The organism is Blastococcus sp. SYSU D00813, from assembly GCF_054050735.1.
Genome location: NZ_JBJGZX010000006.1, coordinates 56,645 through 169,838, shown reverse-complemented (window position 1 = coordinate 169,838; position 113,194 = coordinate 56,645). Strand labels below are relative to the sequence as shown.

The 113,194-nt window shown below is 75.7% G+C and carries 108 protein-coding genes, 3 tRNA genes and 1 pseudogene (2 of these 112 cut by a window edge); 68 read left to right on the top strand and 44 right to left on the bottom strand.

The genetic code is table 11. The features are described from left to right. Together ACI8AX_RS06595 and ACI8AX_RS06590 are read left to right on the top strand one after the other, a co-directional pair. Positions 1-361 carry the 3' portion of an HNH endonuclease gene (locus ACI8AX_RS06595; protein ID WP_456548988.1) on the top strand. 167 nt of this gene lie to the left of the window's left edge, so 361 of the gene's 528 nt are visible here — the last part of the coding sequence; its start codon lies off the left edge, out of view; its stop codon occupies positions 359-361. Between the two features lie 76 nt (positions 362-437). After that, on the top strand, positions 438-1,304 hold the full coding sequence (locus ACI8AX_RS06590) for an SCO6745 family protein (RefSeq protein WP_456548987.1): 867 nt from the start codon (positions 438-440) through the stop codon (positions 1,302-1,304). Between the two features lie 60 nt (positions 1,305-1,364). Here ACI8AX_RS06590 and kynU read toward each other — a convergent pair whose 3' ends face one another. Continuing rightward, positions 1,365-2,618, bottom strand: coding sequence for a kynureninase (gene kynU, locus ACI8AX_RS06585; RefSeq protein WP_456548986.1), 1,254 nt, complete (start codon positions 2,616-2,618; stop codon positions 1,365-1,367). Between the two features lie 65 nt (positions 2,619-2,683). Here kynU and ACI8AX_RS06580 point away from each other — a divergent pair, with 65 nt between their 5' ends. The 3 genes from ACI8AX_RS06580 to ACI8AX_RS06570 are packed head-to-tail and all read left to right on the top strand — an operon-like array spanning position 2,684 to position 5,016. Beyond that, positions 2,684-4,129: an amidase gene (locus tag ACI8AX_RS06580; RefSeq protein WP_456548985.1), complete on the top strand. Its 1,446-nt coding sequence runs from the start codon at positions 2,684-2,686 to the stop codon at positions 4,127-4,129. A 26-nt stretch (positions 4,130-4,155) separates the two neighbouring features. Continuing rightward, on the top strand, positions 4,156-4,503 hold the full coding sequence (ctaJ, locus tag ACI8AX_RS06575; protein ID WP_456548984.1) for an aa3-type cytochrome oxidase subunit CtaJ: 348 nt from the start codon (positions 4,156-4,158) through the stop codon (positions 4,501-4,503). Between the two features lie 48 nt (positions 4,504-4,551). After that, the gene (locus tag ACI8AX_RS06570; protein WP_456548983.1) at positions 4,552-5,016 is read left to right on the top strand and encodes a DUF5130 family protein; all 465 of its coding nucleotides are present in this window, start codon (positions 4,552-4,554) and stop codon (positions 5,014-5,016) included. Between the two features lie 125 nt (positions 5,017-5,141). Here the strand turns inward: ACI8AX_RS06570 and ACI8AX_RS06565 are convergent, their stop codons facing one another. Both ACI8AX_RS06565 and pepN read right to left on the bottom strand, forming a co-directional pair. Continuing rightward, positions 5,142-6,041: a DUF4349 domain-containing protein gene (locus tag ACI8AX_RS06565; protein ID WP_456548982.1), complete on the bottom strand. Its 900-nt coding sequence runs from the start codon at positions 6,039-6,041 to the stop codon at positions 5,142-5,144. Positions 6,042-6,172: 131 nt separating this feature from the next. Continuing rightward, positions 6,173-8,737, bottom strand: coding sequence for an aminopeptidase N (gene pepN / locus ACI8AX_RS06560; RefSeq protein WP_456548981.1), 2,565 nt, complete (start codon positions 8,735-8,737; stop codon positions 6,173-6,175). A 159-nt stretch (positions 8,738-8,896) separates the two neighbouring features. On the opposite strand from pepN, the gene ACI8AX_RS06555 reads away from it, so the two are divergent. Both ACI8AX_RS06555 and ACI8AX_RS06550 read left to right on the top strand, forming a co-directional pair. Next, positions 8,897-9,562, top strand: a complete 666-nt coding sequence (locus tag ACI8AX_RS06555) for a mycothiol-dependent nitroreductase Rv2466c family protein (protein WP_456548980.1) — start codon at positions 8,897-8,899, stop codon at positions 9,560-9,562. A gap of 55 nt (positions 9,563-9,617) precedes the next feature. Beyond that, complete coding sequence (locus ACI8AX_RS06550) at positions 9,618-10,373, top strand: SDR family oxidoreductase (protein ID WP_456548979.1); 756 nt, start codon at positions 9,618-9,620, stop codon at positions 10,371-10,373. A gap of 25 nt (positions 10,374-10,398) precedes the next feature. Here the strand turns inward: ACI8AX_RS06550 and ACI8AX_RS06545 are convergent, their stop codons facing one another. Continuing rightward, positions 10,399-11,181, bottom strand: coding sequence for an MBL fold metallo-hydrolase (locus tag ACI8AX_RS06545; RefSeq protein ID WP_456548978.1), 783 nt, complete (start codon positions 11,179-11,181; stop codon positions 10,399-10,401). Further along, positions 11,178-11,852: a DUF429 domain-containing protein gene (locus tag ACI8AX_RS06540; RefSeq protein ID WP_456548977.1), complete on the bottom strand. Its 675-nt coding sequence runs from the start codon at positions 11,850-11,852 to the stop codon at positions 11,178-11,180. The genes ACI8AX_RS06545 and ACI8AX_RS06540 overlap by 4 nt, the downstream gene beginning before the upstream one ends. Before the next feature lie 26 nt (positions 11,853-11,878). Here ACI8AX_RS06540 and ACI8AX_RS06535 point away from each other — a divergent pair, with 26 nt between their 5' ends. After that, complete coding sequence (locus tag ACI8AX_RS06535) at positions 11,879-12,376, top strand: ribose-5-phosphate isomerase (RefSeq protein ID WP_456548976.1); 498 nt, start codon at positions 11,879-11,881, stop codon at positions 12,374-12,376. Continuing rightward, positions 12,373-12,963 carry a hypothetical protein gene (locus tag ACI8AX_RS06530; protein WP_456548975.1) on the top strand — a complete coding sequence of 197 codons (591 nt, stop codon included), beginning with the start codon at positions 12,373-12,375 and terminating at the stop codon, positions 12,961-12,963. Before ACI8AX_RS06535 ends, ACI8AX_RS06530 begins: the two co-directional genes overlap by 4 nt. Here the strand turns inward: ACI8AX_RS06530 and ACI8AX_RS06525 are convergent. Then, positions 12,960-14,201 (bottom strand): GNAT family N-acetyltransferase, encoded by a 1,242-nt coding sequence (locus ACI8AX_RS06525; RefSeq protein ID WP_456548974.1) that lies wholly within the window; start codon positions 14,199-14,201, stop codon positions 12,960-12,962. The two genes, ACI8AX_RS06530 and ACI8AX_RS06525, sit on opposite strands and share 4 nt — an antisense overlap. Positions 14,202-14,288: 87 nt before the next feature. Here ACI8AX_RS06525 and ACI8AX_RS06520 point away from each other — a divergent pair, with 87 nt between their 5' ends. Together ACI8AX_RS06520 and ACI8AX_RS06515 are read left to right on the top strand one after the other, a co-directional pair. Then, entirely contained in the window at positions 14,289-14,708 is a 420-nt protein-coding gene (locus ACI8AX_RS06520; protein WP_456548973.1) for a hypothetical protein, read from the top strand. Between the two features lie 5 nt (positions 14,709-14,713). After that, positions 14,714-15,076 (top strand): MmcQ/YjbR family DNA-binding protein, encoded by a 363-nt coding sequence (locus ACI8AX_RS06515; protein WP_456548972.1) that lies wholly within the window; start codon positions 14,714-14,716, stop codon positions 15,074-15,076. A gap of 61 nt (positions 15,077-15,137) precedes the next feature. On the opposite strand, the gene ACI8AX_RS06510 is transcribed toward ACI8AX_RS06515, so the two are convergent. Then, positions 15,138-15,782 carry a response regulator gene (locus ACI8AX_RS06510; RefSeq protein ID WP_456549006.1) on the bottom strand — a complete coding sequence of 215 codons (645 nt, stop codon included), beginning with the start codon at positions 15,780-15,782 and terminating at the stop codon, positions 15,138-15,140. After that, the gene (locus ACI8AX_RS06505) at positions 15,782-17,089 is read right to left on the bottom strand and encodes a sensor histidine kinase (protein WP_456548971.1); all 1,308 of its coding nucleotides are present in this window, start codon (positions 17,087-17,089) and stop codon (positions 15,782-15,784) included. Before ACI8AX_RS06505 ends, ACI8AX_RS06510 begins: the two co-directional genes overlap by 1 nt. A gap of 261 nt (positions 17,090-17,350) precedes the next feature. On the opposite strand from ACI8AX_RS06505, the gene ACI8AX_RS06500 reads away from it, so the two are divergent. Both ACI8AX_RS06500 and ACI8AX_RS06495 read left to right on the top strand, forming a co-directional pair. After that, positions 17,351-18,985, top strand: coding sequence for a hypothetical protein (locus ACI8AX_RS06500; protein WP_456548970.1), 1,635 nt, complete (start codon positions 17,351-17,353; stop codon positions 18,983-18,985). Positions 18,986-19,054: 69 nt separating this feature from the next. Further along, the gene (locus ACI8AX_RS06495) at positions 19,055-20,044 is read left to right on the top strand and encodes a sigma-70 family RNA polymerase sigma factor (RefSeq protein ID WP_456548969.1); all 990 of its coding nucleotides are present in this window, start codon (positions 19,055-19,057) and stop codon (positions 20,042-20,044) included. A 192-nt stretch (positions 20,045-20,236) separates the two neighbouring features. On the opposite strand, the gene ACI8AX_RS06490 is transcribed toward ACI8AX_RS06495, so the two are convergent. The 4 genes from ACI8AX_RS06490 to ACI8AX_RS06475 all read right to left on the bottom strand — a co-directional run bounded on the left by ACI8AX_RS06490 (position 20,237) and on the right by ACI8AX_RS06475 (position 25,449). Then, complete coding sequence (locus ACI8AX_RS06490) at positions 20,237-22,363, bottom strand: MMPL family transporter (protein WP_456548968.1); 2,127 nt, start codon at positions 22,361-22,363, stop codon at positions 20,237-20,239. 140 nt (positions 22,364-22,503) lie between these two features. Beyond that, a complete protein-coding gene (locus ACI8AX_RS06485; RefSeq protein WP_456548967.1) occupies positions 22,504-23,160 on the bottom strand; it encodes a response regulator in 657 nt (218 codons plus the stop codon). Next, positions 23,157-24,329 (bottom strand): sensor histidine kinase, encoded by a 1,173-nt coding sequence (locus ACI8AX_RS06480; protein WP_456548966.1) that lies wholly within the window; start codon positions 24,327-24,329, stop codon positions 23,157-23,159. Before ACI8AX_RS06480 ends, ACI8AX_RS06485 begins: the two co-directional genes overlap by 4 nt. 76 nt (positions 24,330-24,405) lie before the next feature. Beyond that, a complete protein-coding gene (locus ACI8AX_RS06475) occupies positions 24,406-25,449 on the bottom strand; it encodes an ABC transporter substrate-binding protein (RefSeq protein ID WP_456548965.1) in 1,044 nt (347 codons plus the stop codon). A gap of 97 nt (positions 25,450-25,546) precedes the next feature. Between ACI8AX_RS06475 and ACI8AX_RS06470 the strand changes: the two genes are divergently transcribed. Then, a complete protein-coding gene (locus ACI8AX_RS06470; protein ID WP_456548964.1) occupies positions 25,547-26,047 on the top strand; it encodes a nuclear transport factor 2 family protein in 501 nt (166 codons plus the stop codon). A 16-nt stretch (positions 26,048-26,063) separates the two neighbouring features. Here ACI8AX_RS06470 and ACI8AX_RS06465 read toward each other — a convergent pair whose 3' ends face one another. Both ACI8AX_RS06465 and ACI8AX_RS06460 read right to left on the bottom strand, forming a co-directional pair. Next, entirely contained in the window at positions 26,064-26,360 is a 297-nt protein-coding gene (locus tag ACI8AX_RS06465) for a hypothetical protein (RefSeq protein ID WP_456548963.1), read from the bottom strand. Positions 26,361-26,391: 31 nt separating this feature from the next. Next, complete coding sequence (locus ACI8AX_RS06460; RefSeq protein WP_456548962.1) at positions 26,392-27,165, bottom strand: ABC transporter permease; 774 nt, start codon at positions 27,163-27,165, stop codon at positions 26,392-26,394. A gap of 122 nt (positions 27,166-27,287) precedes the next feature. Between ACI8AX_RS06460 and ACI8AX_RS06455 the strand changes: the two genes are divergently transcribed. The 7 genes from ACI8AX_RS06455 to ACI8AX_RS06425 all read left to right on the top strand — a co-directional run bounded on the left by ACI8AX_RS06455 (position 27,288) and on the right by ACI8AX_RS06425 (position 33,683). Next, positions 27,288-27,449, top strand: coding sequence for a hypothetical protein (locus ACI8AX_RS06455; protein ID WP_456548961.1), 162 nt, complete (start codon positions 27,288-27,290; stop codon positions 27,447-27,449). A gap of 84 nt (positions 27,450-27,533) precedes the next feature. Next, positions 27,534-28,298, top strand: a complete 765-nt coding sequence (locus ACI8AX_RS06450) for a maleate cis-trans isomerase family protein (RefSeq protein WP_456548960.1) — start codon at positions 27,534-27,536, stop codon at positions 28,296-28,298. A 34-nt stretch (positions 28,299-28,332) separates the two neighbouring features. Beyond that, complete coding sequence (locus ACI8AX_RS06445; RefSeq protein ID WP_456548959.1) at positions 28,333-28,968, top strand: VOC family protein; 636 nt, start codon at positions 28,333-28,335, stop codon at positions 28,966-28,968. Next, on the top strand, positions 28,965-29,210 hold the full coding sequence (locus ACI8AX_RS06440; protein WP_456548958.1) for a hypothetical protein: 246 nt from the start codon (positions 28,965-28,967) through the stop codon (positions 29,208-29,210). The genes ACI8AX_RS06445 and ACI8AX_RS06440 overlap by 4 nt, the downstream gene beginning before the upstream one ends. Then, entirely contained in the window at positions 29,207-30,457 is a 1,251-nt protein-coding gene (locus ACI8AX_RS06435) for a hypothetical protein (RefSeq protein ID WP_456548957.1), read from the top strand. The genes ACI8AX_RS06440 and ACI8AX_RS06435 overlap by 4 nt, the downstream gene beginning before the upstream one ends. Next, positions 30,454-32,034, top strand: coding sequence for an FAD-dependent monooxygenase (locus ACI8AX_RS06430; protein ID WP_456548956.1), 1,581 nt, complete (start codon positions 30,454-30,456; stop codon positions 32,032-32,034). Before ACI8AX_RS06435 ends, ACI8AX_RS06430 begins: the two co-directional genes overlap by 4 nt. Then, positions 32,031-33,683 (top strand): (2,3-dihydroxybenzoyl)adenylate synthase, encoded by a 1,653-nt coding sequence (locus ACI8AX_RS06425; RefSeq protein ID WP_456548955.1) that lies wholly within the window; start codon positions 32,031-32,033, stop codon positions 33,681-33,683. Before ACI8AX_RS06430 ends, ACI8AX_RS06425 begins: the two co-directional genes overlap by 4 nt. A gap of 4 nt (positions 33,684-33,687) precedes the next feature. On the opposite strand, the gene ACI8AX_RS06420 is transcribed toward ACI8AX_RS06425, so the two are convergent. The 3 genes from ACI8AX_RS06420 to ACI8AX_RS06410 form a co-directional block, all read right to left on the bottom strand. Continuing rightward, the gene (locus ACI8AX_RS06420) at positions 33,688-34,380 is read right to left on the bottom strand and encodes a TetR/AcrR family transcriptional regulator (protein WP_456548954.1); all 693 of its coding nucleotides are present in this window, start codon (positions 34,378-34,380) and stop codon (positions 33,688-33,690) included. 170 nt (positions 34,381-34,550) lie between these two features. Then, positions 34,551-36,881 carry a hydantoinase B/oxoprolinase family protein gene (locus tag ACI8AX_RS06415; RefSeq protein ID WP_456548953.1) on the bottom strand — a complete coding sequence of 777 codons (2,331 nt, stop codon included), beginning with the start codon at positions 36,879-36,881 and terminating at the stop codon, positions 34,551-34,553. Next, positions 36,878-38,995, bottom strand: coding sequence for a hydantoinase/oxoprolinase family protein (locus tag ACI8AX_RS06410; RefSeq protein WP_456548952.1), 2,118 nt, complete (start codon positions 38,993-38,995; stop codon positions 36,878-36,880). The genes ACI8AX_RS06415 and ACI8AX_RS06410 overlap by 4 nt, the downstream gene beginning before the upstream one ends. Positions 38,996-39,327: 332 nt before the next feature. On the opposite strand from ACI8AX_RS06410, the gene ACI8AX_RS06405 reads away from it, so the two are divergent. After that, positions 39,328-39,903 carry a dihydrofolate reductase family protein gene (locus ACI8AX_RS06405; protein ID WP_456548951.1) on the top strand — a complete coding sequence of 192 codons (576 nt, stop codon included), beginning with the start codon at positions 39,328-39,330 and terminating at the stop codon, positions 39,901-39,903. Here ACI8AX_RS06405 and ACI8AX_RS06400 read toward each other — a convergent pair whose 3' ends face one another. The 4 genes from ACI8AX_RS06400 to ACI8AX_RS06385 are packed head-to-tail and all read right to left on the bottom strand — an operon-like array spanning position 39,904 to position 42,964. Beyond that, positions 39,904-40,590 carry an NRDE family protein gene (locus ACI8AX_RS06400; protein ID WP_456548950.1) on the bottom strand — a complete coding sequence of 229 codons (687 nt, stop codon included), beginning with the start codon at positions 40,588-40,590 and terminating at the stop codon, positions 39,904-39,906. 12 nt (positions 40,591-40,602) lie between these two features. Continuing rightward, positions 40,603-41,337: an SDR family NAD(P)-dependent oxidoreductase gene (locus ACI8AX_RS06395; RefSeq protein WP_456548949.1), complete on the bottom strand. Its 735-nt coding sequence runs from the start codon at positions 41,335-41,337 to the stop codon at positions 40,603-40,605. A 53-nt stretch (positions 41,338-41,390) separates the two neighbouring features. Then, entirely contained in the window at positions 41,391-42,602 is a 1,212-nt protein-coding gene (locus ACI8AX_RS06390; RefSeq protein WP_456548948.1) for an RNA polymerase sigma factor, read from the bottom strand. After that, positions 42,599-42,964, bottom strand: coding sequence for a YciI family protein (locus tag ACI8AX_RS06385; protein WP_456548947.1), 366 nt, complete (start codon positions 42,962-42,964; stop codon positions 42,599-42,601). The genes ACI8AX_RS06390 and ACI8AX_RS06385 overlap by 4 nt, the downstream gene beginning before the upstream one ends. Before the next feature lie 119 nt (positions 42,965-43,083). On the opposite strand from ACI8AX_RS06385, the gene ACI8AX_RS06380 reads away from it, so the two are divergent. Beyond that, entirely contained in the window at positions 43,084-43,500 is a 417-nt protein-coding gene (locus ACI8AX_RS06380) for an MmcQ/YjbR family DNA-binding protein (protein WP_456548946.1), read from the top strand. Here the strand turns inward: ACI8AX_RS06380 and ACI8AX_RS06375 are convergent. The 4 genes from ACI8AX_RS06375 to ACI8AX_RS06360 all read right to left on the bottom strand — a co-directional run bounded on the left by ACI8AX_RS06375 (position 43,497) and on the right by ACI8AX_RS06360 (position 45,810). Continuing rightward, the gene (locus ACI8AX_RS06375; protein WP_456548945.1) at positions 43,497-44,183 is read right to left on the bottom strand and encodes a DNA alkylation repair protein; all 687 of its coding nucleotides are present in this window, start codon (positions 44,181-44,183) and stop codon (positions 43,497-43,499) included. The genes ACI8AX_RS06380 and ACI8AX_RS06375 overlap by 4 nt on opposite strands. A gap of 99 nt (positions 44,184-44,282) precedes the next feature. Further along, positions 44,283-44,822: a nitroreductase family protein gene (locus ACI8AX_RS06370; protein ID WP_456548944.1), complete on the bottom strand. Its 540-nt coding sequence runs from the start codon at positions 44,820-44,822 to the stop codon at positions 44,283-44,285. Further along, the gene (locus tag ACI8AX_RS06365; RefSeq protein ID WP_456548943.1) at positions 44,819-45,175 is read right to left on the bottom strand and encodes a cupin domain-containing protein; all 357 of its coding nucleotides are present in this window, start codon (positions 45,173-45,175) and stop codon (positions 44,819-44,821) included. Before ACI8AX_RS06365 ends, ACI8AX_RS06370 begins: the two co-directional genes overlap by 4 nt. Beyond that, a complete protein-coding gene (locus ACI8AX_RS06360; RefSeq protein WP_456548942.1) occupies positions 45,172-45,810 on the bottom strand; it encodes a hypothetical protein in 639 nt (212 codons plus the stop codon). The genes ACI8AX_RS06365 and ACI8AX_RS06360 overlap by 4 nt, the downstream gene beginning before the upstream one ends. A 170-nt stretch (positions 45,811-45,980) precedes the next feature. Here ACI8AX_RS06360 and ACI8AX_RS06355 point away from each other — a divergent pair, with 170 nt between their 5' ends. Both ACI8AX_RS06355 and ACI8AX_RS06350 read left to right on the top strand, forming a co-directional pair. Beyond that, complete coding sequence (locus ACI8AX_RS06355) at positions 45,981-46,541, top strand: TetR/AcrR family transcriptional regulator (RefSeq protein ID WP_456548941.1); 561 nt, start codon at positions 45,981-45,983, stop codon at positions 46,539-46,541. A gap of 11 nt (positions 46,542-46,552) precedes the next feature. Next, entirely contained in the window at positions 46,553-47,746 is a 1,194-nt protein-coding gene (locus ACI8AX_RS06350; RefSeq protein ID WP_456548940.1) for an MFS transporter, read from the top strand. Here the strand turns inward: ACI8AX_RS06350 and ACI8AX_RS06345 are convergent. Continuing rightward, on the bottom strand, positions 47,677-48,537 hold the full coding sequence (locus tag ACI8AX_RS06345; protein WP_456548939.1) for an AraC family transcriptional regulator: 861 nt from the start codon (positions 48,535-48,537) through the stop codon (positions 47,677-47,679). The genes ACI8AX_RS06350 and ACI8AX_RS06345 overlap by 70 nt on opposite strands. A 142-nt stretch (positions 48,538-48,679) precedes the next feature. On the opposite strand from ACI8AX_RS06345, the gene ACI8AX_RS06340 reads away from it, so the two are divergent. After that, positions 48,680-49,282, top strand: a complete 603-nt coding sequence (locus ACI8AX_RS06340) for a LysE family translocator (RefSeq protein ID WP_456548938.1) — start codon at positions 48,680-48,682, stop codon at positions 49,280-49,282. Between the two features lie 16 nt (positions 49,283-49,298). Here ACI8AX_RS06340 and ACI8AX_RS06335 read toward each other — a convergent pair whose 3' ends face one another. Next, positions 49,299-49,940 (bottom strand): response regulator, encoded by a 642-nt coding sequence (locus ACI8AX_RS06335; RefSeq protein WP_456548937.1) that lies wholly within the window; start codon positions 49,938-49,940, stop codon positions 49,299-49,301. Beyond that, positions 49,927-51,150 (bottom strand): sensor histidine kinase, encoded by a 1,224-nt coding sequence (locus ACI8AX_RS06330; RefSeq protein ID WP_456548936.1) that lies wholly within the window; start codon positions 51,148-51,150, stop codon positions 49,927-49,929. Before ACI8AX_RS06330 ends, ACI8AX_RS06335 begins: the two co-directional genes overlap by 14 nt. A gap of 135 nt (positions 51,151-51,285) precedes the next feature. Here ACI8AX_RS06330 and ACI8AX_RS06325 point away from each other — a divergent pair, with 135 nt between their 5' ends. The 4 genes from ACI8AX_RS06325 (at position 51,286) to ACI8AX_RS06310 (ending at position 56,390) form a co-directional block, all read left to right on the top strand. Next, positions 51,286-52,266, top strand: coding sequence for an SMP-30/gluconolactonase/LRE family protein (locus tag ACI8AX_RS06325; protein WP_456548935.1), 981 nt, complete (start codon positions 51,286-51,288; stop codon positions 52,264-52,266). Further along, on the top strand, positions 52,263-53,537 hold the full coding sequence (locus ACI8AX_RS06320; RefSeq protein ID WP_456548934.1) for an ankyrin repeat domain-containing protein: 1,275 nt from the start codon (positions 52,263-52,265) through the stop codon (positions 53,535-53,537). The genes ACI8AX_RS06325 and ACI8AX_RS06320 overlap by 4 nt, the downstream gene beginning before the upstream one ends. A gap of 214 nt (positions 53,538-53,751) precedes the next feature. Further along, positions 53,752-55,119, top strand: a complete 1,368-nt coding sequence (locus tag ACI8AX_RS06315; RefSeq protein WP_456548933.1) for an FAD-binding oxidoreductase — start codon at positions 53,752-53,754, stop codon at positions 55,117-55,119. A 14-nt stretch (positions 55,120-55,133) separates the two neighbouring features. Then, positions 55,134-56,390, top strand: coding sequence for a class I SAM-dependent methyltransferase (locus ACI8AX_RS06310; RefSeq protein WP_456548932.1), 1,257 nt, complete (start codon positions 55,134-55,136; stop codon positions 56,388-56,390). Between the two features lie 452 nt (positions 56,391-56,842). On the opposite strand, the gene ACI8AX_RS06305 is transcribed toward ACI8AX_RS06310, so the two are convergent. The 3 genes from ACI8AX_RS06305 to ACI8AX_RS06295 all read right to left on the bottom strand — a co-directional run bounded on the left by ACI8AX_RS06305 (position 56,843) and on the right by ACI8AX_RS06295 (position 60,898). Continuing rightward, positions 56,843-56,916: transfer RNA gene (locus ACI8AX_RS06305), tRNA-Gly, on the bottom strand. 32 nt (positions 56,917-56,948) lie between these two features. Beyond that, a complete protein-coding gene (locus tag ACI8AX_RS06300) occupies positions 56,949-57,587 on the bottom strand; it encodes a class I SAM-dependent methyltransferase (RefSeq protein WP_456548931.1) in 639 nt (212 codons plus the stop codon). Continuing rightward, positions 57,584-60,898, bottom strand: a complete 3,315-nt coding sequence (locus tag ACI8AX_RS06295) for an ATP-binding protein (RefSeq protein ID WP_456548930.1) — start codon at positions 60,896-60,898, stop codon at positions 57,584-57,586. Before ACI8AX_RS06295 ends, ACI8AX_RS06300 begins: the two co-directional genes overlap by 4 nt. A 104-nt stretch (positions 60,899-61,002) precedes the next feature. Here ACI8AX_RS06295 and ACI8AX_RS06290 point away from each other — a divergent pair. From ACI8AX_RS06290 to ACI8AX_RS06260, 7 genes are all read left to right on the top strand, one after another. Then, positions 61,003-61,076: transfer RNA gene (locus ACI8AX_RS06290), tRNA-Pro, on the top strand. 108 nt (positions 61,077-61,184) lie between these two features. Next, positions 61,185-62,660, top strand: coding sequence for a trigger factor (gene tig, locus ACI8AX_RS06285; protein ID WP_456548929.1), 1,476 nt, complete (start codon positions 61,185-61,187; stop codon positions 62,658-62,660). 327 nt (positions 62,661-62,987) lie between these two features. Then, on the top strand, positions 62,988-63,623 hold the full coding sequence (locus ACI8AX_RS06280) for an ATP-dependent Clp protease proteolytic subunit (protein ID WP_456548928.1): 636 nt from the start codon (positions 62,988-62,990) through the stop codon (positions 63,621-63,623). Between the two features lie 19 nt (positions 63,624-63,642). Then, positions 63,643-64,278: an ATP-dependent Clp protease proteolytic subunit gene (locus ACI8AX_RS06275; protein WP_456548927.1), complete on the top strand. Its 636-nt coding sequence runs from the start codon at positions 63,643-63,645 to the stop codon at positions 64,276-64,278. Positions 64,279-64,591: 313 nt separating this feature from the next. Then, on the top strand, positions 64,592-65,860 hold the full coding sequence (clpX, locus tag ACI8AX_RS06270; RefSeq protein ID WP_456548926.1) for an ATP-dependent Clp protease ATP-binding subunit ClpX: 1,269 nt from the start codon (positions 64,592-64,594) through the stop codon (positions 65,858-65,860). A 190-nt stretch (positions 65,861-66,050) separates the two neighbouring features. After that, positions 66,051-66,968 carry a DUF559 domain-containing protein gene (locus ACI8AX_RS06265; RefSeq protein WP_456548925.1) on the top strand — a complete coding sequence of 306 codons (918 nt, stop codon included), beginning with the start codon at positions 66,051-66,053 and terminating at the stop codon, positions 66,966-66,968. A gap of 99 nt (positions 66,969-67,067) precedes the next feature. Further along, a complete protein-coding gene (locus tag ACI8AX_RS06260; RefSeq protein WP_456548924.1) occupies positions 67,068-67,997 on the top strand; it encodes an oxygenase MpaB family protein in 930 nt (309 codons plus the stop codon). Positions 67,998-68,069: 72 nt separating this feature from the next. On the opposite strand, the gene valS is transcribed toward ACI8AX_RS06260, so the two are convergent. After that, positions 68,070-70,658, bottom strand: a complete 2,589-nt coding sequence (valS, locus tag ACI8AX_RS06255; protein WP_456548923.1) for a valine--tRNA ligase — start codon at positions 70,656-70,658, stop codon at positions 68,070-68,072. Between the two features lie 42 nt (positions 70,659-70,700). Between valS and ACI8AX_RS06250 the strand changes: the two genes are divergently transcribed. From ACI8AX_RS06250 to ACI8AX_RS06240, 3 genes are all read left to right on the top strand, one after another. Next, on the top strand, positions 70,701-72,056 hold the full coding sequence (locus ACI8AX_RS06250; RefSeq protein ID WP_456548922.1) for a bifunctional folylpolyglutamate synthase/dihydrofolate synthase: 1,356 nt from the start codon (positions 70,701-70,703) through the stop codon (positions 72,054-72,056). Next, positions 72,053-72,451 carry a DUF4233 domain-containing protein gene (locus tag ACI8AX_RS06245; RefSeq protein ID WP_456548921.1) on the top strand — a complete coding sequence of 133 codons (399 nt, stop codon included), beginning with the start codon at positions 72,053-72,055 and terminating at the stop codon, positions 72,449-72,451. Before ACI8AX_RS06250 ends, ACI8AX_RS06245 begins: the two co-directional genes overlap by 4 nt. A gap of 136 nt (positions 72,452-72,587) precedes the next feature. Further along, positions 72,588-74,279: a carboxylesterase/lipase family protein gene (locus ACI8AX_RS06240; RefSeq protein WP_456548920.1), complete on the top strand. Its 1,692-nt coding sequence runs from the start codon at positions 72,588-72,590 to the stop codon at positions 74,277-74,279. 57 nt (positions 74,280-74,336) lie between these two features. Here the strand turns inward: ACI8AX_RS06240 and ACI8AX_RS06235 are convergent, their stop codons facing one another. Then, a complete protein-coding gene (locus tag ACI8AX_RS06235) occupies positions 74,337-75,101 on the bottom strand; it encodes a sugar phosphate isomerase/epimerase family protein (RefSeq protein WP_456548919.1) in 765 nt (254 codons plus the stop codon). A gap of 160 nt (positions 75,102-75,261) precedes the next feature. On the opposite strand from ACI8AX_RS06235, the gene ndk reads away from it, so the two are divergent. The 12 genes from ndk (at position 75,262) to ACI8AX_RS06175 (ending at position 89,133) form a co-directional block, all read left to right on the top strand. Further along, positions 75,262-75,669 (top strand): nucleoside-diphosphate kinase, encoded by a 408-nt coding sequence (gene ndk, locus ACI8AX_RS06230; protein WP_456548918.1) that lies wholly within the window; start codon positions 75,262-75,264, stop codon positions 75,667-75,669. A gap of 118 nt (positions 75,670-75,787) precedes the next feature. Beyond that, complete coding sequence (locus tag ACI8AX_RS06225; RefSeq protein ID WP_456548917.1) at positions 75,788-76,825, top strand: acyl-CoA dehydrogenase family protein; 1,038 nt, start codon at positions 75,788-75,790, stop codon at positions 76,823-76,825. 13 nt (positions 76,826-76,838) lie between these two features. After that, positions 76,839-78,032: an acyl-CoA dehydrogenase family protein gene (locus ACI8AX_RS06220; protein ID WP_456548916.1), complete on the top strand. Its 1,194-nt coding sequence runs from the start codon at positions 76,839-76,841 to the stop codon at positions 78,030-78,032. A 112-nt stretch (positions 78,033-78,144) separates the two neighbouring features. Continuing rightward, positions 78,145-80,073: a TIGR03960 family B12-binding radical SAM protein gene (locus tag ACI8AX_RS06215; protein ID WP_456548915.1), complete on the top strand. Its 1,929-nt coding sequence runs from the start codon at positions 78,145-78,147 to the stop codon at positions 80,071-80,073. A 1-nt stretch (position 80,074) separates the two neighbouring features. Further along, positions 80,075-80,842: a TIGR03936 family radical SAM-associated protein gene (locus tag ACI8AX_RS06210; protein ID WP_456548914.1), complete on the top strand. Its 768-nt coding sequence runs from the start codon at positions 80,075-80,077 to the stop codon at positions 80,840-80,842. Positions 80,843-81,101: 259 nt separating this feature from the next. After that, positions 81,102-84,311, top strand: a complete 3,210-nt coding sequence (locus tag ACI8AX_RS06205) for an Rne/Rng family ribonuclease (RefSeq protein ID WP_456548913.1) — start codon at positions 81,102-81,104, stop codon at positions 84,309-84,311. A 186-nt stretch (positions 84,312-84,497) separates the two neighbouring features. Next, a complete protein-coding gene (gene rplU / locus ACI8AX_RS06200; RefSeq protein WP_456548912.1) occupies positions 84,498-84,809 on the top strand; it encodes a 50S ribosomal protein L21 in 312 nt (103 codons plus the stop codon). A 7-nt stretch (positions 84,810-84,816) separates the two neighbouring features. Continuing rightward, positions 84,817-85,074 (top strand): 50S ribosomal protein L27, encoded by a 258-nt coding sequence (gene rpmA / locus ACI8AX_RS06195; protein WP_456538170.1) that lies wholly within the window; start codon positions 84,817-84,819, stop codon positions 85,072-85,074. Positions 85,075-85,206: 132 nt separating this feature from the next. Further along, entirely contained in the window at positions 85,207-86,685 is a 1,479-nt protein-coding gene (obgE, locus tag ACI8AX_RS06190) for a GTPase ObgE (RefSeq protein ID WP_456548911.1), read from the top strand. After that, positions 86,682-87,818 (top strand): glutamate 5-kinase, encoded by a 1,137-nt coding sequence (gene proB, locus ACI8AX_RS06185; protein ID WP_456548910.1) that lies wholly within the window; start codon positions 86,682-86,684, stop codon positions 87,816-87,818. The genes obgE and proB overlap by 4 nt, the downstream gene beginning before the upstream one ends. A 12-nt stretch (positions 87,819-87,830) precedes the next feature. Then, on the top strand, positions 87,831-88,313 hold the full coding sequence (gene def / locus ACI8AX_RS06180) for a peptide deformylase (RefSeq protein WP_456548909.1): 483 nt from the start codon (positions 87,831-87,833) through the stop codon (positions 88,311-88,313). Positions 88,314-88,350: 37 nt separating this feature from the next. Further along, entirely contained in the window at positions 88,351-89,133 is a 783-nt protein-coding gene (locus tag ACI8AX_RS06175; protein ID WP_456548908.1) for an isocitrate lyase/PEP mutase family protein, read from the top strand. A 15-nt stretch (positions 89,134-89,148) separates the two neighbouring features. On the opposite strand, the gene ACI8AX_RS06170 is transcribed toward ACI8AX_RS06175, so the two are convergent. Then, positions 89,149-89,457 carry a hypothetical protein gene (locus ACI8AX_RS06170; protein WP_456548907.1) on the bottom strand — a complete coding sequence of 103 codons (309 nt, stop codon included), beginning with the start codon at positions 89,455-89,457 and terminating at the stop codon, positions 89,149-89,151. Beyond that, positions 89,454-90,116, bottom strand: coding sequence for a maleylpyruvate isomerase family mycothiol-dependent enzyme (locus ACI8AX_RS06165; RefSeq protein WP_456548906.1), 663 nt, complete (start codon positions 90,114-90,116; stop codon positions 89,454-89,456). The genes ACI8AX_RS06170 and ACI8AX_RS06165 overlap by 4 nt, the downstream gene beginning before the upstream one ends. 67 nt (positions 90,117-90,183) lie before the next feature. Between ACI8AX_RS06165 and ACI8AX_RS06160 the strand changes: the two genes are divergently transcribed. The 10 genes and pseudogenes from ACI8AX_RS06160 to ACI8AX_RS06115 all read left to right on the top strand — a co-directional run. Continuing rightward, complete coding sequence (locus ACI8AX_RS06160) at positions 90,184-90,624, top strand: MarR family winged helix-turn-helix transcriptional regulator (protein WP_456548905.1); 441 nt, start codon at positions 90,184-90,186, stop codon at positions 90,622-90,624. Between the two features lie 40 nt (positions 90,625-90,664). Next, positions 90,665-91,918 (top strand): glutamate-5-semialdehyde dehydrogenase, encoded by a 1,254-nt coding sequence (locus tag ACI8AX_RS06155; RefSeq protein ID WP_456548904.1) that lies wholly within the window; start codon positions 90,665-90,667, stop codon positions 91,916-91,918. 52 nt (positions 91,919-91,970) lie between these two features. After that, positions 91,971-92,861 carry an AAA family ATPase gene (locus tag ACI8AX_RS06150; protein ID WP_456548903.1) on the top strand — a complete coding sequence of 297 codons (891 nt, stop codon included), beginning with the start codon at positions 91,971-91,973 and terminating at the stop codon, positions 92,859-92,861. Continuing rightward, positions 92,861-94,291 (top strand): vWA domain-containing protein, encoded by a 1,431-nt coding sequence (locus ACI8AX_RS06145; RefSeq protein WP_456548902.1) that lies wholly within the window; start codon positions 92,861-92,863, stop codon positions 94,289-94,291. Before ACI8AX_RS06150 ends, ACI8AX_RS06145 begins: the two co-directional genes overlap by 1 nt. Before the next feature lie 407 nt (positions 94,292-94,698). Beyond that, positions 94,699-95,400, top strand: a complete 702-nt coding sequence (nadD, locus tag ACI8AX_RS06140; RefSeq protein ID WP_456548901.1) for a nicotinate-nucleotide adenylyltransferase — start codon at positions 94,699-94,701, stop codon at positions 95,398-95,400. Continuing rightward, positions 95,397-95,927: a ribosome silencing factor gene (gene rsfS, locus ACI8AX_RS06135; RefSeq protein ID WP_456548900.1), complete on the top strand. Its 531-nt coding sequence runs from the start codon at positions 95,397-95,399 to the stop codon at positions 95,925-95,927. Before nadD ends, rsfS begins: the two co-directional genes overlap by 4 nt. Then, on the top strand, positions 95,924-96,673 hold the full coding sequence (locus ACI8AX_RS06130; protein WP_456548899.1) for a histidine phosphatase family protein: 750 nt from the start codon (positions 95,924-95,926) through the stop codon (positions 96,671-96,673). Before rsfS ends, ACI8AX_RS06130 begins: the two co-directional genes overlap by 4 nt. 59 nt (positions 96,674-96,732) lie before the next feature. Continuing rightward, the gene (locus ACI8AX_RS06125; RefSeq protein ID WP_456548898.1) at positions 96,733-97,668 is read left to right on the top strand and encodes a DegV family protein; all 936 of its coding nucleotides are present in this window, start codon (positions 96,733-96,735) and stop codon (positions 97,666-97,668) included. Between the two features lie 135 nt (positions 97,669-97,803). After that, positions 97,804-98,697 (top strand): helix-hairpin-helix domain-containing protein, encoded by an 894-nt coding sequence (locus ACI8AX_RS06120; RefSeq protein ID WP_456548897.1) that lies wholly within the window; start codon positions 97,804-97,806, stop codon positions 98,695-98,697. Next, a pseudogene (locus ACI8AX_RS06115) lies at positions 98,694-100,766 on the top strand (ComEC/Rec2 family competence protein); the annotation flags it as partial. The gene ACI8AX_RS06120 and the pseudogene ACI8AX_RS06115, both read left to right, overlap by 4 nt. Here the strand turns inward: ACI8AX_RS06115 and ACI8AX_RS06110 are convergent. Then, on the bottom strand, positions 100,683-101,126 hold the full coding sequence (locus ACI8AX_RS06110) for a hypothetical protein (protein ID WP_456548896.1): 444 nt from the start codon (positions 101,124-101,126) through the stop codon (positions 100,683-100,685). The pseudogene ACI8AX_RS06115 and the gene ACI8AX_RS06110 sit on opposite strands and share 84 nt — an antisense overlap. Before the next feature lie 19 nt (positions 101,127-101,145). On the opposite strand from ACI8AX_RS06110, the gene holA reads away from it, so the two are divergent. Next, on the top strand, positions 101,146-102,129 hold the full coding sequence (holA, locus tag ACI8AX_RS06105) for a DNA polymerase III subunit delta (protein ID WP_456548895.1): 984 nt from the start codon (positions 101,146-101,148) through the stop codon (positions 102,127-102,129). Between the two features lie 177 nt (positions 102,130-102,306). Here holA and rpsT read toward each other — a convergent pair whose 3' ends face one another. Beyond that, positions 102,307-102,573 carry a 30S ribosomal protein S20 gene (gene rpsT / locus ACI8AX_RS06100; protein ID WP_456548894.1) on the bottom strand — a complete coding sequence of 89 codons (267 nt, stop codon included), beginning with the start codon at positions 102,571-102,573 and terminating at the stop codon, positions 102,307-102,309. Positions 102,574-102,771: 198 nt separating this feature from the next. Between rpsT and lepA the strand changes: the two genes are divergently transcribed. Both lepA and ACI8AX_RS06090 read left to right on the top strand, forming a co-directional pair. After that, positions 102,772-104,628 carry a translation elongation factor 4 gene (lepA, locus tag ACI8AX_RS06095; RefSeq protein WP_456548893.1) on the top strand — a complete coding sequence of 619 codons (1,857 nt, stop codon included), beginning with the start codon at positions 102,772-102,774 and terminating at the stop codon, positions 104,626-104,628. Then, entirely contained in the window at positions 104,625-105,308 is a 684-nt protein-coding gene (locus tag ACI8AX_RS06090) for an MOSC domain-containing protein (RefSeq protein WP_456548892.1), read from the top strand. The genes lepA and ACI8AX_RS06090 overlap by 4 nt, the downstream gene beginning before the upstream one ends. Here ACI8AX_RS06090 and ACI8AX_RS06085 read toward each other — a convergent pair. The 5 genes from ACI8AX_RS06085 to ACI8AX_RS06065 all read right to left on the bottom strand — a co-directional run bounded on the left by ACI8AX_RS06085 (position 105,286) and on the right by ACI8AX_RS06065 (position 108,973). Beyond that, positions 105,286-105,813, bottom strand: coding sequence for a Clp protease N-terminal domain-containing protein (locus ACI8AX_RS06085; RefSeq protein ID WP_456548891.1), 528 nt, complete (start codon positions 105,811-105,813; stop codon positions 105,286-105,288). The two genes, ACI8AX_RS06090 and ACI8AX_RS06085, sit on opposite strands and share 23 nt — an antisense overlap. Positions 105,814-105,816: 3 nt before the next feature. Continuing rightward, positions 105,817-106,050 (bottom strand): helix-turn-helix domain-containing protein, encoded by a 234-nt coding sequence (locus ACI8AX_RS06080; RefSeq protein ID WP_456548890.1) that lies wholly within the window; start codon positions 106,048-106,050, stop codon positions 105,817-105,819. A gap of 121 nt (positions 106,051-106,171) precedes the next feature. Next, positions 106,172-107,140, bottom strand: a complete 969-nt coding sequence (locus ACI8AX_RS06075; protein ID WP_456548889.1) for a zinc-binding dehydrogenase — start codon at positions 107,138-107,140, stop codon at positions 106,172-106,174. Between the two features lie 105 nt (positions 107,141-107,245). Further along, complete coding sequence (selD, locus tag ACI8AX_RS06070; protein ID WP_456548888.1) at positions 107,246-108,268, bottom strand: selenide, water dikinase SelD; 1,023 nt, start codon at positions 108,266-108,268, stop codon at positions 107,246-107,248. 90 nt (positions 108,269-108,358) lie between these two features. Continuing rightward, positions 108,359-108,973 (bottom strand): helix-turn-helix transcriptional regulator, encoded by a 615-nt coding sequence (locus ACI8AX_RS06065; protein WP_456548887.1) that lies wholly within the window; start codon positions 108,971-108,973, stop codon positions 108,359-108,361. 120 nt (positions 108,974-109,093) lie between these two features. Here ACI8AX_RS06065 and ACI8AX_RS06060 point away from each other — a divergent pair. From ACI8AX_RS06060 to selB, 3 genes are all read left to right on the top strand, one after another. Further along, positions 109,094-109,189 (top strand) — tRNA-OTHER (locus ACI8AX_RS06060). Positions 109,190-109,240: 51 nt separating this feature from the next. Beyond that, positions 109,241-110,551 carry an L-seryl-tRNA(Sec) selenium transferase gene (selA, locus tag ACI8AX_RS06055; RefSeq protein WP_456548886.1) on the top strand — a complete coding sequence of 437 codons (1,311 nt, stop codon included), beginning with the start codon at positions 109,241-109,243 and terminating at the stop codon, positions 110,549-110,551. A 5-nt stretch (positions 110,552-110,556) separates the two neighbouring features. After that, positions 110,557-112,302, top strand: a complete 1,746-nt coding sequence (selB, locus tag ACI8AX_RS06050; RefSeq protein ID WP_456548885.1) for a selenocysteine-specific translation elongation factor — start codon at positions 110,557-110,559, stop codon at positions 112,300-112,302. Positions 112,303-112,309: 7 nt separating this feature from the next. Here the strand turns inward: selB and ACI8AX_RS06045 are convergent, their stop codons facing one another. Continuing rightward, positions 112,310-112,465 carry a hypothetical protein gene (locus tag ACI8AX_RS06045; protein WP_456548884.1) on the bottom strand — a complete coding sequence of 52 codons (156 nt, stop codon included), beginning with the start codon at positions 112,463-112,465 and terminating at the stop codon, positions 112,310-112,312. A 39-nt stretch (positions 112,466-112,504) separates the two neighbouring features. Continuing rightward, positions 112,505-113,194, bottom strand: the 3' portion of a protein-coding gene (locus ACI8AX_RS06040) for an enoyl-CoA hydratase-related protein (protein WP_456548883.1). Its footprint extends 72 nt past the window's final position; 690 of the gene's 762 nt are visible here — the last part of the coding sequence; its start codon lies off the right edge, out of view; the stop codon is at positions 112,505-112,507.

The following is a 113,194-nucleotide window of genomic DNA, read 5'->3' as shown; positions in this document are numbered from 1 at the left end:
GCCGGTGGTCGTCCGGCTGACCCGCTACGTGCGGGTGCCGTACCCGGCGCAGGTGCCGCTGTCGCGGCGGGCGGTGTTCACCCGCGACGGGCAGACCTGCGTGTACTGCGGCGGCTCGGCGACCAGCATCGACCACGTCGTGCCGCGCAGCCGCGGCGGCACCCACACCTGGGACAACGTGGTCGCCGCCTGCCGCCGGTGCAACCACACCAAGGCCGACCGGTCGCTGGCCGAGCTGGGCTGGAAGCTGCCGAACCCGCCGCGCACGCCCAGCGGCGCGGCCTGGCGGCTGCTCGGCCACCGCACGGTGGACCCGCGCTGGCGCGAGTGGCTCGGCATCCCCGAGAGCGTCTCCGCGTGAAGAAGGACCCCGGGAAGGACCCCCTCGCCCCCCACCGCTCGCAGGCTCGCGGCGGGCCCCTGCGAGGGGGCCGGGCGTGACCTCGCCGGGGACCGCGCGGCGGCTGTGGGCGCTGGGCGAGCCGTTCCACGGGCTCACGTACTTCGCCGCCGAGGCGCGGGAGGCGACCGAGGCCGCGGGGGTGCGCGGCTTCTGGTCGGGCTACTTCGCGATGCGCGCGGCGCCGCTCGGCCCCGTCGGGCCGGAGGTCGTGACGGCGACCTTCTACGGCTTCGCCCCGGCGTTCGTCCGGCGGTGGGTGCCGGCGGTGTGGGACGCCGTGACGCCGGCCGACGCGCTGACCGCCCGGCTGGCCGGGGTCGACGCCGCGGTCCGGCGGGTGCTGGGCGAGGAGTGGCCGGACTCGGCCGAGGCCGCGGAGGCCGCCGCGCTGGCCGGGACCGCGGCGGCCGCCGTCGACGTCCCCGGCCGGCCGCTGGCCGCCGCCAACACCGGCCTGCCCGTCCCGGAGCGGCCGCACCTGGCGCTGTGGCAGGCGCTCACCACGCTGCGGGAGCACCGCGGCGACGGCCACGCCGCCGCCCTCCTGCAGCGGGGGATCTCCGGCCTGGCCGCCAACGTGCTCGCCGTCGCCGCCGGGCGCACCGAGCGGGACTGGCTGCTGCGCGCCCGTGGCTGGACCGAGGCGGAGTGGGACGACGCCGCGGCCGGGCTGGCCGACCGGGGGTGGCTGACCGGCGACGGCGAGCTCACCGCCGAGGGCCTGGCCATGGTGACCGCGGTCGAGACCGACACCGACCGGCTCGCGCTGGGGCCGTGGCAGGCGCTGGGCGATCCCGGCTGCGACCGGCTGGCCGAGTTGCTGGCGCCGGTGCGCCGCGCCGTCGTCGCCGCGGGGGACTGGCCGTCCGGCAACCCGATCGGCGCCCCCGACCCCGACTGATGAAGGACCCCATCGCCCCCAGCGCTCGCATGCTCGCGGCGGGCCCCTGCGAGGGGGCCGTCAGGTGACGCGGGAGCGCTCGGTCGGGTAGGCCTCGTGCGCGCCGGTCGCCAGCACCTCGCGGAAGCGGTCCATGGCGTCCCAGACGTCGGTGAACCGGGTGTACAGCGGCGCCGGGCCCAGGCGCACGCGGTCCGGCGTCCGGAAGTCCGGGACGACGCCGCGGTCGACCAGCGCCTGGGTCAGCTGCCAGGCCTGCGGGTGGGCGAGGCTGACGTGCGACCCGCGGCGGGCGGCGTCCCGCGGCGAGGCGAGGACGACGCCGTGCGGCGCCAGCCACGCGTCGGACAGCGCGACCAGCAGGTCGGTCATCGCCCGCCCCTTGGCGACCAGCCGCCCGATCCCGGCCTCGGCGACCAGCCGCACGCCGACCTCGACCGCCGCCATCGCCAGCACCGGCGGCGTCCCCACGCCGAACCGCTCGATGCCCGGCGCCGGGTCGTAGACCGGGCCCATCGCGAACTGGTCCCGCTGGCCGAACCACCCCCAGATCGGCTGGCGCACCCGCTCCTGCAGCTCGTGGCGGACGTAGAGGAAGGCCGGCGCCCCGGGGCCGCCGTTGAGGTACTTGTAGGTGCAGCCCACGGCCAGGTCCGCGCCGATCGCCTCCAGCTCGACCGGCACCGCGCCGGCCGCGTGCGAGAGGTCCCAGAGCACCAACGCGCCGGCGTCGTGCACCAGCCGCGTCACGGCGGCCAGGTCCGGCAGCGCGCCCGAGCGGTACGCGACCGCCGAGAGGACGACGACCGCGACCCGCTCGTCCAGCGCGGCGGCCAGCACGTCGAGGTCGAGCCCCTCGTCGATGTCGGCCGGCACCTCCCGCACCTCCATGCCCCGGGCCTGCGCGACGCCCGCCACGAGGTAGCGGTCGGTGGGGAAGTCGTCGGCGCCGCAGACCAGGACGTCGCGGCCCGGCCGCGCGTCGGCACCGGCCACGACCAGCTTGTAGAGGTCGACCGACGTCGAGTCGCTGACCAGCACCTCGCCCGGCCGCGCACCCAGCACACCGCTCGCCAGCAGGTCGCCGATCTCGGTGGCCCGTCCGATCCACGACGACCACGAGCCCACCAGGCCGGAGCCCCACTGCTCCTCGGCCACCCGGGCCAGCGCCGCGGGGGTCTCCCGCGGCAGCCGGCCCAGGGAGTTGCCGTCCAGGTAGAGCAGGTCGTCGTCGGCCACGACGAACCGGTCGCGGAAGGCGGCGAGCGGGTCGGCGGCGTCGAGGGCCTCGGCGGCGGCGCGGGACAGGTCCACGGGTCCCTGTCTACCGAGGGAGCACTCCGCGCGCGAAAGGCCCCCGGCCCCTAGCGTCGGGCGGCGTGACCCAGCTGCACGACCTCACCGCGCTCGAGCAGGCCGCCGCCGTCCGCGCCGGGGAGGTCAGCCCGACCGAGCTCGTGGAGCACTCCCTCGCCCGCATCGACGCGCTCGACGCCGGCCTGGGCGCCTTCGTCACCGTGACCCCCGTCGCCGCGCTCGACGCCGCCAGCGCCGCCGAGGAGCGACTGCGCCGCGGTCGCACCTCCACCGACCTGCCGCCGCTGCTCGGCGTCCCGACGGCGGTCAAGGACCTCAACAACACCGCCGGCGTCCGGACGACGTTCGGCTCGGCCGTCTTCGCCGACTTCGTGCCCGACGTGGACGACGCCGTCGTCACCAGGCTGGCGGCCGCGGGCACCATCAGCCTCGGCAAGACCAACACCCCCGAGTTCGGGTTCCCCTGCTACACCGACAACGAGGTGGCCGGGCCCGCCCGCTGCCCGTGGGACACCACCCGGCTGGCCGGCGGCTCGAGCGGCGGGGCGGCGGTGGCCGTCGCTGCGGGGCTCGTGCCCGTCGCGCAGGGCAGCGACGGCGGCGGCTCCATCCGCATCCCGGCCGGGATCAACGGCCTGTTCGGGCTCAAGCCCAGCCGCGGCCGGATCAGCAACGCCCCGCTCGGCGCCGACGTCACCGGCCTGGGCACCAACGGCCCGATCACCCGCAGCGTCCGCGACGCCGCGGCGCTGCTCGACGCCATGGCCGGCCCGGTGACCGGGGACGCCGCCTGGGCGCCGCCGCTGCCGCCGGGGGAGACCTTCCTCGGCGCAGCCGACCGGCCGGTGGGCCGGCTGCGGGTGGGCCGCTACCTGCACTCGGGCATGGCCGGCGCCGAGCCGGACGCCGACGTCGTCGCCGCCTTCGAGGACGCCTCGGCCCTGCTGGCCGACCTCGGGCACGAGGTCGAGGACCTGCCCGGGCCGCCGCTGACCGCCGACGTCGTCGCCGCCTTCGAGCGGGCCTGGGTGCTGTCGGCGACCACGCTGCCGGTGACGCCCGCGCAGGCCCGCGGGTTGCGCCCGCTCACCCGGGAGCTGCGCGAGCGCGGGCTGGCGCTGTCCGCGCAGGACGCGATGCAGGCGCTCGTCGCGCTGCGGCTGTTCGCCCGCCGCTGGGTCCAGGCGACCGACCGCTTCGACGTCCTGCTGGCCCCGGTCTGCTCGATGACGCCGCGTCCGCTGGGCTGGTTCACCGAGGACGGCGAGGGCGCGGCGGACTTCGAGCGGCAGAAGCGCTACGCCGCCTACACCGCCGTCTACAACGTCACCGGGCAGCCGGCCGTCAGCGTGCCGCTGCACTGGACCGCCGACGGGCTGCCCGTCGGGACGATGCTCGTGGGCCGGCCCGCCGACGAGGCGACCCTGCTCGCGCTCTCGGCCCAGCTGGAGCAGGCCCGTCCGTGGGCGCGCCGACACCCGCCGGGCTGGGACACGACCGCGGGTTGAGGGCCGCCTGCCGGTAGGTTGTCGGCGTGAGCGTCGTCGAGACCATCCTCGTCTACGGGGTCATCCCGCTGGCGATCGTCCTCTTCTTCGCGGTGCTGACCCTGATCCCGGGGCGGACGAAGAAGGCCCGCTACAAGCCGGGGCAGTCGTGGGACCACGAGCCGATCTGGTGGGAGCCGCACCCGCTGCACGGGCCCGCGGCCGGCAACCACGACAGCGACCCGAAGGCCATCGGCTCGTCGGTGTACCAGGAGCCGGGCGGCACCGGGCACCAGCTCCCCGCGGGCGGCGGCGCCCACGGTGCGAGCGCGGCGTCCACCCGTCCCGTCCCGGTGCCCAGCGGCCCGCTCGGCGGCGCCCGCGGGACCTGGTGAGCCCAGCCCCATGACCACCGCACCCCAGAACGTCCCCGGAGGCCGGCGATGACCCGCTCGATCGAGGCCACGTCGCACGACACGGCCACCCACGTCACCGACCCGGCGCGCACCGACGAGGCCGAGGGCCCGGGCAGCGGGCCGTTCAGCCTGCAGGAGCTCTCCCGGCTGGACGAGGCGCTCACGATGTCCTCGCGCGAGACCGGCCTGCGCTTCACCCTCTACATCGGTGACCTCGGCCAGCGCACCCGCTCGCGGGCCGAGGAGCTGCACGCCACCTCCGGCGGCGACCCGGCCGAGTCGGTGCTGCTGGCGGTCTCGCCGGGGCAGCGGGTCGTCGAGGTCGTCACCGGCCACGCGGCCGCGCGCCGGCTGCCCGACCGCGCCTGCGCCCTCGCCGTCCTGTCGATGACGAACTCCTTCGCCGCCGGCGACCTGGTGGGCGGCATCGTCAACGGGCTGCGCCAGCTGTCCGACCAGGCCGGTCACCCGCGGGGTCTGCAGACGCACTGACGAAGGCCCCTCCTGCCCCCACCGCTCGCACGCTCGCGGTGGGCCCCCGCAGGAGGGCCGACCGCGGAAGGCCCAGGACCCCGACGGGTCCTGGGCCTCTCGCGTGGACGGGCCCGGCGGCCCGTTCAGGCGCCCGGTTCCTCCGAGGGGCCCGCGGTCGCCACGGCGGGACGCCGCCGGGTCAGCCGGACCAGCGCCAGCGCGATCCCGGCCACCGGAGCCGCCACCAGCAGCCACGGCAGGAGGACGCCGACGACCACGACGGCCGCGCCCAGGGCCGTGAGCAGCCCGCGCCACCCGGCACCCAGCCCGTCGACGAAGCCGTCGGGGCCGCCGGCCGGGGGCGCGCTCTCCGGCGTCAGGTGCACGGTGAGGGTCGACAGGTCCACCTGGTCGGCCAGGAACGCCCGCTGCGACTGCAGCGACTCCAGCTGCCCCTGCCGGTCGGCCAGCGTCGTCTCGACCGACAGCAGCGCCTGGGTGTCCGCCGCTCCGTCCAGCAGGGTCAGCAGCCGCTCCACCGACGTCTGCAGCGCCGCGATCCGTGCGTCCAGGTCGACGACGGAGGCGGTCACGTCCGAGCGCGTCACCGACACGCTCTCCACGTCCCCGACGTCGTCCAGGTCGTCGAGGACGCCGTCCAGCTCGTCCGTCGGCACCCGGACCACGAGGTCGGCGACGGCGCCCTCCCCGTCGTCCCCGGACGCCGCCCGCTCCGTGCGTTCCTCGACCCGGCCGCCGGCGGCCGCCACGAGGTCGTCGACCCGGTCGGCGCCCTCGGCCGGGTCGTCGACGACGACCGTGGCGGTGGCGGTGGACACCACCTGCCGCTCGGCGTCCGTGCCGGTGTCGGCCGACGCACCGCCGCCGCCGGAGTCCTCGCCGGCCCCGGGCTCGGGCACGGCCCCCGCGCTGCCGCCGCCGTCCGAGGCGCCGGATCCGTCCCCGCCGGTGCAGCCGGCGAGCAGCGCCGCGAGCAGCGCCAGGACGAGTGCCGTGACCGCCGTGCTCCCGGAGGGCCGCATGACCGGACGCTAGGCCGGGGACCGCGCCGGGGGACAGCATCGAGGCCCGATCGTGACGCGGGCCCGAGGAGCGTGAGCGGCCCAGGACCCCGCCGGGGTCCTGGGCCGCTCACGCTGGACGGGGCCGGGCGTCAGCCGTTCTCGGCGGCGTCCCGCTCCCGGGCCCGCAGCGAGCGGGCGATCCCGTCGCGGCCCTCGGCGACCAGCCGTCGGAGCGAGGCCGGGTGCTCGGGCTCGGCCAGCCACGCGTCGGCGGCCTGCACCGTGCGCAGCTCGACCACCGGCGGGAACAGGTACTGCACCGCGTTCTTGGCGATCTCGCCGGGGCGGTTCTCCCACAGCGGCCGGATGTCGGCGAAGTAGCGCTCCACGTACCCGGCGGTCAGCGCCCGCTGGGCCGGGTGCCAGAACCCGGCGAGCATCGCCTCGTGCACGGCGTTCGGGATGCTGGCGTCGGTGAAGGCCCGGCGCCAGGTCTCCTCCTTGGCCTCCGCCGTGGGCCGCAGCGCACGGGCCGTCGCCGCGCGCCGCACGCCGGTGGCGGTGGCGTCCCGCTCGGCCTCGGCGTCGATCATGGCGTCGATCCCGGTGTCCCCGGCCGCGCCGATGGCGACCAGCCCGTTGAGGAACGCCCAGCGCGCGTCGGCGTCGACGGCCAGCCCCTCGACCACCCGGCTGCCGTCGAGCAGGCCGCGCAGCACGGCGGCGTGCTCCTCGGTCCGGGCGGCGGAGGCCAGCGTCCGCGACCACTGCAGCTGCTCGTCGCTGCCCGGGGCGGCGGCCTCGAGCGCGGCCAGCGCCTTGTCGGCCAGCGCGCGCCACCCGACCTCGGCCCAGCGCGGGTCGGCGTAGGAGCTCAGCGCCGACTGGACGCGGGCCAGCAGCGACTGGACGACGCTGATCTCGGTCTCGGCGTCGATGCCGGCCAGCACGAGCTGCACCCACTCGCGGGCGGGCAGCTCGGCGTCGCGGGTCATGTCCCAGGCGGCCGACCAGCACAGCGCCCGGGCCAGCGAGTCGGGCAGGGTGCCGATCGCGGTGCGCAGGGTGGCCAGCGACCGCTCGTCCAGCCGCAGCTTGGCGTAGGTCAGGTCGTCGTCGTTGACCAGGACGAGGGCGGCGGCCGGGTGCCCGGCCAGGTCCGGCACCTCGGTGCGCTCGCCGTCGACGTCCAGCTCCACCCGCGTGGTGCGGGTCAGCCCGTCGGGGCCGTTGTCGTACAGGCCGACGGCGAGCCGGTGCCGGCGCAGGTGCGGGTGCTCGGGCACCGCGGTCTGCTCGATCGCGAACGAGGCGTAGCGGCCGTCGTCGGTCAGCTCGAACACCGGCCGCAGCGTGTTGACCTGGCTGGTCTGCAGCCACTGCTGCGACCACTCGGACAGGTCGCGCCCGGTGGCCTCCGACAGCGGGTCGAGCAGGTCGGCCAGGGTGGTGTTGCCGTACTCGTGCGCCCGGAAGTAGCGGCGGATGCCGGCGAGGAACTCGTCGCGGCCGACGTAGGCCACCAGCTGCTTGAGCACCGAGGCGCCCTTGGCGTAGGTGATGCCGTCGAAGTTCACCTCGACCGCGGCGACGTCGACCATGTCGGCGGCGATCGGGTGGGTGGAGGGCAGCTGGTCCTGCGCGTAGGCCCAGGCCTTCTCGGTGTTGGCGAACGTCGTCCACGCGGTCGTGTACTCGGTCGCCTCGGCCTGGCACAGCGTGCTGATGTAGGTGGCGAAGGACTCGTTGAGCCACAGGTCGTCCCACCAGCGCATGGTCACCAGGTCGCCGAACCACATGTGCGCCAGCTCGTGCAGCACGGTCTCGGCGCGGCGCTCGTAGCGCGCGCGGCTGGTCTTGGACCGGAAGACGTAGTCCTCGAGGAAGGTGACCGCGCCGGCGTTCTCCATCGCCCCGGCGTTGAACTCCGGCACGAACAGCTGGTCGTACTTGTCGAACGGGTACGGGTAGTCGAAGACCCGGTGGTAGAAGTCGAAGCCCTGCTTGGTGACCCGGAACAGCTCCTCGGGGTCGAGGTGCTCGGCCAGGGTCGCGCGGCAGTACAGGCCCAGCGGGATGCCGTCGTGCTCGTCGGTGACCCGGGCGTAGGGGCCGGCGATGAGCGCGACCAGGTAGGTCGACAGCCGCTTGGTCGGCTCGAAGTGCACCAGCTGGGAGCCGCCGGGGCCGGCCTCGATGGTGCGGCCGCCGGTGTTGGAGACGACCTGCCAGTCGAACGGCGCGACGACGTGCACGGTGTAGGTGCCCTTGAGGTCGGGCTGGTCGAAGCAGGCGAACACCCGCTTGGCGTCGGCCGGCTCGAACTGGGTGTAGAGGTAGACCTGCCCGTCCTCCGGGTCCTCGAAGCGGTGCAGGCCCTCGCCGGAGTTGGAGTACCGGCAGTCGGCGACCACCTCGAGCGTGTTGTGCTCGGCCAGGCCGGGCAGCGGCAGCCCGCCCTCCTCGGTGTAGGTGCCCACGTCGAGGGGCCGGCCGTTGAGGGTGGCCGAGTGCACCGCGTCGGCGACGAGGTCGATGAACGTGCCCGCGCCGGGCTCGCGGCAGTCGAACTCCACCGTGGTCGTGGACCGGAACGTCGTCGTGCCGGGGTGCCCGGCGCCGTCGGTCAGGTCGAGGTGGAGGTCGTAGCCGCGCACGGCCAGCAGGCGGGCGCGCGCGGCGGCGTCGTCGCGGGTCAGGTTGGGTACAGCCACGCCGGGCAGCTTCCCACGCGGGGACGACACGCCGCCGTCCGTCCCCGGGCGGTGGAACCCCCGCCGGCCGCGGGAACAAGCGGTCGCACGGGCGACTTGGCTGCCTGCAGTGGGCCGGTGCGCCGCGTGCCGGCCTCGACCACCCGAGGAGCACCACGCATGACCGAGGCAGTCCAGAGCGCACCCGTCAAGGCCCGCGTCGACTTCTGGTTCGACCCCCTGTGTCCGTGGGCCTGGCTGACCAGCCGCTGGGTCCTGGAGGCGGCGAAGGTGCGCGACATCGACCTGCACTGGCACGTCATGTCGCTCGCCGTGCTCAACCGCGGCCGCGACCTCCCGGAGGAGTACCGGGAGATGATGACCAAGGCGATCGGCCCGGTGCGGGTCGCGATCGCCGCCGCCCAGCAGCACGGCGACGAGGTCCTCGGCGACCTCTACACCGCCATGGGCACCCTCCGGCACCACGAGGGCGTGGAGCTCGACGAGCTGGTCGTCCCGGCGCTGGAGCGGGTCGGCCTGCCGGCGTCGCTGGCCGAGGCCGCCGGCTCCACCGAGTACGACGAGGCGCTGGAGAAGAGCCACCACGCCGGCATGGACCCGGTCGGGGACGACGTCGGCACGCCGGTCATGCACATCGACGGCGTCGCCTTCTTCGGCCCGGTCATCAGCAAGGTGCCCACCGGGGAGGACGCCGGCAAGGCGTTCGACGGCGCGGTCCTGCTGGCCAACCTGCCGGACTTCTGGGAGCTCAAGCGCACCCGCCTGAGCGGGCCGGACATGGACTCCGTCCCCGCCGACGCCTTGGAGCTCCGCCGCACCGCCTGAGCGGAGTGCCCGGGGCGAGGAATCCTCGCCCCGGGCCCTCCAGCAGGATGAGGCGGTGCCGCACCCGACCCGCCAGCGCATCCTCATCACCGGCGCGAGCTCCGGCCTGGGCGCGGGCATGGCCCGCCGGTTCGCCGCCCGCGGCCGCGACCTCGCGCTCGTCGCCCGCCGCACCGAGCTGCTCGACGCCCTGCGCGACGAGCTGCTCGCCGCCCACCCGGGGATCCGGGTCGTCACCGCGGCGCTGGACGTCGACGACGCCGCCGCGGTCGACGAGGTCGTGCCCGCGCTGGCCCGCGACCTCGGCGGCCTCGACCGGTTCGTGGCCAACGCCGGCATCGGCAAGGGCGGCTCGGTCGGCACCGGCGCGGGCTGGGCCAACCGCGCCACGCTGTTCACCAACGTGCTCGGCACGCACGCGCAGTGCGAGGCCGCCGTCGAGCTGTTCCGCGCCCAGGGCCACGGCCACCTGGTGCTGATCTCCTCGGTCGCCTCGATCCGTGGCATGCGCGGCACGCGGACGGCGTACGGGGCCAGCAAGGCCGCGCTCAACGCGCTCGCCGAGGGCATCCGCTCGGACCTGCTCGGCACCGGCATCCGGGTGACGACGGTGCTGCCCGGCTACATCGAGACCGAGCTCAACGTGGGCCGCCGCGGCCCGTTCACCGTCGACCTCGACACCGGCGTCGACGCGCTGGTCGCCGCCATCGAGCGCGAGCCGGTGCGCGCCTACGTGCCCGAGTGGCCGTGGCGGCCGGTGTCGGCGCTGCTGCGCGTGCTGCCGCTGCCCGTCGTCCGCCGCCTGACGTGACGGAGTCGCTCGCGCGCGGGGAGCGTCACCGGGCGACTCCGGTGCGGGCGGCGGCCAGGGCCATGGTGGCCGCGTCGTAGGGGCCGCGGTCCAGCCGGCCGGCGCGGACGGCGGCCAGCACCGCCAGCAGCTCCTCGCGCTGGGCGCCGACGAACGCCGCGTCGACCACCGCGCCGTGCCCGGGGACGACGGGGCCGCGGGCCAGGGCGTGCACCCGGCCCAGCGTCGCCGGCCAGTCGGCGGGGAACGCGTCCTCGAACGCCGGCGGCGCGCCCTCCTCGACCAGGTCGCCGGCGAACAGCACGGTGCCGTCGCGGTCGGTCTCCACCTCCACGACGAGGTCGGCGTCGGTGTGCCCGCGGCCGAGGAACCGCAGGGTCACCTCCCGCCCGCCGACGTCCAGCACCGCGTGGTCGTCGACGAGCGCGTCGGGCGGGTCCAGCGGCACCGCCGCGACCCGGTCGGCACCCGCGGCGTCCCCGGCCGCGCGCAGCTCGGCGACCCGCGCCGCCCGCTGCGCCTCGCCGGTGGCGAGCAGCCCGGCCGCGCAGCCGCGGCTGCCCCACACCGTCGCCGGGCGGAACGCCGCGTTGCCGAAGCAGTGGTCGTAGTGCGCGTGGGTGTTCACGACCGTCCACGGGTGCGGCGTCACCCGGCGGACGGCGGCGACCAGGTCCGCGGCCTCGCCGAGGTCGGCGCGGGTGTCGACGACCAGGCAGGCGCCGTCGCCGACCACCAGCCCGCAGTTCAGGTCGAGGGAGGCGTGCCGACGCACGAACACCCCGTCGGCCACCTCGACGAAGGTCACCAGCTGATCCGCATCGGGCGGCCGCGGGCGTCGCGGACGTCCTGGCCCACCCGGCAGGCCGTCCCGTCGGCGATCCGGCGGGCGGACCACGCCGCGGCGCAGGCGTCCAGCGCGTCGACCGCCGGCAGTGCGGGCGGGGCGTCGGCGAGGGCGTCGAGCACGTCCATCACCGGCTGCAGCGCCCGGACCCGCTGGGCGAGCCCCCGCGCCGTGCTCTTGGGGTCGAGCACCCGCTCGTCGAGCGCGCGGAAGGCCAGCTCGGGGAAGACCTCGTGCACCCGTGGGTCGGGCGGCTCGCCGAGCGCGTCGTCCAGCGACCGGATCGAGGCCACCAGCTGGAACGACTGCGCCGACAGCGACCGGCCCCCGGTGGCCTCGACCGACCGGAGCCGCGCCTGGGCGTAGTCGCCCGCGGCCAGCACCGCCCGCACCGGTGCGGGGAAGACCGAGCCCGTCGCGCCGCGTCCCCGCAGCGCCGCCCGCGCGGCGACGTCGCAGGCGCGCACGCCGTCGTCCGACAGGCCGATCGGCATGTCGATGCCGACCACCTCCACGCCCGGCACGGCGAGCACCGCGGCGGCGTCGTCGAGCACCAGCAGGCGCACCGACCGGCCCTCCAGCAGGGCACCGGCCCAGCGGCCCCGCCACCCGTCGACACCCAGCACCGGCACCCGGCGAGCCTGACAGACTCGGGCCCATGCGCGTCTTCGTCGGCACCGACCATGCGGGCCTGGAGTTCAAGGACCACCTCAAGCAGGCCCTCGCCGCGGCCGGGCACGAGCCCGTCGACTGCGGGGCGTTCGAGTACGACGCCCAGGACGACTACCCGCCCTTCTGCTTCGAGGTGGGCGAGCGGGTCGTCACCGAGCCGGGCAGCCTCGGCGTGGTCATCGGGGGCTCGGGCAACGGCGAGCAGATCGCGGCGAACAAGGTCCCCGGCGTCCGCGCGGCGCTGGTGTGGAACACCGCCACCGCCGAGCTCGCCCGCCAGCACAACGACGCCAACGTCGTCGCCGTCGGCGCCCGGCAGCACAGCGTCGAGGAGGCCACCGAGCTGGTGCTGCACTTCTTGGCCACCGACTTCAGCGGGGACGAGCGGCACGTGCGCCGCATCGGCCTGATCGCCGACTACGAGCGCGACCGGCACCGCCCGGCCGGCGGGCTGCCCACCCGCTCGGAGGCCGACGCGGGATGACTGGGGAGCAGCTGCGGCGGGCCGCCGCGGCGGCCCGCGAGCTGCTCGACTCGGTGCCCGACGGCGCCGCGCGGGTGCCGGCGATGGACGACGACGTCGCCGGCGTCGTCGCCCACGTCACCGGCTGCCTGGTCTGGTACGCCCAGGACCTCGCCGCCGGGCCGCGCCGGGCCGACGGGTTCACCCTCGCCCGCCGGCCGGAGGCGGACCTGGCCGAGCTGGTCCGCCAGCAGGCGGCCGCCGCCGAGGTGCTCGCCCGGACCGTCGACGGCGCGGCGCCCGGCGACCGGGGCTGGCACGACTGGGGCCGGCCCGACCCCTCCGGCTTCGCGGCCATGGGCGCGGCCGAGCTGCTGCTGCACACCGGCGACGTCGCCGACGCCCTGGGCCTGCCCTGGGCGCCGCCGGCCGACCTGGCCGACGCCGTCGTCGTGCGGCTGTTCCCCTGGACGCCGCCGGACGCCGAGCCGGTCGCCGCCCTGCGCTGGGCCACCGGCCGCGGCGACCTGCCCGGGCTGGAGCCGGTGACCTCCTGGCGCTGGCACTGCTCGCCGCTCGAGGAGTGGGACGGCTCCCGCCCGGCCTAGAAGTCGTCGGGGCACCAGGGCGGAACGGGCCAGGAGAACGCGGTGGCGGCCAGCGTGACCGCGCCCGGGCTCACCTCGGTCACCCGCCCGGCGCCCTGCAGCGTGGCCAGCGAGACCCCGCCCAGGTAGGCGGCGGCCAGGTCCTCGGCGCCGAGCACGATGTCGGGGTCGCTGTCGGTCGGCGCGCAGAACCCGCCGGCCGGGTGCGCGGTGAGCGCCCAGCGCCCGTCGTTCCAGGGGCAGAAGGGGTCGCGGACCTCGAACACCAGGTTGATCCGGGTCGGGTAACGGCGGGCGGCGAGCGCACGGCCGACGTCGACCAGCCGGACCCACAGCGTGTCGACCGGCCGGGCGTGCAGCGCCCGCGGGTCGGCCAGCAGGTGCCGCAACGGGTCGTCGGGCGGCTGGGACGGCGCCCGCACGGTGCGCACGAGGTCGATCGAGAGCAGGTACCGCCACAGCGCCGCGTACGCCGCGGGGGTCTCGGCCCGCACCTCCTCGACGGTGAGCGTGCCGTCGGCCATCGCGTCCTCGTCCCACCGCGGGGTCACCCGGTGGGCGGCGTAGCCGGTGACCGTGCCGTCGTCCTCCCTGTGCAGCAGGTACCGCCGGGCCGAGGCGCCGCCGCGCCGGTCGCGGCGGTCCTCCAGGACCCGGTCCCACCACGGGCCGGTCCGGGCCATCGTCCCGGGGACCCGGCGACGCAGCCGCTCGTGCACGGCCGCGGCGGCCGGCCGGTACTCCTCGACCGGCACCGGCGTCACCCGGCCCGCGCCCAAATCGACGTCCCGCCTGAAGCCCAGCTCCGTCGTCCGGCCCGAGAAGCCGCCGCGCCAGGCCGCGGGGGCGTAGCCGTAGCGGCCGTAGATCGAGCCCTCCGACGCCCACAGCGCGGCGACCGGCTCGCGCTCCTGCTCGTGCAGCTCGGTGAGCTGCCGGCGCATGATCGCGGTGAGCACGCCGCGGCGGCGGTGGGTGGGGGAGACGGTCACCCAGGTGACCCCGGCGCAGGGGACGACGGCGCCCGGGACGGTCAGCTGCAGGCTGTAGGCGCCGGCGGTGGCGGCCACCCGCTCGCCGTCCCACAGGCTGAGCGAGCGGTCCATCTCCGCGGTCGCGTGCGGCGCCGCCAGCCACTCGTCGGACGGGTCGTCGCCGAAGCCGGCGGCCATGGCCCGCCCGAAGGCGGGCCACTCCTCGACGGTCGCCGGGCGCAGCGCGGCGGTGAGGTCGTCCACGGCTCGTGTCTACCGGCCGGGGACGACGGTGCGCCAACGGGTTCTCCCCGGGGACATCCGGGCCCGGTCGGTGTCAGGATGCCGCCCATGGATCCGGCGCATCGGCCCATCGGGTGGTGGGTCAAGCACCTCGACGCCCTGCTGGAGGACGTCGTGGACGCCGCCGTGGCCGGGGAGGGCCTGACCCGCCGCCACTGGCAGGTGCTCCACACGCTGGCCGGGGCCCCGGTCGACGAGGACGCGCTGGTCCGGGCGCTGGCCGACTTCGACGGGCACCTCCCGGTGATCGCCGCCGACCTCTTCGGCCGCGGCTGGGTCGACCGCGCGACCGGCTCGCTGGCGCTGACCGACGAGGGGCGCACCGCGCACGAGCGCCTGGAGCGGGCCATCGGCCGGGTGCGCCGCCACGTCGCCGACGGGCTGTCCCGGCAGGAGTACGAGCGCACCATCCTGGTGCTCAGCCGGATGGCGCAGAACATCGAGCGCGCCCTGGGCCGGGACGCCTGAGCCCGGTGCCCGCCACCCCGGCCGACGTCCGCGCCGTCGCCCTCGCGCTGCCCGAGGCGACGGAGCGGCCGGCCTGGGACATGGCCTGCCTGCGGGTCCGCGACGAGGTCTTCGCCTCGATGCCGCCGGAGGAGACGTGGGTGGCGGTCCGGCTCGCCGAGGGCGAGAACCGCGCGCTGGCCGCCGAGCGGCCGGAGGTCTTCTCCGTGCCGCACCACTACCGGAACTCGACGATGGTCGTGGTGGACCTGGCGGCGGTCGACCGCGGCGAGCTGGCCGAGCTGCTCACCGAGGCCTGGCGGCTGCGCGCCCCGGCCCGCCTGCGCGCGGCCTTCGATCAGGCGGGGTCCTCTTCCGATCAGGGGTGACCGGCCTCCCTGCAGGGGCCCGCGCGAGCTCGCGAGCGGAGGGGGGCAGGGAGGTCCTTCCTCACGAGCGCAGGTAGGCCAGCGTCGCCATCACGCGGCTGTTGCGGTCCTCGTCGGGGGCCAGCCCGAGCTTGGCGAATATCCGCTGCGTGTGCTTCTCCACCGCGCCCGGCGTGACGACCAGCAGGCGCGCGATCGCGGCGTTCGAGTGGCCCTCGGCGATCATCCCGAGCACCTCCCGCTCGCGTGGGGTCAGCCGCCGCACCGGGTCGTCGGCCCGCCGCCGGGCGAACAGCTGGGCGACGACCTGCGGGTCGAGCACGGTGCCGCCGGCCACCACGTCGGACAGCGCGCCCATCAGCTGGTCCAGGTCGGAGACGCGGTCCTTGAGCAGGTAGCCGACCCCGCCGCGGCCGTCGGCGAGCAGCTCGTCGGCGTAGGCCACCTCGACGTACTGGGAGAGGACGAGCACCGCCGTCCCCGGCGCCGCGGCGCGGGCCTCCACCGCGGCGCGCAGCCCCTCGTCGGTGTGGGTGGGCGGCATCCGGACGTCGACGACGGCGACGTCGGGCCGCAGCTGCGTGACCGCCCGCACCAGCGAGGGGCCGTCGCCGACCGCCGCGACGACCTCGGTCCCGGCCTCCTCCAGCAGGCGCACGAGGCCCTCCCGGAGGAGCACCGAGTCCTCGGCCAGCACGACCCGCATCACGCGCCGGGCACCTCGGCGGTCAGCCGGGTCGGGCCCCCGCGCGGGCTGTCGACGGTGAGCGTGCCGTCGGCGGCGCGGACCCGGTCGGCCAGGCCGGCCAGCCCGTGCCCAGGAGCGGCGACCGCGCCGCCGTGCCCGTCGTCCTCGACGACGACCCGCAGCAACCCGCCGGCGCGCGAGACGGCCACCCGGCACACCGACGCGCCGCTGTGCTTGGCCACGTTGGCCAGCGCCTCGCTCACCACGAAGTAGGCGGTGTTCTCGACCGCGGGCGCCAGGCGCTCCTCGGGGAGGTCGACGGCGAGCTCCACGGGCACCGGCGAGCGGGCGGCCAGCGCGGCCAGCGCCGCGGCCAGGCCACGGTCGGCCAGCACCGGCGGCGCGATCCCGCGGGACAGCGCCCGCAGCTCCTCCAGCGCCTCGCGCGCCAGGCTGGCCGCCTCGCCCAGCGTCGTCCGGGCGGCGGCGGGGTCGCGGTCCATCTGCCGCTGCGCGCGGGCGAGGTCCATGCCCAGCCGGACCAGGTGCTGCTGCGGGCCGTCGTGGATGTCGCGCTCCAGCCGGCGCAGCGCGACGGCCTCGGCGGCGACGGCGGCGTCGCGGCCCTGCGTGGCCCGGTCGATCTGCTCCTGCGCGGCGGCCCGGGAGGTCAGCAGAGCCCGGCCGACCTGGGCCTGCAGCACGGCCACGCCGCGGACGACGTAGGGCAGCAGCAGCGCGAACAGCAGCCCGATCGCGGCGTAGAAGACGACCCGCAGGGCGTAGCCGTCGCCGAGGCCGAGCAGCTCGGGCAGGTCCTCGTCGTCCGGCCCGTCGGGCAGCGACCAGCCCCAGGCGGCCCACGTCAGCCCGCCGAGGGCGCCGGCCCAGAACGTCACCGCGACGCTGAACGACAGGATCGCGAAGGGGAACCGGACCACCGCGTGCAGCGCGTCCAGCCAGCACTGCGCGTCGCGCAGCGGCGTCAGCAGCCGGCGCAGCGCCGGGCCCTCGGCCCGCCGGTAGGCCGGCCGGGGCACCTCCCGGCGCAGGACCGCGGGCAGCCAGGCCCGCTCGGCGGCGGCGAAGCCGCGCGCGGCGACCAGGGTCAGCGCGAGGACGGCGACGCCGACCCAGATCACGAGCAGGCCGGCGCCGACGGACAGCCCGGTGACGACGACGACGAAGGCCGCGATCGCCACGGGGAACGAGGCGAGCGAGTAGCCGGTGTCGATGCCGAGCTGGCGGACGAGCCCGCGGCGGCGCTCGGGGGCGGCGGGGACGGCGGGCAGCCGCAGGGTCTCGGTGCGCGTGCTGGTGGTCATGGCATCGAGCCTCCGGCCGCGGCGGCTGCGGGCCGATCCCGCCACCCGGCCGGTCCGGTGTCGGGCTGGCCCGACGGGAGGGGCACGTGCGGCCCCGGCGTCGTCTCGGCGTCCATCTCGACGGCGATGCTCCCGGCGGGCGCCACCGGTGTCCAGGACCGGCGCCCGCGGGCGCCTCGTTAGTGTCGGTGCCGGTCTCCGGACGGCGGCGGCGACGGAGCCGCGCCGCCGAGGGCCGGGGGAGGAGCGGCTGTCGTGCGCATGAGGATCTGGTCGGCCGGGATGGCCGTCCTGCTCGTGGGTGCCTGCTCGAGCGGGGACGCCGACGAGCCGGAGCAGGACGAGCAGCGGGGCACCGCGACGGTCGGCACCTCCGCTCCGGACGAGCGGCTCACCGTGGTCGGCGACGCCGATCCCGTGGCGGCCGCCGCCGGCGCCAGCCGGGCGCTGTTCGACGAGGCCGGGGTCGCGGTCGTGGCCCGCGACGGCGACCGGGCCGGGGAGCTGCTGGGCGCGTCGGCGGCCGCCGGGCTCGGGGTGCCGCTGCTGCTCGAGCCCGCGGACGGTGGCGCCTCCCCGGCCACCGAGGAGCTCGGCCGGCTGGGCGTGACCACCGTCCTCGCCGTCGGCGAGGCCACCGCGGAGGACGCCGGCGTCGACGTCGTCCGCGTGGCGGCCGACCCCGGGGCCGTGGAGGGCGCGACGGGCCTGGACCTGGGGGACACCGAGGAGGTCGCCGAGGACGGCGCGGTGGCCGCCGTCGCCGCGCTGGACCCCGGGGAGCCGGTCGCGCTGGTGCCGGAGGACGGCTCCCCGGAGGACGACGGCGGCGACGGGCGGCTGCCCGACGTCGAGCGCCCCGAGCCGCTGAGCGGGACCCTCGTGCTCACCACCGGCGGCCCCGAGTCGCTGGCCGCCGTGGCCACCGCCCGTGCCGCCGGGGCGCGGGTGCAGGTCACCGACGGGGTCGCCGACCCGCGGGCCTCGGCCGACCTGGTCGACCTGCTGGCGGAGGAGCGGCCGGAGTCGGTGGTCGCGCTGGGCGCCGACCTCGGCGCCGAGGACGGGCTGGACTGGAAGCTCGAGACGGCGGCGACCGGCGAGCAGCTGCCCGGCGGCGGCCAGACGCTGTTCCCGGCCCACATGCTGATCGCGCTGTACGGCCACCCGGGCACCGGCGCGCTCGGCCTCCTCGGCGAGCAGGACGTCACCGGGGCGATCGACCGGGCCCGGCAGTACGCCGCCGAGTACGAGCCGCTGGTCGACGCGACCGTCGTCCCCTCCTTCGAGATCATCGCGACGGTGGCGTCGGAGTTCGCCGGCCCCGACGGCAACTACTCCACCGAGGCCGACATCGAGGTGCTGCGGCCCTGGGTGGAGGCGGCCGGCGAGGCCGGCATCTACGTCGTCCTGGACCTGCAGCCGGGCCGCACGGACTTCGTCAGCCAGGCCGAGCTGTACCGGCCGCTGCTCGAGCTGCCGCACGTCGGGCTGGCGCTCGACCCGGAGTGGCGGCTGGCGCCGGACCAGGTGCACCTGACCCAGATCGGCTCGGTGGACGTCGCGGAGGTCAACCGCGTCGTCACCTGGCTGGCCGACCTGACGCGGGAGAACGCGCTGCCGCAGAAGCTGCTGGTGCTGCACCAGTTCCGGCTCGACATGATCCCGGGCCGGGAGCAGCTCGACGTCTCCCGCGACGAGCTCGCGGTGCTGATCCACGCCGACGGGCAGGGGCCGCAGGGGTCGAAGCAGGCCACCTGGCAGGCGTTGCGGGCGGGCGCGCCGCCGGTCTGGTGGGGGTGGAAGAACTTCATCGACGAGGACCAGCCGATGCTCACCCCGCAGGAGACGGTCACCCAGGTGGTGCCCCGCCCGGAGCTGGTCAGCTACCAGTAGCCGCAGGTCTCCCGTCCTGTCGGTCTCCTGTGGTGTGCTGGCCACCCGCCAGCGACCACAGGAGGAGCCGTGACGACCGTCCTGCCCAGCGAGCTCGACCCGCGTCTGCTGGAGCACCGCCGGGAGCTGACCGGCTACTGCTACCGCATGCTCGGCTCGTCCTTCGACGCGGAGGACGCGGTGCAGGAGACGATGGTGCGGGCCTGGCGGGGGCTGGCCGACTTCGAGGGCCGGTCGGCGCTGCGGTCGTGGCTGTACCGGATCGCCACCAACGTCTGCCTGGACCAGCTGAACGGCCGCAACCGCCGGGCGCTGCCGATGGACCTGTCGGGCACCTCGTGGCAGCCGGTCGAGGCGTCGCTGGCGGCGAAGAAGCCCGCCGACGCGTGGGTCGAGCCGGTGCTCGACCGCCAGGTCGTGCCGGAGGACGCCGACCCGGCCGAGCAGGCGGTGGCCCGGGAGTCGATCCGGCTGGCCTTCGTCGCCGCGCTGCAGCACCTCCCGCCCCGGCAGCGGGCGGTGCTGCTGCTGCGCGACGTGCTCCGGTGGCGCGCCGAGGAGGTCGCCACCCTGCTGGAGAGCACCGTCGCGTCGGTCAACAGCGCCCTGCAGCGGGCGCGGGCGACGCTGGCGGCCGTCGGTGGCGAGCTGGACGAGCGGCCGCTGAGCGACGACCACCGCGACCTGCTCGACCGCTACACCGACGCCTTCCTGCGCTACGACATCGAGGCGTTCGTGCAGCTGCTGCGGGAGGACGCGACGCAGCACATGCCGCCGTTCGAGATGTGGCTGCGCGGCCGGGAGGACATCGGCACCTGGATGCTCGGCCCGGGGGCGGCGTGCCGGGACTCGCGCCTGATCGAGGTGATGGCCAACGGGTCGCCGGCGTTCGCCCAGTACCGGCCGACGGCCGCCGGCGGCCACGTGCCGTGGGCCTTGCACGTGCTGGAGATCGAGGGCGGGCAGATCGCCCACATCTCCAGCTTCCTCGACCTCGACACCGGCCTGTTCGAGCGGATGGGCCTGCCGGCCGCGCTGGAGCCCGAGCCCGCGGCCTGACCCGGCCGCCGTCCCCGCGTCCGGGTCGCCCTGCCAGCGTTGTCCAGCGACCGGCCAGGGACGGTGACGTCGTGGCCGACCCCGGGACGACGCCCCGGGCCGGCGGCCTGACCGCGAGGCGGCGTTCGCCGGCGTGCGCCGAGGTGCAGCCGGACGACCAGCTGCTGCACCTCGGCGCACGACGTCGGGCGGTCAGGCGGGGACGGGCGCCGGGGCGGGGGCGTCGGCGGCCCGCGGGGCGGGGAGGTCGGCCGGCGCCTCGTCGGTGAGGCCGAGCCGGTCGTGCAGCCGGCGCAGCGGCCGCGGCGCCCACCAGTTGCGGCGGCCCATGAGGGTCATCACCGCCGGCAGCAGGAGCATCCGCACGAGCGTGGCGTCGACCAACACCGCCAGCGCCAGCCCCAGCCCGATCTGCTTGATCGGCGAGAAGCCGCCGGCCACGAACCCGGCGAACACCACGATGATCAGCGCCGCCGCGGCGGTCACGATCCGCCCGGTCTGCTGCAGCCCCCGCTCGACGGAGAGGTCGCTGTCGCCGGTGCGGCGGTGCTCCTCGGCGATGCGCCCGAGCAGGAACACCTCGTAGTCCATCGACAGCCCGAACGCGATGGCCAGCACGATCACCGGGGTGGTGATGCTCAGGCTGCCCAGCGCCTCGGTGCCCACGAGCGCGCCGAGGTGCCCGTCCTGGAACACCCACACGAGCGCGCCGAAGCTCGCGCCGAGGCTGAGCGCGCCGAGCGCCAGCGCCTTGAGCGGCACGACCAGCGAGCCGGTGAACAGGAACAGCAGCACCGTGGTCGCGATGGCGATGACCGCCAGCATCCAGGGCAGCCGCTCCCGCAGCGCGTCCTGGTAGTCGGCCAGCGCGGCGGCGTCCCCGGTGACCAGCGCGCCCGTGCCCAGGGCGCGGACGTCGTCCACCAGGCGCATCGCGACCGGTCCCTGCGCGTCGCCCTCGGGCACGACGTCGAGCACCGTCAGCCCCCAGGTGTCCGGGCGCACCGACACCTCCCGCACGCCGTCGAGCCCGGCCAGCCGGTCGGCGAGGGCGGCGGTCTCGCCGGCGGTCAGCGACGACGGCACCACCACGGTCACCGGGTCGACGTCCGCGGCGACCGGGAACCGCTCCTCGGCCAGCTCGGCCAGCTGCCGGGACGCCGACGCCTCCGGCAGCGACCGCGCGTCGGGGTCGGCGAACCGCACGCCGAGGAACGGGGTCGCGGCCAGCACCAGCACCCCGCCGACCGCCACGACGACCAGCACCGGGCGGCGCCGCACCCGCCGGGCCAGCCGCGCGAAGCCGCCGCCGGTGGCACGGGCGGGAGCCGGGCGGATCCGCCGTCCCCAGGCCCCGAGCAGCGCGGGCACCAGGGTGAGGGCAGCGACCAGGTCGAGCAGCACGACCGCCAGCCCGGCGAGGCCCATCGAGCGGAGGAAGTCGTCGGGGAACACCAGCAGGCCGCTCAGCGCCGCGGCCACGGTGAGGCCGGAGAAGGTGACCGTGCGGCCCGCGGTGGCGAAGGTGCGGCGCAGGGCGGTGCCGTCGTCCGCCGTGGCCTTCTCCTCGCGGAAGCGGGAGACCAGCAGCAGGCCGTAGTCCACCGCGAGGCCGAGGCCCAGCATGGTGACGACGTTGACCGCGTAGACGGAGACGTCGGCGACCGCGGTGGCCAGCAGCAGGGCGCCCAGCGTCGCCGCGACGCCGGCCAGCGCGACGACGACCGGGATGCCGGCCGCGACGACCCCGCCGAAGAGCACCACCATCAGCGCCAGCGCGACCGGCATCGAGATCATCTCGGCGCGGGCGAGGTCGCTGGCGGCCTGCTCGTCCATCTCGTCGTCCTGCAGCGGCCCGCCGCCGACGACGGTGCGGGGTGCCTCGGCGTCGCGGAGGAGCGCGGCGGCGTCGTCGACGGCGGCGTCCCCGGCCGGCGTGGGCTCGAAGGTGACGGCCACGGCGACGGCCCGGCCGTCGGTGGCGACCAGCCCGGCGTCGCCACCGGACCACGGCGTGACGACCGACGCCACGCCTGGCAGGGCGGTCAGCTCGGCGGCCAGCCGGTCGACCTCGGGCCGCAGCTCCCCGGCCGGGCGGCCGTCGAGGACGGCGGCGATCGTGTCGCCGCTCGGGGCGGCGGCCCGCAGCAGCTCGCTCGCGCGCGAGGCCTCGCTGCCGTCGACGTCGCCGACCTCGCCGGAGAGCCGGCCGAACAGGGCCGGGGCGCTCAGCACGCCGCCGACGAGGACGGCGGCCCACAGCAGCAGGACCAGGCGGCGGTGGCGGGCGCACCAGGCGGCGAGGCGGGGGAGCGACATGGCGGTCTCCTCGGTCGGATCGGGGTGCGACCACCCTCGCGACCCGGGCCCCTCGCCCACCTCCCTCGCACCGGCGGACTCCCGCCTCCCCCGCGCGGGGGAGGACCGGCCGTGGATCCCCCTGACGATGGAGCCCCCGGTCAGGTGCCGGGTCGGACGATCCCGTGCTCGTAGGCGTGGATGACCGCGTGGACCCGGTCCCGCAGGCCGAGCTTCATGAGCACGTTGCCGACGTGGGTCTTCACCGTGTGCTCGCTGACGACCATCCGCGCGGCGATCTCGGCGTTGGACAGCCCGCGGGCCAGCAGCTCGAGGGTCTCCTGCTCCCGCGCGGTCAGCGGCCCGGCCGGGACGACCGGCGCGGGTGCCGGCCGCGCGCGCACGAAGTCGGCCAGCAGCCGCCGGGTCACCGACGGGGCCAGCAGCGCCTCGCCCGCGGCGACCACCCGGACGGCGGCGACGAGGTCGTCGCGGCCGACGTCCTTGAGCAGGAAGCCGCTCGCGCCGGCCTCGAGCGCGGCGTAGACGTAGTCGTCGAGGTCGAACGTGGTCAGCACGAGCACCCGCGTGGCGGGGGAGTCGGCGACCACGGCGCGGGTGGCGGCGATGCCGTCCAGCCGCGGCATGCGGATGTCCATGAGGACGACGTCCGGCCGCTCCCGCCGGGACAGCGCGACGGCCTCCTCGCCGTCCCCGGCCTCGCCGACGACCTCCAGGTCGTCCTGGGCCTCGAGGATCATCCGGAATCCGGCCCGCACCAGCCCCTGGTCGTCGGCCAGCAGCACCCGGGTGGTCACCGCTGCGGCACCGCGGCCAGCGGCAGCTCGGCGGTCACGCGCCAGCCGCCGCCGGCGCCGGGCCCGGCGGTGACGGAACCGCCGACCGCGGCGGCCCGCTCCCGCATCCCGACGAGCCCGCGGCCGCCGCTGCCGGCCGGGTCGCCGCCCAGGCCGTCGTCGGCCACGTCGATGCGCAGCCGGTCGCCGTCGGCCTCCACCCGCAGGTCGACCCGCGCGGGGCCGGCGTGCTTCACCACGTTCGTCAGGGCCTCCTGCACGATCCGGTAGGCCGCGAGGTCCAGCGCCGGGGACACCCGCGGCAGCTCGGCCGGCGGCGTCCACGCGACGTCCACCCCGGCGGCGCGCACGGAGCCGACGAGCTCCGGCAGCCGGTCGAGGCCGGGCTGCGGCGCGAGCGACGCGGCGCCGTCCTCCCGGAGGACGCCGAGCAGCCGGCGCAGCTCGGTGAGCGCCGCCCTGCCGGTGGCGCTGATGGCGTCGAACGCCTGCACGGCGCGGGCGGGGTCGCGCTCGACCACCACGGGGCCGGCCTCCGCCTGCACGACCATCATGCTGACCGAGTGGGCGAGCACGTCGTGCATCTCCCGGGCGATGCGGTTGCGCTCCTCGACCACGGCCTGGCGCGCCTCGGCCGCCTGCGTGCGCTCCAGCGAGGCGGCGCGCTCCTCGGCCCGGACGGCGGCGAGCCGGCGGCTGCGGGCGCCGTCCCCGAGCAGCCAGGCCGCGGCGAAGGTGAGGTAGAGGATCGAGACGTCCTCGACATCGGCGCCCGCGGGGTCGCTCGCCAGGGCCGCGGCGATGGCGACGGTGGCGATGCCCGCGGCGAGCAGCGCGAGGCGCCGGGGGGCGTGCGCGGCGACGCTGTACATCGCGACCAGGCCCGCGAAGTACACCGCCGGGTCGGGCACCTCGGTCAGCCCGTGGACCGTGGTGGCCGCACCGCAGACCAGGCTGACGGCGAAGGGGAACCGGCGCCGCCACACCAGCGGCAGGCACTCGACCGCGACCAGGGCGTAGCCCCACGACGGCACCGACGCGCAGCCGCAGCCGGCCTCGCGCAGCAGCGGCTGCAGGGTCACCACCAGCACGAGGACGGCGAGCATCGCGTCGACCACGTACGGGTGGTCGGCGAACTGGCGGCGCCAGTCGTGCGGCAGGCCGGTCACCGGCCGATCCTCCCGCGCCGGCGGCCCCGGGGACTCCCTCTCGCGGGGGATCTGTGCGCGCCCGGGCGCGGGCCGCTCAGAGCTCGACGGAGACGCCGTCCCGCCACTGGCGCAGCACCAGGTAGCGGCCGTGCAGGGCGCCGCGGTCACGGTGGCCGAAGCCGAGCAGCGTGCCCTCGTGGCCCTGTGCGGCGGGCAGCCACTTGACCGCCTCCAGGCCCTCCCTGACCCCTGCGCGCGTGCGCTCGGGCGCCCGGGCGAGGCCCTCGGCGACCAGCCGGCCCATGTCGTACTGGTAGGCCACGCCGAAGCCCGGGCGGTCGCGGGGGCCCAGCCGCCGGCGCAGGCCGGCCAGCGTGCTGTTCCGGTCGGACACCATGTCCACGTACACCCAGCCGTCGACCACGCGGGCGAAGTCGGGCGCGTAGCCGCGCAGCCCGCAGGTGTTCATCACCCTCGGCCCGGCGAACCCTGCGGCCGTCACCGCGCGCGCGACCGCGGGGGCGGCCAGGCCCAGCCCCAGGTGGACGACGGCGTCCACCCCGGGGAGGACCGAGCCGACCTCGTCGGCCGCGTCGGAGGCCGTGACCGCGACGCCAGCGGTCCCGGAGAGGCGGACGCCGAGCACGTCGGCCTCGTCCTGGAGGAACTGCAGGTGCCGGCGGCCGATGGGGGAGCGGTCGTACACCACGCCGACCCGGCGGGCGCCGACGGCGGCGAGGTGGCGGGCGATGACCAGCGACTCGTCCTCGTGCGAGCCGACCTGGAGGTGGAACATCCACTCGCCGCGGCCGCGCTCGGTGCCCGCCCAGTTGATCGTCGGCACGCGGTGCCGCTCGGCCAGCGGGGTCACCACCAGCGCGTCGTCCCCGATCGCCGGCCCGACGACGAGCAGCACGTCGTCGTGCACCAGCCGCTCGTACGCCCGCTCGACCGCCGCCGCCGTCCCCTCCGGCAGACCCAGGCCGTAGGCGGGCACGAAGTCGACGTCCCGGTCCAGCCGGCCGGCCTCCTGCAGCTCCTCGACCGCGACCCGGAGCAGGTCGGCGGGGTCGCCGGCCGGACCGCCGGGGCCGGCGGCCATGTCGTTCAGGACGCCGACGCGGTACGGCTCGGGCACGCGCTCCTCCTCGGGACGGGGGCGCCAGTATGGGACTCCCGAGGGGCCTACCGTGACCCTTGCCACAGAGGAGGGCGCCCGGCCAGGATCCGGGGCCGTGACGACCTACACCGCGGAGCAGCTGTCCACGCTCGAGGAGATCCGGCAGCTCAAGGCCCGCTACTCCTACCTGCTCGACACCAAGCAGTGGGACGCCTGGGCGCGGCTGTTCACCGAGGACTTCCGCTGGGCGACGGAGAACGACCTGGCGGTCGAGGGCCGGGACGCGTTCGTCGAGATGGTCCGCGGGTCGATCGACGCCGTCCCGACCGTGCACCAGTTCCACGCCCCGGTCCTGGAGATCCTGTCGCCGACCACCGCCACGGGGCTGTGGCCGATGTTCGACTACGTCGGCTTCCCCGAGACGCCGATCCAGGGGTACGGCTACTACCACGAGACCTACCGGCGCGAGGACGACGGCTGGCGGATCTCCACCCAGTTCCTGTCGCGGCTGCGCACCGACGTCATCGGCGGCCTCACCCCGGGGATGCAGTCGATGCTCAGCGACCTGGGCATCGCGCGGGAGGCGACCGAGGCGCTGCCCGGCAAGGCGACCTGACCGCTGCGCCGTCCCCTCACGGCCGCGGGTTAGTGCGCGTCCAGCCCCGCTCGTCGCGGCGGGCGCCGGTGCCGGCGCGGCAGCGGCGGCAGACCTCCCGGACCTCCTCGGCGTGCCGGCCGGACTCGGGCTGCACGTCGGCCCAGCTGACGTGCGGGAAGCGGGAGAGACCCGACCGGTGCAGCGACAGCCCGCAGACGGTCTCGTTGCGGCCTCGCTCCCAGGCGTGCACCTCACCGGAGGGGTAGCGGATGCCGTCGTCGGGGTCGACCCAGGTGCCGGCGGCAGCCACGGCCGCGTTGCGGATGCTCACGCCGGCGTCGGTACCCCGTTCCGGGCGCGGGTCAGCGCGGGACGTCGAGCAGCCGCCCGCGCGCGACCAGCTCGGCGACCACCCAGACGGCGACGGTCTCCGCCGCGAGCAGGCCGACCAGCACGAGCAGCTGGGTGGCGCCGGCCTCCACCGGGCTCCCGCCGCCCAGCAGCACGCCGACGAAGGCGCCGGGCAGGGTGACCAGCCCGACGGTGCGGGTCTGGTCGAGCGGCGGGACCAGCGCCGTCGCGGCCGCCTCCCGGCCGACGAGGAGGACGGCGTCGCGGCGCAGCAGCCCGATGGCCAGGGCGGCCTCGACCTCGCCGCGGCGCTGCCCGAGGTCCTCGCGCAGCCGCCGCCCGGCCAGCGAGGTGGCGCTCATCGTGCCGCCGACCAGGATGCCGGCGATCGGGATGACCGCGACGCCCTCCAGGGGCACCGCGCCGCTGGCCAGCACCAGGGCGGTGACCGGCACGGCGCCGGCCAGGACCGGGACGGCCACGACCGGCAGCCGGCGGACGACGGCGCGGTCGCGCACCGAGCCGCCGGTGACCCGGCCGGTCGCGGTCACCGTGGCGACGCCGACCATGAGCAGGACGAAGAGCGCCGACAGCGCCAGCGACTCGACGACGGCCAGGAGCACCGCCGACACCGCGGCGAGCTGGGCGGTGCCGCGGAGCACGGCCACGGCGACCGCCCGCTCCTGGTGCAGGCCGCTCAGCCGGCCCGCGCCCGCGGCGACCAGCCCCAGCGCCAGGAGGACGACGGCCAGGCGGGGGCCGACGTCGACCGCGGAGGAACCCACGCCGGCAGATCCTGCCGCCCGGCCCGCCACCGGTGCCGGCAGGGTCCGCGACCGCTGACGCCGACGTCGATGTTTCGACACCGCGGTTGAACGCCGGAGCGGTGCGCCTCAGACTCGACCACATGACGACCGCCCGTGACCTGCTCGACCTGATCGCCGACTTCGTGGACGCCCGCTCGACGGGGGAGGGCGACCCCGACCGCCTGCAGGAGATCGCCCAGCGCTTCGATGTCGCGCTCGGGGAGGCGCTGGCCGACCGGGCGAGCATCCAGAACGAGGCGTGAAGGGGTCGCCCACCCCGACTCCTTGACATCGTTGTCGCATGCGTCGAATATTCATCGCAAGCGTCAACACCCCAGGAGGGCTCCGTGACCCCGCACCGCATCGGACTCGTCGTGCCGAGCTCCAACGTCACCGTGGAGACCGAGATGCCGGCGCTGCTGGCAGGCCACCCGCAGGCGTCGTTCTCGTTCCACGCGAGCCGGATGCGGATGCGCGCGGTCTCCCCGGAGGAGCTCCGCGCGATGAACGCCCAGCGGGAGCGGTGCGTGCTCGAGCTGGGGGACGCCGGTCCGGAGGCGATCCTCTACGCCTGCCTGGTCGCGCTCATGGCCGGCGGGCCGGGAGAGCACCAGCGGGTCGAGGCCGCCGTCGCCGGGCAGCTGGCGGCGGGCGGCTCCACCGCCGTCGTCCGGTCCAGCGCCGGCGCGCTGGTCGAGGCGCTGCAGGCCCTGGGGGCACGCCGGATCGCGCTGGTCATGCCCTACGTGCGCCCGCTGGCGGAGCAGGTGGTCGCCTACCTGGAGGCCGAGGGCTTCGAGGTGACCGACTGGCGGGCTCTCGAGGTCGCCGACAACACCGAGGTGGGGTGCATCCCGGGCGACCGCGTCATGGCCGCGGCCCGCTCCCTGGACCTCACCGGCGCCGAGGCGCTCGTGCTCTCCTGCTGCGTGCAGATGCCGTCGCTGTCGCTCGTGGAGCCGGCCGAGGCCGAGTTCGGCCTGCCGGTGCTCTCGGCGGCGACCGCCGGGGCCTACAGCCTGCTGCGGGCCCTCGGCCTGCCCGTCGACCTCCCCGGCGGCGGCCGCCTGCTGCGCGCCGACAGCACCGACCGCGCCGCCGTGCCCGCCTGACCGGCCGTCCACCCAGACCTGCGAGGAGCACCCCGTGAGCGAACTGCAGCACCGGGTCCGCGGCGTCGACCACGTCGCCTACCCGACCTTCGACCCCGCCGGCACGGTCGCGTTCTACCGCGACGTCCTGGGCTTCCCCGTCGTCCACTCGATCTGCGCGGCCGGGTGGGGGCCGGAGCAGCACCCGGACTTCATCCACTTCTTCTTCGACATCGGCAACGGCGACCGGCTGGCGTTCTTCTACTACTTCGGGCTCGAGCCGTTCGAGGGGGGGCCGCAGGGCGACGCGTACTCCCGGTTCGCCGAGGACGTGCCGCGGTTCTTCATCCGCTCCCGGCACCTGGCGATCCACGTGGACAGCGAGGAGGACCTGCTGGACTACCGCCGCCGGCTGGACGCCAGCGCGTGGCCGGTGGAGATGCAGATCCAGCACGAGACGATCGAGTCGATCTACACCCACGACCCCAACGGCTACATGATCGAGATCACCCGGGCCATGCGGCCGGTGACGCCGCAGGAGGACCTCGACGCCGAGCTGACCATCGACGCCCTCGTCGACGTCGTCTCCGGGCCCGACCCGAGCATGGCCGCGCTGCTGGCGCGCAAGGCCGAGCTCATCGTCGAGCGGGCCGCGGCGTGGGAGGAGCAGCGAGAGGCCGCGCGGTCGTGACCACCCTGTACGTGCTCGACGTGCCGGAGAACGTGCCCGTCGTCGAGGTCGCCGGGCGGGCACCGGACGTGACGGTGGACCGGATCGGCCCCTACTTCGAGATCACCGCCCCCGGGCCCATCGTGGTCGACCGCCGGGCGACCGGGTGCCGGCACGCGGTCTGGTACTCGTGCATCGCCGGCCTGCGCGACTCGGCGGTCACCCAGCTGGACAAGGACGCGCTCCGGGTGGAGCCGGCATGACCGGGACGACCGAGCGGCTCGGCGCCGGGCGCTGGATCGCCGCGGCCGAGGCCCCCCCGAGCACCGTGACCACCGCCCACGAGCTCCGGACGGCGGACGGCGCCACGGTGACCGGTCTGCTGCGGGTGGTGCCGGGCGCGGAGACGGTCGTGTGCCTGATGCACCCGCGCCAGGACGTCAGCCACCACGTGCTCGTCCCGGAGCTGCTGGCCCGCGGCTTCGCCGTGTGGACGCAGACCAGCCGCTCGGTCAACAACGACCTCGCACTGGTGCACGAGCAGACGCTGCTCGACGTCGCGGCCGGCCAGGTGTTCCTGCGCGACCGCGGCCACGCCTCCGTCGTCACCCTGGGGCACTCCGGCGGCGGCACGCTGTTCGCCTACTACCACGAGCAGGCCGGCCGGGCGCCCGGCGACCGGGTGGCCACCACCCCGGCCGGGCGGCCGACGGGGCTGGCCGAGGCCGAGCTGCCCCTGCCCGACGGCGCGGTGTTCATGGCGCCGCACCCGGGGCAGGGGGCGCTGCTCGCCCGGCTGATCGACCCGTCCGTCACCGACGAGGCCGACCCGCTGTCGGTCGACCCGGAGCTCGACCCCTACGACCCGGCCAACGGCTTCGCGCCGCCGGGGCAGAGCTCCTCCTACGCCCCGGAGTTCGTCGAGCGCTACCGCCGGGCCCAGCGCGCACGCATCGCGCGGATCGACGACGTGGCCCGGGAGCGCGCGGCCGAGGCCGACGCCGCCCGCGCCCGGTCGAAGGCCTCCGGCGACCCGCGGGACCGGCGGGCGGCGCTGGCCCCGCGCGTGCTCACCGTCCACCGGACCGACGCCGACCTGCGCTCGGTCGACCTGTCGCTGGACCCCAACGAGCGGCCCTACGGCTCGCTGTTCGGTCGCCGGCCGGACCTCACCGACTACGGCCTGGTGGGCTTCGGCCGGCTGAGCACCCCCGACGCGTGGCTGTCCACCTGGTCGGTGAACTGCACCAACGCCGACTTCCTCCGCTGCGCCCCCGGGGTCACCGCCCCCACGCTGCTGGTGGAGCTGACCGGCGACCAGGCCTGCTTCCCGGCCGACGTCGCCGCGATGCAGCGCGCGCTCGGCGCCGCCGACCTCACCGCGGGCCGGGTCCGCGGCACGCACTTCGGCGGCGCGATCGCCGAGGGGGAGCCCACTGGCGCGAGCCTGGCCGCCGCGGAGATCGGCGCCTGGCTGGCCGGTCGCTTCCCCGCGGGGGGCCCGCGATGAGGCTGCGCCGCGTCGCCGTCCTCGGCGGCGGTCCCGGGGGGCTGTACGCCGCCCGGCTGCTGAAGCTCGCCCAGCCCGACTGCGACGTCGTCGTCCACGAGCAGGGCGTGCCGGGGAGGACGTTCGGGTTCGGGGTCGGCCTGGCCGCCGGGACCCAGCGGAACCTGGCCGCCGCCGACCCGGACACGCTGCGCGACATCGTCGCCTCGGGTCGCCCGCACGACATGCGGATGCGGGTCCGCGGCGCGGTCACCGAGGTGCGCAACGGCGCGCTGATCGGGGTGGCCCGCACCCAGCTGCTCACCGTGCTGCAGGAGCACGCCGAGCGCTCCGGCGTGGTGCTCGAGACCGGGGAGCGGGTCACGGCCGACCAGCTGGACGCCGACCTCGTGATCGCCGCCGACGGCGTCAACAGCGCCACCCGCGGCGCGCGGCCGGACGCCTTCGGGGCGACCGTCGAGCAGGGCGCCGGGCTGTACCTGTGGGCGGCGACCGACTTCGCCCTCGACGCCGCGCTGTTCGAGGCGGCGGAGACCGAGCACGGCACGTTCGTCACCCACGCCTACCCCTACGCCGAGGACCGCAGCACCTTCCTCATCGAGACCGACGAGGCCACCTGGCGCCGTGCGGGCCTCGACGCCGGCGCCGGGGGACTGGCCTGGGACGCCACCGACGAGGCCAGCCTGCGCCACCTCGAGGAGGTCTTCGCCGGGCCGCTGCGCGGGCACCCGCTGATCGGCAACCGCACCCAGTGGCTGCGGTTCCGCACCGTCCGGGCGCGGTGCTGGTCGGCGGGGGACGTCGTCCTCCTCGGCGACGCCGCGCACACCGCGCACTACTCCATCGGCTCGGGGACCAAGCTGGCGATGGAGGACGCCATCGAGCTGGTCGCGGCCCTCACCGGGGGCGACGACCTCGCCGGCGCCCTGGCCGCCTACGAGACCCGCCGCCGGCCGGCCGTCGAGCGGCTGCAGGGGCTGGCCACCCGCAGCCAGCTGTGGTGGGAGAGCTTCCCCGAGCGGCTAGACCTCCCGGTCGACCGGCTGATGGTGGCCTACATGTCGCGGGCCGGGAACGTGCCGCTCACCCGGTTCGCGCACAGCAGCCCCGACGTGGTCGACCGCGCGCTGACGCAGTACGCCGGCTGCGCGCCGGACCCGGGCGCCGACCTCGTCGACTGGGTGCTCGACCGCCCGCTCGGGCCGGCTCCGTCCCGGCGGGCCGCGGCGGCCGGGCTGCCCCCGGTGTCCGCGGCCGACGAGGCCGGGCCGGGGACGCTCGCCCGGCTGACCGTCCCGGCGGGGAGCGCGTGGTCCCCGGCCGGTGACGACCTCGTGCGGCGCGCCGGCGACCTCGGCGCCCGCGGCTGCGCCGGCCTCTGGCTGACCGGTCCCGCCGACCGGGAGGCCGTCCTCGACCGGCTCGACGCCGGCGAGCGGCTGCGCCGGGCGACCGGCCTGCTGACCGTGGTCGACGTCCCCGCGGACCTGCGCGAGGACGCCGCGGCCGGCCTGGTCAGCGGGCGTGCCGACCTCGTCGACCTGACCTGCCCGGCACCGGGCGAGGAGGAGCGATGACCGCCATCCGGGAAGCGGCGCCCGGCCACCCGGCCGAGGCGGTCGCGGCCTACCGCCGGGCCGGCCTGTGGGGTACCCGGACCCTGGCGCAGGAGCTCCGGCGCGTCGCGGCTGAGCACCCGGTCCGCGACGCGCTGGTCACCGCGGCCGGGACGCTGACGTACGCGGAGCTGGACGCGCGCACCGACCGCATCGCGCACGGGCTCGGCGCGCTCGGCCTGCGCCCCGGCGACCCCGTGGTCTTCCAGGTCACCAACCGGGAGGAGTCGGTCCTCGCCTGGTACGCCGTGCTCAAGGCCGGCCTGGTCCCGGTCTGCGCCCTGGCGTTCCACCGCGCGCACGAGATCTCCCAGATCAGCCGGCTGGTCGGCGCGGTCGGTCACCTCGTGGAGGCGGGCACCGGCGGCTTCGACCTGGTCGCCTTCGGCCGGGAGCAGGCCGAGGGCCACCCGACCCTGCGCTGCCTGGTGGCTCTCGGCGCCCCGGAGGGCAGCGGCGTGGACCGGCTCGAGGACCTCGGGCGGGACGTCGACCCCGCCGTCGCGCGCGCCTGGGTGGACGACGTCCAGGCCGGCCTCGACCCCGACGACGTCGCCGTCCTCCAGCTCTCCGGCGGCACCACCGGCGTCCCCAAGGTCATCCCGCGGCGGCACGCCGAGTACTGGTACAACGCCGCGGCCTACGCGCGGACCTGGGGGTGGGACGAGACCAGCCGGGTCGCCCACCTCATCCCGCTGATCCACAACGCCGGGATCGTCTGCGGCCTGCACGGCGCGCACAGCGTCGGCGGGTGCCTGGTGCTGACCACGCCCGACCTGGACCAGGCACTGCCGCTCATGGCCCGCGCCGGCGCCACCGACGTGCTGCTCGGCCACGGTCACTACGGGGCCGTGGAGCACCCGGCGTTCGACGCGGCCGCGGCGGCGCTGCGCACCGTCGTCCTGAGCGGGGCGAAGGTGAGCGAGGCGCTGTTCGGCCGGTTCGAGGAGCGCGGGCTGTGGACGGGCCAGCTGTTCGGCATGGGCGAGGGCCTGTTCTGCGTGACCCCGCCCGGCTCCCCGCGTGCGGCGCGCAACCACACCGTCGGCACGCCCATGTCGCCGATGGACGAGGTCCGCGTGCTCCAGCCGGACGCCGAGGTACCCGTCGCCGACGGCGAGGTGGGTGAGCTCTGCGCCCGCGGCCCGTACACGATCCGCGGCTACCTGGCCGCGCCCGAGCACAACGCCCGGGCGTTCACCGCCGACGGGTTCTACCGGACCGGGGACCTGGCCTGCCTGGTCGAGATCGACGGCGTCCGGTACGTGAGCATCGAGGGCCGGATCAAGGACGTCATCAACCGCGGCGGGGAGAAGGTCAACGCCGAGGAGGTCGAGCAGCTGCTGCTGCAGCACCCCGGGATCACCGGGGCGGCGGTCGTCGCCATGCCCGACGCGCGGCTGGGCGAGCGGGCCTGCGCCTACCTGGTGGCACGCGCGGAGCCGCTGACCCTGGCCGACGTCCGGGCGCACCTGGAGGCGCTCGGGGTCGCCAAGGTCAAGTGGCCCGAGCGGCTCGAGTGGGTCGGCGAGCTGCCGAGGACGCTGGTCGGGAAGCTGGACAAGAAGCGGCTGCGCGAGGACGTCGCCCGGCGCCTGGCGCAGGGGTGACCGCTCAGCCGCGCAGCAGCCGCTCCAGGTAGTCCAGGTCCTGGCGCAGCAGCGACAGGGCCCGCTCGGGTCCCTCGCCCTCGCCGGCCCGGTGCTCCTGCTCGGCCAGGGCGGCCACGGCCATGTCGGCCAGCTGGGCGGCGATGGTCTCCTCGCCCTGGCCGGGCTTGTGCCACCAGGCGACCCAGTTGCACATGCCGATGATGCCGAGCGCGGCGACCCGGGCGTCGACCGGCCGCAGCTGCCCGGCGGCGACGCCCTCCTCGATCACCGAGGTGAACTCCCGCAGCACCCGGCGCCGGCCGCGGGCGTAGACGTCGGCCAGCGCCTCGGGCAGCTCGGCCTCCGAGCGGATGAGCAGCCGGAACCGCTCGGGCGCCCCGGCGATGTTGCGGACGACGGCCGTGGCCATGGCGTGCAGCCGCTGCACCGGCGGGCGCTCGGCATCGGCGTTGATCCGGTGCAGCTCCTCGGCCGGCCCCTCGGTGAGCTGCTGGACGAGCCGGGAGAGCAGGTCGTCCTTGTTCTTGACGTAGTGGTACAGCGCCGGCCGGGTCAGCCCGGTCGCCTCGGCGATGTCCTGCAGGCTGGTGGCGGCGAAGCCGCGCTCGGCGAACAGCCGGGTGGCGTGCTCCAGGATCTGCGCCTCGACCAGGTCGCGCCGGGCGTTGGGTCGCCCCTCGGGTGCGCTGCTCACCGGCAGCCGCCCTCCTCGATGTCGTGGGCCTGTCTCGCGGGGCCCGGGCCGGGCGCCCGCAGCGTAGCCGGGCGGCAGGGGGCGGCCCGGCGGTGCGAGGCGTGTCCGGGGGAACGGCACGGCCGTGCGCGTCCCGGTCGGGGACGCGCACGGCCGTGGGGGAGGTGGGGTCAGCCCGCCGCCGGCGCCGCCGCCAGCAGGCGCTGCAGCTCGAGGACGTGGTCCTCGTGCGCCGCCGGGACGATCGTCGAGGAGATCGCGGTGAGGCAGCCCGGGCAGCAGTACTGCCGGAAGACGACCTCGTCGTCGACGTAGAGAGCCGGGTCGGAGGTCACCTGGGGGCCGGCGGCCGAGGACGGCCCGTCGAAACGGGCCAGCTGCAGCCGGCTGTCGGCCCGGGCGTCGCCGAGGACGCGCCCGCAGTGCCCGCACGCGACCACGGCGTGCCCGTCGAGGCGCGCCTCGACGAGGTTGTCGTCCAGCCGCCGGGCGCCGGCGAGGTCGACGGTGGCGGCCGGCACGTGCCCGTCCGCCGAGGTCCGCCGGCGGCGCTCCTCGCGCAGCTGCTCCCGGCGGGCACGGGTCGCCTCGTCGTCCACCCGGCCGTCGGTGAGCACCACGCCGTAGGCCTCGCGGGCGCCGTCCTCGGTGACCTTGAGCTCCGCGACGTCGCGGGCCACCGCCGCCGGCTCGCGCAGCAGCGGGTCGCCGTAGCCGCCGCCGCCCTGCCAGTGCATGTAGAACACCTCGCCCGGCGCCAGGTGGCTCTCGGCGTAGCAGGCGCCGTACTCCTGCTCGCCGCCCACCTCGGCCAGGTCGGTGGGGATCTCCCCGGCGGCCAGCCGGTCGGCCATCCCCGCCCCGCGGGCGAGCACCTCCACGCCGGTGTTGCCGGGGTACCCGCCGGCCAGCCCGTTGTTCTGGGCGACGGACTTGCCGGCAGAGGCGAGCACCAGGCCCATGGGCACGCTGGTGCCGTACGGCGTCACCGCGAGGGAGGCGCTGACGCCGCCGCGGTGGCGCCCCGGGCCGCCCGAGTCGGGCTCCTCGCGGCGCCACAGGGTCAGCAGCGGGTAGAGGTACTCGGTCATCTCCGTGTCGGGGATGCGGCCCATCGGGATGCAGAACAGGCCGCCGGTGTCCATGCCGTCGGCGCTGGGCCGGGCGCCGTAGCCGCCGGCCATCGGCTCCATGAAGATGTTGAGGAACGGCGTCGGGACGGCGCCGCGCTCGTCGAGGCCGGCCACCACGGCGGTGTCCCAGGTGCCGCAGCAGGTGGCCTGCACGCTGCGCTCCTGCTCCACCGAGCGGTCGAGCATCTGCGACAGGCACTCGGCCACCAGCGACCCGGTCAGCCAGGCGGGGCCGATCGGGCCCCGGCTGACGGCGGCCGGGAAGGTGGCGTTGTTGATCGTGCCCTCCTGCGACACGAGGTCGAAGCAGCGCATCAGCCCGCCGGCGGCCCAGGGGATGTCGCCGGCGAGGATCGGCAGCACCGCAGAGACGACGCCGCCGCGCATGCCGGCGTAGGTGCAGTTGATGACGCCGGACTGCGGGTCGGTGCCGGTGAAGTCGAAGGTCAGGTGGTCGTCGGTCTTGGTCATCGCGACGGTGATCCGGTGCAGGCCGCGGTCCCCGGCGTGCGACTGGTCCTGGTAGCCGCTGGCCTTCCACGTGCCGTCGGGCAGCGCGCGCAGCTTGCCGCGCAGGCGGTGCTCGGCGTCGGCCATCATCCGCTTCATCACGGCCTTCACCGTGTCGGCGCCGTACTGCTCGATGACGCTGAGCAGCCGCTGCCGGCCGATGGAGTTGGCGCCGACCTTGGCCCGCAGGTCCAGGCCGACCAGCATCGGCACCCGCGACCGGCGCACCCACAGGTCGGCGACGTCGTCCTGCAGCCGGAAGTCGCGGACCACCTTGACCGGCGGGGTGGGCAGGGCCTCGGAGAAGACGTCGGTGGCGCTGGGGGAGAAGGACCCCAGGCCCACGCCGCCGAGGTCCGGCTCGTGCGCGATGGCGCTGGTCCAGGCGAACAGCGCCCCGTCGTGGAAGACCGGCTGGAAGACGATGACGTCGTTCTGGTGCAGCCCGCCGCCGACCCACGGGTCGTTGCACAGGAACATGTCGCCCTCGGCGATGCCGGGGTTGGCCGCGCGGTGCCGCAGGGTCCAGTACACGGCGAGGTCGACCGCGCCGACGAGCATCGTGTTGTAGAGCCCGACCTGGACCTCCTGGCCCAACTCGTCGCCGATGGCGAAGTCGAAGTCGTTGGCGTCGGTGACGATCGGCGACCCCGACATCCGCTTCAGGGCCTCGCCCATCTCGTCGGTGACCGACCACAGCCGGTGCCGCACCACCTCGTAGGTGAGCGGGTCCAGGGCGTCGATCTGCTCCTGGGTGACGGTGTGCAGCGGCAGCGACGACGGGACCGACGCGGCGAGCTCGGCGGGGTCGACCGGGCGGCTGTCGAACCGCTCGGAGCCGGGGATCGGCATGCTCATCGGGAGGACTCCTCGGAGGGCGTGACGGAGAGGTTGCCGAGCCGGTCGACGGTGCCGGTGCGCCCGGCCGGGACGACGACGGTGGTGGTGGGGACCTCGACGATGGCCGGGCCCTGCAGGACGTGGCCGGCGCGCAGGCCGCGGTAGTCGTAGACGGGGGTGTCGACGAAGCCGGCGCCGTCGGCCAGGTTCACCGGGCGGCTGCCGATGCGGGCGGCCGACGGGTCGGGGGAGTCGGCGGCCGCCAGCTCCGGCAGGCGGGGGGAGAAGGGCAGCACGCCGGTGCCGCGGACGCGGTAGGTGATGGCCTGGATGCCCGCGGCGCTGAAACCGCTGCCCTCGCCGTACAGCTCGGCGTAGCGGCGCTCGAAGGCCTGGCCCGCCTGGGCGATCGTGGTCTCGTCGAGCGGCCCGCCGGGCACCGGCACGGCCAGCTCGGCCAGCTGCATGGTGAACCGCATGTCGATCTCGCGGTCGAGCTGGACCGACGTGTAGCGCACGCCCTGCCGCTCGAGCGCCTCGCGGACCCGGGTCTCCAGGTCGGCGAAGTTCTTCTCCACCCGCACCGGGTCCAGCGGCATCGCGGCCGGGTCCGACAGCTCGGCGGCGACGACGATGTCGGAGGAGGCCAGCCCGTAGGCGGAGAAGGCGGAGGCGACCTGGCCGAGGGGGACGACCACCTCGGCGACGCCGACCTCGGCGGCGTAGGCGGCGCAGTGCGCGGGGCCGGCCCCGCCGAAGGCGTAGAGGACGAAGTCCCGCGGGTCGTGCCCGGCCTCGACGACGGTCTTGCGCAGCAGGTCGCCGGTCTGGGCGTTCTGCACCGCGTGGATGGCGGCCGCGGCGTCCTCGACCGACAGGCCCAGCGGCTCGGCGACCCGGGTGCGGATGGCCTCGCGGGCGCGCTCGACCGACAGCGGCTTTCGGCCGCCGAGCAGCCCGCGCTCGGGGAGGATGCCGAGCACGAGGTTGGCGTCGGTGTTCGTGGGCTCGGTGCCGCCCTGGTCGTAGCAGGCCGGGCCGGGCACGGCCTGGGCGCTGTGCGGGCCCACCTGCAGGTTGCCGCCGGCGTCGAGCCAGGCGATGGCGCCGCCGCCGGAGCCGATGGCGTGCACCTCGAGGGTGGGCACGTTGATCGGGTGGTGGTTGATGATCGTGGTCGTCGCGCGGACCGGCTCGCCGTCCACGACGAGGCCGACGAGGAAGGTCGTGCCGCCGACGTCGGTGGAGATGATGTTGCGGTGGCCGAGCTGCTCGCCCAGCGCCACCGAGCCGATCACGCCGCCGGTCAGCACCGAGCCGACCGTGCTGATGGCGGTGGCCGGGGCCTGCCGGGCGGCCACCGCGCCGCCGTTGCTCTGCATGACCAGCAGCGGGCCGCGCAGGCCGCGCTCGCGCAGGCCGTCCTCGAGGGTGCCGAGGTAGTCGCGCAGGCCGGGGCCGATCTGGGTGCTCATGATCGTCGTCGCGTTGCGGGCGAACTCCCGGATCCGGGGGCTGACCTCGCTGGAGAGGGCGACGAAGACGTCGGGGTCGATCTCGTGCACCAGCTCGCGCAGCCGCCGCTCGTGCACCGGGTTGCGGAAGGACCACAGCAGCGAGACGGCGATCGCCCGCAGGCCGTCGTCGAGCAGGGTGCGGATGGTGGCCCGGGCGGCGTCCTCGTCGAGCGGGACGATGACGTTGCCGTCGCGGTCGACCCGCTCGGTGACCTCGAGCGCGTGCTTCTTGGGCAGCAGGCCGTGGGACTTGCTCTGGCCGAGCACGTGCTGCAGCTCGTGCGGCGAGCTGCCGAGGTACCGGCCCTCGACGTTCATGATGTAGATCGAGTCGCGGTGGCCCCGGGTGGTGAGGAAGCCGACCGGCGGCACGTTGCCCATCACCAGCGCGTTCAGCGACGAGGTCGTCCCATGGGCGATGTGGTGGGTGTCGGCGAGCATCTCCTCCAGCGGCCGGCCCAGCTGCTCGGCCAGCACGGAGAGGACGTCGAGCACCCCGCGCGAGTAGTCCGGCGGGGTGGAGGGGGCCTTCGCCGCCAGGATCGTCCCGGCGTCGTCGTCCAGGACGGCGTCGGTGAACGTCCCTCCGACGTCCACCCCGATCACATAGGCCACGGTGCGCTCCCTTGCGTCGACCTCGGAGGCGGGACGGCGACGGCCGACCCGGTTTGACGAGCGCGTTGATTTTTCGACGTAACCTTCGCCACGTCAAGGGGGCGGCGGGTCCTACTGCCAGCGGAGGGACTGCAGGACCGCCGACACCCGTCGGTGCTCGCGGCCGCGGGGCTCGAGGCCGGGCTCGGTGGACACCACCGCCGTCACCGACGGGCTCGACCGCTGTTCCCGCACTCGGCGGTGTCGAGCGGACGCGCTCCGGGCCGCGGCGATGAGTCCGGGGGCCGCGCGAGGTCGACACAGGGACTGGACGCGTTCGAGGGGAGACCGCCGTGCCGGAGCTGATGGTCGACTTCATCATCTCGCTGGACGGCTACGGGGCCGCCGAGGGCTGGCCCGGCTTCTGGGGGATGGAGGGCCCCGAGTACCTCTCCTGGCTCGACGCCGACGGCGCCGAGCCGGTCACCACCCTCATGGGGGCGACGACGTACCGGCTGATGTCCGGGTTCGCCGCCGAGGCGCCCGCCGACGACGCGGTCTTCGCCGCGCTGGCGGCGATGCCGAAGGTGGTGTTCTCCTCCACGCTCGAGCAGCCGCTGTCGTGGGCGAACACCGAGCTGGTCCGCGGGGACGCCGTCGAGGCGGTGCGGGCGATGAAGCGGGGCGGGACGCGGCCGATGCGGACCCTGGGCAGCGTCAGCCTCTGCCGGTCGCTGCTCTCGGCCGGCCTGGTCGACCGCTACCGGGTGGTGGTGTTCCCGGTCATCACCGGCGCGACCGGCACGGACCGGGTGTTCGACGGCTATCCCGACGTCGCCCTCGACCTGGTCGAGCACCGCCTGTTCGACGGGCGGCTGCAACTGCTGGAGTACGCGCCCCGGGTGCTCGAGGGGCCTCCCGGCGCCTGATCAGCCGGCGTCGGCCTCGAGGGTCTGCCAGGGCTCGTCGGTCCACGGCCGCCGGCTGTGCTCGATGCGCAGGGCGCCGGGCCGGGCCTCGATGAGCTCGGCGAAGACGGTCGCCCACACCTCGCCGTCCTCCTCGTGGCGGACGACGAGCGCGCCCGGGTCGTCCTGCGGGGGCTCCAGCCGGGCGCGCCACTCCTCCGGGTGGGCGGCGGCCGCGAAGTCGGCCAGGAACCGGTCGGCCTTGCGGTCCTCGGGGCCGCCGGAGGTGAGCATGTGCGTGCCCGGCGGGTGCTCGGTGACGCGGACGTCGGAGCCGTCGAAGTCCCAGGTGACGGCCCGCTCGGGGCTCACGAGGAGCAGCGCGAAGCTGGCCATCCCGCGCAGGTCGACGTGCTCGGGCCAGTCGAAGCCCCGCTCGGCCGCCAGGAGCGGGAGGACGCCGCGGCTCGGTGCGCCCGGATCGGCGTCGCGCTTGGCCGGCCGGTTGACCAGCAGCGCCGTCGTCCCGGTGCCGACGTGCGTGGCGCACCAGGTGCCGCCGGCCGTGCGGTCCCGGCCGCCGACGAGCTCGGGGTGCTCCGGCCACCACCGGCCGGGGTCGTCGAACTCGCGGGCGGTGGACTCGTCGCGGAGCGCCAGGATCCGCACCGGCTGCCCCTCCGACCGGCGGACGACGACGGTGCACACGCCGCCATCGTGTCAGCGCGCCTCGGGGTCCGGCCCGTTGACCGCGCGGCCGCCGTCGACCGGCAGCACCGCGCCGTTGACGAAGCCGGCGGCGGGGGAGAGCAGGAAGGCGACGGCGGCGGCGACCTCCTCCGGCGTCCCGGCGCGGCCGAGCGGGTGCAGGTCGGCCATCTGCGCGTCGACCTCGGGGTGGTCGGCGCGGTACCGCTCGGAGCGCGCGGTGCTGATCGAGCCGAGCGCCACGGCGTTGGTGCGGATGCCGTCGGGCCCGTGGTCGACGGCCACCGCCCGGGTCAGGCCCTCGACCGCGGCCTTCGCGGTCGCGTAGGGCAGCGCGCCGCGGACGGGGCGCTGGGCCTGGTGCGAGGACACGTCGACGATCGAGCCGCCGCGGCCGCGGGAGAGGAAGTGCCGCACCGCGGTGGAGCAGCCGGTGACGGCGAGCGCCAGGTTGGTGGTGATCAGCGCGAGCACCTCGCCGGCGGCGGCCGAGCGCAGGTCCGCGTCGCGGAAGACGGCGGCGTTGTTCACCCACCCGGCGAGCGGGGCGGTGGCCTCCGCCCGCTCGGCGGCCCGGACGGCGGCGGCGGGGTCGGCGGCGTCACCGGCGAGGAACTCGACCCGCTCGTGCTCCCACTCCGGCCGGTCGGTGTCGAGCACGACCACGGCGCCCTCGGCTGCCAGGGTCTCGGCGATGGCGCGGCCGACGCCCTGCGCTGCGCCGGTGACGACGAAGGACCGTTCCACTGTGCGCGCCTCCCTGGGATCGGCGGACGCCTCCATCGCAGCACGACCGGCGGTCACGGGCCCCCCGCGTCCAGCCGGCGCAACCGGTCGCGGAGGTGGCGCTGCTCGGCGACGTTGACGGTGGCCGCGACCGCGCGTCGGTAGGCGTCGGCGGCCTCCGCGCGGCGGCCGGTCCGCTCCAGCAGGTGCGCGCGGACGGCGTCCAGGCGGGCCAGGCGTGGGTGCTGCGCGGCCAGGGCGTCGAGCGCTTGCAGGGCGCCGTCCGGCCCGCCGACCATGGCCTGGGCGACGATCCGGTTGAGCGTGACCGTCGGGTTCCCGGTGAGCCGCTCGAGCAGCGAGTAGAGCAGGTGGATCTCGGCCCAGTCGGTCGAGCCGGTGTCGGGCGCCGTGGCGTGCAGCCCGGCGATGCAGGCCTGCAGGAGGTACGGACCCGGTGCCGCGCCGGGGGTGACGGCGTCGAGCAGGGCCAGGCCCTCGGCGACCAGGGCGCCGTCCCACCGCGTGCGGTCCTGCTCGTCGAGCGGGACGAGCCGGCCGCCGGGACCGACCCGCGCCGGGTGCCGGGCCTCGGTGAGCAGCATGAGCGCGAGCAGCCCGGCCGCCTCGGTGGAGTCCGGGAGCGCCCGCCGCAGCAGCCGGGCGAGGTGGACGGCCTCCGCGGCGAGGTCGGCGTCGCGGGCGGGCGCGCCGGTGGTGGTGTGGTGGGCCTCGGTGGACATCACGTAGAGGACGTCGAGCACCGGGCCGAGCCGGTCGCCGGGCTCGGCCGGCCGCGGCAGGGCGCCGCTCCCGGCGAGCCGGCGCTTCGCGCGGGTGATCCGCTGGGCGATGGTCGCCTCGGGGAGCTGGTAGGCGTTGGCGATCTGCGCGGTGCTGAGCCCCGCGACGGCGCGCAGGGTCAGGGCGACCTGCTGCGGCCGTGGGAGGTCGGGCGAGCAGCAGAGCTGGAGCAGCAGGAGCGCGTCGTCGCCCTGCTGGGCGGCGCCGTCGAGGGGCGCGGCCAGGCGGGCCTCGCGCTCCTCGCGGTCCCGCCGGCGGACGTCGCTGCGGACCCGGTCGACGTACCGGCGGCGAGCGGTGGAGAACAGCCAGGCCTGCGGGTCGGCCGGTGGCTGCTCGGCCCACTGGCGGTGCGCGTCGAGGAGGGCGTCCTGGACGGCGTCCTCGCACAGGTCGAACCGGCCGTACCCGTGGGTGCGCACCAGCCGGGCGAGGGTCTGCGGCGCCAGCTCGCGCCACAGACCCTCGTCGGGCGGGGTCATCCGGCGCCCAGGTCCTCGAAGACGACCGGGCGGATCTCCAGGGCCAGACCCGGGATCCTGGCGTCGGGGATCTGCAGGGCGAGCTCGACGGCGCGCGCCTCGTCCTCGACGTCGACCAGGTAGTAGCCGCCCATGAACTCCTTGGCCTCGACGAACGGGCCGTCGGTCACCTCGGGCCGGTCGCCGCCGCGCACGACCTTCGACCGGCTCGGGTCGCCGAGCGCCGCGGTGGCGACGAACTCGCCGCTCTCCTTGACCGCGGACATGAAGGCGCCGTGGCCCTCGCCGATCAGCTGCTGCTGCTCCGCGGTGAGCTGCTCGAGCATGGCCGGGTCGACCTGCATCAGGATCACGTACTTCACGTCGTCCTCCTCGTCGGCTGGCCACCCGCGGTGGGTGACGCACCCCGTGGTCGTCACCGGCACCGTGGATACGACAGGACCGGCGGAGATTTCTCAGCGGACTGCCTACGCTGCCCGCCGTGACCGCTGACCGGCCGGCCCGCGTCGAGGACGTGCACGAGCTCGCCCGGGCGATGCCGCACGTGACGGTCGTCCCCGGTGGCAGGGGCAACGCCGTCTACCAGGTGGGCGGCAAGTCGTTCGTGTTCTTCCGGACGCCGCGGCCCGACGCCGTGGACCCGGAGACGGGCGAGAAGCTCCCCGACGTCATCGTGTTCTGGGTCGAGTCGGAGGCCGACAAGCTGGCGCTGGTGCAGGACGAGTCGACGCCGTTCTTCAGCACGCCGCACTTCGACGGGCACCCGTCGGTGCTGGTGCGGGCCTCACGCCTCGGGGAGATCAGCCGGCAGGAGCTGGCCGAGGTGGTGCAGGACGCGTGGTTGGCCCAGGCCTCGCCCCGTCGGCGGGCGGCCTGGCTGGCCGAGCACGGGTCCTAGACACCCTCCCGGCGGCGCACCATCTCGCTGATCCAGACCGGCGCGTACGGCGACGTGCAGTTCGGCGGCGTCGGGTAGTCCTCGAGCACCCGCAGCCGCTCCCCGATGGCCAGAGCGCGGGCGCGGTGCTCGGCGTGCTCGATGCCGATGGTGGCCAGGCACTGGTTCATCGCCCACTGGAGGCGGTCCGGCGCGTCCTTCATTACCGCCTCGATGACGTCGAGCAGGGCTCCGAGGTCGAGGCCGTCGGGGGACTTGGCGACGCGGTCGCTGGTGAGGGCCCAGCCGGCACTCGCGACGACGGGGTCGGCGTCTGCGAGCCACGTCAGCCGCAGGTCCTCCCGGTGCGGGCTCTTCTTCACGACGTAGTTGACGAGCCAGTCGTGCACCTTGGGCGTGCGCGCCTCGCGGAGCATGGCGTCGAGCTCGTCGCGCTCGAAGGCCTTCGGGCGGCAGACGAGGAGCGCGAGCAGGCGCGCGGCACCGTTCCCCGTGTGCCAGAGCTCGACGGCGAGCGGCTGCTGGACCTTGAGCTGCTTGGCCAGCGCGCGGAGTGCGCCGAGGTTCACGCCGTGGTCGTCGCCGTGCCGCTCGTTGACCTCCCGCGCCCTGGGGTCCTCGAGGTCGGCCAGCGCGGCCAGCACCTCGCCCACCGTCGTCCCGGCCTGCTGGGTCACCACCACGGAAGCCTCCGTCCATCGTCGTGTCGCGTCGGCACGGGGTCAGCCTGGCAGGTGTCCGCTGCTCCCGGAGTCGTTCCTCCGCAAGCTCGGCGAGGAGCGTCAGGGGAGCCGGGTCAGCAGTCGGTCGACGGGGAGCCGGCCGGTCGGGATGGCGTACGTCCCGCGCGGCGTGGTCGGCGCGGGACGACCGATCGAGACGGCGTGCCGTGGCTGCCAGCGCGCCGGGGCGCGGACGAGCCGGGCGGCTGCGTCCACGTTGGCAGCGGGGTAGAGGGTCGCGGGACAGCTGCCGAGCCCCAGCGCGTGTGCCGCCAGAGAGATCGCCTGCACCACGCGGCCGACGTCGAACTCTGTGTCGGTCCGGCCGTCGTCCGCCGACAGCACGACGAGGACCAGGGGAGCCGCGGCCAGGTGCGCGGCGTAGGCGCCGAGGACGCTGAGGTGCTCCCGGGTGACGCGGTCGATGACCGCCACGAACCGCCACGGTTGCCTGTTGCGGGCCGAGCCCGTCCAGCGTGCCGCGTCGATGATCCGGTCGAGGTCGGCGGCGGTGACCGGCTCGTCGGAGAAGCTCCGCGTGGAGCGCAGACCCCTGAGTGCGCGGAGCAGCCGCTCGGCGTCGTCCGGGTCGGCGCTCATGGTCGAGGTCCGACGTCGTGGGCGCCGTCCACCCGCGACCGCTCCGCGGGCCCGAAAGCCACCACGACGCAGAGGTCCTCGGTGATCTCCACGAACCGGTGTCCCACGCGGGCGGGGACGAAGACGACCGAGCCGGCACGGACCGGCACGCGGTCCGTGCCCAGCTCGAGCAGGGCCTGGCCCCTGACGACGGTGTAGACCTCGTCCTCCGTGTGCGGGCCCTGCGGATCATGGCCACCGACCGGGATCCGGTAGACGCCCACGGACAGGTCGGGCACCCGCACCAGTTCCCGGTAGCCGTCGTCGCCTGTGGTCGTCAGCCACCATGCCTGCGGGCCGGCGTCCTCGGTCACCGCGACGTCTCCCGTGCGGCGGGTGTGGCGGCAGGCCGATACGGCTCCTCGCGCACGGCGTGCGCGACGACGAGCTTCAGCACCAGGACGGGGCCGAGCCAGGCCAGCCCGGCCGGTGCCTCGACCAGGGGCGCCGCGATCAGCGCCACCGTCGCGATGGCCGCGGCCAGCGGACGGCGCAGGTACAGCGGAACCCCGACGATCGCCGCGGTCCCGCCGAGGCACAGCAGGTACCAGGCGCCGGCCCACCACCAGGTCCCGTCGGGCAGCACCGCGACGAGCAGGAACGGGTGCACGTGCAGAGACGTGAACGCGACGTGGCTGCGCACCAGGCGCTGTGCCGCGGAGGTCCCGGCGGGGGTGGGCGAGTGGTAGAGGCGCTTCGCCGATCCCAGGGCGTTTGCCGGCACCCCACCGGCGACGTCCACGGTGAGCACGAGCACGAGCGCCCACTGCCACCACGACCACGCCACACCCTGCCCCGAGGCCGCCACGACCAGCAGCCCGGCCGACGCGGCGGTCGCCCCCCACACCAGCCGCCGCTCGGCCGGCACGGCCCCGGAGCCCAGCAGCCAGTCCGTTCTCCCCGCGGGGAGCGCCCAGTCCACGACGACCCCTTGACGCGAGTTGGTCACCCGGCCAAATTGGCCGAGTGACCAACCCGCTGTCAAGGTCCGCGTCGCCGTCCCGAGCACCGGGGGCGCCGGTGGGCGCGTCCGGCCGGTCCTCCGGTGGAGGGGAGCCGGAGGACTCCACCGACGATGCCGTCGGCTCCGGGCGCGGCGCGCGGCGGCGGGAGCAGCTCGTGCGTGCCGGCCTGGAGCTCCTGGCCGAGCGGGGGTGGGTGGGGCTGACCACGCGGGCGGTCGCCGAGCGGGCGGGCACCCACCCGGGGCTGCTGCACTACCACTTCGGCGGACTGCCGGATCTCAGGCGCGCGGTCGCCGCCACGGCCGTGCGGGAGGCGTTCGACCCCGCCCTGGCCGTGCTGACCGCCGCGGACTCGTGGCGGGCGGGCGTGGCTGCGGTCGTGCGCGCCGCCTCGGGGGACGACGACCCGCGCACGGCGCGGATCAGCGCCGAGCTCATCACAGCGTCCCTGCAGGACCCGGAGGTCGGCGAACTCATGCGCCGGTCACTCGCCGACGCGCGCGCCCGGCTCGTGCCCTGGCTGGCAGGCACGGGCGCCGGCCGCCCCGAGGGGCTGGCGACGCTGCTGGTCGCCGCCCTCGACGGGCTGCTGCTGCACCGGCTCCTGGACCCGTCGCTCGCCCTCGAGCAGGTCGCCGACGCGGTGGACGGCCTGGTCCTCGGGCAGGACCGACCGCCGGACGCCGAGGAACGGCACCGGCACCCGCGGGCTTGACGGGCGGCCGCGTGCCGACGCCGCCTGCCGGTGCCGCATCCTGGCGGCGACCTCCGTCTCCGGGTGCCGCTCTGGCCGGTCTGTGCCTGCTGGAGTTCCTCAGCTGGGGCATCCTCTACTACTCCCTGCCCGTCGGCGCGACCCGCATCACCGCCGATGCCTCGTGGCCGCCCGCCCTCGTGCCCGGGGTCTACGCCGCCTCCCTGCTGTGCGCGGCGGCTGCCGGCCCCCGGGCCGGCCGCCTGATCGACGCGCTCGGCCCGCGGCCGGTCATGGCCGTCGGTGCGCTGACCGGTGCAGCCGGCATGGCGCTGTCCGCGGCGACCACCTCGGTGCCGGTCTTCGTCCTCGCGTGGCTGCTGGTGGGCGCGGCCCAGGCGGGCACCCTGTACCCGCCGGCATTCGCCGCCGCGTCGCAGTGGTTCCCGGGGCGGGGCGCCTGGCCCCTCACGGCGATCACGCTCGCCGGCGGCGTCTCCTCCACGGCGTTCGCGCCGCTGATCGCCCTGCTCATCGACGGTCTCGGCTGGCGGCCGGCCTTCGCTCTCCTCGCGCTGGCTTACGGCCTGGTGGCCACACCGGCCGCGCTGCTGCTGCTCACGCCGCGGTGGGAACGGCCCGTGCGCACCGGTCCGGACGGCCGGGACCTCCTCGCCGCGATCACGCGCAGTCGGCCGTTCCGCAACGCCCAGATCGGGCTCGCGGTCGCCGGCGCCGGCCTGTACGCGGTCACGCTCAACCACATCCCGCTGCTGGAGGAGGTCGGGTTCGACTACCGGGACGCCGCGATCGTCTTCGGTCTGGTCGGCGCGGGGCAGCTGCTCGGTCGCCTGGCGTTCCTCCCGCTGAGCACCAGGGGGACGCCCCGGCTGCGCACGCTGGTACAGGTCGCGCTCACCGCGCTCGTGCTGGTGACCGTCGCCGTGGTGTCGGCGCCGCCCGCGCTCGTGGTCCTCGGCGCCGTGCTCGCCGGCGCGGTCCGCGGGACGCACACCCTGTCGGTCGCCACGGCCGTCTCCGACCGCTGGGGGAGCGCCGCCTACGCCACGATCTTCGGCCGGTTCAACCTGCCGATCGCCGGTGCGATCGCCGTCAGCCCCCTGCTGGGCGAGGTCCTCGCCTCAGGGTTGGGCTCCTATCGCGCCACCGCGCTGCTCTTCGCGGCCCTCGCGCTGCTGGCCACAGCCGCCGCGCGGCGGTCATGAGGATCCCGCCCTGCCTGCGCGGCGGTCCACGCGCCCGGCGTCAGCCCGAGGGTGCGCTTGAACATGCGGGTCAGGTGGCTCTGGTCGGCGAATCCGACCGTCGCGGCGACCTCGCTCAGGGGTCGGCCCGCGCTCATGAGCGCACGCGCGCGGTCCACCTGCCGCATGGTGCGGTAGCGGCTGGGGCTGGTGCCGAAAGCCGCCCGGAACTGACGCGCCACCGTCCAGCGATCCAGTCCGGACACCCGCTCGTACTCCGTCACGGGATGCCGGACGGTCGGGTCTGCACCGATCAGGTCACGCACGCGCGTGACCGCGGGCAGCGCCAGGGCGGTCCGCGTGCGCCGGGACGTGGTCCCGTGCCGCTGGAGCAGGCCCGCGACCGCCACCGCGAGGTCGGTGCGTCCGACGTCGTCCAGCGGTGCGTCGATGTCGCGCAGGAACGCGGTCAGGGCGGGGTCCACGCGCCCGGGGTCGATCACCGGGGCGGCGACGAACGGGAGCGGCGATCCGCCCAGCGCCTGCTGCACCAGCTCCGGGTCCACGTACATGATCCGGTAGCCGAAGCCGCCTTCGGTGCCCGGAGCGCCGTCGTGGAGCTCGTCCGGGTGCAGGACGTGCCACTGCCCGGGCAGGCAGTGCCGCACCTCGCCGCGGTACCGGAAGGTCTGCACCCCGGCGAGCGTGCGCCCGATCGCATAGGTGTCGTGCCGGTGCGGCGAGAACCCCTCGCCGGCCAGGGCCGCGTCGAGCCGCTCGATGCCGGCGGCCCCGCCTCCGAACCGCAGCACCGCCGCTGAGCCGGACCTGCCGTACGGCACGTGACGGCACAAGGCTTCAAGACCGGCCCGGTGGCCGGTCCCTAGCGTCGGCGGCACCTCCCGGACCCTAGAGGACGCCGCCCATGCAGCCCCTGAGCAGCGGACCCGCACCGTGCCGCCGTACCTGTCGCTCGTCCTGACGGCGCTGGTGGTCATGGGCAGCCCGGGGCCGGCCACCCTCGGCGTCACGGCTGTCGGCGCCGCGTTCGGCGTGCGGCGGGCGCTGCCCTACCTCAGCGGCGTCGTGGCGGGCACGCTCGCGGTCCTGCTGGCCGTGGCCGCCGGTCTCGGCGCGGTCCTCACGGCGCAGCCCGGTCTCACATCGGTCCTCGTGGTGCTGGCTGTGGCCTACATCGTCCACCTGGCCCTTCGAATCGCGACCGCGCCGCCGCTGACGTCGGCGGCCGGTCGGCTCACCCCTCCGGGATGGACCACCGGCCTCGTGCTCGCGGTGGCCAATCCCAAGGCGTACGCGGCCATCGCGACCGTGCTCACCGGCAGCGACCTCGGCTTGTCCAGCCCGGTGGTCGAGACGCTGGTCGAGGTCGCGATCCTGGCGGCACTGGTCCTGCTCGTCCACGTCGGCTGGCTGTTCGCGGGCGTCGGCCTCACGGCGGTGTTGCGGCGCCCACGGCTCTCGCGGCTCGTCAACGTCGCGCTCGCCCTCGCCCTGCTGGTCTCGACCGCCCCGGCGGTGGAGCAGCTCCTCTCCTGAGCGGACGGCCAGCCGCTCAGGTGCGGATGATCCGCTGCTCGATCGCCCGGGCGACCGCGCCGGCGCGGCTGTCGACGCCGAGCTTCGTGTAGATGTGCGAGAGGTGGGACTTGACGGTCGCCTCGCTGACCAGCAGCCGGCGCGCCATCTCCTTGTTGGCCAGGCCGTCGGCGAGCAGGCCCAGGATCTGCACCTCGCGTTCGGTGAGCGCCGGCTCGGGGGAGTGCGCGCGGCGCACGAGCACGGCGGCCACCTCCGAGGCGAGCACGGTCGCCCCGCGGGCCACGGCGCGGACCCCGCGGAACAGCTCCTCGGGCGGCGCGTCCTTGAGCAGGTAGCCGGCGGCGCCGGCGTCGAGGGCCGCCAGGATGTCGGCCTCGGTCACGTAGGTGGTCAGGACGAGGACCTGCGGCGGCTCGGGGAGGGCCCGCAGGAGGGCGGTCGTGGCGGCGCCGCCGGTGCCGTCGCCCAGGTTCAGGTCCATGAGGACGACGTCGGGGCGAGCCCGCCGGACCAGGTCCTCGGCGCTCGCCGAGTCGGGGGCCTCGCCGACGACTTGGAGGTCGGCCTGGCCCTCGAGCAGGGCGCGCAGCCCGGCGCGGACGACGGGGTGGTCGTCGACGAGCACGATCCGCAGCCCCGGCTCAGCGTCGGGCACCGGAGCTCCCCAGCGGGATGGAGAAGGCCAGCGCGGTGCCCTCACCGGGGGCGGCCTCGACGGCGAGCGTGCCGCCGAACTGCTCGGCACGGTCCCGGATGCCGGGCAGGCCGCGTCCGCGGGCGCCGTCCGCCCCGACCCGGCGTGGGTCGAAGCCGGCGCCGTCGTCCCGCACGTCGAGGGAGACGGCGTCGGGCTGGTAGCTCAGGGAGACCGTCGCCGCCGTCGCGCCGGCGTGCTCCACCACGTTGGCCAGGGCACCGCGGGCGGTCCGCAGCAGCGCGGTGGCGACGTCCGCCGGCACGTCGACCGGGGCGCCGTCCACGTGCACGTCGACGCGCACCCCGCTGCCCCGCACGGCCCGCTCGCAGGTGCGCCGCAGGGCGGCGACGAGGGCCGGTCCGCTGCCCGTGCTCCCCAGCTCGGGCGGCGCCAGGTCGCGCACCACGCGCCGCACCTCGTCCAGGCCGTCGCGCGCGGTCACCGCGGCCTGGGAGACGTGGTCCCGGGCGGCGTCCGGGCGGGTGCCCCACGCCTGCTCGGCCGCCTGGAGCAGCAGGTTGATGCTGGACAGCGCCTGGGCGACGCTGTCGTGGATCTCCCGGGACAGCCGCGTCCGCTCGGTGAGCACGCCGGCGCTGTGCTGGGCCTCGGCGAGGTCGCCCTGGGCCTCCTGCAGGTCGCGCACCAGCCGCTGGCGCGAGACGGCCTCGCGCTCCAGCGCCCGGTAGGCCGCGACGGTCAGCACGGCGACGCAGGCCGGACCCGTGACGACGGTGAGGTCGACCTCCCCGGTCATCAGCGTCCAGGCCACCACGACGCCGGCGGTCATCGCCGCGATCACCGCACACGCGGCGGGGAAGGCGAGCGCCCGCAGGGCGACGAAGGACAGCGGCACCGCGATCCAGGCGAACGACGGCGCCAGCGCCAGCAGGACGGCCCAGACCACCACCAGCCCGAGGCACCAGGCCGCCGCGAGCGGTCCGGACTCCCGACGGCCCGATCGCGGACGCGTCGCGTAGCCGAGCACCAGCAGCGCCGCGGCCCCCAGGACCGCCGGCGCGCGGTCGCCGAGCCCGTGCCCGTCTACGTACCGGGCCGCGGCGGCGAGGGTGAGGACGACGAGGACGACGTCCAGCCACCGGTCGAGCCGGGCGTCTCCGGCCAGGATGCCGCGCACGCCGCGGCGGCGTCCGTGCACCTCGTCCATGACCCGTCGACGCTACGACCCACCGGGGCCGGCGGCATCATCCGTTCGGCTACCGCGTGGATGGCCGATCGCCCGATGCCCGGGCCGTCCCGGCGGGGGCACGGTGGGTGTCCGCCCACGACCCCGGGAGATCCCGTGCGCCGCCTGCTCGTGCCCGCCACCGCCCTCGCCCTCACCGTGCCGGTGCTCCTCGCCGCGTCGCCCGCCGCCGCCCATGGCGGCGACTCCGGCCGCCCGGCGACCTACGAGCTGAGGGGCGACCCGGGGGGCTCGCGGTTCGAGGGCATCGGCGTGGACCGCCACGAGCGCACCTTCTACGTCAGCGAGGTGACCGGCGGCGAGATCCACCGCGGGGACGTCCGCTCGGGACGGACCGAGGAGTGGCTCCCCGAGGGCGCCGACGGCCGGACCACCGCCCGCGGCATCACCACCGACCGGGAGGGGCGGGTCTACATCGCGGGCGGCCCGAACGGGCTCGGCGTGGGCAACGACCGCCCGGACCTGTGGGTCTACGCGCCCGACGGCCGCCTGCTGGCGGCCCTGCGCGTCGACGTCGACGACGCCTTCCTCAACGACGTCGCGATCGGCCCCGACGGCGCGGCCTACTTCACCAACTCCAACGACCCGCAGGTCTTCCGGGTCGCGTACGAGCACGGTCACTGGCGGGTCGGCCTGTGGGCCGACGCGACCGGCACCATCCCGGTGCGGCTGGGGCCGAACCAGTTCAACCTCGGGGGCATCGTCGTCTCCCCGGACCGGGAGGCGCTCGTCGTCGCCCAGGGCACGACCGGGCAGCTGTGGCGCTTCGATCTGCGCTCGCGGCAGGCCACGGAGATCGACACCGGCGGCGCCGTCCTGACCAACGCCGACGGCCTCGTGCTCCGCGGCCGGGAACTGGTCGTCATCCGGAACTTCGCCCGGGTGGTCACCACGCTGCGGCTGGACCGGGCCGCGCGCTCGGCCACGCTGCTCGACGAGACGCCGACCGACCCGAGCCGGGTGCTCACCACCGGCAAGGAGGCACGGGGCCGGCTGCTGCTGGTCGACAGCCACTTCGAGGAGCAGCCGGTGGCGGCGCCGCCGTACGAGGTCGTCGCCCTGCCGCTCCCGCGATGAGCGCCGCGCGCTGGGCGGCCGGCGTGATCGTCGCCGTCGTGGTGGCGGGCTGCTCGCAGGGGTCGCCGCCGGAGCAGGCGGGGGAGGCCGCGACGTCTGCCTCGCCGTCGTCGTCCGCCCCCTCCACGCCGCCGGCCGCTCCGCCCCCGCCGCCCCCGCCGGGGCCCGAGGAGCAGCGGGCGCTCGACACGGCCCTCATCGAGGCGGCCTGGGCGAACGACGTCGTCCGGGCCCGGGAGCTGATCGCCGCCGGCGCCGACGTGAACGCCCAGGACGCCACGCAGCAGAGCGCGTACCTGATCACGACCAGCGAGGGCCACCGCGAACTGCTGGAGATGACGCTCGCCGCAGGGGCCGATCTCGCAGCGCTCGATCGCTTCAACGGAACGGGGTTGATCCGGGCGGCCGAGCGCGGCCACGCGGACGTCGTCGGGCGGCTGCTGCAGGCCGGGATCGCCGTGGACCACGTCAACCGGCCGGGCTTCACCGCCCTGCACGAGGCGGTCATCTACGGCGACGGCAGCCAGCGGTACGTCGACACGGTGCGACTGCTCGTCGCCCGCGGTGCCGACGTCGCGCTCGCGCCCGTGCGCGACGGCATCCCGCCGCTGCAGCACGCGCTGTCGCGGGGTCAGGACGCCGTCGCCGCGACGCTGCGGGCCGCCCTCGAGGCGGGACTCGTCGCGGATCCGGCGGGCCGGTTGCTGGAGGCCGCGGCTGCCGGGGACGCCGAGGGCGTCGTCCTCGCGCTGCGCGCCGGTGCCGGCCTGGAGGTACGGGACGCCGCCGGGCGGACGCCGCTGCTGCTGGCGGCCACGTACGACCACGTGGACGTCGCGCGGCTGCTGGTCGCGCTGGGCGCCGACCCCGACGCCCTCGACGGCCGGCACGACACCCCGTGGCTGGTGACCGGCGTGACCGGCAGCGTGCCGATGCTCGAGGTGCTGCTCGCGGCCGGACCGGACCTGACGATCCGCAACCGCTTCGGCGGGGTGTCGGTCATCCCGGCGGCCGAACGCGGGCACGTCGACTACGTGCGCCGGGTGGTGCAGACCGGCATCGACGTGGACCACGTCAACGACCCCGGGTGGACGGCGCTGCTCGAGGCGGTCGTGTACGGCGACGGCTCACCGCGGTACCAGGAGATCGTCCGGATCCTGCTCGCCGCCGGGGCCGATCCCGGCATCCGGGACGCCGACGGGCGCACCGCACTCGACCACGCCCTCGGCCGCGGCCACGAGGAGATGGCACAGGTGCTGCGCGGCGGCTGACCGGCTGCCCGACCGATGAGTTCGCCGCGCCCGGTCGGTCTCTCCACCGGAGAGCGACCCACGACAGGCGACCCGTGCGGACACTGATCGTCGCGGAACGATCGACCCGACGTCGAGACCGAGTTCTGCACGCGCTGGGAACGCTCGTCGTACGCCTCACGGAGCACGAGCCGGTCGCGACGCAGAAGACACGAAGCTCGATACGTTCGCGCCCATGGGTGCAGCAGCCAGCCTGGACCGTCGGGCCTACGACCTCGCGGTCGCCGACCTGCGCGCCCAGCTCGCAGCCCTGCCGTCCGGCGCTCCCGTACGTCTGGGCAAGCGCACCAGCAACCTGTTCCGGACCCGCGAGGCGTCCTCGGCGCCGCGGCTCGACGTCTCGGCCTTCTCCGGCGTGCTGCACGTCGACCCGGACCGGCGGACCGCCGACGTGCTGGGCATGACCACCTACGAGGACCTCGTCGCGGCCACCCTGCCCCACGGGCTCATGCCGCTGGTCGTCCCGCAGCTGAAGACCATCACGCTGGGCGGGGCGGTCACGGGTCTCGGCATCGAGAGCAGCAGCTTCCGCAACGGCACGCCGCACGAGTCGGTGCTGGAGATGGACGTGCTCACCGGCGCCGGTGAGGTGCTCACCGTGACGCCGGACGGCGAGCACGCCGAGCTGTTCGCGGGCTTTCCCAACTCCTACGGCACCCTCGGCTACGCCCTGCGCCTGCTCGTCGAGCTCGAGCCGGTGCAGCCGTACGTCCACCTGAAGCACGTCGCGTGCGGCTCCGTCGCCGAGGCGACCGACGTCATGGCCGCCGCGTGCCGCGGACGCGAGGCGGACTTCGTCGATGCCACGTGGTTCTCGCCGGACGAGGTCCGCGTGACGCTCGCGAGCTGGGCGGCGTCCGCCCCGTACGTCTCCGACTACACCGGGCAGCACGTCTACTACCGCTCCGTGCAGTCGCGCGACGAAGACTGGTTGACCGTCGCCGACTACCTGTGGCGCTGGGACACCGACTGGTTCTGGTGCTCACGTGCTTTCGGCGCGCAGAACCCCACCGTGCGCCGCTTCTGGCCCAAGCGGTGGCTGCGCAGCGACGTCTACTGGAAGCTCGTCGCCTTCGAGAAGCGGCACCGTTGGAAGACCCGCTGGGACCTGCGCCGCGGGCAGCCGCCGCGCGAGGACGTCGTGCAGGACGTCGAGGTCCCGGTGGAGCGGCTGGCCGACTTCATGGACGTCTTCGCGCGCGAGGTCCCCATCGCCCCGGTGTGGTTCTGCCCGCTCCAGCAGCGTTCGGCGGACCGGACGTGGCCGCTGTACCCCCTGCAGCCGGACAGGCTGTACGTGAACGTCGGCTTCTGGTCCAGCGTCCCCCTCGACGCCGACGAGCCGGACGGCACGCACAACCGCCTGGTGGAGCGCCTCGTGGAGGAGCTCGGCGGCCACAAGTCGCTGTACAGCACCGCGTACTACGACGAGGACGTGTTCTGGCGGCTGTACGGCGGCGAGACCTACGCACGCCTCAAGGCCGCGTACGACCCGGACCGCAGGCTGCTCGACCTGTACGACAAGACCGTGCGCAACCGCTAGACCGAGGAGACGACGTGGGAGCCCTGGGAGTCGCGCAGGCGCTGCGGGCGGTGCTGCCCGAGCAGGTGGCGGTGACGGCCTACGACGGGTCGGTGGCGGGGCCGCCGGACGCCGAGGTGACACTGCACGTCCGCGACCCGCGGGCGCTCACGCACATGGTCGTCGCGCCCGGCGAGCTCGGGCTCGCCCGCGGCTACGTCTCCGGCATGCTCGACCTCGACGCGCCCGACCACCACCGGGCACTGCAGGTCCTGTCCACCGGCAAGCACATGGCCGACCTGTCGTGGGCCCAGCGCCGCGCCGTCCTGCGCACCCTCGGCCGCGAGGCCCTGCACCTGGTCGAGCCGCCGCCGCAGGAGGTCGGCGCCCGCCGCTACATCGCCGGGCTGCGCGCCCACACGCGCGGGCGCGACGCCCTCGCCGTGTCCCACCACTACGACGTGAGCAACACCTTCTACTCCTGGGTCCTCGGACCCTCGATGGCCTACACGTGCGCCGTCTACCCGACCGACGGCGCGAGCCTGGAGCAGGCGCAGGAGAACAAGTTCGACCTCGTCTGCCGCAAGCTCGGCCTCGAGCCCGGGATGCGGCTGCTCGACGTCGGCTGCGGCTGGGGCGGCATGGCCCTGCACGCCGCAGAGCACTACGGCGTCGAGGTGGTCGGGGTGACGCTGTCGCGCCAGCAGGCTGAGTGGGGCCAGAAGGCCGTCGCCGAGGCCGGGCTCACCGGGCAGGTCGATCTGCGCCACCAGGACTACCGCGACGTCACGGGGACGTTCGACGCGATCAGCTCCATCGGCCTCACCGAGCACATCGGCCTGGCGCAGCTCGACGCGTACGCCGCCCGCCTGTCCTCGCTCCTACGTCCGCAGGGACGGCTGCTCAACCACTGCATCACCCGCCCCGACGACGACAGCCCGCCCATCCGGCGGCGCGGCTTCATCGCCCGGTATGTCTTCCCCGACGGCGAGCTGCCCGGCCTCGGCCGCATCGTCGGCGCCCTGCAGCGGGCCGGCCTCGAGGTGCGCCACGAGGAGAACCTGCGCGAGCACTACGCCCGCACCTGCGCGGCGTGGTCGCGCAACCTGGACGCCCGCTGGGAGCAGGCCGTCGAGGAGGTCGGGCTCGGGACGGCACGTGTCTGGGCGCTGTACCTGGCCGGGTCGCGGCTGGGCTTCGAGCGCAACGAAATCCAGCTGCACCAAGTCCTCGCCACGAGGACGACCGACGGCGACAGCGGCGCGCCCCTGCGCCCGGACTGGGGCGCCTGAGGAGCACCGGCTAGCTAAGGCGGAGGACGAGCACATCACGGTCGCCTGCCTCGGACCCCGGCCGACGCTGGTGTCGGGAGCGCCCTGCTCGGCCCGGGGGACACGGGCGTCACGATCAGGCATGCCGCGCCGGATGTCCTCCACCCTCGTGGCAGTGGAGCGGCGGCTCGCCGCCGACCAGGTCCGGCTCGCCGGGCCGATCCCGCGTCCACCCCTTCTCCGGCTTCAGCGCGGACGGCCGGGTCCGCCTGGGCGGGCGGGTCCTGGTCGGTGCACCGCCGCGCCCGCGACCTCGGCGCCGGGCGCGACCGACGGAACACCGCGCGGGCGGTGGGCCGTCGTCCCGGCGAGCACCGACCAGACCTGCACTGCGGGCGGCATGACCGACTGCGTGGCCAGGCCCGGCAACCGGGCTGCGATCGGCTGCGACCCGCCTGGCCTGCGGTCAAGCGTGGAGCGGGTGACCGGGATCGAACCGGCATGGCCAGCTTGGAAGGCTGGGGCTCTACCATTGAGCTACACCCGCGAGGTGCCCGGCCAGCCTAGCCGACCTCGCGGTCAGTCCCGGACCGCCGTTCCGAGCACCTGCGTGCGGGTCGGGTTGGGGTTCACCCGCAGCTCCGGGAAGTCGAAGCGCTCCAGCCGCTCGACCGTGAAGCCCGCCGCCTCAATCGCGGCCACCGTGTCCCGGCTCGTGTGACAGCCGCCGGCGAGGAACGGCCACACCGTCGCGTCGAGCACCCGCTGCGCACGCACGAGAGCGGCGCCCTCACCCCGCACGTGCTCCCAGAACAGCAGCCGCCCACCCGGCCGCAGCACCCGCCTCAGCTCGGCCAGCGCCCGCCCCTGGTCCGGCACGCTGCACAGCACCAGCGAGGCGACCGCGACGTCGAACGCCCCGTCCTCCGCCGGCAGCGCCCCGGCGTCCCCGTCCACCACCCGCACCGCGACCGGAGCGGCTAGAGCGGCTGCGTCCGCCAGCGCACGCAGCCGCGGCTCCGGCTCGACCGCCATTACCTCGGTCACCGCCGGCGGGTAGTGGACGAAGTTGGTCCCGGTCCCAGCGCCGACCTCCAGCACCCGACCCGCCGCCGGAGCAAGAAGCCGGTCCCGCAGTTCCGCCGTCCCCTGGCGCTCACCGGCCGCCGCCAGCCGCGACCACAGCCGGGCGAACACCGGGTGCGACACGCTCGTCACGACGGCACCAGCTCCCGCGCCGCCCGGGCCACCAGCACCATCCCGACCTCCTCGGCCACCTCCAGCGCCCGCCGGGCCAGATCACGCGCCTCGGCCTCGTTCCCGCGCGCCGCCAGCAGCGACGCCAGCGCCAGCAGCCCCCGCGCCAGCGACGGCCGGAACCCGTGCCGCTCGCTCGTGGCCACCGCCTGCCGCAGGTGCCGCTCGGCGTCGTCCAAGCGTCCGGCGGCCACCTCCGCCCGCCCGAGCAGCAGCGCTACCGGGCCCTGCGCGCCGATCCCGCCCTGCACCGCCAGGTGGTCGACGAACGGCAGCAGCCGGTCGGCGATCGCGGCCGGCACGGCCGGGTCGATGCCGGCCGGCGAGGCCGCGAGCTCGGCGGCGACATAGGCCTGCCAGCAGGTCAGCGCCAGCCAGTCCCACTGCGGTGGGAACGGCCGCCACGCGTCCGCCTCCGCCATGGCGGCCGCGGCGACCTCCGGACGCCCGCCCTCGAGCAGCGTGATCGCCGTCAGCAGGATCCCGCTGTCCGCGCCCCCGCTGGTGTCCACCCCGACGACCGCTTCCGGCAGCCGATCGGCCAGGCACCCCTGGTCGAGCCAGATGAACGACCGCATCACCAGGTCCTGCCAGTCCTGCGTGTACAGCTGGGTCCGCTGCACCAGCGCGAACGCCCGGTCGACCAGCCCCTCCGCCCTCGCGAACGAGCCCGCGAGCATCGCCCGCACCGCCTGCAGGCTGGCCAGCTGGGCGTGCACCAGCGGCAACTCGTGCCGGCGGGCCAGCTCCTCCGCCGCGGCGAGGTCCGCGGCGTCGCCGGCCACGTCACCCAGCGCGATCCGGGCGAGTGCCCGCCGGACCAGCGCCATCACGGCCATCTCGGGCAGCTCGTCGGCCGGCGTGGCCACCAGCAGCTCGGTCGCGTCGGCGATCTGCTCGGCCTCGTGCCCGGGCAGCCAGTTGCCGCCCAGCCGGCCCACCAGCGCGGTGCGCAGCAGGTCGGCGCGCCCGGTGCGACGGGCCACGGCCAGCGCCTCCTCCGCCGCCCGCGGCCCGCGCGTCCGGTCCGGCCCGTAGTGGACGACGACGGCCAGCGCCGCCAGCGTCCGCACCCGCGTCGGGCCGTCCACCTCGCCGGCCGCCGCCAGCAGCGCCTCCAGCCGGCCGACCAGCTCCGCCGGGTAGACGCCGTAGGTCACCGGGAACCACAGCCCGCCGATGCCCCACAGCTGGTCGGCCGCGGTCGCGGCGGCGTCGGCGTCCCCGCGGGCCAGCGCCGCATCGATGACGCCCGACAGCAGCCGCTGCGCCTCCGCCCACGACCCGGCGCGCGCCATCGTCGTCCCCGCCCGCAGCAGCAGCTCCGAGCGCAGCGGACCGCCGTCCGGGTCGGCGTCCAGCACCTCCAGCGCCCGCTCCCACCACCGCGCGGCGCTCTCGTGCGCGTGGTCGTGCGCGGCCCGCTCGGCGGCCGCCGAGCAGGCGGCGACCGTCGCGTCGGCGTCGGTGAACGGCCGCCCGGCCACCAGGTGGTGCGCCCGCTCGAACACCGCCCCGGCCGGCAGCACCGCGGCCATCCGCGCGTGCAACCGGGACCGGCGCAGCGGGGGAGCGGCCTCCAGCAGCGTCTCCCGCACCAGCGCGTGCGCGAAGGCCAGCTCGCCCGGCCCGGCCGGCCGCACCAGGTCCGCCGCCTGGGCGGCGTCGAGTGCGTCGGCCAGGTCGTCGGGTGCGGTCGAGCCGTCGGCCTTCTGCAGCAGGGGGACGGCGAAGCGCTGACCCGCCACCGCGGCCAGCGTGAGCACCTCGCGCGCCCCCTCAAGCAGGCCGGCCAGCCGCCGCTCCACCACGTCCCGCACCCCGGGCGGCACCGGTGCGCCGTCCCCGGGAGAGCTCAGCACCCGCGCCAGCTCGGTCGCGAAGAACGGGTTGCCGCCCGACCGCTCGTGCACCTCGGCCGCGGCCTCGGCACCCACCACGTCGGCGACCAGCGCCGCGGTCGCGGCCGGGTCCAGCGGGCCCAGCGTCAGCTGCGCGAACCCCGGGGTCCGGGCCAGGGCCGCGCGCACCCGTCCCAGCCCCGGGTCCCGGACGCCGGTGCGGCAGGTGGCCAGGACGGCGACCGGCCCGTGCTGCAGCTCCACCGCGAGGAACGACAGCAGCCGCAACGACGCGGGATCGGCCCAGTGCAGGTCGTCCAGCACGACGACGACCGGCGCCCGCCCCGCAGCCGCGACCAGTGCCGACAGCACCCGCTCGAACGCCGCGAACGCACCGCCCTCGGGCACCGTGCCGGGAGCGCCCAGCGCGCCGGTCACCTGCAGCCACGGCCACAGGGCGGGTGCGTCGTCGTCCTCGTGGCAGCGGCCGACGGCGACCTGCGCTCCGGCCGCCCGCGCGGCGCCGGCCACCTCGGCCACCAGGCGCGTCTTGCCGATCCCCGGTTCGCCGTCGACCAGCGCGAACCGCGGCCCGGTCCGCGACAGCCCGGCGACCAGGTCGTGCAGCAGCGCCGCCTCGCGGTCCCGGCCCACGAGGCCGGACGGCGGAGGCGGCGGGGCGGGGGACGGCGCGGCCTCCCCGCGCAGCGCCCGCGCCTGCGCTGCCTCGAGCGCCGGGCCGGGCGTCAGCCCCAGCTCCTCGTCCAGCAGTCGGCGCACCTCGGCGTAGCGGGCCAGCGCGTCGGCGGTGCGACCTGCCGCGGCCAGCGCGTCGACCAGCAGCACCCACGGCCGCTCTGCGAGCGGCGCGTCGGAGACCAGCGCCTCGGCCTCGGGCACCGCCTCGGCGGCGCGGCCCAGCGCGAGCAGCGCGGCCAGCCGGTCCTCCCGGCAGCGCAGCCGCAGCGCGTCGAGCCGGTCGCGGGTCGCGGCGGCGAAGGGGCGGTCCCCGGCGTCCTCGAGCGCGACCGCGCCCCGCCACGTCGCCAGGGCGGCGTCGGCCTGGGCCAGGGCCCCGGCGGGGTCGCCCGCGGCCAGCCGCCGGCCGGCGGAGGCGGCCAGCGCGGAGAACCGGTGCACGTCGACGTCCTCCGGCTCGGCGACCAGCCGGTACCCGGACGGCGTCCGCTCCACGACCCGGCCCAGCACCCGGCGCAGCCGGGAGACGTAGGCCTGCACCGACGCCTCGGGCTCGGCGGGCGGGGCGTCGGCCCACAACGCGTCGGTGATCCGGTCCAGCGACACCGACCGGCCCGGCTCGGTGAGCAGCAGGGCGAGCAGCACCCGCTGCAGCGGGCTGCCCAGGTCCAGCGGGTCCCCGCCCGCCGACGGCCGCGCCTCCACGGCGCCGAGCACGCCGTAGACCACCACTGCCGTCCTCCACCGGGCTCGGGGCGCGGCCAGCGTGGTCCGGCGCCGACCGGCCGTCAAGGAGCGGCGGTCCCGCGCGGCGGCCACCTAGACTCGGTCCGCCACGGGGTGTGGCGCAGCTTGGTAGCGCACCTGCTTTGGGAGCAGGGGGCCGCAGGTTCAAATCCTGTCACCCCGACACCGCGCCCCGGCGCCGTCCCGCACGTCTCTAGACTCGTGGGTCGACCCGCGTCGTCCGCCCCGCCCGACGCCACCCCTGACTGCGACACCCGAGGAGCACTGCGCTGTGAAGAGCACCATCGAGGAACTGGGCCCCACGCGGGTCCGGATGGCGATCGAGGTGCCCTGGGGGGACCTGGACCACGCCTTCGGTGAGGTCTACAAGGAGCTGCGCAACCAGGTGCGCATCCCCGGCTTCCGCCCGGGCAAGGTGCCCAACCGCATCATCGACCAGCGCGTCGGCCGCCCCGTCGTCCTCGAGCAGGTCGTCAACCACGCGATCCCCGAGGTGTACTCCGAGGTCGTCCGCGAGAACCAGGTGCGGGTCATCGGCCAGCCCGACATCGAGGTGACCAAGCTCGAGGACAACGACACCCTCGAGTTCACCGCCGAGGTCGACGTCGCCCCGAAGCTGGAGCTGCCCGACCTGGACTCCCTCGCGGTCACCGTCGACGACGTCGAGGTCACCGACGAGGAGGTCGACAACCAGATCTCGGTCATGCGCGAGCGCTTCGCGATGCTCAACGGCGTCGAGCGGGCCGCGCAGGACGGCGACTTCGTCTCCATCGACCTCGAGGCCAAGCTCGACGGCGAGGTCCTCGAGGACGGCTCGACCAGCGGCATGTCCTACGAGGTCGGCTCCGGCCAGCTCATGGAGGGCCTGGACGACGCGATCCGCGGGCTGTCCGCCGACGAGTCGAAGACGTTCGAGACCGCGCTGCTCAACGGGCCGGACTCCGGCCGCATGGCTGAGGTGACCGTCACGGTGCGCTCGGTCAAGGAGAAGGAGCTCCCCGAGCTCGACGACGACTTCGCCTCCACCGCCAGCGAGTTCGACACCCTCGAGGAGCTGCGGGACGACGTCCGCACCCGCCTCTCGCGCACCAAGGTGCTGCAGCAGGGCGCGCAGGCCCGCGACAAGCTGGTCGAGCACCTGCTGGAGACCATCGAGGTGCCGATCCCGGAGAACCTCGTCGAGCGCGAGGTCGAGTGGCGCAACAACGCCATGGCCCAGGAGCTGCAGCGCGCCGGCATGGACTGGGACGCCTACCTCTCCGCCGCCGGCGTCGAGGACCGCGAGACCTACGACGCCGACCTGCGCAAGAACGTGGAGGAGGCGGTCAAGACGCAGTTCGTGCTCGACGCGATCGCCGACGCCCGCGAGGTCACCGTCGACAACGACGACCTGTCCGCGCAGATCATGGCGCAGGCCCAGCGCAGCCGGGTCAGCCCCGAGCAGTACGCCCAGCAGCTGCAGCAGGGCGGCAACATCGCCGAGTTCGTGGCCGACGTCCGCCGCACCAAGACGCTCGCCCAGCTGCTCGAGCAGACGACGATCACCGACGCCTCGGGCAACGTCGTCGACCTCGACGCGCTGCGCCCGAAGACGGTGCAGGCCGCCGGTGCCGACGACGACGCCGCCGCTGACGAGGCCGCTGAGGAGGCCACCGACGAGGCGCCCGACGCCGAGGTGGCCGACGCCGCCGCGGTCGAGGCCGCCGAGGGCGCCGTCGAGGACACCGAGGACGTCAAGAAGGTCTGATGACGGACGCCGTCCCCTCCCGCCACGCTCCGTGCGGCGCGGGCCCGGGGACGCCGGCCACGTGACGACGACGCCGTCCCTCCCCTGACCGGGGCGGGGCGGCGTCGTCCGTTCCGGGGCAGGGGAGTGCGCGCCGGCGCTGCGCCGAGGGCGAACACCCCGCCCGGCCGGGACTCCTGCCCCGGGACCGCGCGTTAGGGTCGACAGGACTCAGGCGAACCCCGGGGGAGACCCTCCCGGGCGGCGCGCCCCCGGGCCCTGCACCACCTGCGAACCACCCAACCCCGAGACCGAACGTCCGACCGTCCTACGGAGGTCACCACACCCGTGAGCACCCACCCGAACCAGGTCAGCGCCCCGCAGCTGCGCGGCGCGGCCGGGGGGATGAACCTCAACGACTCGGTCTACGAGCGCCTGCTGCGCGAGCGCATCATCTTCCTGGGCACCCAGGTCGACGACGTGATCGCCAACCAGCTCTGCGCGCAGATGCTGCTGCTGTCCGCCGAGGACCCCAAGAGCGACATCCACCTGTACATCAACTCGCCCGGCGGCTCGGTCAGCGCCGGCATGGCGATCTACGACACGATGCAGTTCATCGACTGCGACGTCGCCACCTACGGGATGGGCCTGGCCGCCTCGATGGGCCAGTTCCTGCTCACCGCCGGCACCAAGGGCAAGCGGTACGCGCTGCCCCACGCGCGGATCATGATGCACCAGCCCTCGGCCGGCGTCGGCGGCACCGCGGCCGACATCGCCATCCAGGCCGACCTGTTCCGCCGCACCAAGCGCGAGCTCAACGAGCTGCAGTCGCAGCACACCGGGCAGAGCGTCGAGCAGATCGAGAAGGACTCCGACCGCGACCGGTGGTTCACCGCGGCCGAGGCCCTCGAGTACGGCTTCGTCGACCACGTCGTCAGCCGCGCCACCATGACCGACCGCGCCAACCCGGTCACCGACAACTGAGCCCGCGAGGACTGACGACATGAGCGCCTTCCAGCTGCCCTCCAGCCGGTACGTGCTGCCCTCCTTCGTGGAGCGGACCAGCTACGGCATGAAGGAGAGCAACCCGTACAACAAGCTCTTCGAGGAGCGCATCATCTTCCTCGGGGTGCAGATCGACGACGCCTCGGCCAACGACGTGATGGCCCAGCTGATCACGCTGGAGTCCTCCGACCCCGACCGCGACATCACGATCTACATCAACTCGCCCGGTGGCTCGTTCACGTCGCTGATGGCCATCTACGACACGATGATGTTCGTCCGCCCGGACATCCAGACCGTCTGCATGGGTCAGGCCGCCTCCGCCGCCGCCGTCCTGCTCGCGGCCGGCACCCCGGGCAAGCGCCTGGCGCTGCCGTACTCCCGGGTGCTGATCCACCAGCCCTCCGGCGAGGCCGGCGGTCAGGTCTCCGACCTGGAGATCCACGCCGCCGAGATCGAGCGGGTGCGCACGCAGATGGAGGAGATCCTCGCGCGGCACACCGGCCGGTCGGCCGAGCAGGTCCGGCAGGACATCGACCGCGACAAGATCCTCACGGCCCAGGAGGCCAAGGAGTACGGGATCGTCGACCAGGTCATCCAGAGCCGGAAGCTCAACGCGCTGCCCACCAGCAGCTGATCTGCTCCTGAGCCGGTGCGGGCCGAGGCGTCGCGTTGCGCGCCCTCGGCCCGTACCGTCTGAGGGGCGGAGTGCACATGGGGTCGGAGTGCCGTGAGCGACGACACGGCCAGCCGGGCTCCGGCGCACCGGGGGCGTTGGTCCCCCTGGGCGTCGGGACCGGCGGGTACGGTCGACGAGCGCCCGATCCCCGGCCGGCAGCGCCGGGAGGAGCACCTCGCGGAAGACAGGCAGCGGGGTCGAGCACGGGCAGTCCAGCAAGACATCGGGTCCGCCGACCAACGGACCTTTTCCCCGATCTGGAGGTCAGCAGGTGGCACGAATCGGTGAGAGCGGTGACCTGCTCAAGTGCTCGTTCTGCGGGAAGAGCCAGAAGCAGGTCAAGAAGCTCATCGCTGGCCCCGGGGTCTACATCTGCGACGAGTGCATCGACCTCTGCAACGAGATCATCGAGGAAGAGCTCTCGGAGTCGTCGGACCTGAAGTTCGACGAGCTGCCGAAGCCCAAGGAGATCCACGACTTCCTCGGCCAGTACGTCATCGGCCAGGAGACGGCGAAGCGGGCCCTCGCCGTCGCCGTCTACAACCACTACAAGCGGGTGCAGGCCGGCGGCGGCACGCGTGACGAGTCGGTCGAGCTGGCCAAGTCCAACATCCTGCTGATGGGCCCGACCGGGTGCGGCAAGACCCACCTGGCGCAGACCCTCGCGCGGATGCTCAACGTCCCGTTCGCGATCGCCGACGCGACCGCGCTCACCGAGGCCGGCTACGTCGGTGAGGACGTCGAGAACATCCTCCTCAAGCTCATCCAGGCCGCCGACTACGACGTCAAGCGCGCCGAGACCGGGATCATCTACATCGACGAGGTCGACAAGATCGCCCGCAAGAGCGAGAACCCGTCGATCACCCGCGACGTCTCCGGCGAGGGCGTGCAGCAGGCGCTGCTGAAGATCCTCGAGGGCACCACCGCCTCGGTGCCGCCGCAGGGCGGGCGCAAGCACCCGCACCAGGAGTTCATCCAGATCGACACGACGAACGTGCTGTTCATCGTGGGCGGCGCCTTCGCCGGGCTGGAGAAGGTCATCGAGGCCCGCGTCGGCAAGCAGGGCATCGGCTTCGGTGCCGAGATCCGCCCGAAGTCCGAGGTCGACGAGTCGAACGTCTTCTCCGAGGTCATGCCGGAGGACCTGCTGAAGTTCGGGATGATCCCCGAGTTCATCGGCCGGCTCCCCGTCATCACCGCCGTGCAGAAGCTGGACCGCGAGGCGCTGATCAACATCCTCACCGAGCCGAAGAACGCCCTGGTGCGCCAGTACCGGCGGCTGTTCGAGCTCGACGGGGTCGACCTGGAGTTCACCGACGACGCCCTCGAGGCGATCGCCGACCAGGCCATCCTCCGCGGCACCGGCGCCCGCGGCCTCCGCGCGATCATGGAGGAGGTGCTGCAGTCGGTGATGTACGAGGTGCCCAGCCGCGACGACGTCGCCTCCGTGGTGATCACCAAGGAGGTCGTGCTGGAGCACGTCAACCCGACGATCGTGCCCCGCAAGCCGGCCCGCACCCCGCGCGAGAAGTCCGCGTAACCACCCGCGCGCCACGAGCCCGTCCCCGACTCCTCGGGGGCGGGCTCGTCGCGTTGGTGGGCAGGAGCGTGTGCGCCGACGCCGCGTTCTGGCGCCGATCCTGCGGCGTGGGCGCACACGCTCGGAGGCGGCTGTCCACAGATCCCCTCGCGCGCCCCACGGAGGCGGCGGACGTCCGCAGGGTCGGCGCATGGCTCTCGGCATCTCGACCGTGCTCGGCCCCACCGGATGGGCGACCTGGCACGAGCTGACCGAACGCGTGGACCGGGCCACCGTGGCGCGGTGGGTGGGCAGCGGTCGCCTGGTCCGGCTCCAGCCGGAGGTCTACGCGCTGCCGGCGGTCGCGGGGGACTGGCGGGTGCGCGTCGAGGCCGCCGTCCGCTCGGGCGGAGGCCTGGTCAGCCACTGGTCGGCGCTGGCGCTCTGGGACCTCGCGCCCCAGGCGGGGCCGGTCCACCTGACGGTCGACCTCCGGCGCAGCGGGCGGGGGACCGCCGGCGTCGTCCTGCACCGCAGCCGCGACGTGGTCACGCCCATCCGGCGCGTCGACGGCCTGCCGGTGACCTGTCCCGAACGGGCGCTGGTCGACGTGTGGGGGAGCAGCCGTGGTCGAGCCTGCCGGGAGGCCCGGGCGGCGACCATCACCGCCGTCCGCCGGCGGCTGTGCGGCCCGCGGGACCTGCTGCACGAGATCGAGCGCCGTCCCTGCCTGCCGGGGCGCGCGGAACTCGTGCGCCTGGTCGGGCTGCTGGCCGACGGCTGCCAGAGCGAACTGGAGATCTGGGGCTGCCTCAGGGTCCTCCGGGCGCCCGGGATGCCCCGGTTCCGCCAACAGCGCTGGATCACCGTCGCGGGCGAGTCGTTCGCACTGGACGCCGCCTACGAGGAGGTGCTCCTCGCGGTCGAGATGGACGGCGCCGCCTTCCACGGATCGCGGGAGCAGCGCGAGCGCGACATCCGCCGCGATGCGCTCGCGGCCACCATCGGCTGGCAGACGCTCCGCTTCGGCTTCCGCCGGATGACGCAGCGGCCCGAGGAGTGCCGGGGCGAGATCCGGGCGGTGTACGACGCGCGACGGCGCCTGTTCCTGGCCGAGCGTGTGCGCTGACGCCGCGGTCCGGGTTCGAATCCGCGGCCTGAGCGCACACGCTGCGGCAGCCGCGTTGCCGGTCGGCGGCTCGCGATCCGGCGTGGCACATTCGGAGGGGTGCGCCCCCTGACCTCCCTGCCCGAGCAGGCGCGGGAGGCGTTCCGGGCCCGCGTCTCCGGTGACCCGACGGGGGCGCCCGACTGGGTCCGCGACATCGCCCGCGTCGGCACCGGACCCGGCTGGTTCGAGCCGGACGGCGTGGTCTGGCGGGTGCACGGCGACCTGTCCACGCTCGTCGGCGGCGTCGCGGCGCTGCTCGGCCAGGGCGCGCACCCGCTGGCGCTGGCCGGCGTCCAGCGGCACTCGGCCTACCGCGAGGACCCGTGGAAGCGGCTGGCCGGCACCGCCCGCTGGCTGGTGGTCAGCACCTTCGGCTCGGCGGAGCTCGCCGAGCGCGAGGCGGCGCGGGTGCGCGGCATGCACACGCGGGTCCGCGGCCGCGTGCACGGCCGGGCCTACTCGGCGTCCGACCCGGCGCTCCTGCGCTGGGTGCACCTGGCCTTCACCGACGCGTTCCTCGCCGCCCAGCAGGCCGTGGGCAGCGACCTGACCCCGCGGTTCGGCCGCGGGTGGCCCGACGCCTACGTGGGGGAGTGGGCCCGCGCGGCCGCAGCGCTGGGCGCCACCGACCTGCCGGCCACCGCGGCCGAGCTGGCCGAGGCCCTGGCCGCCCACCGCCACGAGCTGCGCCCGGTCCCCGACCACCTGCGCGAGTTCCTGGCCGCCCCGCCCGGCCTGAGCGCGCCGGAGCGGCTGGTCTACCGCGGCCTCTCCGGCGCCGCGGCGTACGTGGTGTCGCCCGCGGTCGCCGGGTGCGCCGGGGTGCCCGGGCGGGGGCGCGGCGGTGCGGCGCAGCTCGCCGTCACCCGCGCCCAGCTGCGCGGGCTGCGCCTGGCGCTCGGCCGCTTCAGCCCCTCGGAGGAGGCGGCGCGCTGGCGGCTCGGGATGGGCCCCGCGCCGTCCTGGGCCCACGAGACCGCCGCCTGACGGCGAGCGTGTGCGCCGACGCCGCAGGACTGGGCGGATCCCGCGGCGTCAGGCGCATCCGCTGAGACGCGCTCAGCCCTCCGTCGCGACCGGCGCCAGGACGACGTCCACCGACAGCGGGCCGTCGCCGGCGGCCACCGACAGCTCCGCGATCCGCCCGGCCGAGGCCAGGTCGGCCCGGCCGGCCTCGACCAGCGCCACCTGCTCGGCCGGCGCGGTCACGGTCGCCGACTCCACGTCGGCCCGCATCGACTGCTTGGCCTCCGACTTGGCCTTGCGCACCGCCGCCAGCGCCTCGGCCACCACCGACACCACCGCGGGGTCGCCACCCGCGGGCAGCTCGGCGGCGACCGGCCACGACGCGCGGTGCACCGAGCCGGCCTGCCACCAGGACCAGACCTCCTCGGTCACGAACGGCAGCACCGGCGCGAACAGCCGCAGCTGCACCGACAGCGCGACCGCGAGCGCGGCCTGCGCCGACCGGGCGGCCTCGTCGTCGCCGTAGGCCCGGGACTTCACCAGCTCGACGTAGTCGTCGCAGAAGGTCCAGAAGAACGCCTCGGTGACCTCGAGCGCGCGGGTGTAGTTGTAGGCCTCCATCGCGGCGGTGGCCTCCTCGACCACCGACGCGAGGCCGGCCAGCAGCCCGCGGTCGATCGGCTCGGTGACCGCGTCGGCCCCGAGCGCGGACGAGGCGCCCAGGCCCAGCACGAACCGGCCGACGTTGAGGATCTTCATGGCCAGCCGCCGGCCGACCTTCATCTGCGCCTCGTCGAACGGCGAGTCCGCGCCCGGCCGCGCGCCGGCCGCCCGCCAGCGCACGGCGTCGGTGCCGTACCGCTCGAGCACGTCGATCGGCGTGACGACGTTGCCCTTGGACTTCGACATCTTCTTGCGGTCGGGGTCGACGACGAAGCCGGAGATCGTGGCGTGCGACCACGGCACCGCGCCGAACTCGAAGTGCGAGCGGACGACGGTCGAGAACAGCCAGGTGCGGATGATGTCGTGCGCCTGCGGCCGCTGGTCCATCGGGAAGACCTTGGCGAACAGCTCCGGGTCGGTGTCCCAGCCCGAGGCGACCTGCGGCGACAGCGACGACGTCGCCCAGGTGTCCATCACGTCGGGGTCGGCCACGAACCCGCCGGGCACCCCGCGCTGCGACTCGTCGAAGCCCTCCGGCACGTCGGAGGAGGGGTCCACCGGCAGCGACGCCTCGTCGGCCACGATCGGGTCGGCGTAGTCGGGCTGGCCCTCGGAGTCGAGCCGGTACCAGACCGGGAACGGGACGCCGAAGAACCGCTGGCGGCTGATCAGCCAGTCGCCGTTGAGGCCCTCGACCCAGTTCTCGTAGCGGTGGCGCATGTGCTCGGGCACCCACTGGATCTCCCGGCCCCGCGCGATGAGGGCCTCACGCAGGGAGGCGTCCCGGCCGCCGTTGCGGATGTACCACTGGCGCGTGGTGACGATCTCCAGCGGGCGCTCGCCCTTCTCGAAGAACTTCACCGGGTGGGTGATCGCCCGGGGCTCGCCCTCGAGGTCGCCGGACTCCCGCAGCATCTCCACGATCCGCTGCTGGGCGCTGAACGACGTCTTCCCGGCCAGCTCGGCGTACACGTCGGCGGGGACGCCGTCGGGCGCCTCGGCCACGAACCGGCCGTCCCAGCCGATGACGGCGCGGGTCGGCAGCTGCAGCTCCCGCCACCAGGTGACGTCGTTGAGGTCGCCGAAGGTGCAGATCATCGCGATGCCCGAGCCCTTGTCCGGCTCGGCCAGCCGGTGGGCGACCACGGGCACCTCGACGCCGAACAGCGGCGTGCGCACGGTCTGCCCGAACAGCGGCTGGTAGCGCTCGTCGTCGGGGTGGGCGACCAGCGCGACGCAGGCCGGCAGCAGCTCCGGCCGGGTGGTCTCGATGTGGACGGGGCCGGACGGCCCGGCGAAGGCCACCCGGTGGTAGGCGCCCGGCCGCTCCCGGTCCTCCAGCTCGGCCTGGGCGACGGCGGTGCGGAAGGTGACGTCCCAGAGGGTCGGCGCCTCCTGCGCGTAGGCCTCACCGCGGGCGAGGTTGTGCAGGAACATGCGCTGCGCGGTGGCCCGCGACGACGCGGAGATGGTCCGGTAGACGACGTTCCAGTCGACCGACAGGCCCACCCGCCGCCACAGCTGCTCGAAGGCCTTCTCGTCCTCCTCCGTCAGCCGCTCGCACAGCTCGACGAAGTTGCGGCGGGAGACCGGCTGCTGGTCCTTGCCCGGCTTCTCCGGGGGCGTGAAGTCCGCGTCGTAGGGCAGCCCCGGGTCGCAGCGGACGCCGTAGTAGTTCTGCACCCGCCGCTCGGTCGGCAGGCCGTTGTCGTCCCAGCCCATCGGGTAGAAGACGTGCTTGCCGCGCATCCGCTGGTAGCGGGCGACGATGTCGGTGTGGGTGTAGCTGAACACGTGCCCCACGTGCAGCGACCCGCTCGCGGTCGGCGGCGGGGTGTCGATCGAGTAGACCTGCTCGCGGGGCGCGGCCAGCGCGGCCGCGCGGTCGAAGGCGTAGGTGTCCTCGGCCGCCCAGCGGCCGGTCCACTTGTCCTCCAGGCCGTCGAGCGTCGGCTTCTCGGGTACGTCGACCGTCGCTCCCGCGGCAGGGGTGTCCGGGATCGAGGTGTCGGCAGCCATGTGCCTCAGTCTAGGAACCGCCCGGCTGGCATCCTGGGACGGATGAGCAGCAGCAGCACCGGTGGCATGGCCCGGGTCGAGCGGGAGCTGCTGGCGCGGTGGCCCGAGACCCGCCTCGAGCCCTCCCTCACCCGCATCAACGCCCTCGTCGACCTGCTCGGCTCCCCCCACCGGGCGTTCCCGGTCGTCCAGGTGGCCGGCACCAACGGGAAGACGACGACGGCGCGGATGGTCGACGAGCTGCTGCGCGGCTTCGGGCTGCGCGTCGGTCGTTTCACCAGCCCGCACCTGCAGTCGCTGCGCGAGCGGGTCGTGCTCGACGGCGAGCCGGTCAGCGCCGAGCGCTTCGTGGAGACCTACGACGACATCGCGCCCTACGTGCAGATGGTCGACGCCGGCGGCGAGCACCCGATGTCGTTCTTCGAGGTGATGGTCGGCCTGGCGTACGCACTGTTCGCCGACGCGCCGGTCGACGTCGCCGTGATCGAGGTCGGCATGGGCGGCCGCTGGGACGCCACCAACGTCGTCGACGCGCGGGTCGCCGTCGTCACCCCCGTCGCGCTGGACCACGCCGAGTACCTCGGGCCCGACGTCGGCACCATCGCCGGGGAGAAGGCCGGGATCATCAAGCCCGACGCGATCGCCGTCCTCTCCGCGCAGCAGCCGGCGGCGCTCGACGCGCTGGTCCGCCGGGCGGTCGAGGTGGAGGCCGTGGTCGCCCGCGAGGGCACCGAGTTCGGCGTGCTCGAGCGCAAGGTCGCCGTCGGCGGGCAGCAGCTGCGGCTGCAGGGCCTGGGCGGGGAGTACGACGACGTCTACCTGCCGCTGTTCGGGGCGCACCAGGCGCAGAACGCCGCCACCGCGCTGGCCGCCGGCGAGGCGTTCCTCGGCGCCGGCGCGACCACCGGGCCGATCGACGTCGAGACGGTCCGCGCCGCCTTCGCCGCCGTCCGCTCACCGGGCCGGCTGGAGCGGGTGCGCACCTCGCCGACCGTGCTGGTCGACGCTGCGCACAACCCCGCCGGCATGGCCGCCACGGTCGAGGCGATCCGGGAGTCCTTCGACTTCACCCGGCTGGTCGGCGTCGTGGCCTGCGTCCGCGGCAAGGACGTCGCCGGGATGCTCGCCGAGCTGGAGCCGCTGTGCGCCGAGCTCGTGGTCACCCAGCACGTCTCGCCGCGCGCGATGCCGGCCGACGAGCTCGGCGCGCTCGCCGTCGACGTCTTCGGCGCCGACCGGGTGAGCGTGTCGCCGCGGCTGCCCGACGCCATCACCGAGGCGATCGAGCTGGCCGAGGCCGGGCCGGACGACGCCCTCGGCGGCTCCGGCGTCCTGGTCACCGGCAGCGTCATCACCGCCGGCGAGGCGCGCACGATCCTCGGCGGGACGACGGCGTGACCGCGCCCGACCCGGTCAGAGCGGCGAAGGCCCTGCGCGGCGCGGCCGCCGCGATCCTGCTGCTCGAGGGCATCGCCGTCCTCTTCGTGCCGCGCGGCATCGCGCAGAGCGGCGAGGGGCTCAACGCCTTCCGGCTGACCACGCTGCTCGTGCTCGCCGCCGCCCTGGTCCTGGCCAGCGGAGTGCAGCGCCGGCCGTGGGGCCTGATGGCCGGCACGGTCCTGCAGGGGCCGCTGATGCTGACCGGGCTGTTCAACAGCGTCATGTTCGTCGTCGGCGGCGTCTTCCTGCTGATCTGGCTCTACCTGCTGCAGGTGCGCAAGGAGCTGCTCGGCTCGCCCTTCGGCGAGCCCGTCGCGCCGGGGGACGACGGCGAGGCGCCGCCGGCCGGCTGACCGCCGCGACCGGGTCCCGTCCGTGTCGCCGTCCGTGTCGCCGGGAACCCGTGGCCGGCCCGTGCAAGACTCGCCCGTACCGGATGCCCTCGTCGGTCAACGCGGACCGCGTCGGCCCGACGACGTGGAGGTCCCCTTGCGCAGTGTCGCGCACCGGTCCCGGCTCACCCTGCGCGTGGGCGCCGTCCTGACGGCGGGGGTCCTCGCCCTCGGCGCCTGCAGCGGCGGCGACGACGACGGTGACGCGGCCGACGGCGCGGGCGGCTCCGCCACCGCCGGTGCCACGTCCGCGGAGGTGTCCGAGGTCGTCGAGACCGCCGACGGCCGGCTCCGCGGCACGGTCGTCGACGACGCGTACCGGACGTTCCAGGGCATCCCCTTCGCCGCACCCCCGGTGGGCGAGCTGCGCTTCCGGCCGCCGGAGCCGGCCGAGCCGTGGGAGGGGACGCGGGACGCCACCGCCCCGGGCAGCCCCTGCCCCCAGGCGGCGGGCGCGACCAACCCCCAGGCCTCGACCGACGAGGACTGCCTGTTCCTCAACGTGACGACCCCCGCCGGGCTCGACGCCGCGGCCTCCGACCTCCCGGTGATGGTGTGGGTCCACGGCGGGTCGTGGCGCACCGGCAGCGGCGCCAACTACGACGCCAGCGCGCTCGCGCTCGAGGGCGACGTCGTCGTCGTGACCGTCAACTACCGGCTCGGCCCGTTCGGGTTCCTCGCCCAGGCGGACCTCTCGGCGGCGATCGGCGAGGCCGGCTCGGGCAGCGCCGGGCTGCTCGACCAGCAGGCCGCGCTGCGCTGGGTGCAGACCAACGTCGAGGCCTTCGGCGGCGACCCGGACAACGTGACGGTGTTCGGTGAGTCCGCGGGCGCCTCGTCGGTGTGCGCCCAGCTCGCCTCCCCGAGCGCGGAGGGCCTGTTCGCCAAGGCGATCGCCCAGAGCTACACCTGCACCGCGCAGTACTCCACCCTCGCCGAGGCCGAGCAGGTCGGCGCCGGGGTGGCCGGCGGGGTGGGGTGCACCGGCACGGGCCAGGCCGTCGTGGACTGCCTGCAGGGCGTCCCGGTGGAGTCCCTGCTGGCCGCGTGGCCGGCCACCGGCGGCGAGTTCGTCGTCGGCGGCTCGTCGCTCCCGGTCCAGCCGGGGGACGCCATCGCCTCCGGGGACTGGAACCGCGTCCCCGTCGTCCACGGCAACCTGCGGGACGAGAACACGCTGTTCACCCCGCTGCGGATCCCCGCCGCGGAGCTGCCGGGCCTGCTCGACCCGGCGAACTACGACGCCGTGCTCGCCGCGCGGTTCGGGGACTGGGCCGCCGAGGTGGCCCGGCGCTACCCGCTGGCCGACCACGGCTCGCCGCTGCGCGTGCTCGCCGCGGTGGTCAGCGACACCGGCAGCGCGCTGTCGACCTGCGACCACGTCGACGCCTACGAGACGTTCGGCGGCGACGGGGGTGAGCCCGTCTACGCCTACCAGTTCCGCGACCGGACCGCGGACCCGCTGTTCGACTTCGCGAACCCGCCGTTCTCCTTCCCGGCCGACCGCTACGACGAGGGCGCGCAGCACGCCGGCGAGCTGCCCTTCCTGTTCCCGGGTCTGTTCGGGGACGGCCTGACCGCCGAGCAGCAGGAGCTGGCGACGACGATGGTCCGGTACTGGACCAACTTCGCCGCCACGGGCGACCCGAACGGGGACGGCGTGCCGACCTGGGAGCCCTACGCCGCCCCGGCCGACGTGCAGGGGCTGGACCTGGCATCGGCCGGCGGGGTCGGGCCGGTCGACGTGGCCGCCGACGCGAACTGCGACCTCTGGGCCCCCGCCTCGTGAGTGGAGTGCGGGAGTGCGGGGAACCTGCGCTCCCGCACTCCACCGGGCCGGGTGGCGTCAGCTCCAGTAGCGGGCAGTGGTGTCGTGGGCGGCGCGGGCGAACTCGGCCACGGGCAGCCGGACCAGCTCGGCGTTGAGCACCTCGACGCTCACCGTGCCCGACCAGCCGCGCTCGCGCAGCGTGCCGGCGAAGCGCTCGAGCTCGAAGGTGCCCTCGCCGGGCCAGACGCGGCGGTCCATCGTCTCGGCGAAGCCGTCCTCGGACACGGCCTCCGGCGCGTCGTCGAACTGCACGTAGGCGATCTCCTCGAGCGGGATGGCCTCGAGGTCGGCCCAGGTGCTGTCCCCGCGGCTGAAGTGCCAGGTGTCGATCATGACGGCGGTGCGCCCGGGGTCGGCGGCGGCGACCAGCTCGCGGGCGGCGGCGATCGAGGTGACGACGCCCAGCGGGCTGAACTCGATCGCCAGCCGCGCGCCGGCCTCGGCGAGCACGTCGGCGCACCGGCCCAGCAGCGCCGCACTCTCGGGCGACGGCGGCGCGGCCGGGACGGTGAGCACCCAGGGGGCGCCCACCGCGTCGGCCGCGGCGGCGAGCTGCCGGGCCGACGCGAGCGTCCGCTCCTCGTTGCGGGACACCATCAGCGCCATCACCTCGGTGCAGCGGACGCCCGCGGCCGCCAGGACGTCGGCCACGCCGGGCGCCGACAGCCGGTCGGGCCCCAGCCCGATGCCGGTGAACCCGGCGGCCGCGGCGGCCGCCGCGAGCTCGTCGGTCCCCGCCGTCCAGCGGGAGTCCGTGGTGAGCGCGAGCTCGCACCTCATGCGACGTCGCCCTCGACGTCGAGGCGGAGCAGGCCCACGTCGGCCGGCGCGTGGGCCAGGGCGCCGTCCACCGTCATCGACGCCCTCCGTCCGTTCCGTCCGGTCCGCCAGGTGCGGGCCCACGGTAGCCGCCGGGGGCCGGTGGCTAGGCTGCCGCTCCGTGACCGAACGCACCCTCGTCCTCGTCAAGCCCGACGGCGTCGCCCGCGGCCTGGTCGGCGAGGTGATCTCGCGGCTGGAGGCCAAGGGCCTGCGCCTGGTCGCCGCCGAGCTGCGCACCCTGCCCCGAGAGGTCGCCGAGCAGCACTACGGCGAGCACCGGGAGAAGCCGTTCTTCCCGTCGCTGGTCGAGTTCATCACCGGCGGCCCGCTGCTGGCGCTCGTCGTCGAGGGCCCGCGGGCGATCGAGGCGTTCCGCGCGCTGGCCGGCGCGACCGACCCCGTCAAGGCCGGCCCCGGCACCATCCGCGGCGACTTCGCCCTCGAGGTGCAGAGCAACATCGTCCACGGGTCGGACTCCCCGGAGTCGGCGGCCCGCGAGATCGGCTTGTTCTTCCCTGACCTGTAGTCCCCGACCCTCCGAGGACCCGCGCCCCGCCGACCGGCGGGCGCGGGTCCTCGTCGTTCCGGCCGACCCGCCGCAGGACCCTTGTCGCCCGAGGCGTCCATGTGATGCATTTAGAGCCATGGAACGATTCGAGCTGCGGCGCCAGGACTTCCGCCTGGACGACGACCAGCAGGCGGTGCACGAGGGGTTCGGCGAGTTCTTCCGGGAGCAGGTGCCCTCCTCGCGGGTGCGGAGCGCGGAGCCGCTCGGCTTCGACCCCGACCTGTGGCAGCGGGTGGTCGCCATGGGCGCCACCTCGATGGCCCTGCCGGAGGCCGCCGGCGGCGACGACGCCACGCTCGTCGACCTCGTCCTGGTCGCCGAGGAGCTCGGCCGGGTCGTCGCGCCGGTGCCGCTGGTCTCGCACGTCGTCGCCTCGCGGCTGCTGGCCCGCACCGGCCGGGCCGACGAGCTGCTGGCCGCCGCGGCCGAGGGCGAGCGGGTCGTCACCGTGGCTTTCCAGCCCGTGGTCGGCACCAACCGTCAACTCGTCCCCGACGCGGCCGTCGCCCGCGACGTCGTCGCCTGGTCGGCCGAGGGGCTGACCCTGCACACGCTCGCCGAGCCGGCCGCGCACGTGCCCAACCAGGGTTCGACCCCGCTGGCCTGGTTCGACCCGGCGGCCGGCGAGCGGACCGTGCTCGCGACCGGCGCCGAGGCCGAGGCGCTGTTCCGCACCGCCGTCGCCGAGTGGAAGCTGCTGACCGGCGCAGCCCTGGTCGGCATCGCGCAGTCCGCGCTGGACCTCGGCGTCGAGTTCGCGAAGACCCGTCGCACGCTCGGGGTGGCGATCGGGTCCCTGCAGGGGGTCGCGTTCCCGCTCGCCGACGTCGTCACCGAGATCTCCGGGGCGCGCAACCTCGTCCGCAAGGCCGCCTGGTACGCCACCCACGAACCGCAGACCCGCCCGGACCTGCCGCTGGCCGCCTTCGTCCAGGCCGCGCACGCCGCCACCGAGGCCACCTGGGTCTCGGCGCACACGCAGGGCGGCCTGGGCTTCACCGTCGAGGCCGACATCAGCCTCTTCTTCCTGCGCGCCAAGGGCTGGAGCGTCCTGGGCGGGGACCCGGGCGCCGACCGCCGCGCGGTCGCGCGGGCACTGCTGGCCGCGGTCTGAGAGGGGAACGGACATGGACTTCGCGACCGTCGAGCTGACCGCCGAGCAGGAGCAGTTCCAGAAGGAGGTGCGCACCTTCCTCGACGAGATCGTCACCGAGGAGGTGCACGAGCACGAGCGGCGCACCGGTGACGGCTTCGACGAGGGCGTGCACCTGGCGCTGGGCAGCAAGGGGTGGCTCTTCCCCGACTGGCCGGTCGCCGAGGGCGGCGCCGGCCTGGACCGCGTCTGCCAGCGGATCCTCGCGCTGGAGCTGTCCCGGCGCCACGTCCCGATGGTCACCCACAGCACGACGGGGCTCGTCTGGGCCGCGGTCGAGCTGTCGGCCGACCCGGAGCTGGCGGCGCGCCTGAAGCCGGAGGTCGCGGCTGGCCGGGTGCGGTTCTGCCTGGGCTACAGCGACCCCGAGGGTGGGTCGGACATCGCCGGGGCGACGCTGCGTGCGGTCCGCGACGGCGACGAGTGGGTGCTCAACGGCTCGAAGCTGTGGACCACCGGGGCGCACAACTGCCAGTACACGTTCCTGATCACCCGCACCGACCCCGAGGCCCCCAAGCACAAGGGCCTGACGATGTTCCTCGTGCCGCTGGACAGCCCGGGTGTGGAGATCCAGGCGATCCACACCTACGGCGGCGAGCGCACCAACGCGGTCTACTACACCGACGTCCACGTCTCCGACACGTACCGGATGGGCGACGTGAACGCGGGCTGGGCCACCCTGCAGGGCCCCCTGTCGGCCGAGCACGGCGCCGGCCGGCCGGACGACGGGCTGTCCGACGTCGGCATGACCATGGGCACCCGGGAGTTCGAGGCCGCGATCGACGCCGCCGCCCGCTGGGCCAAGCGGACCCACCGGCCCGACGGCACCCTCGTGGCCGACGACCCCGCGTTCCTCGACCGGCTCGGCCGGCTGGTCGTGGAGACCGAGGCCATCCGCGTCACCCCGGGGCCGATGGGCCGCAACAAGAGCTCGCTGGGCTACATCGCCGGCATCGCCGAACTGGTCGACCTGGTGGGCCCGGAGGCGCTGCTCGCCCACGGGGCCGACGGCGCGATCGAGGACGGCGTGATCGACTACGCGCACCGCTTCGCCCAGGGCACGGCCACCTACGGCGGGACCACCGAGGTCTTCAAGGGCATGATCGCCCAGCACGTCCTCGGCCTGCCGCGGCTCAACCTCCCCGGCAGCAAGGCGTGGGTGCGCTGACCCCCGCCGAGATCTGCACACTCGGGCCCTTCCCCGCCCGGAAGACCCCGAGTGTGCAGATCTCGTCGACGGGGGAGGGGCGGCCGGAGGGCGCGTCTACCCTGGACGGGTCATGAACGGACAGTCCCTGTACCCGCGCCTCGAGCCGCTGCTCGCCCAGGTGCAGAAGCCCATCCAGTACGTCGGCGGCGAGCTCAACGCCCAGGTGAAGGCCTGGGACGACGTCGCCGTCCACTGGGCGCTGATGTACCCCGACGCCTACGAGGTGGGGCTGCCCAACCAGGGCCTGATGATCCTGTACGAGGTGCTCAACGAGCGGCCCGACACCCTCGCCGAGCGCACCTACGCCGTCTGGCCCGACCTCGCCGCGCTGATGCGCGAGCACGGCGTCGGCCAGTTCACCGTCGACAGCCACCGCGCGGTCGCCGACTTCGACCTACTCGGCGTCAGCTTCGCCACCGAGCTCGGCTACACCAACCTGCTCGAGGCCCTCGACCTCGCCGGGGTGCCGCTGCACGCCGCCGACCGCGACGAGTCCCACCCGGTCGTGGTCGCGGGCGGGCACGCCGCGTTCAACCCCGAGCCGATCGCCGACTTCGTCGACTGCGCCGTCCTCGGCGACGGCGAGCAGGCCGTCGGTGACATCACCGACGTCGTGAAGGCGTGGAAGGAGCAGGGCCGGCCCGGGGGTCGGGTCGAGTTGCTGGCCCGCCTGGCCCGGGTCGACGGCGTCTACGTGCCGCGCTTCTACGCCGTCTCCTACGGTCCCGACGGCGCCATCGCGTCGGTCACCCGCACCCGGGACGACGTCCCCGCGCGGGTCGGCAAGCGCACCGTCATGGACCTCGACGAGTGGCCCTACCCGAAGACCCCGCTGGTGCCGCTCGCCGAGAGCGTGCACGAGCGGATGAGCGTGGAGATCTTCCGCGGCTGCACCCGGGGCTGCCGGTTCTGCCAGGCCGGGATGATCACCCGCCCGGTGCGGGAGCGGACGATCACCGGCATCGGCTCGATGGTCGACCAGGGGCTGCGCGCCACCGGTTACCAGGAGGTCGGGCTGCTGTCGCTGTCCAGCGCCGACCACTCCGAGATCGGCCAGCTCGCCAAAGAGCTCGCCGACCGCTACGAGGGCAGCAACACCGGCCTGTCGCTGCCGAGCACCCGGGTCGACGCCTTCAACGTCACGCTGGCCAACGAGCTGTCCCGCAACGGACGGCGCAGCGGTCTCACCTTCGCCCCCGAGGGCGGCAGCGAGCGCATCCGCCGGGTGATCAACAAGACGGTGTCCAAGGAGGACCTCGTCCGCACGGTCACCACCGCGTACGCCAACGGCTGGACGCAGGTGAAGCTCTACTTCATGTGCGGGCTCCCCACGGAGACCGACGAGGACGTGCTCGAGATCGCCGAGCTCGCCACCGAGGTGATCCGCGCCGGCCGCGAGGCCAGCGGCCGCAAGGACATCCGCTGCACCGTCTCGATCGGCGGGTTCGTGCCCAAGCCGCACACGCCCTTCCAGTGGGCCGGGCAGGCGAGCGCGGAGACCATCGACCACCGGTTGAAGGTGCTGCGCCAGGCCATCAACGCCGACCGCCGGATCGGCCGGTCGATCGGCATGCGCTACCACGACGGCAAGCCCGGCGTGATCGAGGGACTGCTGTCGCGCGGCGACCGCCGCGTGGGCCGCGTGATCGAGCGCGTGTGGCGCGAGGGCGGCCGGTTCGACGGCTGGAGCGAGCACTTCTCCTACGACCGCTGGACGGCGGCTGCGGCCGAGGAACTCGCCCCGTTCGGCGTCGACCTCGACTGGTTCACCACCCGCGAGCGCACCGAGGACGAGGTCCTGCCCTGGGACCACCTGGACTCCGGGCTGGACAAGGAGTGGCTCTGGGAGGACTGGCAGGAGGCCCTGGCCGAGCAGGAGGTCAGCGACTGCCGCTGGACCCCCTGCTACGACTGCGGCGTCTGCCCGACCAACGGCACCGAGATCCAGATCGGGCCGACCGGGCGCAGCCTGCTCCCGCTCACCGTCGTCGGGCGCTGACGTGGCCCGCCAGCCCGACGGGCCGCCCCCGCCGCCGACGGTGCAGAAGCTGCGGCTGCGCTACACCAAGCGCGGGCCGCTGCGCTTCGCCTCGCACCGCGACCTGGCGCGCGCCCTGGAGCGGGCGCTGCGCCGGGCCGAGGTGCCGATGGCGTTCTCGGCCGGCTTCAGCCCGCACCCCAAGATCAGCTACGTGGGCGCCGCGCCGACCGGCGCGGCCAGCGAGGCCGAGTACGTCGAGATCGGCCTGACCCGGCCCTGCGACCCGGAGGCCGTGCGGGTGGCGCTGGACGCGGCGCTGCCCCCGGGCATCGACGTGGTCGACTGCGTGGCCGCCCAGGAGGGCACCGGCGGGCTGGCCGAGCGCATCGACGCCTCCGTGTGGCGCCTGGAGCTGCCGGGCGTGGCGCCCGCGGAGCTGGCGAGCGCGCTGGCGGCCTTCCTCGCCCGCGACGAGGTCACCGTCGAGCGGCGCACCAAGAGCGGCCTGCGTGACGTCGACGCCCGGGCCGCGGTGGCCGCGGCGACGGCGGGCGGCGAGGCGGGCTGTGCCATACTGACCGTGGTCGTCCGGCAGGTGACGCCCGCCGTTCGACCAGACGACGTGGTGGCCGCCCTGGCTGCCGTCGCCGACCTGCGCCCGCCGTCGCCCCCCCGGGCCGTGCGTGAGGCGCAGGGCCGGCTCGACGACACCGGGACGGTGGCCGACCCGCTCGGGCCCGACCGGCTCGCGCGAACCCGCTGCCAGGGGGAGCGCGCGACCGTCTGAGCCCGGAGCGCCCGCGCCGTCGCGCGACACGGCTGCCAGGCGTGACGCACCCGAGAGCCAGCACGACCAGCACCACCCGGTACCACCGCACCACCGGCTCCCCGCCGCGGCAACCGTCGCGCGGGAGCCGGCCCCAGACTTCGCAGGGCGGGCGATCCGCGTCAGATCCGTGGGGACGTCCGCCCCGCCCAACCCGTGCCCCTGCGCGGCCGCCGTAGCCATCGGCGCCCGGGGGCACCACACAGGAGGCGAGCCCTTCGTGGCCGACCAGGACGACGACACCACCTCGACGACGACCGAGGACACCGCAGCGGGGGAGACCCCGGCGACCGACCAGGCGCCCGCCGCCGAGCCGGGCATCGAGGCCCAGGCCGCCGAGCCGGCCGCCGCGCTCGCCGGCGACGAGGACGACGCCGTCTCGGCCGTGGCGCCCGGCGCCGCCGACCTGCCGGCGGAGGAGCCGGAGGCCGAGGAGCCCGCGGAGCCGGAGCCCGAGCCCGAGCCCGAGCCCGAGCCCGAGCCCGAGCCCGAGCCGCTGTCCCGCTTCGGGGCGCAGTTCAGCTCGCCCGAGCCCACCGCCGTGGTCGCCCGCCCCCGCCGGCGGGCCACCCGCCCGGTCGCCGCGGCCGACCCCGACGCCTACGAGCCGGCGCCCGCGGCGCCGCCGGCGGCACCGGCCTTCATCAGCTTCGTGGCCCCGGCCGAGCCGGAGGCCCCGGCACCCCGCCGGCGCAGCCGCCGCCCGCTGGCCGAGTCGCCCGACGAGCCCGAGGACACCGGCGGCGCGCCGCTGGACGAGGACGACGAGACCCCGGCCCCGCGGTCGCGCCGCAGCCGCTCCCGGCGCCGCGGCGGCTCCGTCGACACCGACGCCGCGGTCGACGCGGGGACCGAGCCCGACGCCGACGAGGCCGAGGACCGCGACGAGTCCGACGACGCCGAGGACCGCGACGACTCCGGCAGCGGCAGCCGCCGGCGCCGGCGTGGCCGCCGGGGGCGCGGCCGTGGCCGCAGCGGCGAGGACGGCGACGAGTCCGCCGACGACTCCGGCGACGACGACGAGGCGGGCGACCAGCGCCGCGACGACGAGGGCGACGCCGAGGACGACGACGCCGAGGACGCCGACGAGTCCGAGGAGGGCGCCGACGGCGAGGACGGCGACGAGGGCGAGACCGGATCGAGCACCCGCCGGCGCCGGCGGCGCCGTCGTCGCGGCGGAGGCGACTCAGGCACCGAGACGAGCACCGACGCCGACCGCCCCGAGCGGGCCGGCCGCGACGGCCGCACCACCAGCGACGACGACGTCAAGGGCGTCAGCGGCTCCACCCGGCTCGAGGCCAAGCGCCAGCGCCGCCGCGACGGGCGCGACACCGGCCGCCGCCGCGCGCCGATCCTCACCGAGGCGGAGTTCCTCGCCCGCCGCGAGGCCGTCGACCGCGCCATGGTCATCCGCCAGCGGGGCGAGCGCACCCAGATCGCCGTCCTCGAGGACGACGTCCTGGTCGAGCACTACGTCACCCAGGCGTCGGCGACCTCGTTCGCCGGCAACGTCTACCTCGGCCGGGTGCAGAACGTGCTGCCCAGCATGGAGGCGGCGTTCGTCGACATCGGCAAGGGCCGCAACGCCGTCCTCTACGCCGGTGAGGTCAACTGGGACGCCGCCGGCCTGTCGGGCAAGCAGCGCTCGATCGAGACGGCGCTGAAGTCCGGCGACAAGGTGCTGGTGCAGGTCACCAAGGACCCGATCGGGCACAAGGGCGCCCGGTTGACCCAGCAGATCAACCTGCCCGGCCGCTTCCTGGTCTACGTGCCCGGCGGCTCGATGACCGGGATCAGCCGGAAGCTGCCCGACACCGAGCGGCAGCGGCTCAAGGACATCCTGAAGAAGATCGTCCCCGACGACGCCGGCGTGATCATCCGGACCGCCGCGGAAGGCGCCTCGGAGGAGGAGCTCACCCGCGACGTCGCCCGGCTGCAGGCGCAGTGGGACGTCATCCAGAAGAAGGCCGAGGCCGGGCAGAACGGCTCCGGCGGCGGCCCCACGCTGCTGTACGGCGAGCCCGACCTGGCCATCCGGGTGATCCGCGACGTCTTCAACGAGGACTTCAAGGAGCTCGTCGTCCAGGGCGACGACGCCTGGGACACCGTCGAGGCCTACGTCGCGCACGTGTCCCCGGAGCTGGTCGGCCGGCTGCGCCGCTACACCGGCGAGGGCGACGTGTTCCGCGACCTGCGGATCGACGAGCAGCTGGCCAAGGCGCTCGACCGCAAGGTGTGGCTGCCCTCGGGCGGCTCGCTGGTCATCGACCGCACCGAGGCCATGACGGTCGTCGACGTGAACACCGGCAAGTTCACCGGCTCGGGCGGCAACCTCGAGCAGACCGTCACGCGCAACAACATGGAGGCGGCCGAGGAGATCGTCCGCCAGCTCCGGCTGCGCGACATCGGCGGGATCATCGTCATCGACTTCATCGACATGGTCCTGGAGAGCAACCGGGACCTGGTGCTGCGCCGGCTGACCGAGTGCCTGGGCCGCGACCGCACCAAGCACCAGGTCGCCGAGGTGACCTCGCTGGGCCTGGTGCAGATGACCCGCAAGCGCGTCGGGCAGGGCCTGCTCGAGGTCTTCAGCGAGCCGTGCGAGCACTGCCGCGGCCGCGGGGTCGTCGTGCACGTCGACCCGGTCGACGAGAAGCGTCGCGGCGGGAACGGCTCCGGCGGTCCCGGCGGCGGCTCCGGCGGCGGCTCCGGGTCGGGCGGGAACGGCGGCGGCGGACGCGACCGGGACCGCACCCGCGACCAGAACCGGGACCAGAACCGCTCCGAGCGGCGGGACACCCCGGCCGAGACGCCGGCCGAGCCGGCCGCCGAGACCGCCTCCGGGAACGCCTCCGAGAACGGAGAGGCGCCCGCCTCCGAGGGCGAGCCGCGCTCCGGCGGGCGCCGCAACCGCGGCCGGCGCAACCGCGGGCAGTCGGGGGAGGAGCGCGCCGCCGAGGACGCCGCGGTGCTCGCCGCCACCGGCGTGTCCGGGGACGCCGGAGCGAGCCCGTCCGGGGACGACGCGGCCGGGGAGCGGGGGGAGACCGCCGAAGCGGGCACCCCGGTCGCCACGGACGCCGTCCCCTCGGCCGACGGCACCCCGGCCGACGCGCCGGGCACCGCTCCCGAGGTGACCGCGGAGGCCTCTCCCGAGGCCCCCGCCGAGGCTCCTGCCGCCGCGCCGGCCGAGGCCGTCGCCGAGCCGGCCGAGGCCGCCGCCCCGGCCGAGGCTCCTGCCGCGGAGCCGGCTGCCGCGGAGCCACCCGCCGCCGGCGCGACGGTCGAGCAGCCGGAGGACGAGCCCGACGAGGACGACGTCCCCGCCGGTGCCGGGCCCGACGAGCCCGCCGCCCCCGCGGTGGTCGCCGGGGGCCGCCCCCGGCGCCGCCGGGCGGCCAGCCGGCCGGCCGGACCGCCGGCCTCCTAGCGTGCCGGGCCGCCGGGACCGCGTTCGACCCGGTCCCGGCGGCTCGGGTACGCTGGTCGGGTTGCACCGCCACGGGCAGCGCACCGCACGGTGCCGCTCAGGAGGCGCGTGCAGCCCGTCCCGCACCCCGCGCCCCCGCGGGCGTGCGCCCAGGACAGACACGAGCACGCGATCGAGGAGTCAGTGGTGTACGCAGTCGTCAAGGCCGGTGGCCGGCAGCACAAGGTGGCCGTGGGCGACCGGTTCACGGTCAACCGCCTGGCCGGTGAGGCGGGCGACACCGTTGCGCTGCCCGCGGTCCTGCTCGTCGACGGTGACACCGTCACCACCGACGCGGCGGCGCTGGCCGGCGTCACGGTGACCGGCGAGATCGTCGGCCACGGCAAGGGCCCGAAGATCCGCATCCACAAGTTCAAGAACAAGACCGGCTACCACAAGCGCCAGGGGCACCGTCAGCCGCTGACCGACGTGGTCGTCCGCGACATCACGAAGGGCTGACGACGACATGGCACACAAGAAGGGCGCCTCGTCCTCCCGCAACGGCCGCGACTCGAACGCCCAGCGCCTCGGCGTGAAGCGCTTCGGCGGCCAGGTCGTCAAGGCCGGCGAGATCATCGTCCGCCAGCGCGGCACCCACTTCCACCCGGGCCTGGGCGTCGGCCGCGGCGGCGACGACACGCTGTTCGCGCTCGAGCCGGGCGCGGTGACCTTCGGCACCCGCCGCGGTCGCAAGACGGTCTCGATCACGGCCGTCGAGGCCTGAGCAAGGACCCCGCTGCCCCCCGCCCCTCGCAGGCTCGGGGCGGGACCCTGCAGCGAGGCCGCACGAGCGCACGGGCCGCCCGGCCCGTGCGCTCGTGGCGCTTGACAGGCAGATAGAGGAGGCGGCGCGGACATGGCCGCTTTCGTCGACCGCGTGGTCATCCACGTCGCCGCCGGCAACGGCGGGCACGGCGTGGCGTCGATCCACCGGGAGAAGTTCAAGCCCCTCGGCGGGCCGGACGGCGGCAACGGCGGGAACGGCGGCGACGTCGTGCTCGAGGTCGACCCGAACGTGCACACGCTGCTGGACTTCCACCACCGGCCGCACCAGAAGGCCGGCAACGGCCGCCCCGGCGAGGGCAGCAACCGGCACGGCGCCCGCGGCGAGGACCGCGTGCTGCGCGTCCCGGCCGGCACCGTCGTCAGCACCCCCGACGGGCAGGTCGTCGCCGACCTCGTCGGCGCCGGCACCCGCGTCGTGCTGGCCCACGGCGGCAAGGGCGGCCTGGGCAACGCGGCGCTGGCCAACGCCCGCCGCAAGGCCCCGGGCTTCGCGCTGCTCGGCGAGCCGGGCGAGGCGTTCGACGCCGTCATCGAGCTCAAGAGCATCGCCGACGTCGGCCTGGTCGGGTTCCCCTCGGCGGGCAAGTCCTCGCTGATCGCGGCGATGTCCGCGGCCCGGCCGAAGATCGCCGACTACCCGTTCACGACGCTGGTGCCCAACCTCGGCGTGGTCCGCGCCGGCGACGTCGCGTTCACGATGGCCGACGTCCCCGGCCTCATCCCCGGCGCCTCGGCGGGCAAGGGCCTGGGCCTGGAGTTCCTCCGGCACATCGAGCGCTGCGCGGTGCTGGTGCACGTCGTCGACATGGCGACGTTGGAACCCGGCCGCGACCCGGAGACCGACATCGAGGCGCTGGAGCACGAGCTCGCGGAGTACAGCGGCGAGGAGCTCGACCTGGTCGGCCGGCTGCGGATCGCCGTCCTCAACAAGATCGACGTGCCCGACGCGCGGGAGCTCGTGGACCTGGTGCGCGGCACGCTCGAGGAGCGCGGGTTGCAGGTCTTCCCGGTCAGCGCCGCCACCGGCGAGGGCCTGCCCGAGCTCGGCTACGCCCTGGCCGCGGCCGTGGAGCAGCACCGGGCCTCGCTGCCCGAGCCGGAACCGGTCCGCGTGACGCTCACCCCGCGCGCGGTCGACGACAGCGGCTTCACCGTCGAGCGCGACGACGAGGACGGCTTCGTCGTCCGCGGCGTCAAGCCCGAGCGCTGGGTCCGGCAGACCGACTTCACCAACGACGAGGCCGTCGGGTTCCTCGCCGACCGGCTCAACCGGCTCGGCGTCGAGGACGCGCTGGCCGAGGCGGGCGCCGTCGAGGGCGACGCGGTCACCATCGGCGACGTCACCTTCGACTTCGTGCCGACCCTGCCGGCCGGCACGCTCTCGGTCGAGGAGACCGCCGGCCTCGGCGGCCGCGGTACCGACGCCCGCATCGACGCCCCGCACCGCGTGCGGGCCGCCGAGCGGCTGGCCGCCAAGAAGGCCCGCCGGGTGCCCTTCGAGCTGACCGAGACCTGGTCCGACGACGACCTGCCCGAGGATGACCGGTGAGCCGGCGGGAGCAGATCGCCGGCGCGCGCCGGGTCGTGGTCAAGGTCGGCTCGTCCTCGCTGACCACGCTGCCCGGCGGGCTCGACGCCGCCAAGCTGACCGCGCTGGTCGACGTGCTCGGCGCCGTGCGCACCGGTGGCCGGGAGGTCGTGCTCGTCTCCTCCGGCGCCATCGCCGCGGGGCTGGCGCCGCTGGGCGTCGAGGGCCGCCCCCGCGACCTGGCCACCGCCCAGGCCGCGGCGAGCGTCGGGCAGCTGCGGCTGGTGCAGACCTACGCCGACGCCTTCGACCGGCACGGGGTCACCGTCGGCCAGGTGCTGCTCACCGCCGACGACCTGACCCGGCGCAGCCACTACCGCAACGCCCACCGCACCGTGGACCGGCTGCTCACCCTCGGCGTCCTCCCGATCGTCAACGAGAACGACACGGTGGCCACCGAGGAGATCCGGTTCGGCGACAACGACCGGCTGGCCGCGCTGGTCGCCCACGTCGCGCAGGCCGACGCGCTGCTGCTGCTCTCCGACGTCGACGGCGTCTACGACGGGGACCCCCGCACCGGCCCGGCGCAGCTGATCGACACGGTCACCGACGCCGCCGACCTGGCCGCCGTCACCCTCGGCTCGGCCTCCCGCAACGGCGTGGGCACCGGCGGCATGGCCACCAAGGTGGAGGCGGCGCTGATCGCCGCCCGCGCCGGCGTGCCCGTCGTCGTCACCTCGACCGTGCAGGCGGCCGCGGCGCTGGCCGGCGAGCGGGTGGGCACCCTCTTCCTGCCGTCGGGCCGCCGTCCCTCGGCGCGCCAGTTCTGGTTGCGCTACGCCAGCCGCCCGCGTGGCCGCCTGGTGCTCGACGAGGGCGCGGTGCGGGCGGTCCGCGAGCGCAACGCCTCGCTGCTGGCCGCCGGGATCACCGGTGCGACCGGCGACTTCCTCGCCGACGACCCGGTGGAGCTGGTCGGGCCCGACGGCGTCGTCGTCGCGAGGGGGCTGGTCGCCTACGACGCGCACGAGCTGCCGGCGCTGTTCGGCCGCAAGACCGGCGACCTCGACCCGGAGTACCGCCGGGAGGTCGTCCACCGCGACGAGATGGTGCTGGTCGGCCCCCGGCCCCCGAAGCCGCTCACGCCCGCCTGAGAGACTGCCGCGGTGACGATCCGCCCGATCCGCGAGCTCGGCGACCCGGTGCTGCGCACCCCGGCCGACCCGGTGCGCGCCTTCGACAAGGAGCTCGCCGCCCTCGTCCGTGACCTCGAGGAGACCGTCGACCACCCCGGCCGGGCCGGGCTGGCTGCTCCGCAGATCGGCGTGAGCGCCCGCGTCTTCAGCTACAACATCGACGGCGTCATCGGGCACGTGGTGAACCCGCGGCTGGTCGAGCTGTCGGAGGAGACCCAGGACGGCGACGAGGGCTGCCTGTCGGTGCCGGGCATCTGGGCGCCGACGGTCCGGGCGATGCACGCCGTGGTCGAGGGCTTCGACGTACACGGCGAGCCGGTGCGGGTGCCCGGCAGCGGGCTCATGGCCCGCTGCCTGCAGCACGAGGTCGACCACCTCGACGGCAAGGTCTTCCTCGACCGGCTGACCGGCGACGCCCGCAAGGCCGCCTTCCGCGCGCTCAACGCCCGCTGACCTGCACGGTCCCGGCCGGGGCTCGTACGGTCGGGGCGTGACCGACCTCGCCAGCCGCGCCCGCACCCTCCTCGACCTGCACACCGCGCCGGAGATCCTCGTCCTCGCCAACGTGTGGGACGTCGTCTCCGCGCAGGTGGTCGCCGCCACCGACGGGGTGCGCGCGCTGGCCACCGCCAGCCACGGCATCGCCTCGACCTTCGGCTACGAGGACGGCGAGAACATCCCGCTCGACCTGCACCTGGACATGGTCGGCCGGATCACCGCCGCGGTGGACCTGCCGGTCAGCATGGACATGGAGGCTGGCTACGGGGACGCGGGCGAGACCGCCCGGCGGGCGATCGAGAAGGGCGTCGTCGGGGGCAACCTCGAGGACCAGATGAAGCCGCTCGACGAGGCCGTCGCCGCCGTCGAGGCGGTGCTGCGGGCCGGCCGGGACGCCGGGATCGACTTCGTGCTCAACGCGCGCACCGACACCCTCCTCCGGGCCCCGCAGGGCGCCGACCGCGGCGAGCTGGTCGCCGAGACGATCCGCCGCGGGCGGGCCTTCCTGGAGGCCGGCGCCCCGGTGGTGTTCGTGCCCCGGCTGGTCGACCGCGACGAGATCGCCGAGGTCGTCGAGGGTCTCGGCCGCAACAGGCTGACGCTGATCAGCGTGCCCGGCGCCTCGCTGCCCGCCCGCGAGATGCAGGAGCTGGGCGTGGCACGGGTGTCGACCGGCCCGTTCACCCAGCGCGTCGCCCTGACGGCGCTGCAGGACGCCGCCGCCGACATGGTCGCCGGCGGCGTCCTCCCGGCCGGTACCCGCGCGCTCAACTGAGCGCGCGGCCCGTGCTCAGACGGTGACGCCGCCGGCCGGGACGACGAGGCCGCGGACGTCGAACGGCGTCACGACCGCGGGCGGGGCCTCCGCGCCGGCCAGCACCTCGGCGACCACGGGCCCCACGAGTTCGCGCCCGGCGCGCTCGAACTCCTCCTGCGACCGCCACACCTCGATCACCTCCACGCCGTCCCCGCTCCGCCGGGCCAGGTGCACCAGCAGGCCCTCGACCCGGCCCGCCGTCCGCTCGAGCCGCCTGCGGTGCACCTCGTCGTACACCTGCAGCGCGGGTCCGGGGACGTGCGTCGTCACCGCGTAGGTCATGTCGTCCTCCTCGTCCCGTCACGGCGGCCCGGTGCCGCCGCGAGCTCGCGGGCCCCGTCGCCCTCGAGGCGCTCGAGCGCGGCCGCCGTCCGCCCCGTGACGAGGAGCAGGACGGCCCCGGCGGGACCGTGCACCCCGGCGGGGCCGTCGCCGAGGGTGAGGTCCGCGTCGTCCGCGGTCAGCCGGTAGCCGGCCAGCCGGCGCCGGGCGCCGAAGGGGAAGCTCGTCGCCCAGGCCGCCCGGGCCGCCGCGGCGGAGGCCTCCGGCGGCATCGGCCGGCTGCGGCCGAGCGGGACGGCGATGTCCTGCCCGTGCACGAGGACGTCGAGCAGCGGCTGGACCGGCCGGAGGAACGGCGCCATCCGCCGGGAGCCCACCATCGCGCGCAGCCGCCCGGCGCACTCCTGGGGCGAGAGTCCGCGCGCCCGGAGGGCCGAGTCGCGGATCATCCGGTCGAAGCTGCCGCCGGCGCGGATCCCCGCCACGGCGGCGTCCCACAGCCCCATGTGCGCCTGGGTGAGGTGGACGGCGACGTCGCCGACCCGCCACGCGTCGCACAGGGAGGGCGTCTCCCACTCGGCCGGCGTGAGCTCCTCGACGAGGTCGGCGAGGCTCGCGCGCTCGGTGTCGATGCAGCGCCAGATGCTCTCGGTGTCCATGGCCGCCCCCGGCGAGTTGGTAAGATGTTCTGACAGTCTCGTCAGAGAGCCTGACCATCGTCAAGGGGTGAGCGTGACCACGGAGCCCAACCTGGGACTGCTGTGCTTCTTCCCCTACCGGGCGCTGGAGACCCGGGTGCTGGAGGCGCTGGCCGAGGCGGGGTTCGACGACATCACGCTGGCCCAGGGCCGCATCGCGGCCCGCGTGGGCGAGGACGGCACGCGGCTGACCGACCTCGCCGCGCAGGCGCAGGTCACCAAGCAGACCGCCGGCTTCCTCGTCGAGCAGCTGGAGAAGGCGGGCTACGTGCACCGGGTGCGCGACCCGAGCGACGGGCGGGCGCGGCTGGTGTGCTTCGCCGAGCGCGGCCGGGCCGCCGTCGCCGTGGCGCGTCGGGTGGAGGCCGAGGTCGAGGCGGAGTGGACCGCCCACCTCGGGGAGGACGCCGCCCGGGCGCTGCGGGAGTCGCTCACCCGGTTGCGCGAGGTCACCGACCCCTGGCGCTGAGCCGCCGGTGGGGCTCCGCCTGCGCGCTACCCTCGCGGGCGTGTCCGACGTCGCCTCCCTGCCGCTGATCGGGGCCGCCGCGCTGCGCGCCCGCGCCGCCTCGCGGGTGCTGCGCACGCTGCCGACCGACGTCAAGGACGCCGCCCTCTCCGCCATGGCCGACGCCCTGGTCGAGCGGACCGACGAGATCCTGGTGGCCAACGCGGCCGACGTGGAGGCCGCCGCGGCCGAGGGCACCGCGGAGTCGGTGCTCGACCGGCTGCGGCTGGACGCCGGCCGGGTGGCAGGGGTCGCCGGCGCGCTGCGCGAGCTCGTGGCGCTGCCCGACCCGGTGGGCGACGTCGTCCGCGGGTCGCGGCTGCCCAACGGGTTGCAGCTGCGCCAGGTGCGGGTGCCCTTCGGCGTGGTCGGCATCGTCTACGAGGCCCGGCCCAACGTCACCGTGGACGCCGCGGGGCTGTGCCTGAAGAGCGGGAACGCGGCGCTCCTGCGCGGGTCGGCCTCGGCCTTCCGCACCAACACCGCGCTGGTCGCCGTCCTCACCGAGGCCGCGGAGAAGGCGGGGCTGCCGGGCGGGTCGATCGAGCTCCTGCCGGCCGACCGCGCGTCGGTGGGGGAGCTGCTGGGCGCCCGCGGCTTCGTCGACGTGGTCATCCCGCGCGGCGGGGCCTCGCTGATCCAGCGGGTGGTCACCGAGGCGAAGGTGCCGGTCATCGAGACCGGCGTCGGCAACTGCCACGTCTACGTCGACGCCTCGGCCGACCCGGCGATGGCCGAGGCGATCGTGCTCAACTCCAAGACCCACCGGGTCAGCGTCTGCAACTCCGCCGAGACCCTGCTGGTGCACCGCGACTTCCCGGCCCTTCCGCGCCTGCTGTCCGCGCTCGGCCAGGCGGGCGTGACGATGCACGGGGACGACGCCGTGCAGGCCTCGTTCGGCACCGTCGTCCCCGCGACCGACGAGGACTGGGCCGCCGAGTACCTGTCGATGGACATGGCGGTCCGCGTCGTCGACGACCTCCCGGCCGCGCTGGAGCACATCGCGCAGTGGGGGAGCGGGCACACCGAGGCGATCGTCGCCGACTCCGCCCGCGCGATCGCCGAGTTCACCGCAGGCGTCGACGCGGCCGCGATCATGGTCAACGCCTCCACCCGCTTCACCGACGGCGGCGAGTTCGGCTTCGGCGCCGAGATCGGCATCTCCACCCAGAAGCTGCACGCCCGCGGGCCGCTGGGCCTGCCGGAGCTCACCTCCACCACCTACGTCGTCACCGGGGACGGTCACACCCGCTGACGCGTCCCGTCCGCTGACCGGGGTGCCGGTCGACCCGCCCGACAGGAGCCCCATGCCCCGCCCGCCGACGCAGCTGCCGCAGTTCTCCTCGGTCTCCGACGTCGCCAAGCGGCTGTCGGCGGCGGGTTACCTGCCGGACAAGCAGATCGCCACCACCGTCTTCCTGGCCGACCGGCTGGGCAAGCCCCTGCTGGTCGAGGGACCGGCCGGCACCGGCAAGACCGAGCTGGCCAAGGCGCTGGCGGCCGCCACGGACGCCGAGCTGATCCGCCTGCAGTGCTACGAGGGCCTCGACGAGGCCCGCGCGCTCTACGAGTGGAACTACAAGAAGCAGCTGCTGCGCATCCAGGCGTCGCAGGCCTCGCCGGACGGCGCGGACTGGGAGACCGTCCACGACGACATCTTCGGCGAGGAGTTCCTCCTCGCCCGGCCGCTGCTCACCGCGATCCGGCGGACCGAGCCGACCGTGCTGCTCATCGACGAGACCGACAAGGCCGACGTCGAGGTCGAGGGCCTGCTGCTGGAGGTGCTCAGCGACTTCCAGGTCACCATCCCCGAGCTCGGCACGGTCGCGGCCACCCGCCGGCCGACCGTCGTCCTCACCTCGAACGCGACGCGGGAGCTGTCCGAGGCGCTCAAGCGCCGCTGCCTGTACCTGGCGCTGGACTACCCCAGCGCCGAGCGCGAGCGGGAGATCGTGCTGTCGCGGGTGCCCGACCTGGCGCCGGGGCTGGCCGACCAGCTGGTGCGCACCATCCGGGCGCTGCGCGCGCTGGAGCTGAAGAAGTCGCCGTCGATCTCCGAGACCCTCGACTGGGCGCAGACCCTGCTGGAGCTGGGGCTGGACACCCTCGACGAGACGGCGATCGGCGAGACGCTCGGCGTGGTGCTCAAGCACGCCAGCGACCAGGAGCGGGCCGCGGCCGAGCTGCGGCTGAACTGATGACGGCGCCCTCGGCGCCCGCCCCTCCCGGCGGGCTGGCCGGCCACCTCGACGGGTTCGTGCGCGCCGTCCGGGAGGCCGGCATCCCGGTCGGGATCAGCCAGGCCGTGGACGCCGCCGAGATCCTCACCGTGGTCGACCTGCTCGACCGGGAGCAGCTGCGCCACGGCCTGGCCGCGGTGCTGCTGCAGCGCGGCAACCAGCGGCAGATCTACGACACCCTGTTCGACCTGTGGTGGCCGCTGGGCGACCGGCCGGTCGTCGTGGCCGAGGGGGACGGCGAGGACGCCGACGGCGAAGCGGTCACGCTGGACGCCCCGGACGGCGACGGCGACCTCGACCCCGCGGCGCGGCTGCGCGAGGAGCTCGCCCGGCTGCTGGCCGAGGGCGACGAGGCGGAGCTCGCCCGCTTCGCCCGCCGGGCGGTGGCCCTGCTGGGGCAGACCACGCCGTCGCCGTCGGGGCAGTCGTGGTTCAGCTACCGGGTGATGCGCGCGCTGTCGCCGGACTCGCTGGTCACCTCGCTGCTCGAGGGGCTGCTGGCCGGCGGCGAGCGCGGGGGGATGGCCGAGCAGGTGGCCCGGGGCGAGGTCCGGGAGCGGCTGAAGTCGTTCAAGGACGCCGTCGACACCGAGGTCCGCCGCCGCCAGGCCGACGAGCGCGGCCGGGACCGGATCGCCAAGAGCGCCGTGAAGCCGCTGGCCGACCAGATCGACTTCCTGCGGGCGCAGCAGGGCGACCTGGCCGAGCTCCGGCGGATGGTGGCGCCGCTGGCCCGCCGGCTGGCGGTGCGGCTGTCGGCGCGGCGGCGGATGGGCCGCGAGGGCCGGCTCGACTTCCGCAAGACGGTGCGCGCCTCGCTGGGCACCGGGGGAGTGCCGGTGGTGACCCACCACCGGCCGCGGAAGATCCACAAGCCGGAGCTGGTGGTGCTCTGCGACATCAGCGGCTCGGTGGCCGGGTTCAGCCACTTCACGCTGATGCTGACCCAGGCGTTGCGCGAGCACTTCTCCGGCGTGCGGGCCTTCGCCTTCGTGGACTCCACCGACGAGGTCACCCGGTTCTTCTCCCCGGGGGCCGACGTGGCCGACGCGATCCGCCGGATCGGCCGGGAGGCCGACGTGGTCGCCTTCGAGGGGCACAGCGACTACGGCAACGCCCTCGAGGTGTTCGCCGACCGCTGGCCGACGGTCGTGGGCCCGAAGACGTCGCTCATGGTCCTCGGTGACGGCCGGACCAACTACCGGCCGCCGGGCCTGCCGGTGCTGGCCGACCTGGTGCAGCGGTCCCGGTCGGCGCACTGGCTCAACCCCGAGCCCCGGCGCCTGTGGGGGAGCGGCGACTCCGCCGCACTCAAGTACGCCGAGGTCGTCGACATGGTGGAGTGCCGCAACGCCGCGCAGCTGGCGGACTTCGTCACCACCCTCTGAGCTGAGTCGACCTCCCGAGCCGGGGTCCCGAGCCTCCTGAGCCGACCTCCTGAGCCGACCTCCTGAGCCGACCTCGCGAGCCGACGCGGGAGCCCGCGGGCGCGCCGATCCGCCGGGGTGGCCGTAACCGCGGCGGCCGGCCGCCGTTGGAGCAGCACGGGTGCCGGGGACGTCCCCGGCGCCGGTCCCCAGCCCGTCCGGGCCGGGGACCGGCGGTGACCGGCTGCACGGGGGAGCCGGTCGCGCGGAGCACCTGACCCCGGCCGGGGCCCTCCCCGGCGCCCACGTCCGGGGCCGGTCGCAGCGGCTGGCCCCGGACGCCGCCGGCCCCGGCCCGCCGCCTCGCCCGAGCGCGGTGGCGGGGCCCGATTAGTCTCGATCGGGTGGCGGGTGGTCGGGTCGGTGTCATGGGTGGGACGTTCGATCCCATCCACCACGGTCACCTCGTGGCCGCGAGCGAGGTCGCGGGCCTGTTCGGGCTCGACGAGGTCGTCTTCGTCCCCACGGGGCAGCCGTGGCAGAAGGAGGACCGCGACGTCAGCCCGGCGGAGGACCGCTACCTGATGACCGTCATCGCCACCGCCTCCAACCCCCGCTTCTCCGTGAGCCGCGTCGACGTCGACCGGGGCGGGCCGACGTACACGATCGACACGCTGACCGACCTCCGGGCGCAGCGGCCCGACGCGGAGCTGTTCTTCATCACCGGCGCCGACGCGCTGGCCCAGATCCTCAGCTGGCGCGACAGCGACCGGTTCCTGGAGCTGGCGCACTTCATCGGCGTGACCCGGCCCGGCTTCCAGCTGGCCGACGGCCACCTGCCGCAGGGCACGGTGAGCCTGGTGGAGGTGCCCGCGCTGGCGATCAGCTCCACCGACTGCCGCGACCGCGTCGGCCGCGGCATGCCCGTCTGGTACCTCGTGCCCGACGGCGTCGTGCAGTACATCGAGAAGCGAGGGCTCTACCGGTCCGGCCCGCGGCCCGGCGGAGCCGGGAACTCCCGGCCGTCCGCGGACCGGCCCACCTACGACCGTCCCTCAGCCGGCGGCCCCGCCACGGCCCCACCGGCCGGCGCCACGCCGGCCACCGATCCCCAGGAGGTACCCCGATGACCGCCTCGGTCGAGGCGCGGGAGACCGCTCAGCTGGCCGCCCAGGCCGCCGCCGACAAGCTCGCCACCGACGTCTCCATCGTCGACGTGAGCGACCGGCTGGCCATCACCGACGCCTTCGTGCTCGCCTCGGCGCCCAACGAGCGGCAGGTGCAGGCCATCGTCGACGAGGTCGAGGAACGGCTGCGCCAGCACGGCGTGAAGCCGGTCCGCCGCGAGGGCGTGGCCGAGGCCCGCTGGGTGCTGCTCGACTTCGTCGACGTCGTCGTCCACGTCCAGCACGCCGAGGAGCGCGCGTACTACGCGCTCGAGCGGCTGTGGAAGGACTGCCCGACCATCCCGTTCGTCGACCGGGACGCCCCGCCGGCCGCCGACGGCGCGGCTGCGGCGGCGCCCGCCGGCGCCCCGAGCGGGACGCTGTCGGCCGACGACGTGGACCCCGGCAGCGCGGACCCCACGGCGCTGGCCCCCGAGCCACCCGCCGGGGACGAGGGGGACCCCGCGTCCGACGCGGCCACCGGGCGGTGACCGGCGCGCCCGAGCCGCCGCCCGCGCGGGTGTCGCGCCTGGTCCTGTGGCGCCACGGGCGCACCGGGTGGAACGCCGAGGGGCGCTTCCAGGGCCAGCAGGACCCGCCCCTGGACGCCGAGGGCCGCCGCCAGGCGGCCGTGGCCGCCGGGCACCTCGTCTCGGGGCTGGGTCTCACGCCGGAGGGCACCGTCGTGGTGTCCAGCGACCTGAGCCGGGCGGTGGAGACCGCCACGGCCCTGACCGAACGGCTGGGGCTCCCTCTGCAGGTCGACGCCCGCCTGCGCGAGCACGGCCTCGGGCGCTGGGAGGGCCTGACCCGCGACGAGGTCGCCGAGCGGCACCCCGAGCAGTACGCCGACTGGCTCGCCGGCCGGCCGGTCCGCGACCGTGGCGGCGAGGAGCCCGCCGCCGTCGCCGCCCGCGCGCTGTCGCTGGTGCGGGACCTGCCCGGGTCCCGGGTCGCGGTGCTCGTGACCCACGGTGGCACCAGCGGCCGTCTGCTGGAGGCGCTGCTCGGCCTCGGGCCGGAGAACCGGCGGCTGTTCGGACCGCTGGCCAACTGCGCCTGGAGCGAGCTGGTGCCGCAGGGGTCGCGCTGGCGGGTGCTGCGGCACAACTGGTCGCCGCCCGCCGGCGAGGGTGCCGGGCCGGCGCGCGGGGGCACCGTGCGCGGGGCGCCGGCCGACGGCGCGACCCCGGACGGTGCGCCGCCTCCCGCCCAGGACGCCGACGCGGTCGGCTGAGCGTGTCCCGCAGGGGGCGGTCCGGCAGTCGTCCAGGGCGGTCGGGCTAGCCTCGCGGGATGCCGGTCGCCGTGGTCACCGATTCCACGGCCTACCTCCCGGCCGAGCTGCTGGAGCGGCACGGCATCGAGGTCGTCCCGCTCTACGTCGTCCTCGCCGGCCGGTCCGGGCGGGAGGGCGCCGACATCTCCCCGCAGGACGTGGCCCGCGCCCTCGGGACGCGCGGTCAGCAGGTGTCGACCTCCCGGCCGACGACCGGCGACTTCGTCGCCGCCTACCGCCGCTGCCTGGACGCCGGTGCCGACCGTGTCGTCTCGGTGCACCTGTCGGCCGAGCTGTCGGGCACCTGGGACGCGGCCCGGATGGCGGCGGCGCAGGTCGGCGAGCACGTCGTCACGGTGATCGACTCGCGGTCGGCCGCCATGGGGACCGGCTTCGCCGTGCTGGCCGCCGCCGCGGCCGCGCAGCAGGGCGCCGACGCGTCCGCCGTCGCCGACGCCGCCCGCGCCACCGCCGCCGGTACCCGGACCTTCTTCGTCGTCGACACCCTCGAGCACCTGCGCCGGGGCGGGCGGATCGGCTCGGCGGCCTCCTTCCTCGGCACCGCGCTCGCGGTCAAGCCCGTCCTGCACGTGGCCGACGGGCGGGTCGTGCCGCTGGAGAAGGTGCGGACCTCCGCGCGTGCCCTCTCCCGGCTGGTCCAGCGGGTGGTCGAGACCACGGGCGGCCGGCCGGTGGACCTCGCGGTGCACCACCTCGCCGCCCCTGAGCGGGCCCAGCGGCTGGCGGCCGACCTGCGCGGGGCCCTCCCGCGCATCGGGCAGCTGCTGGTGAGCGAGCTCGGCGCGGCGATCGGCGCGCACGTCGGCCCGGGCGCGGTCGGCGTGGTCGTCTCGCCGCGCGCCACCGGGGACGACACGGACGACGACCCCGGTGAGGGCCCGGGTGGCGGCCCCGCTGAGGGCACGGACGGCGGCAGGGACCCGGCGGGCTGATCGGCTGGACGGCACGGGGGGGACCCTGCTCCCTCCGGACGACGGGACCCGCCTCGTCGTCCACAGGCGGGTGCCCGGTCCACAGGCTCTCCCGGACCCGCCGCCGTGCTCGGGCGGCTGCCTAACGTCCGCCGGGTGCGCCTCTCCTCCCGCCGTGCCGACGACGCCGACGTGATCCGGGCCCGGCTGCGGGTGCTCCTCGACGAGGGCCGCCGCGGCGGCGGCTGGCTGCCCGACGACCTGCCCGGGGCCGACGGCCCCACTGGTCGCCGGCGCACCCCGGAGCCCGCCAGGGGGCCGGCCGACGACGACCTCGACGGCGACCTCGCCGGCGATGCGCCCGACCGCGACGTCGTCCGGCAGACCGAGGACGTCGACGGCGTCCCGGCCGGCATCGGCCGGCACCGGGCACCGGGGTCGGCCGTGCGGGTCGCCCCGGCTCGCTCCAGCGTCCGGGCGCTCGTGGTCACCGGGGTGCTCGGCGCCCTGCTCCTCGTCGGGTGGACCGTGCTCGACCGGCCGCGGACCGAACCGGTGGACGGCAGCACGGCGCCGGCGAGCGCCCCCGGGCAGGCGCCGGCCACCCCCTCGGTCGGGCCGGCGGCCGAGTCGGCCTCGACCGTCACGGTCTCGGTCGTCGGACGGGTCGCCCGACCGGGCCTGGTGGTGCTGCCGGAGGGCTTGCGGGTCGCCGACGCGATCGCCGCGGCGGGGGGTCTGCTGCCCGACGCCGATCCCGCGGCGGTCAACCTGGCAGCGGTCCTGTCCGACGGTCAGCAGATCGCCGTCGGGGTCCCCGGCGCCGCGGTGCCGGCCGGAGGGCCCCCGGCGGCCCCCGGCCGGGTGTCGCTGAACGCCGCCGGTGTCGCGGAGCTGGACGCGCTGCCGGGCATCGGGCCGGTCCTGGCCCAGCGCATCGTCGACCACCGCACGGAGAACGGCCCCTTCACGTCGGTCGAGCAGCTGGAGGACGTGCCGGGCATCGGACCGGTCGTCTTCGACGAGCTGGCCGACCTGGTGACCGTGTGAGCGGATCGCCGGCTAAGGGCGACCGGCGGTGGACGTGGACCGACCTGCGGCTGGCCCCGGCGGCCGCCGTCGTCTGGGCGACCACGCTGGCCGGGCCGCTGGCGCCCTGGCCGGCGCTCGCGGGCATCGCCCTGGCCGCCGCCGGAGCCGCCGTCCTGCTCGTGCGGTCCTCGGCATCCCGGCGCTCGTCCGTGGTGGCGGTGGCCCTCGCCGCGTTGGTCCTGGTGGCCGCGGGCACGGCCGTCCGCACCTGGGCCCACGAGGCCTCGCCGCTGGCGGCCGCGGCCTCGGGTGCCGGCACGGTGGTGCTCGAGCTGCAGACGACGTCCGACACCCGGCGGATCACCGGCGTCGGGCCCCCGCGCGTGGTCGTGGAGGCGACGGCCACGCTCCTGTCGTCCGGCGGCGGAGCAGGCGCAGCGCTCGACGACCGGGTGGTCGTCTTCGCCGAGGCGGAGGGCTGGGCCGGGCTGCTCCCCGGGCAGACCGTGCGGACCCGGGCCGTGCTCGGGCCCGCGTCCCCGGCCGACGGCGTCGTCGCGCGGGTCTCGGCGCGGGGTCCGCCCGAGCTGACCGGGGACCCGCCGTGGAGCCAGCGTGCCGCGGGTGGGCTCCGCGCCGCCCTCGCGGCTTCGGCGGCCCGGGTGCTGGAGCCGGCCGCGGCGGGGCTGCTGCCCGGTCTCGTGGTCGGGGACACCAGCGGCATGGACCCGGTCCTCGAGGAGGACTTCCGGCGGGCCGGCCTCTCGCACCTGACCGCCGTGTCCGGGGCCAACGTGGCGATCGTCCTCGCCGGGGTCCTGGCGCCGCTGCGCCGGCGGGCGGTCGACCGCCGGGTCCAGGCGCTCGTCGCCGCGGTGGCGCTCGTGGGGTTCGTGCTCCTGGCCAGGCCGACCGCCAGCGTCCTCCGCGCGGCCGCGATGGGGGCGGTCTCGCTGGTCGCACTGGCCTCGGGCCGGTCGCGGGCCGCGGTGCCGGCGCTGTGCGCCACCGTCGTCGTACTCCTGCTGGTCGACCCCCGGCTGGCGCGGAGCGGCGGCTTCGCCCTCTCCGTGGCCGCCACCGCAGCCATCGTGCTGCTGGCGCCGTCGTGGTCCCGGAGGCTGCGGAGCCGCGGCGCTCCCCGGCTGCTCGCCGACGGGGTCGCGGTCAGCGCCGCCGCCGGGCTCGCGACCGCGCCCCTGGTCGCCGGGCTGTCCGGGCTGGTGAGCCTGGTGTCCCTCCCGGCCAACCTGCTCGCGGCGCCCGCGGTCGCCCCGGCGACGGTGCTGGGGCTGCTCGCGGCGGTCACCGGTCCCGTGGCCGCGCCGCTCGCCGACGGCCTCACCTGGCTGGCGGGCTGGCCGGTGCGCTGGCTCGTGGTCGTCGCCCGGTCGGCCGCCGGCCTGCCGGACGCGGCCGTCGGCTGGCCGGCCGGCACGCCGGGGGCCGTGGTCCTGGCCGGCCTTTTCGTGGCCGCCGCGCTCGCGCTGTGGCGGTGGCCGCGGCTCCGAGGGCTGGTGCTCGCCCTCACCGTCGGCGCCGTGCTGGTGGGCTGGCCGCTGCGCCAGGTGACCCGGGGCTGGCCGCCCGACGACGCGGTCCTGGTGGCCTGCGACGTGGGCCAGGGGGACGCGCTGGTCGTGCCGACCGGCCCGGGGGAGGGCGTGCTCGTGGACGCAGGCCCCGACGTCGGGGCGGTGGACCGCTGCCTCGACCGGCTGGGCATCGACCGGCTGCCGCTGGTCCTCCTGTCGCACCTGGACGCCGACCACGCCGGTGGGCTGGCCGGGGCGCTGGCCGGCCGGGACGTCGGCGTGGTCGCCACCGGGACGCTGTCCCCGGCCGACGACCGGGCCGCGGCGCTGCGCGGCGCCGTGGACCGGGCCGGCGCGCGGCGCGAGGTGCTCGTGCCGGGCGACCGGCGCCGCGTGGGGCCGGCCACCGTCGACGTGCTGGCACCCGCGCCGGAGATCGCCACGCGCAGCGCCGAGCCGAACGACCTGTCACTGGTCGCCCGCGTGACGGTGCGCGGCCTGCGCGTGCTGCTCACCGGCGACCTCAGCGCACAGGCCGAGCAGCGGCTGATGCGCCGGGGCGTCGACCTGTCGGCCGACGTGCTGAAGGTGCCGCACCACGGCAGCGCCGACAACGACCCCGCCTTCCTGGCGGCCAGCGGTGCGCAGGTGGCCATCGTGTCGGTCGGCGCCGACAACACCTACGGCCACCCCACGCGCCGGCTCCTGGGCTGGCTGGCCGGCGAGGGCATGCGGGTCTACCGCACCGACCGCTCCGGGGACGTCGCGGTGACCGGGACCGGGCGGCGGTGGGCCGTCGTCCCGCGCGGGGTGTCCCGCGACGCTGCGGCGGCCCCGGCGGCCGACCCCGACCTCCACGCTGCGCCGCAGCCGGCCGGCGACGCCGTCGCGGCGCGGCGGGAGCGTCGGCACCGCGTGACACCATGCCGGTGTGGCTGCAGCACCCCCCGCTCCGACGTCGCACCTGCGGGTCGTGGTCGGCGAGGAGGAACTGCTGCGCGCCCGCGCGCTGTCCGCCGTCCGGGCCGCGGTCCTCGCCCGCCACCCGGAGGTGGAGCTGCACGAGCTCGTCGCCGCGGGGCTACCGGTGGGGGAGCTGGCCGACGTGCTCGCGCCCTCGCTGTTCGGCGGGCACCGGCTCGTCGTCGTCACCGGCGTGCACGAGGCGGCCGGGGCGCTGTGCGATGCGCTCACCGGTTACGCGAAGGACCCCGACCCCGACCTCACGCTGGTCGTCGTCCACCACGGCGGCAAGCGCAACGAGGCGCTGCTCAAGGCCTTCCGGTCGGCCGGCGCGGCCGTCGACGAGTGCCCGAAGGTCTGGCCGAACGAGCTCGGCGGGTTCGTCCGCAACGAGGTGCGGCGCGCCGGCGGGCGCATCACACCCGATGCCGTCACGGCCCTGGTCGAGGCCGTGGGCAACGACCTGCGGGAGCTGTCGTCGGCGGCCAGCCAGCTGGTGTCGGACTTCGAGGGCAGCATCGATGCCGACGCGGTCGCGCGCTTCCACCGAGGACAGGCGGAGGCCAACGGCTTCGCCGTCGCGGACAAGGCGATGTCGGGCGACAGCTCCGGCTCCATGGAGGTCCTGCGGTGGGCGCTGGACGGCGGGGTGCCGCACGTGCTCATCGCCGATGCGCTGGCCGAGGCCGTCCGGACGGCGGCGCGGGCCAAGGCGGTCAACGTCCGCTCCTCGGGCGAGCTCATGCGGACCTTCAAGTGGCCCAAGCGGAAGGCCGAGGACGGGCTCAAGCACGCCCGCGGCTGGACGATCGACGGACTCCAGCAGGCCGTGGCGGTGACCGCGTCGCTCAACGCCGACGTCAAGGGCGCCGCCGCCAGCGCCGACTACGCACTGGAGCAGGCGGTGCGCCGGATCGTCGGCATCCGCGCCGAGACCGCCGGCCGCCGCTGAGCGGGCCGCACGACGTCGAGCCGCCGCTGAGCGGGCCCGCCGGCGCCGGCCCCCGCTGAGCAGGGCGTCGCTGAGCAGGGCGTCGTGGAGCAGGGCGTCGCCGAGCAGGCGACACCCCCGACATGCGACGAGCCCCCCTCCCGCGCGGCGGGAGGGGGGCTCGTCGAAGGCGTTCGGTCAGCCCTGGAGGCCGGCGACCTGCTTGGCCAGACCCGACTTGCGGTTCGCGGCCTGGTTCTTGTGGATGATGCCCTTGCTGGCGGCCTTGTCCAGCAGCTTGCTGGCGGACTGCAGCGCGGTCGTCGCCGCCGCCGCGTCCCCGGAGTCGGCCGCGCTGCGGACCCGCCGCACGGCCGTCTTGAGGGCGGACTTGACCGCGACGTTGCGCTGACGCGCCTTCTCGTTGGTCTTGATCCGCTTCATCTGGGACTTGATGTTCGCCACGCGTGAGCCTCGGTGTCTCGCTGGAGGGAGTCTGACAGTGCGTCCGGACACGGGGTCGATTCCCTGCGATCACGGACCGGCCTGCCAAGATACCAGCGTCGCCGGCGCGCGCCCACACCGCGGGGTCGCCCACCCGGCAGCCCCCGGTCGGCGGCGCGCCCCGGGAAGGCGCTCGCCACCCCGGCCGGGCATGGGACGATGGGCAGCACTGTGACGACTCCTGCTGCCACCGACCCGGCCCGCATCCGGAACTTCTGCATCATCGCCCACATCGACCACGGCAAGTCGACGCTGGCCGACCGGATGCTCGAGGTGACCGGGATCATCGAGGCACGGCAGATGCGCGCCCAGTACCTCGACCGCATGGACATCGAGCGCGAGCGCGGCATCACCATCAAGGCGCAGAACGTGCGCCTGCCGTGGACCCCGCAGTCGGGGGAGGGCGCCGGCACCGAGTACGTGCTCGACATGATCGACACCCCGGGCCACGTCGACTTCACCTACGAGGTGTCCCGGTCGCTGGCCGCCTGCGAGGGCGCGGTGCTGCTGGTCGACGCCGCCCAGGGAATCGAGGCCCAGACGCTGGCGAACCTGTACCTGGCGCTGGAGAACGACCTCACGATCATCCCGGTGCTCAACAAGATCGACCTGCCGGCGGCCCAGCCGGAGAAGTACGCCGCGGAGATCGCGCACATCATCGGCTGCGACCCCGCAGACGTCCTCAGGGTCAGCGGGAAGACCGGCGAGGGCGTGCCGGCGCTGCTCGACGCGATCGTGGCGCAGATCCCGGCGCCCGAGGGCGAGGCTGAGGCCCCCGCCCGGGCGATGATCTTCGACTCGGTCTACGACATCTACCGCGGCGTGATCACCTACGTCCGCGTCGTCGACGGCCGCATCTCCGCCCGCGAGCGGATCAAGATGATGTCCACCGGCGCCACCCACGAGCTGCTGGAGATCGGCGTCATCTCGCCGGAGCCCAAGCCGGTCGAGAGCCTCGGCGTCGGCGAGGTCGGCTACTTCATCACCGGGGTGAAGGACGTCCGCCAGTCCCGGGTCGGCGACACCGTCACGCTGCAGCACAAGCCCGCGGCCGAGCCGATCGGCGGCTACAGCGACCCCAAGCCGATGGTCTACTCCGGCCTCTACCCGATCGACGGCAGCGACTACCCGCTGCTGCGCGAGGCGCTGGACAAGCTGCTGCTCAACGACGCCGCGCTCACCTACGAGCCGGAGACCTCCGCGGCGCTGGGCTTCGGCTTCCGGGTCGGCTTCCTGGGCCTGCTGCATCTGGAGATCGTGCGCGAGCGGCTGGAGCGCGAGGCCGGCATCAGCCTCATCTCCACCGCACCCAACGTCGTCTACCGCGTGGTCATGGAGGACGGCACCGAACACACGGTGACCAATCCCAGCGACTGGCCCGAGGGCAAGATCGACACGGTCTACGAGCCGGTCGTCAACGCCACGATCATCGCGCCCAGCGACTACACCGGCGCGATCATGGAGCTCTGCCAGAGCCGGCGCGGCCAGCTCGGCGGCATGGACTACCTGAGCGAGTCCCGGGTCGAGCTGCGCTACACGCTGCCGCTGGGCGAGATCATCTTCGACTTCTTCGACGCGCTGAAGTCCCGCACCCGCGGCTACGCGAGCCTCGACTACCAGGAGGCCGGCGAGCAAGTGTCCTCGCTGGTCAAGGTCGACATCCTGCTCCAGGGCGAGGCCGTCGACGCGTTCAGCGCCATCGTGCACAAGGACAAGGCCTACAGCTACGGCGTGATGATGGCCGGCAAGCTGCGCGAGCTCATCCCGCGGCAGCAGTTCGAGGTACCCATCCAGGCCGCCGTCGGCTCCCGGGTCATCGCCCGCGAGACGGTGCGCGCCATCCGCAAGGACGTCCTCGCCAAGTGCTACGGCGGTGACATCACCCGCAAGCGGAAGCTGCTGGAGAAGCAGAAGGAGGGCAAGAAGCGGATGAAGATGGTGGGCCGCGTCGAGGTCCCCCAGGAGGCCTTCGTCGCCGCGCTCTCCACCAACGAGTCCACCGCCAGCAAGAAGTGAGCGGCCGGCTCCTGGCCGTCTGCGTCTCGGGCACCGACCTCCCGTCCGTCCCCGACCGCAAGCCGCAGCGCACCGGCATCGACAAGCGCCCGGTGCCCGGCCGGGTCGCCGTCCACCCGCTCGGGCTGGACGGCGACGTCCAGGTCAACCGCCGCTACCACGGCGGGGAGGGGCAGGCGGTGTACGCCTACGCCCAGGAGGACGCCGACTGGTGGGCCGCGGAGCTCGACCGGGACCTGCCGCCCGGCCGCTTCGGCGAGAACCTCCGCACCTCCGGGCTCGACCTGACCGGCGCCGTGCTGGGGGAGCGCTGGCGGGTCGGCACCGCGCTCCTCCAGGTGACCGACTGCCGCATCCCCTGCGCGAACTTCGAGCGCTTCTGGGGCGTGCCGCAGCTGGTCAAGCGGTTCACCCGGCACGGAGCGCCGGGGGCCTACCTGCGGGTGCTCGAGACCGGGGACGTCGGCCCCGGCGACCTCGTCGAGGTGCTCGACCGGCCCGACCACGGCGTCACCGTCGGGACGGCGTTCCGCGCCTGCACCACCGAGAAGCACCGTCTCCCCGAGCTGGCGCCCGCCGTGGCGACGCTGCCCGAGCGGACCCGGGGCAGGGTCGCCGCCCGCATCGCGAAGCGGACCGCCGCGCCGGTCCGGGAGATCAGGACAGCAGCGCGGTCCTGATCTCCCCGGCCAGCCGCTGAGCGTCCACACCCCGGTCGGCGACCACCTGCATGGCCAGCCCCCGACCCTCGCGGATGAGCCCGAGGGCGATGTGGCCGTCGGTGATCGTCCGTTGCCGCATGGCCAGGGTCTCCCGCAGCGACAGCTCCAGCACCTCCTTCGCCGGCCGGTCGAAGGGCAGGTGCCGCCGGGTGCGCCCGCCCGGCCGCCGGTCGAGCGCGCCCGGTCCGAAGGCCGCCTCGACCCGCTCGCGGACGGCGTCCAGGTCGATGCCGAGGGTGCCCAGGGCCTGCGCGTCCAGGCCGCCGGAGAGCCGGGTGACCGCGGCGTCCACCGCGTCCCGGGTCAGCCCGTGCCGCGCCAGGACGCCGGCGGTGGACGTGCCCCGCCCGAGCAGGGCCAGGAGCAGGTGCTCCGTGCCGACCCGCTCGCTGCGCAGCCGCCGGGCCTCCGCCTGCGCCTGGACCACCGTCTCCCGCGCCTCGTGCGTGAACCGCTCGAACACCGCTCAGTCCCTCCGCCGGAGCGGCCCGCGACCGGCCGCGTGCTTCTTGTGGACGGCCTGACGGGTGACGCCCAGCAGCTGGGCGATCTGCTCCCACGTCCAGCCCCGGGCGCGCGCGTTGCCGACCTGCAGCGCCTCCAGCCGCTCCACCAGCACCCGCAGCGACCGGACGGCGCGCAGGCCCACCGCCGGGTCGTCGTCGGCGGCCGCCGTGGCCACCGCTGCCGTGTCCGCCATGGCTGTCAACCTAAGTTGCATCGAGCGGACGTGTCAACCGTGATTGACACGGGCGGTCCCGGAACGCGGGAGCGGTGGCACCCGCGCGGGGTGCCACCGCTCCCGGTGGGGTGGTGCGGGGTCAGAGCGTGAAGACGATCTTCCCGTTGGTGCGCCCCTCGAGCATGCGGGCGAAGCCCTCCCGCGCCTCGGACAGCGGCAGCTCGACGTCGATCTGCGGCCGGATGCCGGAGGTCCGGCACAGGCTGATGAGGTCGGCGAGCTCGTCGCGGGTGCCCATCGTCGAGCCGATCACCGACAGCTGGGTGAAGAAGACCCGGTTGAGCTCGGCGCCGGGGTTGAAGCCGGTCGTCGCGCCCGAGGTGACGATGACGCCGCCCGGCTTGAGCGACTTGACGCTGTGCGACCAGGTGGCCTCGCCGACGGTCTCCATGACGCCGTCCACCCGCTCGGGCAGGCGGGCACCGGACTCGAAGGCCTGGTCGGCGCCGAGCGCCAGCGCGGCGGTGCGCTTCTCCTCGCTGCGGCCGGTCACCCAGACCCGGAAGCCGGCGGCCCTGCCCAGCACGACCAGGGCGGTGGCCACACCGCCGCTGGCGCCCTGCACCAGCACCGTCTGCCCCGGCCGCAGGCCGGACTTCACGAAGAGCATCCGGTAGGCGGTCAGCCACGCCGTCGGCAGGCAGGCGGCCTCGGCGAACGACAGCTCCGCCGGCTTGGGCAGCACGTTGCGGCGGGGGACGGCGACCCGCTCGGCCATCGTGCCCTGGTGGAGCTCGGAGAAGAGCGTGCGCTTGGGGTCCAGCGTCTCGTCCCCGGTCCAGCCGGGCGTGCCGACGACGACGCCGTGCACGACGACCTCGTTGCCGTCCTCGTCCAGGCCGGCGGCGTCGGTGCCCAGGACCATCGGCATCCGCTCCTGCGGCAGGCCGACGCCGCGCAGGCTGAACAGGTCGTGGTGGTTGAGCGAGACGGCCTTGACCTGCACCGTCGTCCAGCCCTCGGGGGCTTCGGGCTCGGGGCGGTCGCCGATCTCCAGGACGGAGAGCGGGTCCTCCGGGGACGGGGTCGAGACGAAGGCAGCCAGCATGGCTCCGGACGCTAGCCGACGGCTCCGGCCCCCCTCCCGGTGAGATCTGCACGGTCGACGGCATCAGCCGCTGGTGGTGACGACTGCGCAGATCTCGCGGAGGGGTCAGCGGACGACGACGACGTGCTCCCCGCGCGGCACGAACTCGCCGACGACCGGGGCGCCCGGGACCTCGCCGCCGAGCAGCAGCCCGCCGGAGGTCTGCGCGTCGGCGAGCAGCAGCGCCTCGTCCTCCGAGACGGCGGACAGGTCGGTGTGCGGGCGCACCCAGTCGAGGTTGCGGCGGGTGCCGCCGGACACGAAGCCGGCGGCCAGCGCCTCTCGGGCGCCGGCCAGGTAGGGGACGGCGGCCGCGTCGACGACGGCGGTGACCCCGCTGGCCCGCGCCATCTTGTAGAGGTGGCCGAGCAGCCCGAAGCCGGTCACGTCGGTGCCGGCGCGGATCCCGGCGGCGACGGCGGCCCGGCCGGCGTCCCGGTTCAGCGCGGTCATCGAGGCCACCGCCTCCTCCGACACCTCGCCCGTGGCCTTCATCCGGCTGTTGAGCACGCCGACGCCCAGCGGCTTGGTCAGCGACAGCGGCGTGCCGGCGACGGCACCGGAGTTGGTGATCAGCCGGTCGACGTCGACCACGCCGGTGACCGCCATGCCGTACTTGGGCTCCGGGTCGTCGATCGAGTGCCCGCCGCCCACGTGGCAGCCGGCCTCCTGGGCCACCTCGAGCCCGCCGCGCAGCACCTCGGCCGCGAGCTCGGCCGGCAGGACGTCGCGCGGCCAGCCGAGCAGGTTGACCGCCACGACCGGGGTGCCGCCCATGGCGTAGACGTCGGAGAGCGCATTGGCCGCCGCGATCCGGCCGAACGTGTACGCGTCGTCGACGACGGGGGTGAAGAAGTCGGTGGTCAGCACGATCCCCGTCCCCGGGCCTCCGGCCGCCGTGCCGATGCGGACGACCGCCGCGTCGTCCCCGTCGTCGAGGCCGACCACCAGCTCGGCGGCCGGGTCGGCGAAGCCGCCCAGGGTGAGCCCGGCGACGACCTGCTCCAGCTCACCCGGCGGGATCTTGCAGGCGCAGCCGCCCCCGTGCGCGTACTGGGTGAGCCGGATCCGTGCCGGTGCGCTGGTCACCCGCCCCAACCTAGGTCTCCGCCGCTCGGACGGCCTCCTGCAGGGTCCCGCCGCGAGCGTGCGAGCGGTGGGGGGCAGGGAGGTCCTCCCTCAGCCCTCGCGGCCGCCCTGCAGGACGGTGAGCCGGGGCGGCTGCGACTCGACGGGCACCCGTGCGGCCGGCACCCGGGCGGTGGCGCCGCGGCCCAGCGCGCGGCCGGCGGGGTGGGTGGTCGACGGGGCGCCGAACAGCCCCGGGTCGCGGCGCGGCGCCGTCTCCTCGGTCAGCTCGACCGACTCGATCCGGTCCTCGCGGAACCAGCGCGGGGCCTGCCGGTCGCGGCACCACGCCACCAGGTACCAGTGGTCGGCGCCGCGGCTGAGCAGCTGCGGCTCCACCTCGCGGCGGGTCGCGCGGCCCTTGCCGTCGCGGTAGCGCAGGACGACGACGCGGCGCTGGGTCACGGCGCGCTCGACGGTCGCCCGGAGGTCGGCGGAGTGCCCGGCCTCGGCGCTCACCCACAGGCTGGTGGCGAGCAGCTGCGCGCGGCGCTGCGGGTCGGGCTCCAGGACGGTGAGCACCTTCTCCAGCGCGGCCCGCCCGGCCTCGGCGTACGGGCCGTCGGGCTGCGCGGCGAGCGCGACGGCGACCGCAGCGGCCTCCTCGGGGGCGAGGGCGACCGGCGGCAGCGTGGCGGCGTGGCGGAACTGTGTGCGGCGGCTCACGGGAGCGATGCTGACACCGGCCACCGACAGTTCCGGGGGAGCGACGCCGAGTGCCCGCGTGACTTTCCGCGACACGCCGACGACACGCCGGAGCGGGTGTTGGCAAGTAGTGTGGTCCCCGGAGGCGTCAGGGCGCCTGGTGGCCCCCGCGGCCTCTAAAGCCGACGTGGCCGAGCACCTCGGTCAGGCGGGTTCGATTCCCGTCCGCCTCCGCCAACGTCCCGGCGCCGGGCCGCTCCCCGGTCCGGCGCCTACGCTCCGCAGTCGATGAGTGCCGACCCGCGGCGTCAGGTGCCCCGCACCGACACGCTGCTCGCCGATGGGCAACTCGCGCCCGCGATCGAGCGGCTGGGCCGCGCCCTGGTGAGGGACGCGGTACGCAGCGTGCAGGGCCGCGTCCGCTCCGGCGAGCTCGCCCCCGCCGAGGCCATCGCCGCCGTCCTCGCCGCGCTGCCGGCCACCGCGGCGAGCCTGCGGCCGGTGCTCAACGCGACCGGCGTCCTCGTGCACACCAACCTCGGCCGTGCGCCGCTGTCGGCGGCGGCCCGGGCGGCGGTCGCCGCCGCCGGCGGCACCACCGACGTCGAGCTCGACCTCGGCACCGGGCGCCGCGGTCCCCGCGGCGAGGCCGCGCTCGCCGCGCTGCGCGCCGCCGTCCCCGCGGCGGGGGCCGCGCTGGTGGTGAACAACTGCGCGGCGGCGCTGGCGCTGGTCGCCACCGCGCTCGGGCAGGGCCGCGAACTGGTCATCGCCCGCGGGGAGCTGGTCGAGATCGGCGACGGCTTCCGCATCCCCGAGCTGCTGGAGTCCACCGGCGCCCGGCTGCGCGAGGTGGGGACCACGAACCGGGTGACCGCCGAGGACTACACCCGCGCGCTCGGCCCGGACACCGGCGCGGTGCTCAAGGTGCACCCGTCCAACTTCGTCGTCCGCGGGTTCACCCGGTCGGTCCCCGTCGCCGGGCTCGCGGCCGCGCTGGCCGGCACCGGCGTCCCGCTGGTGGCCGACGTCGGCTCGGGCCTGCCCGCCGCGGAGCCCGTGCTGCCCGACGAGCCCGACCTGCAGACCACCCTCGCCGACGGCGCCGACCTCGTGCTGGCCTCCGGCGACAAGCTGCTCGGCGGTCCGCAGGCCGGGCTCGTCCTGGGCCGCGCCGACCTCGTCCAGCGGCTGCGCCGCCACCCGCTGTACCGGGCGCTGCGGGTCGACAAGACGACCCTCGCCGCGCTGGAGGCGACCCTGCGCGGGCCGCTGCCCCCGGTCCGCCGGATGCTGTCCGCCCCCGCGGCCGGGCTGACGGCACGGGCGGCGGCGCTGGCCGGGCGGCTGGCCGCCGCCGGCCTCGACGCCGTCCCCGTCGACAGCGCGGCCCGCGTCGGCGGGGGAGGGGCGCCGGAGCACCCGCTGCCCAGCGCCGCGGTCTCCCTCCCCGAGGGCCTGGCCGCCCCGCTGCGCGCGGGCCCGCTGCCGGTCGTCGGCCGCGTCGAGGGCGGCCGCACCCTGCTCGACCTGCGCAGCGTCCTCCCGGAGGACGACGACGCGCTGTGCGCCGCGGTGCTCGAGGCGGCCGCCAGGTGACCGGCATGGACGTGATCGCCACCGCAGGGCACGTCGACCACGGCAAGTCCACGCTGGTGCGCGCCCTCACCGGCATGGAGCCCGACCGCTGGGCGGAGGAGCGGCGCCGCGGGCTCACCATCGACCTCGGCTTCGCCTGGACGACGCTGCCCTCGGGCCGGCGGGTGGCCGTGGTGGACGTCCCGGGCCACGAGCGGTTCGTCGGCAACATGCTCGCCGGCGTCGGCTCGGTGCCGGCGGCCCTCGTGGTGGTCGCCGCCGACGACGGCTGGTCGGCCCAGACCGCCGAGCACGTCGCCGTCCTGGACGCGCTCGGCGTGCGGCACGCCCTGCTCGCGGTGACCAAGGCCGACGTCGCCGACCCCGCGCCGGTGCTGGCCGACGCCACCGAGCGGCTGGCCGCCACGTCGATGGGCGCCGTCCCCGGGGTGGCGGTCAGCGCCGTCAGCGGCGCCGGCGTCCCCGGGGTGGCCGCGGCCCTCGAGGCGCTGCTGGCCGGCCTGCCCGCGCCCGACCGCGCGGCCCCGGTGCGGCTGTGGGTCGACCGGGCCTTCCCGATCCGCGGCGCGGGGACCGTCGTCACCGGGACCCTCGCCGCCGGGAGCGTCGCCGCCGGGGACCGGCTGCTGCTGGGCGACCGGGAGGTGACCGTGCGCGGCGTGCAGTCCCTCGGCGAGCCGGTGGACCGGGCGGAGGCGACGGCGCGGGTGGCGCTCAACCTGCGCGGCGTCGCGGTGGAGGACCTCGCCCGCGGCGACGCGCTGCTGACCCCCGGCGCCTTCCTCCGCACCGACCTCCTCGACGTCTCCCTCGCCGCGGGGGCGCCGGACCGCCTGCCGGCCGAGCTCGTCCTCCACGTGGGGTCGGCGGCGGTGACGGCGCGGGCGCGGCAGCTGGAGGGGACGGCGGTGCGGCTGCGGCTGTCGGCGCCGCTCCCGCTGCGGGTCGGCGACCGCGTGCTGCTGCGCGACCCCGGCGCCCGTCAGGTGCTCGGCGCCGACGTGCGCGACGTCGCCCCGCCGGAGCTGCGCCGGCGGGGTGCGGCGCGGCAGCGGGCCGCCGAGCTCGCCGCCCAGCCGGCCGGGCCCGCCGGGGCGGCGGCCGACCTCGCCAGGCGGCGGGTGCTGCGCGCGGCCGACTGGGCCGCCATGGGGTGGCCGGTGCCGCCGGGCGCCGACCGCGTCGGGCCGTGGCTGGTCGCGCCGGGCCTGCTCGGCGAGCTCGCCGCCGCGCTGCCCGGGGTCGTGGCCGCGTACCGGTCGGCGCACCCGCTGGAGGCCGGACCGCCCGTCGCCGTCGTCCGGCGGGAGCTGGACCTGCCCGACGACGACCTGGTGCGCGCCGTCGTCCGCCCTCCGCTGGCGCTGCGCGACGGGCGGGTCGCCGCCGCCGCGGCGGAGCTGCCGCCGGCGGTGCAGCGGGCGGTCGACGCGGTGCGCGCCCGGCTGGCCGGCGACCCGTTCGCCGCCCCGGACGCCGAGGAGCTGGCCGCCGCGCGCCTCGGACCGCGGGAGCTGGCCGCCGCGGTCCGCGCGGGCCAGCTGGTGCGGATCGCCGAGGGCGTCGTCCTGGCGCCGGGCGTCGAGGAGGAGGCCCGGCGCCGGCTGGCCGGTCTCCCGGCGCCGTTCACGCTGAGCCAGGCCCGCGGCGCGTGGGGGACCAGCCGCCGGGTCGCCGTCCCGCTGATGGAGTGGCTGGACGCGCGCGGCGTCACCGAGCGGCTGCCCGACGCCACCCGCCGGCTGCGGTAGCGGCCGCTCAGCCGGCGGAGGTGCGCAGCATCCGGTCGCGCTCCTGACCGTCGTCGTCCGGACCGGGCAGCGCGGAGGTGTCCAGCGTCTCGACGGTGTCCTCGGGCGCCACCGGCTCGGGCAGCGAGCGGAAGCGGGCGCGCAGGTCCTCCGGGTCGGTCATGCCGGCAGGGTCCCCGGCGGAGAGGCCGTCGGCAAGGGGTCAGGGCACCCAGCGGGGCGGGCGCTTCTCCCGGAAGGCGGCGATGCCCTCCTGCCCCTCCTCGCCGGCGAAGCGCCGGGCCGAGATCTCCTGCAGCTCGGCGAAGGAGCCGCGCAGCCCACCGGACCGCAGCAGCCGCTTGGTCTCCGCCAGCGCCCCGGGCGCGCCCGCGGCCAGCGCCGCGACCTGGGCGTCGACCGTCGCGTCGACCTCGTCGTCGGCGACGGCGAGGTCGACCAGGCCCGCGGTCACGGCGAGGTCGGGGCCGAACACCTCGCCGGTCAGCGCCAGCCGGTGCGCCAGGTGCGGCAGCATCCGCGGCAGCAGCACCGCGGAGATCACCGCGGGCACCAGCCCGACGCGCACCTCGCTGATCGCGAACGTCGCCGACGCCCCTGCCACGACGACGTCGCAGGCGGCCATCAGCCCGATGCCGCCGGCCCGGGCCGGACCGCGCACCGCGGCGAGCACCGGCTTGGGCGCGTGCCACAGCGCGGTCAGCAGGTCCGGGAAGGCGAGCACCCCCTGGTCACCGGCTCCGGCGCCGGCGGCCTCGGACAGGTCCATGCCCGAGCAGAAGACCCGCCCGGTGTGGTCCAGCACCAGCACCCGGACGGCGTCGTCGGCCAGCGCCTCGTCCACCGCCGCGCGCAGCTGGGCGAGCATCGCCCGGGACAGCGCGTTGCGGTT

What these genes read in the sequence shown, in the direction of transcription:
- ACI8AX_RS06390 (WP_456548948.1), bottom strand. Translation starts at nt 42,602, where the DNA reads ATGACCCCGCCCGACGAGGGTCTGTGGCGCGAGCTGGCGCCGCAGACC.
- ACI8AX_RS06530 (WP_456548975.1), top strand. Translation starts at nt 12,373, where the DNA reads ATGACTGGGGAGCAGCTGCGGCGGGCCGCCGCGGCGGCCCGCGAGCTG.
- ACI8AX_RS06215 (WP_456548915.1), top strand. Translation starts at nt 78,145, where the DNA reads ATGAACGGACAGTCCCTGTACCCGCGCCTCGAGCCGCTGCTCGCCCAG.
- ACI8AX_RS06490 (WP_456548968.1), bottom strand. Translation starts at nt 22,363, where the DNA reads ATGTCGCTCCCCCGCCTCGCCGCCTGGTGCGCCCGCCACCGCCGCCTG.
- ACI8AX_RS06455 (WP_456548961.1), top strand. Translation starts at nt 27,288, where the DNA reads ATGACGACCGCCCGTGACCTGCTCGACCTGATCGCCGACTTCGTGGAC.
- ACI8AX_RS06330 (WP_456548936.1), bottom strand. Translation starts at nt 51,150, where the DNA reads ATGGACGAGGTGCACGGACGCCGCCGCGGCGTGCGCGGCATCCTGGCC.
- ACI8AX_RS06275 (WP_456548927.1), top strand. Translation starts at nt 63,643, where the DNA reads ATGAGCGCCTTCCAGCTGCCCTCCAGCCGGTACGTGCTGCCCTCCTTC.
- selA (WP_456548886.1), top strand. Translation starts at nt 109,241, where the DNA reads ATGAGTGCCGACCCGCGGCGTCAGGTGCCCCGCACCGACACGCTGCTC.
- ACI8AX_RS06170 (WP_456548907.1), bottom strand. Translation starts at nt 89,457, where the DNA reads ATGACCTACGCGGTGACGACGCACGTCCCCGGACCCGCGCTGCAGGTG.
- ACI8AX_RS06150 (WP_456548903.1), top strand. Translation starts at nt 91,971, where the DNA reads ATGCCCCGCCCGCCGACGCAGCTGCCGCAGTTCTCCTCGGTCTCCGAC.
- ACI8AX_RS06075 (WP_456548889.1), bottom strand. Translation starts at nt 107,140, where the DNA reads ATGCTGGCTGCCTTCGTCTCGACCCCGTCCCCGGAGGACCCGCTCTCC.
- ACI8AX_RS06500 (WP_456548970.1), top strand. Translation starts at nt 17,351, where the DNA reads ATGAGGATCTGGTCGGCCGGGATGGCCGTCCTGCTCGTGGGTGCCTGC.
- ACI8AX_RS06165 (WP_456548906.1), bottom strand. Translation starts at nt 90,116, where the DNA reads ATGGACACCGAGAGCATCTGGCGCTGCATCGACACCGAGCGCGCGAGC.
- valS (WP_456548923.1), bottom strand. Translation starts at nt 70,658, where the DNA reads ATGGCTGCCGACACCTCGATCCCGGACACCCCTGCCGCGGGAGCGACG.
- rsfS (WP_456548900.1), top strand. Translation starts at nt 95,397, where the DNA reads ATGACCGCCTCGGTCGAGGCGCGGGAGACCGCTCAGCTGGCCGCCCAG.
- ACI8AX_RS06570 (WP_456548983.1), top strand. Translation starts at nt 4,552, where the DNA reads ATGACCCGCTCGATCGAGGCCACGTCGCACGACACGGCCACCCACGTC.
- ACI8AX_RS06430 (WP_456548956.1), top strand. Translation starts at nt 30,454, where the DNA reads ATGAGGCTGCGCCGCGTCGCCGTCCTCGGCGGCGGTCCCGGGGGGCTG.
- rpmA (WP_456538170.1), top strand. Translation starts at nt 84,817, where the DNA reads ATGGCACACAAGAAGGGCGCCTCGTCCTCCCGCAACGGCCGCGACTCG.
- ACI8AX_RS06555 (WP_456548980.1), top strand. Translation starts at nt 8,897, where the DNA reads ATGACCGAGGCAGTCCAGAGCGCACCCGTCAAGGCCCGCGTCGACTTC.
- ACI8AX_RS06315 (WP_456548933.1), top strand. Translation starts at nt 53,752, where the DNA reads ATGGGTGCAGCAGCCAGCCTGGACCGTCGGGCCTACGACCTCGCGGTC.
- ACI8AX_RS06510 (WP_456549006.1), bottom strand. Translation starts at nt 15,782, where the DNA reads ATGCGGGTCGTGCTGGCCGAGGACTCGGTGCTCCTCCGGGAGGGCCTC.
- ACI8AX_RS06415 (WP_456548953.1), bottom strand. Translation starts at nt 36,881, where the DNA reads ATGAGCATGCCGATCCCCGGCTCCGAGCGGTTCGACAGCCGCCCGGTC.
- ACI8AX_RS06535 (WP_456548976.1), top strand. Translation starts at nt 11,879, where the DNA reads ATGCGCGTCTTCGTCGGCACCGACCATGCGGGCCTGGAGTTCAAGGAC.
- ACI8AX_RS06520 (WP_456548973.1), top strand. Translation starts at nt 14,289, where the DNA reads ATGGATCCGGCGCATCGGCCCATCGGGTGGTGGGTCAAGCACCTCGAC.
- ACI8AX_RS06565 (WP_456548982.1), bottom strand. Translation starts at nt 6,041, where the DNA reads ATGCGGCCCTCCGGGAGCACGGCGGTCACGGCACTCGTCCTGGCGCTG.
- ACI8AX_RS06220 (WP_456548916.1), top strand. Translation starts at nt 76,839, where the DNA reads ATGGACTTCGCGACCGTCGAGCTGACCGCCGAGCAGGAGCAGTTCCAG.
- nadD (WP_456548901.1), top strand. Translation starts at nt 94,699, where the DNA reads ATGGGTGGGACGTTCGATCCCATCCACCACGGTCACCTCGTGGCCGCG.
- ACI8AX_RS06235 (WP_456548919.1), bottom strand. Translation starts at nt 75,101, where the DNA reads ATGAGGTGCGAGCTCGCGCTCACCACGGACTCCCGCTGGACGGCGGGG.
- obgE (WP_456548911.1), top strand. Translation starts at nt 85,207, where the DNA reads ATGGCCGCTTTCGTCGACCGCGTGGTCATCCACGTCGCCGCCGGCAAC.
- ACI8AX_RS06435 (WP_456548957.1), top strand. Translation starts at nt 29,207, where the DNA reads ATGACCGGGACGACCGAGCGGCTCGGCGCCGGGCGCTGGATCGCCGCG.
- ACI8AX_RS06250 (WP_456548922.1), top strand. Translation starts at nt 70,701, where the DNA reads ATGAGCAGCAGCAGCACCGGTGGCATGGCCCGGGTCGAGCGGGAGCTG.
- ACI8AX_RS06225 (WP_456548917.1), top strand. Translation starts at nt 75,788, where the DNA reads ATGGAACGATTCGAGCTGCGGCGCCAGGACTTCCGCCTGGACGACGAC.
- ACI8AX_RS06080 (WP_456548890.1), bottom strand. Translation starts at nt 106,050, where the DNA reads ATGGCGGACACGGCAGCGGTGGCCACGGCGGCCGCCGACGACGACCCG.
- ACI8AX_RS06145 (WP_456548902.1), top strand. Translation starts at nt 92,861, where the DNA reads ATGACGGCGCCCTCGGCGCCCGCCCCTCCCGGCGGGCTGGCCGGCCAC.
- ACI8AX_RS06425 (WP_456548955.1), top strand. Translation starts at nt 32,031, where the DNA reads ATGACCGCCATCCGGGAAGCGGCGCCCGGCCACCCGGCCGAGGCGGTC.
- ACI8AX_RS06370 (WP_456548944.1), bottom strand. Translation starts at nt 44,822, where the DNA reads ATGAGCGCCGACCCGGACGACGCCGAGCGGCTGCTCCGCGCACTCAGG.
- ACI8AX_RS06320 (WP_456548934.1), top strand. Translation starts at nt 52,263, where the DNA reads ATGAGCGCCGCGCGCTGGGCGGCCGGCGTGATCGTCGCCGTCGTGGTG.
- ACI8AX_RS06125 (WP_456548898.1), top strand. Translation starts at nt 96,733, where the DNA reads ATGCCGGTCGCCGTGGTCACCGATTCCACGGCCTACCTCCCGGCCGAG.
- ACI8AX_RS06045 (WP_456548884.1), bottom strand. Translation starts at nt 112,465, where the DNA reads ATGACCGACCCGGAGGACCTGCGCGCCCGCTTCCGCTCGCTGCCCGAG.
- selB (WP_456548885.1), top strand. Translation starts at nt 110,557, where the DNA reads ATGGACGTGATCGCCACCGCAGGGCACGTCGACCACGGCAAGTCCACG.
- ACI8AX_RS06505 (WP_456548971.1), bottom strand. Translation starts at nt 17,089, where the DNA reads ATGACCACCAGCACGCGCACCGAGACCCTGCGGCTGCCCGCCGTCCCC.
- ACI8AX_RS06265 (WP_456548925.1), top strand. Translation starts at nt 66,051, where the DNA reads ATGGCTCTCGGCATCTCGACCGTGCTCGGCCCCACCGGATGGGCGACC.
- lepA (WP_456548893.1), top strand. Translation starts at nt 102,772, where the DNA reads ATGGGCAGCACTGTGACGACTCCTGCTGCCACCGACCCGGCCCGCATC.